General features: G+C 67.3%; 113 protein-coding genes, 1 tRNA gene, 1 other RNA gene and 2 pseudogenes (2 of these 117 cut by a window edge). 57 read left to right on the top strand and 60 right to left on the bottom strand.

Annotated elements, in window-relative coordinates; all coding sequences use genetic code 11:
- Nucleotides 1-88 carry the 5' portion of a hypothetical protein gene (locus OKW76_RS02250; protein ID WP_265550745.1) on the bottom strand. It extends 200 nt beyond the left edge of the window, so 88 of the gene's 288 nt are visible here — the first part of the coding sequence; it begins with the start codon at nt 86-88; the stop codon falls past the left edge of the window.
- Nucleotides 89-345: 257 nt separating this feature from the next.
- Between OKW76_RS02250 and OKW76_RS02245 the strand changes: the two genes are divergently transcribed.
- Nucleotides 346-1,269, top strand: coding sequence for a LysR family transcriptional regulator (locus tag OKW76_RS02245; protein ID WP_265550743.1), 924 nt, complete (start codon nt 346-348; stop codon nt 1,267-1,269).
- 40 nt (nt 1,270-1,309) lie between these two features.
- On the opposite strand, the gene OKW76_RS02240 is transcribed toward OKW76_RS02245, so the two are convergent.
- On the bottom strand, nt 1,310-1,768 hold the full coding sequence (locus tag OKW76_RS02240; RefSeq protein ID WP_265552722.1) for a DUF1465 family protein: 459 nt from the start codon (nt 1,766-1,768) through the stop codon (nt 1,310-1,312).
- Nucleotides 1,769-1,888: 120 nt separating this feature from the next.
- Nucleotides 1,889-2,086 carry a YdcH family protein gene (locus tag OKW76_RS02235; protein WP_265550741.1) on the bottom strand — a complete coding sequence of 66 codons (198 nt, stop codon included), beginning with the start codon at nt 2,084-2,086 and terminating at the stop codon, nt 1,889-1,891.
- Between the two features lie 154 nt (nt 2,087-2,240).
- On the opposite strand from OKW76_RS02235, the gene OKW76_RS02230 reads away from it, so the two are divergent.
- Nucleotides 2,241-2,396: a YdcH family protein gene (locus OKW76_RS02230; RefSeq protein ID WP_265550738.1), complete on the top strand. Its 156-nt coding sequence runs from the start codon at nt 2,241-2,243 to the stop codon at nt 2,394-2,396.
- Nucleotides 2,397-2,438: 42 nt separating this feature from the next.
- Here the strand turns inward: OKW76_RS02230 and OKW76_RS02225 are convergent, their stop codons facing one another.
- Both OKW76_RS02225 and dksA read right to left on the bottom strand, forming a co-directional pair.
- On the bottom strand, nt 2,439-2,810 hold the full coding sequence (locus OKW76_RS02225) for a PilZ domain-containing protein (RefSeq protein WP_265550737.1): 372 nt from the start codon (nt 2,808-2,810) through the stop codon (nt 2,439-2,441).
- A 103-nt stretch (nt 2,811-2,913) separates the two neighbouring features.
- On the bottom strand, nt 2,914-3,384 hold the full coding sequence (dksA, locus tag OKW76_RS02220; RefSeq protein WP_265550735.1) for an RNA polymerase-binding protein DksA: 471 nt from the start codon (nt 3,382-3,384) through the stop codon (nt 2,914-2,916).
- A 434-nt stretch (nt 3,385-3,818) separates the two neighbouring features.
- Here dksA and OKW76_RS02215 point away from each other — a divergent pair, with 434 nt between their 5' ends.
- Nucleotides 3,819-4,700, top strand: a complete 882-nt coding sequence (locus tag OKW76_RS02215) for a hypothetical protein (RefSeq protein ID WP_265550733.1) — start codon at nt 3,819-3,821, stop codon at nt 4,698-4,700.
- Between the two features lie 35 nt (nt 4,701-4,735).
- On the opposite strand, the gene OKW76_RS02210 is transcribed toward OKW76_RS02215, so the two are convergent.
- Complete coding sequence (locus OKW76_RS02210) at nt 4,736-5,182, bottom strand: host attachment family protein (protein ID WP_265550731.1); 447 nt, start codon at nt 5,180-5,182, stop codon at nt 4,736-4,738.
- Nucleotides 5,183-5,276: 94 nt separating this feature from the next.
- Here OKW76_RS02210 and serS point away from each other — a divergent pair, with 94 nt between their 5' ends.
- The 7 genes from serS (at nt 5,277) to OKW76_RS02175 (ending at nt 13,095) form a co-directional block, all read left to right on the top strand.
- On the top strand, nt 5,277-6,554 hold the full coding sequence (gene serS, locus OKW76_RS02205) for a serine--tRNA ligase (RefSeq protein ID WP_265550729.1): 1,278 nt from the start codon (nt 5,277-5,279) through the stop codon (nt 6,552-6,554).
- A gap of 143 nt (nt 6,555-6,697) precedes the next feature.
- On the top strand, nt 6,698-7,465 hold the full coding sequence (gene surE, locus OKW76_RS02200; RefSeq protein ID WP_265550727.1) for a 5'/3'-nucleotidase SurE: 768 nt from the start codon (nt 6,698-6,700) through the stop codon (nt 7,463-7,465).
- Between the two features lie 167 nt (nt 7,466-7,632).
- Nucleotides 7,633-8,682: a peptidoglycan DD-metalloendopeptidase family protein gene (locus OKW76_RS02195; RefSeq protein ID WP_265550725.1), complete on the top strand. Its 1,050-nt coding sequence runs from the start codon at nt 7,633-7,635 to the stop codon at nt 8,680-8,682.
- The gene (locus OKW76_RS02190) at nt 8,682-9,710 is read left to right on the top strand and encodes a potassium channel family protein (protein WP_265550723.1); all 1,029 of its coding nucleotides are present in this window, start codon (nt 8,682-8,684) and stop codon (nt 9,708-9,710) included. Before OKW76_RS02195 ends, OKW76_RS02190 begins: the two co-directional genes overlap by 1 nt.
- 13 nt (nt 9,711-9,723) lie before the next feature.
- Entirely contained in the window at nt 9,724-10,068 is a 345-nt protein-coding gene (locus OKW76_RS02185) for a DMT family protein (protein ID WP_265550721.1), read from the top strand.
- Nucleotides 10,069-10,224: 156 nt separating this feature from the next.
- Entirely contained in the window at nt 10,225-11,553 is a 1,329-nt protein-coding gene (gene rimO, locus OKW76_RS02180) for a 30S ribosomal protein S12 methylthiotransferase RimO (protein WP_265550719.1), read from the top strand.
- A gap of 153 nt (nt 11,554-11,706) precedes the next feature.
- The gene (locus tag OKW76_RS02175; RefSeq protein WP_265550717.1) at nt 11,707-13,095 is read left to right on the top strand and encodes a leucyl aminopeptidase family protein; all 1,389 of its coding nucleotides are present in this window, start codon (nt 11,707-11,709) and stop codon (nt 13,093-13,095) included.
- A gap of 174 nt (nt 13,096-13,269) precedes the next feature.
- Here OKW76_RS02175 and OKW76_RS02170 read toward each other — a convergent pair whose 3' ends face one another.
- Together OKW76_RS02170 and tpiA are read right to left on the bottom strand one after the other, a co-directional pair.
- Complete coding sequence (locus tag OKW76_RS02170; RefSeq protein WP_265550715.1) at nt 13,270-13,743, bottom strand: phosphoglycerate mutase family protein; 474 nt, start codon at nt 13,741-13,743, stop codon at nt 13,270-13,272.
- Nucleotides 13,740-14,486, bottom strand: coding sequence for a triose-phosphate isomerase (tpiA, locus tag OKW76_RS02165; protein WP_265550713.1), 747 nt, complete (start codon nt 14,484-14,486; stop codon nt 13,740-13,742). The genes OKW76_RS02170 and tpiA overlap by 4 nt, the downstream gene beginning before the upstream one ends.
- Before the next feature lie 126 nt (nt 14,487-14,612).
- On the opposite strand from tpiA, the gene OKW76_RS02160 reads away from it, so the two are divergent.
- Together OKW76_RS02160 and trpE are read left to right on the top strand one after the other, a co-directional pair.
- Entirely contained in the window at nt 14,613-16,544 is a 1,932-nt protein-coding gene (locus tag OKW76_RS02160; protein ID WP_265550711.1) for a peptidylprolyl isomerase, read from the top strand.
- Nucleotides 16,541-18,028, top strand: coding sequence for an anthranilate synthase component I (gene trpE / locus OKW76_RS02155; RefSeq protein ID WP_416221833.1), 1,488 nt, complete (start codon nt 16,541-16,543; stop codon nt 18,026-18,028). The genes OKW76_RS02160 and trpE overlap by 4 nt, the downstream gene beginning before the upstream one ends.
- A gap of 126 nt (nt 18,029-18,154) precedes the next feature.
- Here the strand turns inward: trpE and OKW76_RS02150 are convergent, their stop codons facing one another.
- The gene (locus OKW76_RS02150; RefSeq protein ID WP_265550709.1) at nt 18,155-18,559 is read right to left on the bottom strand and encodes a hypothetical protein; all 405 of its coding nucleotides are present in this window, start codon (nt 18,557-18,559) and stop codon (nt 18,155-18,157) included.
- A 106-nt stretch (nt 18,560-18,665) separates the two neighbouring features.
- On the opposite strand from OKW76_RS02150, the gene OKW76_RS02145 reads away from it, so the two are divergent.
- The 3 genes from OKW76_RS02145 (at nt 18,666) to trpC (ending at nt 21,125) form a co-directional block, all read left to right on the top strand.
- The gene (locus OKW76_RS02145; RefSeq protein ID WP_265550707.1) at nt 18,666-19,250 is read left to right on the top strand and encodes an anthranilate synthase component II; all 585 of its coding nucleotides are present in this window, start codon (nt 18,666-18,668) and stop codon (nt 19,248-19,250) included.
- A 100-nt stretch (nt 19,251-19,350) separates the two neighbouring features.
- Nucleotides 19,351-20,346 carry an anthranilate phosphoribosyltransferase gene (trpD, locus tag OKW76_RS02140; RefSeq protein ID WP_265552718.1) on the top strand — a complete coding sequence of 332 codons (996 nt, stop codon included), beginning with the start codon at nt 19,351-19,353 and terminating at the stop codon, nt 20,344-20,346.
- A complete protein-coding gene (trpC, locus tag OKW76_RS02135) occupies nt 20,343-21,125 on the top strand; it encodes an indole-3-glycerol phosphate synthase TrpC (RefSeq protein WP_265550706.1) in 783 nt (260 codons plus the stop codon). Before trpD ends, trpC begins: the two co-directional genes overlap by 4 nt.
- Nucleotides 21,126-21,182: 57 nt before the next feature.
- On the opposite strand, the gene OKW76_RS02130 is transcribed toward trpC, so the two are convergent.
- Entirely contained in the window at nt 21,183-22,070 is an 888-nt protein-coding gene (locus OKW76_RS02130; protein WP_265550704.1) for an MBL fold metallo-hydrolase, read from the bottom strand.
- Nucleotides 22,071-22,140: 70 nt separating this feature from the next.
- Here OKW76_RS02130 and OKW76_RS02125 point away from each other — a divergent pair, with 70 nt between their 5' ends.
- From OKW76_RS02125 to lexA, 6 genes are all read left to right on the top strand, one after another.
- Entirely contained in the window at nt 22,141-22,455 is a 315-nt protein-coding gene (locus OKW76_RS02125) for an ArsR/SmtB family transcription factor (protein WP_265550702.1), read from the top strand.
- 4 nt (nt 22,456-22,459) lie between these two features.
- The gene (locus OKW76_RS02120; protein ID WP_265550700.1) at nt 22,460-22,978 is read left to right on the top strand and encodes a rhodanese family protein; all 519 of its coding nucleotides are present in this window, start codon (nt 22,460-22,462) and stop codon (nt 22,976-22,978) included.
- 47 nt (nt 22,979-23,025) lie between these two features.
- Complete coding sequence (locus tag OKW76_RS02115; RefSeq protein WP_322740109.1) at nt 23,026-23,763, top strand: sulfite exporter TauE/SafE family protein; 738 nt, start codon at nt 23,026-23,028, stop codon at nt 23,761-23,763.
- Between the two features lie 85 nt (nt 23,764-23,848).
- A complete protein-coding gene (gene moaC, locus OKW76_RS02110; RefSeq protein WP_265550697.1) occupies nt 23,849-24,340 on the top strand; it encodes a cyclic pyranopterin monophosphate synthase MoaC in 492 nt (163 codons plus the stop codon).
- Nucleotides 24,337-25,509 carry a molybdopterin molybdotransferase MoeA gene (locus OKW76_RS02105; RefSeq protein ID WP_265550695.1) on the top strand — a complete coding sequence of 391 codons (1,173 nt, stop codon included), beginning with the start codon at nt 24,337-24,339 and terminating at the stop codon, nt 25,507-25,509. The genes moaC and OKW76_RS02105 overlap by 4 nt, the downstream gene beginning before the upstream one ends.
- Before the next feature lie 66 nt (nt 25,510-25,575).
- Entirely contained in the window at nt 25,576-26,286 is a 711-nt protein-coding gene (lexA, locus tag OKW76_RS02100; protein ID WP_265550693.1) for a transcriptional repressor LexA, read from the top strand.
- On the opposite strand, the pseudogene OKW76_RS02095 reads toward lexA, so the two are convergent.
- Nucleotides 26,276-28,411 (bottom strand): annotated as a pseudogene (locus OKW76_RS02095) (ComEC/Rec2 family competence protein); the annotation flags it as partial. The gene lexA and the pseudogene OKW76_RS02095 sit on opposite strands and share 11 nt — an antisense overlap.
- Between OKW76_RS02095 and gltX the strand changes: the two are divergent.
- Genes gltX through OKW76_RS02080 form a run of 3 tightly spaced genes read left to right on the top strand, consistent with a single transcriptional unit; the run spans nt 28,410 to nt 31,439 of the window.
- On the top strand, nt 28,410-29,930 hold the full coding sequence (gene gltX, locus OKW76_RS02090; RefSeq protein WP_265550691.1) for a glutamate--tRNA ligase: 1,521 nt from the start codon (nt 28,410-28,412) through the stop codon (nt 29,928-29,930). The pseudogene OKW76_RS02095 and the gene gltX sit on opposite strands and share 2 nt — an antisense overlap.
- A gap of 47 nt (nt 29,931-29,977) precedes the next feature.
- The gene (locus tag OKW76_RS02085; protein ID WP_416221854.1) at nt 29,978-31,237 is read left to right on the top strand and encodes a citrate synthase; all 1,260 of its coding nucleotides are present in this window, start codon (nt 29,978-29,980) and stop codon (nt 31,235-31,237) included.
- Between the two features lie 4 nt (nt 31,238-31,241).
- Complete coding sequence (locus OKW76_RS02080; RefSeq protein WP_265550689.1) at nt 31,242-31,439, top strand: hypothetical protein; 198 nt, start codon at nt 31,242-31,244, stop codon at nt 31,437-31,439.
- 12 nt (nt 31,440-31,451) lie between these two features.
- Here the strand turns inward: OKW76_RS02080 and OKW76_RS02075 are convergent, their stop codons facing one another.
- The 4 genes from OKW76_RS02075 to OKW76_RS02060 are packed head-to-tail and all read right to left on the bottom strand — an operon-like array spanning nt 31,452 to nt 36,183.
- Nucleotides 31,452-32,816: a sensor histidine kinase gene (locus OKW76_RS02075; protein ID WP_265550687.1), complete on the bottom strand. Its 1,365-nt coding sequence runs from the start codon at nt 32,814-32,816 to the stop codon at nt 31,452-31,454.
- Nucleotides 32,813-33,859, bottom strand: coding sequence for a hypothetical protein (locus tag OKW76_RS02070; RefSeq protein WP_265550685.1), 1,047 nt, complete (start codon nt 33,857-33,859; stop codon nt 32,813-32,815). The genes OKW76_RS02075 and OKW76_RS02070 overlap by 4 nt, the downstream gene beginning before the upstream one ends.
- 57 nt (nt 33,860-33,916) lie before the next feature.
- Nucleotides 33,917-35,092, bottom strand: coding sequence for a hypothetical protein (locus OKW76_RS02065; RefSeq protein WP_265550683.1), 1,176 nt, complete (start codon nt 35,090-35,092; stop codon nt 33,917-33,919).
- Nucleotides 35,089-36,183 (bottom strand): anhydro-N-acetylmuramic acid kinase, encoded by a 1,095-nt coding sequence (locus OKW76_RS02060; RefSeq protein WP_265552714.1) that lies wholly within the window; start codon nt 36,181-36,183, stop codon nt 35,089-35,091. Before OKW76_RS02060 ends, OKW76_RS02065 begins: the two co-directional genes overlap by 4 nt.
- A 145-nt stretch (nt 36,184-36,328) precedes the next feature.
- Between OKW76_RS02060 and tyrS the strand changes: the two genes are divergently transcribed.
- Both tyrS and OKW76_RS02050 read left to right on the top strand, forming a co-directional pair.
- The gene (tyrS, locus tag OKW76_RS02055) at nt 36,329-37,561 is read left to right on the top strand and encodes a tyrosine--tRNA ligase (protein WP_265550681.1); all 1,233 of its coding nucleotides are present in this window, start codon (nt 36,329-36,331) and stop codon (nt 37,559-37,561) included.
- 102 nt (nt 37,562-37,663) lie between these two features.
- Nucleotides 37,664-37,975 carry a PilZ domain-containing protein gene (locus tag OKW76_RS02050; protein WP_265550678.1) on the top strand — a complete coding sequence of 104 codons (312 nt, stop codon included), beginning with the start codon at nt 37,664-37,666 and terminating at the stop codon, nt 37,973-37,975.
- A gap of 3 nt (nt 37,976-37,978) precedes the next feature.
- Here the strand turns inward: OKW76_RS02050 and OKW76_RS02045 are convergent, their stop codons facing one another.
- Both OKW76_RS02045 and recG read right to left on the bottom strand, forming a co-directional pair.
- Nucleotides 37,979-38,419, bottom strand: a complete 441-nt coding sequence (locus tag OKW76_RS02045; protein ID WP_265550676.1) for a DMT family transporter — start codon at nt 38,417-38,419, stop codon at nt 37,979-37,981.
- A gap of 115 nt (nt 38,420-38,534) precedes the next feature.
- Nucleotides 38,535-40,595 carry an ATP-dependent DNA helicase RecG gene (gene recG / locus OKW76_RS02040; RefSeq protein WP_265550674.1) on the bottom strand — a complete coding sequence of 687 codons (2,061 nt, stop codon included), beginning with the start codon at nt 40,593-40,595 and terminating at the stop codon, nt 38,535-38,537.
- A 70-nt stretch (nt 40,596-40,665) separates the two neighbouring features.
- Here recG and OKW76_RS02035 point away from each other — a divergent pair, with 70 nt between their 5' ends.
- Both OKW76_RS02035 and mfd read left to right on the top strand, forming a co-directional pair.
- The gene (locus tag OKW76_RS02035) at nt 40,666-40,932 is read left to right on the top strand and encodes a succinate dehydrogenase assembly factor 2 (protein WP_265552712.1); all 267 of its coding nucleotides are present in this window, start codon (nt 40,666-40,668) and stop codon (nt 40,930-40,932) included.
- Nucleotides 40,933-41,072: 140 nt separating this feature from the next.
- Nucleotides 41,073-44,672, top strand: a complete 3,600-nt coding sequence (gene mfd / locus OKW76_RS02030) for a transcription-repair coupling factor (RefSeq protein WP_265550672.1) — start codon at nt 41,073-41,075, stop codon at nt 44,670-44,672.
- A gap of 162 nt (nt 44,673-44,834) precedes the next feature.
- On the opposite strand, the gene OKW76_RS02025 is transcribed toward mfd, so the two are convergent.
- Nucleotides 44,835-45,218 carry a YybH family protein gene (locus OKW76_RS02025; RefSeq protein ID WP_265550670.1) on the bottom strand — a complete coding sequence of 128 codons (384 nt, stop codon included), beginning with the start codon at nt 45,216-45,218 and terminating at the stop codon, nt 44,835-44,837.
- Entirely contained in the window at nt 45,215-47,170 is a 1,956-nt protein-coding gene (locus OKW76_RS02020) for a putative bifunctional diguanylate cyclase/phosphodiesterase (RefSeq protein ID WP_265550668.1), read from the bottom strand. Before OKW76_RS02020 ends, OKW76_RS02025 begins: the two co-directional genes overlap by 4 nt.
- A 145-nt stretch (nt 47,171-47,315) precedes the next feature.
- Here OKW76_RS02020 and moaA point away from each other — a divergent pair, with 145 nt between their 5' ends.
- The 4 genes from moaA (at nt 47,316) to OKW76_RS02000 (ending at nt 50,035) form a co-directional block, all read left to right on the top strand.
- Entirely contained in the window at nt 47,316-48,314 is a 999-nt protein-coding gene (gene moaA / locus OKW76_RS02015; protein WP_265550666.1) for a GTP 3',8-cyclase MoaA, read from the top strand.
- Nucleotides 48,311-49,087: an NAD kinase gene (locus tag OKW76_RS02010; protein WP_265550663.1), complete on the top strand. Its 777-nt coding sequence runs from the start codon at nt 48,311-48,313 to the stop codon at nt 49,085-49,087. Before moaA ends, OKW76_RS02010 begins: the two co-directional genes overlap by 4 nt.
- Before the next feature lie 122 nt (nt 49,088-49,209).
- Nucleotides 49,210-49,284 (top strand) — tRNA-Asn (locus OKW76_RS02005).
- A gap of 154 nt (nt 49,285-49,438) precedes the next feature.
- On the top strand, nt 49,439-50,035 hold the full coding sequence (locus tag OKW76_RS02000; protein ID WP_265550660.1) for a CC0125/CC1285 family lipoprotein: 597 nt from the start codon (nt 49,439-49,441) through the stop codon (nt 50,033-50,035).
- 208 nt (nt 50,036-50,243) lie between these two features.
- Here OKW76_RS02000 and secA read toward each other — a convergent pair whose 3' ends face one another.
- The 3 genes from secA to OKW76_RS01985 all read right to left on the bottom strand — a co-directional run bounded on the left by secA (nt 50,244) and on the right by OKW76_RS01985 (nt 54,132).
- Nucleotides 50,244-52,988, bottom strand: a complete 2,745-nt coding sequence (gene secA / locus OKW76_RS01995) for a preprotein translocase subunit SecA (protein WP_265550658.1) — start codon at nt 52,986-52,988, stop codon at nt 50,244-50,246.
- Nucleotides 52,989-53,097: 109 nt separating this feature from the next.
- The gene (locus OKW76_RS01990) at nt 53,098-53,373 is read right to left on the bottom strand and encodes a hypothetical protein (protein WP_265550657.1); all 276 of its coding nucleotides are present in this window, start codon (nt 53,371-53,373) and stop codon (nt 53,098-53,100) included.
- A gap of 51 nt (nt 53,374-53,424) precedes the next feature.
- Nucleotides 53,425-54,132 carry an energy transducer TonB gene (locus tag OKW76_RS01985; RefSeq protein ID WP_265550656.1) on the bottom strand — a complete coding sequence of 236 codons (708 nt, stop codon included), beginning with the start codon at nt 54,130-54,132 and terminating at the stop codon, nt 53,425-53,427.
- Nucleotides 54,133-54,255: 123 nt separating this feature from the next.
- Here OKW76_RS01985 and argJ point away from each other — a divergent pair, with 123 nt between their 5' ends.
- Nucleotides 54,256-55,476, top strand: coding sequence for a bifunctional glutamate N-acetyltransferase/amino-acid acetyltransferase ArgJ (argJ, locus tag OKW76_RS01980; protein ID WP_265550654.1), 1,221 nt, complete (start codon nt 54,256-54,258; stop codon nt 55,474-55,476).
- Nucleotides 55,477-55,586: 110 nt separating this feature from the next.
- On the opposite strand, the gene trxA is transcribed toward argJ, so the two are convergent.
- From trxA to OKW76_RS01935, 9 genes are all read right to left on the bottom strand, one after another.
- Nucleotides 55,587-55,910, bottom strand: a complete 324-nt coding sequence (trxA, locus tag OKW76_RS01975; RefSeq protein WP_256507448.1) for a thioredoxin TrxA — start codon at nt 55,908-55,910, stop codon at nt 55,587-55,589.
- Nucleotides 55,911-55,964: 54 nt separating this feature from the next.
- Nucleotides 55,965-59,354: a double-strand break repair helicase AddA gene (gene addA / locus OKW76_RS01970; protein ID WP_265550652.1), complete on the bottom strand. Its 3,390-nt coding sequence runs from the start codon at nt 59,352-59,354 to the stop codon at nt 55,965-55,967.
- A complete protein-coding gene (addB, locus tag OKW76_RS01965) occupies nt 59,347-62,406 on the bottom strand; it encodes a double-strand break repair protein AddB (protein WP_265550650.1) in 3,060 nt (1,019 codons plus the stop codon). Before addB ends, addA begins: the two co-directional genes overlap by 8 nt.
- Nucleotides 62,399-63,154, bottom strand: a complete 756-nt coding sequence (locus OKW76_RS01960; protein ID WP_265550648.1) for a nucleotidyltransferase family protein — start codon at nt 63,152-63,154, stop codon at nt 62,399-62,401. The genes addB and OKW76_RS01960 overlap by 8 nt, the downstream gene beginning before the upstream one ends.
- A gap of 5 nt (nt 63,155-63,159) precedes the next feature.
- Nucleotides 63,160-64,140 (bottom strand): aminoglycoside phosphotransferase family protein, encoded by a 981-nt coding sequence (locus OKW76_RS01955; protein ID WP_265550647.1) that lies wholly within the window; start codon nt 64,138-64,140, stop codon nt 63,160-63,162.
- Complete coding sequence (tsaE, locus tag OKW76_RS01950; protein WP_265550645.1) at nt 64,125-64,571, bottom strand: tRNA (adenosine(37)-N6)-threonylcarbamoyltransferase complex ATPase subunit type 1 TsaE; 447 nt, start codon at nt 64,569-64,571, stop codon at nt 64,125-64,127. The genes OKW76_RS01955 and tsaE overlap by 16 nt, the downstream gene beginning before the upstream one ends.
- Nucleotides 64,568-66,913 (bottom strand): sensor histidine kinase, encoded by a 2,346-nt coding sequence (locus tag OKW76_RS01945; protein ID WP_265550643.1) that lies wholly within the window; start codon nt 66,911-66,913, stop codon nt 64,568-64,570. The genes tsaE and OKW76_RS01945 overlap by 4 nt, the downstream gene beginning before the upstream one ends.
- 165 nt (nt 66,914-67,078) lie before the next feature.
- Complete coding sequence (gene ahcY / locus OKW76_RS01940) at nt 67,079-68,500, bottom strand: adenosylhomocysteinase (protein ID WP_265550641.1); 1,422 nt, start codon at nt 68,498-68,500, stop codon at nt 67,079-67,081.
- A 126-nt stretch (nt 68,501-68,626) separates the two neighbouring features.
- Complete coding sequence (locus OKW76_RS01935) at nt 68,627-69,187, bottom strand: YqgE/AlgH family protein (RefSeq protein ID WP_265552711.1); 561 nt, start codon at nt 69,185-69,187, stop codon at nt 68,627-68,629.
- A 117-nt stretch (nt 69,188-69,304) separates the two neighbouring features.
- Here OKW76_RS01935 and OKW76_RS01930 point away from each other — a divergent pair, with 117 nt between their 5' ends.
- The 4 genes from OKW76_RS01930 to OKW76_RS01915 all read left to right on the top strand — a co-directional run bounded on the left by OKW76_RS01930 (nt 69,305) and on the right by OKW76_RS01915 (nt 73,031).
- Nucleotides 69,305-69,787: a peroxiredoxin gene (locus OKW76_RS01930; RefSeq protein ID WP_265550639.1), complete on the top strand. Its 483-nt coding sequence runs from the start codon at nt 69,305-69,307 to the stop codon at nt 69,785-69,787.
- Between the two features lie 81 nt (nt 69,788-69,868).
- Nucleotides 69,869-70,261: a hypothetical protein gene (locus OKW76_RS01925; RefSeq protein ID WP_265550637.1), complete on the top strand. Its 393-nt coding sequence runs from the start codon at nt 69,869-69,871 to the stop codon at nt 70,259-70,261.
- Nucleotides 70,262-70,391: 130 nt separating this feature from the next.
- Complete coding sequence (locus OKW76_RS01920) at nt 70,392-71,828, top strand: AMP nucleosidase (protein WP_265550635.1); 1,437 nt, start codon at nt 70,392-70,394, stop codon at nt 71,826-71,828.
- Between the two features lie 63 nt (nt 71,829-71,891).
- Entirely contained in the window at nt 71,892-73,031 is a 1,140-nt protein-coding gene (locus OKW76_RS01915; protein ID WP_265550633.1) for an SDR family oxidoreductase, read from the top strand.
- A gap of 21 nt (nt 73,032-73,052) precedes the next feature.
- Here the strand turns inward: OKW76_RS01915 and OKW76_RS01910 are convergent, their stop codons facing one another.
- From OKW76_RS01910 to OKW76_RS01865, 10 genes are all read right to left on the bottom strand, one after another.
- Complete coding sequence (locus tag OKW76_RS01910; RefSeq protein WP_265550631.1) at nt 73,053-73,811, bottom strand: alpha/beta fold hydrolase; 759 nt, start codon at nt 73,809-73,811, stop codon at nt 73,053-73,055.
- On the bottom strand, nt 73,811-74,224 hold the full coding sequence (locus OKW76_RS01905) for a type II toxin-antitoxin system VapC family toxin (protein WP_265550629.1): 414 nt from the start codon (nt 74,222-74,224) through the stop codon (nt 73,811-73,813). The genes OKW76_RS01910 and OKW76_RS01905 overlap by 1 nt, the downstream gene beginning before the upstream one ends.
- Nucleotides 74,225-74,488, bottom strand: coding sequence for a hypothetical protein (locus OKW76_RS01900; RefSeq protein ID WP_265550628.1), 264 nt, complete (start codon nt 74,486-74,488; stop codon nt 74,225-74,227).
- 40 nt (nt 74,489-74,528) lie between these two features.
- Nucleotides 74,529-75,554: an aspartate-semialdehyde dehydrogenase gene (locus OKW76_RS01895; RefSeq protein WP_265550626.1), complete on the bottom strand. Its 1,026-nt coding sequence runs from the start codon at nt 75,552-75,554 to the stop codon at nt 74,529-74,531.
- 101 nt (nt 75,555-75,655) lie between these two features.
- On the bottom strand, nt 75,656-77,920 hold the full coding sequence (locus OKW76_RS01890; RefSeq protein ID WP_265550625.1) for a DPP IV N-terminal domain-containing protein: 2,265 nt from the start codon (nt 77,918-77,920) through the stop codon (nt 75,656-75,658).
- A gap of 81 nt (nt 77,921-78,001) precedes the next feature.
- Entirely contained in the window at nt 78,002-79,030 is a 1,029-nt protein-coding gene (locus tag OKW76_RS01885) for an AI-2E family transporter (protein WP_265550622.1), read from the bottom strand.
- A gap of 191 nt (nt 79,031-79,221) precedes the next feature.
- Nucleotides 79,222-79,611 carry a 50S ribosomal protein L19 gene (rplS, locus tag OKW76_RS01880; protein WP_265550621.1) on the bottom strand — a complete coding sequence of 130 codons (390 nt, stop codon included), beginning with the start codon at nt 79,609-79,611 and terminating at the stop codon, nt 79,222-79,224.
- 1 nt (nt 79,612) lies between these two features.
- A complete protein-coding gene (gene trmD, locus OKW76_RS01875; RefSeq protein ID WP_265550619.1) occupies nt 79,613-80,344 on the bottom strand; it encodes a tRNA (guanosine(37)-N1)-methyltransferase TrmD in 732 nt (243 codons plus the stop codon).
- Between the two features lie 157 nt (nt 80,345-80,501).
- Entirely contained in the window at nt 80,502-80,885 is a 384-nt protein-coding gene (locus OKW76_RS01870; RefSeq protein WP_265550617.1) for a type II toxin-antitoxin system VapC family toxin, read from the bottom strand.
- Nucleotides 80,878-81,150, bottom strand: a complete 273-nt coding sequence (locus tag OKW76_RS01865) for an AbrB/MazE/SpoVT family DNA-binding domain-containing protein (protein WP_265550615.1) — start codon at nt 81,148-81,150, stop codon at nt 80,878-80,880. The genes OKW76_RS01870 and OKW76_RS01865 overlap by 8 nt, the downstream gene beginning before the upstream one ends.
- Before the next feature lie 60 nt (nt 81,151-81,210).
- On the opposite strand from OKW76_RS01865, the gene OKW76_RS01860 reads away from it, so the two are divergent.
- Nucleotides 81,211-82,119, top strand: coding sequence for an NAD(P)/FAD-dependent oxidoreductase (locus tag OKW76_RS01860; protein ID WP_265550613.1), 909 nt, complete (start codon nt 81,211-81,213; stop codon nt 82,117-82,119).
- A 9-nt stretch (nt 82,120-82,128) separates the two neighbouring features.
- Here OKW76_RS01860 and rimM read toward each other — a convergent pair whose 3' ends face one another.
- From rimM to ffh, 3 genes are all read right to left on the bottom strand, one after another.
- Nucleotides 82,129-82,659 carry a ribosome maturation factor RimM gene (rimM, locus tag OKW76_RS01855; RefSeq protein WP_265550612.1) on the bottom strand — a complete coding sequence of 177 codons (531 nt, stop codon included), beginning with the start codon at nt 82,657-82,659 and terminating at the stop codon, nt 82,129-82,131.
- A 67-nt stretch (nt 82,660-82,726) separates the two neighbouring features.
- Nucleotides 82,727-83,200 carry a 30S ribosomal protein S16 gene (rpsP, locus tag OKW76_RS01850; protein ID WP_265550609.1) on the bottom strand — a complete coding sequence of 158 codons (474 nt, stop codon included), beginning with the start codon at nt 83,198-83,200 and terminating at the stop codon, nt 82,727-82,729.
- A gap of 123 nt (nt 83,201-83,323) precedes the next feature.
- Complete coding sequence (gene ffh / locus OKW76_RS01845) at nt 83,324-84,823, bottom strand: signal recognition particle protein (protein ID WP_265550608.1); 1,500 nt, start codon at nt 84,821-84,823, stop codon at nt 83,324-83,326.
- 264 nt (nt 84,824-85,087) lie between these two features.
- On the opposite strand from ffh, the gene OKW76_RS01840 reads away from it, so the two are divergent.
- Complete coding sequence (locus tag OKW76_RS01840; RefSeq protein WP_265550606.1) at nt 85,088-86,716, top strand: putative bifunctional diguanylate cyclase/phosphodiesterase; 1,629 nt, start codon at nt 85,088-85,090, stop codon at nt 86,714-86,716.
- A 75-nt stretch (nt 86,717-86,791) separates the two neighbouring features.
- Nucleotides 86,792-87,331 carry a hypothetical protein gene (locus tag OKW76_RS01835; protein ID WP_416221832.1) on the top strand — a complete coding sequence of 180 codons (540 nt, stop codon included), beginning with the start codon at nt 86,792-86,794 and terminating at the stop codon, nt 87,329-87,331.
- Between the two features lie 128 nt (nt 87,332-87,459).
- On the opposite strand, the gene OKW76_RS01830 is transcribed toward OKW76_RS01835, so the two are convergent.
- Nucleotides 87,460-88,038, bottom strand: coding sequence for a DUF924 family protein (locus OKW76_RS01830; protein ID WP_265550604.1), 579 nt, complete (start codon nt 88,036-88,038; stop codon nt 87,460-87,462).
- A gap of 24 nt (nt 88,039-88,062) precedes the next feature.
- On the opposite strand from OKW76_RS01830, the gene mtaB reads away from it, so the two are divergent.
- The 3 genes from mtaB (at nt 88,063) to OKW76_RS01815 (ending at nt 90,906) form a co-directional block, all read left to right on the top strand.
- Entirely contained in the window at nt 88,063-89,265 is a 1,203-nt protein-coding gene (mtaB, locus tag OKW76_RS01825) for a tRNA (N(6)-L-threonylcarbamoyladenosine(37)-C(2))-methylthiotransferase MtaB (protein WP_265550603.1), read from the top strand.
- On the top strand, nt 89,262-90,194 hold the full coding sequence (gene ftsY, locus OKW76_RS01820) for a signal recognition particle-docking protein FtsY (RefSeq protein WP_256507474.1): 933 nt from the start codon (nt 89,262-89,264) through the stop codon (nt 90,192-90,194). Before mtaB ends, ftsY begins: the two co-directional genes overlap by 4 nt.
- Before the next feature lie 133 nt (nt 90,195-90,327).
- The gene (locus OKW76_RS01815) at nt 90,328-90,906 is read left to right on the top strand and encodes an inner membrane-spanning protein YciB (protein ID WP_265552708.1); all 579 of its coding nucleotides are present in this window, start codon (nt 90,328-90,330) and stop codon (nt 90,904-90,906) included.
- A gap of 50 nt (nt 90,907-90,956) precedes the next feature.
- Here the strand turns inward: OKW76_RS01815 and OKW76_RS01810 are convergent, their stop codons facing one another.
- Nucleotides 90,957-91,568 carry a superoxide dismutase gene (locus OKW76_RS01810; RefSeq protein ID WP_265550599.1) on the bottom strand — a complete coding sequence of 204 codons (612 nt, stop codon included), beginning with the start codon at nt 91,566-91,568 and terminating at the stop codon, nt 90,957-90,959.
- A gap of 84 nt (nt 91,569-91,652) precedes the next feature.
- A complete protein-coding gene (gene pspF, locus OKW76_RS01805; RefSeq protein ID WP_265550597.1) occupies nt 91,653-92,648 on the bottom strand; it encodes a phage shock protein operon transcriptional activator in 996 nt (331 codons plus the stop codon).
- 228 nt (nt 92,649-92,876) lie between these two features.
- Here pspF and OKW76_RS01800 point away from each other — a divergent pair, with 228 nt between their 5' ends.
- The 9 genes from OKW76_RS01800 to OKW76_RS01760 all read left to right on the top strand — a co-directional run bounded on the left by OKW76_RS01800 (nt 92,877) and on the right by OKW76_RS01760 (nt 96,498).
- Complete coding sequence (locus OKW76_RS01800) at nt 92,877-93,311, top strand: energy transducer TonB family protein (RefSeq protein ID WP_265550595.1); 435 nt, start codon at nt 92,877-92,879, stop codon at nt 93,309-93,311.
- 66 nt (nt 93,312-93,377) lie between these two features.
- The gene (gene pspA, locus OKW76_RS01795) at nt 93,378-94,046 is read left to right on the top strand and encodes a phage shock protein PspA (RefSeq protein ID WP_256507479.1); all 669 of its coding nucleotides are present in this window, start codon (nt 93,378-93,380) and stop codon (nt 94,044-94,046) included.
- Between the two features lie 4 nt (nt 94,047-94,050).
- On the top strand, nt 94,051-94,320 hold the full coding sequence (pspB, locus tag OKW76_RS01790) for an envelope stress response membrane protein PspB (protein ID WP_256507480.1): 270 nt from the start codon (nt 94,051-94,053) through the stop codon (nt 94,318-94,320).
- A complete protein-coding gene (gene pspC, locus OKW76_RS01785; RefSeq protein ID WP_265550592.1) occupies nt 94,320-94,697 on the top strand; it encodes an envelope stress response membrane protein PspC in 378 nt (125 codons plus the stop codon). Before pspB ends, pspC begins: the two co-directional genes overlap by 1 nt.
- A 27-nt stretch (nt 94,698-94,724) precedes the next feature.
- Entirely contained in the window at nt 94,725-95,012 is a 288-nt protein-coding gene (locus tag OKW76_RS01780) for a hypothetical protein (protein ID WP_256507482.1), read from the top strand.
- Nucleotides 95,013-95,086: 74 nt separating this feature from the next.
- Nucleotides 95,087-95,344: a hypothetical protein gene (locus OKW76_RS01775; RefSeq protein WP_265550590.1), complete on the top strand. Its 258-nt coding sequence runs from the start codon at nt 95,087-95,089 to the stop codon at nt 95,342-95,344.
- Nucleotides 95,345-95,431: 87 nt separating this feature from the next.
- Nucleotides 95,432-95,629, top strand: a complete 198-nt coding sequence (locus OKW76_RS01770; RefSeq protein ID WP_406698425.1) for a hypothetical protein — start codon at nt 95,432-95,434, stop codon at nt 95,627-95,629.
- Between the two features lie 42 nt (nt 95,630-95,671).
- Nucleotides 95,672-95,914: a hypothetical protein gene (locus tag OKW76_RS01765; RefSeq protein WP_265550588.1), complete on the top strand. Its 243-nt coding sequence runs from the start codon at nt 95,672-95,674 to the stop codon at nt 95,912-95,914.
- A gap of 179 nt (nt 95,915-96,093) precedes the next feature.
- Nucleotides 96,094-96,498, top strand: a complete 405-nt coding sequence (locus OKW76_RS01760; protein ID WP_265550587.1) for a SufE family protein — start codon at nt 96,094-96,096, stop codon at nt 96,496-96,498.
- A 210-nt stretch (nt 96,499-96,708) separates the two neighbouring features.
- Here the strand turns inward: OKW76_RS01760 and OKW76_RS01755 are convergent, their stop codons facing one another.
- Nucleotides 96,709-97,023, bottom strand: coding sequence for a (2Fe-2S) ferredoxin domain-containing protein (locus tag OKW76_RS01755; protein WP_265550585.1), 315 nt, complete (start codon nt 97,021-97,023; stop codon nt 96,709-96,711).
- Between the two features lie 7 nt (nt 97,024-97,030).
- Complete coding sequence (locus tag OKW76_RS01750) at nt 97,031-97,567, bottom strand: J domain-containing protein (protein WP_265550583.1); 537 nt, start codon at nt 97,565-97,567, stop codon at nt 97,031-97,033.
- A 133-nt stretch (nt 97,568-97,700) separates the two neighbouring features.
- On the opposite strand from OKW76_RS01750, the gene OKW76_RS01745 reads away from it, so the two are divergent.
- The gene (locus tag OKW76_RS01745; RefSeq protein ID WP_265550581.1) at nt 97,701-99,272 is read left to right on the top strand and encodes a SulP family inorganic anion transporter; all 1,572 of its coding nucleotides are present in this window, start codon (nt 97,701-97,703) and stop codon (nt 99,270-99,272) included.
- A pseudogene (locus OKW76_RS01740) lies at nt 99,269-99,772 on the top strand (carbonic anhydrase); the annotation flags it as partial. The gene OKW76_RS01745 and the pseudogene OKW76_RS01740, both read left to right, overlap by 4 nt.
- Before the next feature lie 137 nt (nt 99,773-99,909).
- Here OKW76_RS01740 and rnpB read toward each other — a convergent pair.
- The 9 genes from rnpB to OKW76_RS01695 form a co-directional block, all read right to left on the bottom strand.
- Nucleotides 99,910-100,287: RNase P RNA component class A (rnpB, locus tag OKW76_RS01735), an RNA gene on the bottom strand.
- A 12-nt stretch (nt 100,288-100,299) separates the two neighbouring features.
- The gene (locus OKW76_RS01730; protein WP_265550579.1) at nt 100,300-100,989 is read right to left on the bottom strand and encodes an N-acetylmuramoyl-L-alanine amidase; all 690 of its coding nucleotides are present in this window, start codon (nt 100,987-100,989) and stop codon (nt 100,300-100,302) included.
- Between the two features lie 56 nt (nt 100,990-101,045).
- Nucleotides 101,046-101,918, bottom strand: a complete 873-nt coding sequence (locus OKW76_RS01725; protein ID WP_322740108.1) for a protein-glutamate O-methyltransferase CheR — start codon at nt 101,916-101,918, stop codon at nt 101,046-101,048.
- Nucleotides 101,915-102,973: a chemotaxis-specific protein-glutamate methyltransferase CheB gene (cheB, locus tag OKW76_RS01720; protein ID WP_265550577.1), complete on the bottom strand. Its 1,059-nt coding sequence runs from the start codon at nt 102,971-102,973 to the stop codon at nt 101,915-101,917. Before cheB ends, OKW76_RS01725 begins: the two co-directional genes overlap by 4 nt.
- A gap of 4 nt (nt 102,974-102,977) precedes the next feature.
- Nucleotides 102,978-103,343, bottom strand: a complete 366-nt coding sequence (locus tag OKW76_RS01715; RefSeq protein WP_265552705.1) for a response regulator — start codon at nt 103,341-103,343, stop codon at nt 102,978-102,980.
- 78 nt (nt 103,344-103,421) lie between these two features.
- Complete coding sequence (locus OKW76_RS01710; RefSeq protein ID WP_265550574.1) at nt 103,422-103,844, bottom strand: chemotaxis protein CheW; 423 nt, start codon at nt 103,842-103,844, stop codon at nt 103,422-103,424.
- Nucleotides 103,841-106,165: a chemotaxis protein CheA gene (locus OKW76_RS01705; protein WP_265550572.1), complete on the bottom strand. Its 2,325-nt coding sequence runs from the start codon at nt 106,163-106,165 to the stop codon at nt 103,841-103,843. Before OKW76_RS01705 ends, OKW76_RS01710 begins: the two co-directional genes overlap by 4 nt.
- 58 nt (nt 106,166-106,223) lie before the next feature.
- Nucleotides 106,224-106,868 (bottom strand): histidine phosphotransferase family protein, encoded by a 645-nt coding sequence (locus tag OKW76_RS01700; RefSeq protein WP_265550569.1) that lies wholly within the window; start codon nt 106,866-106,868, stop codon nt 106,224-106,226.
- A gap of 42 nt (nt 106,869-106,910) precedes the next feature.
- Nucleotides 106,911-107,339: a M67 family metallopeptidase gene (locus tag OKW76_RS01695; RefSeq protein WP_265550567.1), complete on the bottom strand. Its 429-nt coding sequence runs from the start codon at nt 107,337-107,339 to the stop codon at nt 106,911-106,913.
- Between the two features lie 17 nt (nt 107,340-107,356).
- Between OKW76_RS01695 and OKW76_RS01690 the strand changes: the two genes are divergently transcribed.
- The 3 genes from OKW76_RS01690 (at nt 107,357) to mtgA (ending at nt 110,058) form a co-directional block, all read left to right on the top strand.
- Nucleotides 107,357-108,307 carry an RluA family pseudouridine synthase gene (locus OKW76_RS01690; protein WP_265550565.1) on the top strand — a complete coding sequence of 317 codons (951 nt, stop codon included), beginning with the start codon at nt 107,357-107,359 and terminating at the stop codon, nt 108,305-108,307.
- A 65-nt stretch (nt 108,308-108,372) separates the two neighbouring features.
- Nucleotides 108,373-109,278 (top strand): RNA polymerase sigma factor RpoH, encoded by a 906-nt coding sequence (rpoH, locus tag OKW76_RS01685; RefSeq protein ID WP_256507497.1) that lies wholly within the window; start codon nt 108,373-108,375, stop codon nt 109,276-109,278.
- A gap of 114 nt (nt 109,279-109,392) precedes the next feature.
- Nucleotides 109,393-110,058 carry a monofunctional biosynthetic peptidoglycan transglycosylase gene (gene mtgA / locus OKW76_RS01680; RefSeq protein WP_265550559.1) on the top strand — a complete coding sequence of 222 codons (666 nt, stop codon included), beginning with the start codon at nt 109,393-109,395 and terminating at the stop codon, nt 110,056-110,058.
- Between the two features lie 45 nt (nt 110,059-110,103).
- On the opposite strand, the gene OKW76_RS01675 is transcribed toward mtgA, so the two are convergent.
- Together OKW76_RS01675 and OKW76_RS01670 are read right to left on the bottom strand one after the other, a co-directional pair.
- Nucleotides 110,104-110,355 carry a hypothetical protein gene (locus OKW76_RS01675; RefSeq protein WP_256507499.1) on the bottom strand — a complete coding sequence of 84 codons (252 nt, stop codon included), beginning with the start codon at nt 110,353-110,355 and terminating at the stop codon, nt 110,104-110,106.
- 85 nt (nt 110,356-110,440) lie between these two features.
- Nucleotides 110,441-110,543, bottom strand: partial view of a YbaB/EbfC family nucleoid-associated protein gene (locus tag OKW76_RS01670; RefSeq protein WP_265550557.1) — the 3' portion only. 221 nt of this gene lie beyond the right edge of the window; the window shows 103 of its 324 coding nt (coding positions 222-324); the start codon falls outside the window, past its right edge; it ends in the stop codon at nt 110,441-110,443.

Raw genomic sequence — 110,543 nt, 5'->3', positions numbered from 1 at the left:
GTCCTTCGAGCACCAAGTCGCGGACGACGCGCGGACCGGTTTCACGGCGAAGCACCAGCATCGATCGGTCAGCAGCGGTCAGCGCCATGCAGGCGGTGGGCGAAAAGCAACGACCGGCGGGCAGCAACAGGGTCAGATGCGACGTGCAGGAGTGAAGCCCCGCTGTCCGACTGCTCAGCCTTGCCGGCTTGGTACGGGAAGGCATGACGAACATTGCGGGGCTCCACCGATGCATCGGTCCGGAGAGGGAACACCGGGCTGATGTCGAAAGCTACCGAAACGATTGAGATAGCGCCAATAGAAAGCTAACCCGGCTATCGATAGCTTTCATCTATGGGCGGTAGCGTGACGATCAGGCAGCTCGAATATTTAGTGGCGATCGCCGACACCCAGTCCTTCGCCAAGGCGGCAGCGCTGCTCAACGTGTCGCAGCCGACACTCAGCCAGCAAATCCGCACGCTCGAAGATCATCTAGGCCTGATGTTGCTCGAACGATCCTCCAACGGTGTGCTGCCGACACCGGCCGGGCGCGAGATCATCGAGCGAGCGCGCGCCATCCTGCGCGACATGCGCGAACTCGGCCATGTCGCGAGGCGCGCCGGCAGCAAGGTTTCAGGCACGATCCGGCTCGGTACGACGCCGACGCTCGGTCCCTATCTCCTGTCGCCGGTAATCGCCGAGCTTCACCAGGCACTTCCCGATCTTCGCATCCACGTCCGCGAAGGCATTCCGGTCTATCAGACCGACGACTTGGCGAAGGGCCAGATCGACCTGTATCTCGGCCCGCTGCCGATCTCGGATCATCTGTTCCACGTCGAGCCGCTGTTTCGCGAACGGCTGCACCTGGTCGTGGCCAAGGACCATCGGCTCGCCGGCTGCCCGGCGGTCGCGAGCGAGCGATTGGCCGACCTGCCGGTCCTGTCGATCGACCAGCGGCACCAATATCATCGGCAGATCGCGCAGATCACCGAGCGATTCGGGATGCGGCTGGCGCCCGATTACGAAGGCACCAGTCTCGACAGCCTGCACCAGATGGCGGCCAGCGGATTGGGCGCGGCGATCCTGCCCGAACTCTATCTGGCGTCCGATGTCGGGGGGATGTCGGGCCTGGCGATCGTCGATGTTGCTGGCTGGAACGCCTATCGCTCGATCGCGCTTGCGTGGCGCAGATCGAGCATGCTTGGCGACCAGTTCACGATGATCGGGGAGCGGGTGGCGCGATCGGCGCGATCGATGATGCTCGCAGCGGTCCAGCCAGAACCGAAGTAGGATAACTGCGGCTGCAAGGTCGCCGCAACCGCCGTACCCCTTAGAATGCCCCAGCCAGCCGGTCGAACATCGACCTCGCGGGGCTCGACGCGAACAGTGGTTGGGCTTGCGCATCGTCGAGCAGTCCGACGCGCCGGTGCAGGTCGATGCTCGCACGTACCAGCACCCCCGCGCCGTCAGGCAGCGCGGTGATCGTCGCCTCGTCGGTCGCAGGCGCGCCGCCCAATCTTCGCGCGCGATCGAGCGCATCGCGCGGGGTCAGCTCGCCCGCCGCCACCGCGCGCTGTGTCAGCAGCCAGGCGATGACGTGCATCAGCCGCGTCGTGACCTTGAGCGACTCGCACGAGAAGGCGACGCGCGCCAGCGGCGCCAGCGCGTCGCGGTCGGCCTGCCCGCCGTCGTCGAAATAATCGCGCGCCTCGTCGGCCAGCAGCATCGCCTCTACATAAAGCGAGTCGATCAGCCGTCGTTCGATGCGTAGCGGGCCGTCTGCGTCCATCGGCCCCGCGTGCCACAAGCCGCCGACGCCCGAAACCGGCAAAACCGGGCGCACCGCCGCCTGTCCCAAAACGGCGCGAGCGCGCGCCGGCTCGATCGAGCCGGAATTTCCGCCGCTAGTTCAGGCGATGATGTCGGGGATCATCTCGTCCTCGACCAGCGCGATTTCGTCGCGCAGCCGCAGCTTGCGCTTCTTCAGCCGAGCGATCTGCAGCTGGTCGGTCGATCCGGTGTCCATCATTGCGGCGATCGCGGCGTCGAGATCGCGATGTTCGACGCGCAGCGCTTCCAGGCGGCGCAGCAGTTCGGCCTCGTCCATCGCTTGTCCCTCGCGCGCCCGTGCTGCCGGCACCCATTTGGATCGGGGCTCGATTTCCGCACGGCACGTCGATCGCATCGTTTTTGCAAGGCGACAAGCGCCGCGATCGGTGTTTTACTCCGCATCCCCCAACTACCAACCGGAGAACGCAGCCATGCACAGTCCGTATCTGTCCGCCCTGGAAGCCAAGCACGCCACGCTCGATCGCCGCATCGCGGCCGAGTCGCAGCGGCCGCTTCCCGATCCGACGGTGTTGCGCGACCTCAAGCGGGCCAAGCTTCGGGTGAAGGAAGAGATGACGACCCAGTAACCGGGCGGTCGCTGCGCCGCGTGGCCCCGGCCGCGCGGCGGTTCAGCGGCGCAGCGGCGGCTTCAGATAGATCGGGGTCTTGGCGCCCGTCCCCACCGGCTTGCGCGCCAATTTGGGATCGATCGGCGAATCGAACGCGATCCCCAGCCGCCCGTCGGTCGCCCAAGCGACCTTGCCCGACACCCAGCCGATCCCGCGCACGTCGATCTCGACCGGCGTGCCCTGCGGCAACGCGGTGCCATATTCGGCCATCAGCCCGCCCGCCGACAGATTGCGCACGCGCACGTTGCTCGCACCCGCCTCGGTGCGCAGCGTCGCGGTCAGCAACAGGCTGTCGCGCGAGGTATTGCGCTGAGCCTCGCCGTCTTCGTCCCCGTCGGGGGTCGGGTCGGCGTCGTGTGCGTAACGGTCCATGGTGATGCTCGATACTCGTGGCGGTGCGGATCGCCGCCACAGTTAAGCAGCAATCCTTGTCGAAAGCGTTAAGGTGCCGGTGACGAAGGCCGTCGACAACCGATCATTCCTCGCGCGAAACCTTTTCCTGGCGCTCGTGGCGTTCCTGCGCCTCGACCGTCATCGTCGCGATCGGCCGCGCTTCGAGCCGTGCGAGCGAGATCGGCTCGCCGGTCACTTCGCAATAGCCATATTCGCCATCGTCGATCCGTCGCAGCGCCGCATCGATCTTCGAGATCAGCTTGCGCTGGCGATCGCGGGTGCGCAGCTCGATCGACCAGTCGGTCTCGCTCGATGCGCGATCGGTCAGGTCGGCCTCGCGCAGCGAGTCGTTCTGCAGCTGGCTGAGCGTGTCCTTCGCCTCCTGGTGGATGGCGTCCTTCCATGCGTGCAGCTTGGCACGGAAATACGCCTGCTGCCGCTCGTTCATAAAGGGTTCGCCGGCGCTTGGCCGATAGCCCACGGCGTCGCCGTCGTTCGCTGCCGGCGAGCCCGGTTTCTCGGGGTCGTTCAATCGATCCAATACCGTTGCCATCCCACTCTCCACCCCGGCTTGCCGTGTCGGCCCCCAATGGCTGTGGCACGCCTGCATTTGCCCTGTGGCGGCCTATACGAGCGCGGCGGGCGCATCACAAGCGACGAAAGCCCGTCTTTTCCGGCAATTATCTTCCAATTTGGCGCGAACGCGCGATGGGTCGGTGCTTGGCAAGTGATTCGCCCCAGGCTGGGGTGGGCGCCAGGCTAACGCTGCTTCCTCGTTGAAATCCCGTCCCAATACCGGACGTTAACCATGAAGACGACGCAGCGCTCTGGTAATTTCGTGCAGTTCCCACGGCGAGCATGGTTAATGACGTTGATCTTAATATTTCGATCGGCACAGTCATCGTATCGGCAACATCTGGTTGCCTCCCCCGTCGGATCGCTCGCGACCCTGCGGAAACGAGAAGAGATGACGCTATGTCGGTACGGATGGCTGTTGCTAAACTTTGCGCGTTCACCTGCGGCGGGGCAATCGTCGGCGGCGGCGCGGTCCATGCGGTCGATACCGCGCGCACCGAGCGGGTGATCGAAAGCCGCGTTGCCGAGACGCGCGTCGCGCGCAAGCGAGCCCAATATGCGGCCGTCCCCGGCAAGAAGCTGGTGCGCCGGGTGATCACCAAGACTGCCGCCTGCGCGCCGCAGACCGTGACCGTGACCAGCCAAGGCGCGCCGATCCCGCTTCCCGATCCGTATCTGGGGTCGAGCGGCGCCGCGCCGATGGTAGGCAGCGGCGGCAATGGCGGCGGACCGGTGATGGTCGGCGGCTCGGGCGGCTTCATCGGCGGCGGTGGCGGGTTCTTCGGCGGCGGCGGCTTCGTGGGCGGCGGCGGGGGCGGCAGCATCGTGGTGTCGTCGACCTCGAGTTCGAGCTCGAGCTCCAGTTCGAGTGGTGGATCGAACGTCGTGATCGACAACCAGAACAACGCCAACAACAGCTCGAACAACAATAACAGTTCTAATAACAACAACAGTTCCAATAACAACAATAGCTCGAACAACAATAATTCGAGCAACAACAGCAATCAGAACAACAACAACAATCAGAATAACAACACGAACAATAACGAAAATACCAATAACAACGAGAATAAGAACGAGAACAACAACCACAACGAGAACGAGAACCACAACACCAACAAGCCCGACAAGCCCGGCTGGTCGAGCGGTGGGCACGACCCGCATCCCCCGGGCACCTCGTCGGGCAACCCTACCCCGGTGCCGGCGCCGCCGATGCTGCTGCTGTTCGGTGGTGCCGCCGCGGCGCTGGTTGCGCGCGGTCGCTTCGGCAAGAAGGCGGCGAAGGGGGCCTGACCCCCTTCGCCCCCGCCGGGACCGATCCGCCGCGATCAATCGGCGGCGAGCAGCGCCTTTTCGATGTCGGCAACGCTGTGGCCGGTCAGATCCTTATCGATCTCGCCGGAGAGCCGCGTCTGCACTTCCTTGTGATAATGTTTGCGCAGCTCGCCCAGCGTCTTGGGTGGCGCGACGATGATCAGCGTTTCGAAGTCATTGGTCAGCGCGCGCTTCTTGAGCAGGTCAGCGGTGTGCGCTGCGAACCGGTCTTCCTCGAGCTGGTGGAAGTCGGTTTCCTCGAACGAACTGCGCGCCGTGCCGCTGCCTGCTGACGCCGCCCGGCCCGGGGTATCGGTGCCATGCTCGCGATCGGGGGGATTGTCCTGCTCGCGGACGCGCTCGACCACCAGGTTGGGATGCACCGCATCGCCTTCGTTGCGAAGAAACAGCATCTTGCGGCCATCGGCGACGACGACGAATGCTTTGTGCGGAACCTGCATCGGGATCTCCTATTTGGATTGGCATGAACCATGATAACGCGCCGCCGCGCCGACGGGTTGCGCCGCCCCCCGCCGCCGGGCCATAGCGACGGCCATGCACGACATCCGCTCCATCCGCGAAAACCCCGCCGCCTTCGATGCGGCGCTTGCCCGCCGCAATCTGCCTGCCCAGGCCGACACGCTGGCAGCGCTCGACGAGCGCCGCCGCGCGGTACTCACCCAGTTGCAGGCGGGCCAGGCGCGCCGCAACGAAGCCTCGAAGGCGATCGGTGCTGCCAAGGGCAAGGGCGACCACGCCGCCGCCGACGCGCTGATGGCCGAAGTCGCGACGCTCAAGGAAGCGATGCCCGCGCTCGAAGCCGAGGAAAAGACGCTCGCGGCCGAGCTCGACACCGCGCTCGCCGCGATCCCCAACCTCCCCGCCGACGATGTGCCGCAGGGCGATGGCGAGGATGACAATGCCCTGGTTCACCTGCGTGGCGAACCAGCCAGCTTCGCCTTCCCGGCGCGCGAGCACGACTCGATCGGCCCCGCGATCGGCCTTGATTTCGAGACCGGCGCGGCGATGGCCGGGGCGCGCTTCACGTTGCTGCGCGGCCCCGTCGCGCGGCTGCACCGCGCGCTCGGCCAGTTCATGCTCGACACGCTGACACAGCAGCACGGCTTCGAAGAAGTCGTGCCGCCGCTGCTGGTGCGCGACGAGGCGGTGTACGGCACCGGCCAGCTTCCCAAATTCGCCGAAGACCTGTTCCGCACCACCGATGGCCGCTGGCTGATCCCCACCGCCGAAGTGTCGCTGACCAACATCGTCGCGGGCCAGATCCTCGCCGAAAAGGAGCTGCCGCTGCGCTTCGCCGCGCTCACCCCGTGCTTCCGCTCCGAAGCCGGCGCGGCGGGGCGCGACACCCGCGGCTATATCCGCCAGCACCAGTTCGAAAAGGTCGAGATGGTGGCGATCACCACCCCCGAGGCCTCCGACGCCGAGCATGAAGCGATGACCGGGCATGCCGAGGGCATCCTGACCGCCTTGGGCCTGCCCTTCCGCCGGATGAAGCTTTGCACCGGCGACATGGGCTTTTCGGCGGCGCGCACCTACGACCTCGAAGTGTGGCTGCCCGGCCAGGCGCGCTATCGCGAGATTTCGAGCGTTTCGACCTGCACCGATTTCCAGGCACGCCGGATGAACGCGCGCTACCGGCCCGAGGGCGAGAAGGCGACGCGCTTCGTCCACACGCTCAACGGCTCGGGACTTGCGGTCGGGCGGACGCTGGTCGCGGTGCTCGAAAATAACCAGCAGGAGAACGGCGCGGTCGCGGTGCCGCTGGCGCTGCAGCCGTATCTCGGCGGCTTGACGCTGCTGGAGCCCCGATGATCCTCCCCGGCACGGGGAGGGAGACCGTCGGCGCAGCCGGTGGTGGCGGGGGCTTTCGCCGAGCCGGTCGCCTGCGGCTTTGCCCCTCCACCATCGCTACGCGATGGTCCCCCTCCCCGAGCAAGCTCGGGGAGGATTGAGCGATGCGCATCCTCATCACCAACGACGACGGCTACCACGCCCCCGGGCTGAAGATCCTCGAGACCCTCGCCGCGACCTTCTCCGACGATGTCTGGGTCGTCGCCCCCGCCGAGGAGCAATCGGGCGCGGGCCATTCGCTCACACTCAGCCGCCCGCTGCGCATCCGCCGCTTTGCCGAGCAGCGCTTCGCGGTCGACGGCACGCCCACCGATGCCGTGATGATGGCGCTGGCCAAGATCATGGCCGACCACCAGCCCGACCTGATCCTGTCGGGGGTCAATCGCGGCGCGAACCTGGCCGAGGACGTCACCTATTCGGGCACCGTCTCGGCGGCGATGGAGGGGGCGCTCGCCGGCGTTCGCTCGATCGCGCTCAGCCAAGTCTATGCGCGCGAGGCGATGGGCGATTCGGTGCCGTTCGACGCCGCCGCCGCCTGGGGCCGCCGCGCGCTCGAACCGCTGATGACGCTCGATTGGGCGCCGCGCACGCTGGTGAATATCAACTTCCCCGCGCTCCCCGCCGACCGGGTCAAGGGCATCCGCGTCGCCGACCAGGGCCTGCGCGATTATGGCCGGCTGCAGATCATCACCAACCGCGATCCGCGCGGCTATGACTATCACTGGTTCGGGCTGGGGCCGACGATCGAGACACCGGCGCATTCGACCGACCTCGAAGCGATCCAGGACGGCTATGTCGCGGTCACCCCGCTGCATCTGGACCTTACGCATCGCCCGTCGCTCGCTATGCTCGCGCAGGCGTATCGCGAATGAAGGGGCGGCGGATGGCGAGAACAGACCAGCGGGTTCCTGGTGGGGCAGGCCAATCTTGTCAGCATACCAGCCCCTCCCGGTTCGCACTGAGCCTGTCGAAGTGCCGTTCTGCTTCAGCGGCCGGCCAGCAAGCGGAGAACGGTGCTTCGACAAGCTCAGCACGAACGATGGGTAGGTGTTTGGCGCTATCCGGGCCCCTGCTGCCCCTCGCCCTCGCCGCCTGCATTCCCGGTACCGGCCAGCGCGACCCTGTAGCGCAACCCCCGCCGCAAACCGTCCGCCAGCCGCTTGCCGAAGACGTCACCGCACTCCCCTCGCCGCCCCCCGCCTGGGAAGCCCGCCGCGTCGCCCCCGATGCGCGCGCCGTCTCGCCGACCAGCTACATCGTCGCCGCGGGCGACACGCTGCGCGGCATCGCCGCCAAGACCGGCGCGGGCTCCGAAGCGATCGCGCGCGCCAACGGCCTTGCGCCGCCCTTCACGATCTTCGCCGGCCAGCGCCTCGCCATCCCCGGCGGCCGCTATCATTTGGTGCGCGGCGGCCAGACCGGGATCGCGATCGCGCGCGCCTATGGCGTCGATTGGGGACGGATCGTCACCGCGAACATGCTTGAGGAGCCCTTCATCCTGCGCACCGGGCAGCGCGTGCTGATCCCCGGCGAGGCGATTCCGCGTAGCGCCGCCGAGCGCGCGCAGGCGTTCCGGCTCGACATCGACGACATCATCACCGGCGGCGAACCCGCGCTTGCCGCCAACACCGCGCCGACCCGGCCGAGCGCGTCGTCGAAGCGGATCCTCCCCTCAACCGCCGCGGTCGCCGAGCCCGCGCGGCTGCGCGGCGGCTTCCAATGGCCGGTCGAAGGCCGCGTCGTCCGCCGCTTCGGCCCGGGCGCGTCGGGCGAGCGCAACGACGGCATCAAGATCGCGGTCCCGCTCCAGACCCCAGTGCTCGCCGCCGCCGACGGCGTCGTCGCCTATGTCGGCAGCGATATCCCCGCGCTCGGCGGGCTGGTGATCCTTCGCCATGGCGACGGGCTGACCTCGGTCTATGGCCATGCCGGCGACCTGCTCGTCCAGCGCGGCCAATCGGTGAAGCGCGGTCAGCGTATCGCGCTATCGGGCGATTCGGGCGCCGCCGACCGTCCCGAGCTGCATTTCGAGCTTCGCCAGGGCCGCACCCCGGTCGATCCGCTCAGCCGCCTGCCGGCGCGCAGCTGATGGTCAAGCCGCTGCATCCGGGCACGCTCAAGCGCAAATCCTCGACCCCGGTGTGGCTTGCGATCACCTGGCGCGTGCTCGCGGTGCTGACGTTGGTCGGCATCGCGATCGCGGTGCATTGGTTCGATCGCGAAGGGCTGCGCGACAATTATGACGGGCAGATCAGCTTCGCCGACGTCGTCTATTTCACGATGATCTCGATCACCACCACCGGCTATGGCGATATCGCGCCGGTGACCGAAAAGGCGCGGTTGTTCGATGCGCTGATCGTCACCCCGATCCGGGTCTTCGTGGTCGTGCTGTTCATCGGCACCACCTATAATTTCGTCCTCAAGCGCGGCTGGGATAAATGGCGCATGGCACGTATTCAACGCAATCTTGACGGGCACATCGTCGTCGCGGGCTATGGCAAGACCGGTTCCGAGGCCGTCGAGGAGCTGATCGCGCGCGGCCGCGATCCCGCGAGCATCGTCGTGGTCGATGGCGATGCCGATCGCCTCGCGCGCGCCGAGGAACGCGGCTGCAACGTCCTGCTGGGCGACGCCACCCGCGACGCCACCTTGATCGACGTCCAGGTCGCGCGGGCCTGCGCGATGATCGTCGCCGGCGGGCGCGACGACACCTCGATCCTGATCCTGCTCACCGCGCGCCACCTCGCCCCCGACCTGCCGATCAGCATCATCGTCAAGGCTGAGGACAATGAACTCCCTGCGCGAGCTGCGGGGGCGACGACGGTCATCAACCCCGTCAGCTTCGCCGGGCTGCTGCTCGCAAGCTCCTGCTCGGGGCGCCACATCGCCGACTACATGATGGACCTCGCCTCCTATGAAGGCCGCGTCCAGCTCTCCGAACGTCCGGTCCGGCTCGACGAGGTCAACCAGCCGCTGTCGGCCATCACTTCCGGGCTCGGGCTGCGTATCTATCGCGGCGGCGAGGTTTATGGCTTCAGCGCACCCGAGGCGCAGGCACTGCACGAGGGCGACGTCATCGTCGAAATCCTGCCGCGCCAAGGCATGGGCAACCAGTGATGGAGGGCCAGTAATGGAAGCCGCGCGGATCTGGCCGATTGTGCTGCTGATCGGCTCGAACATCTTCATGACCTTCGCCTGGTACGGTCATCTCAAGCACAAGGGCGCCGCATTGTGGGCGGTTATCGCGGTGAGCTGGCTGATCGCGCTCCCAGAATATATGCTCGCGGTGCCCGCCAACCGAATGGGCAGCAACGTCTATTCGGCGGCACAGCTCAAGGGGATGCAGGAGGTCATCACGCTGACGATCTTCGCGATCTTCTCGGTGACGTATTTGGGGCAGCGGATCACGCTGAACCACGGCATCGGCTTCGCGCTGATCGCGGCGGGCGCGTTCTTCCTGTTCCGGACGAATTGAAGCCCGCGGCCAAACGACCGTCGCCCCAGCGAAGGCTGGGGCCTCCCGGTAACGACCCACGCGCACAGCCGCAAAAGACCCCAGCCTTCGCTGAGGTGACGAATTGGCCGCATGGCTCGCTTTTTCTTGCGACCCGCACTATGTGCGCCCCCAATCATGGCAACCCAATTTCCTGAACCGCCCCGCGTGGGCATGGTGTCGCTCGGCTGTCCCAAGGCGCTGGTCGACAGCGAACGCATCCTGACCAAGCTGCGCTCGGACGGCTATGGCCTGTCGCAGGACTATGCCGGCGCCGATGTCGTGCTGGTCAACACCTGCGGCTTCCTCGACAGCGCCAAGGAGGAAAGCCTCGAGGCGATCGGCGAGGCGATGGCGGCCAATGGCCGCGTCATCGTCACCGGGTGCCTGGGGCAGGAGGCCGAGATGATCCGCGCGCGCTTCCCCAACGTCCTGGCGATCAGCGGCGCACACCAGTACGAAGCCGTGGTGGGGGCGGTGCATGACCACGCGCCGATGCCGCCCAATGCCTTCCTGAACCTGGTGCCCGAAAGCGGCCTCAAGCTCACCCCGCGCCATTACAGCTATCTGAAGATTTCAGAGGGCTGCAACCATCGCTGCTCGTTCTGCATCATCCCGTCGATCCGCGGCGACCTCGCCAGCCGCCGCCCCGACGCGATCCTGCGCGAAGCCGAAAAGCTGATCGAAGCAGGGACGCGCGAACTGCTGGTCATCAGCCAGGATACCTCGGCCTACGGCGTCGACATCCGCAAGGAACCACGCGCCTGGAAGGGCCGCGAAGTCGTGCCGCACATGACCGATCTGGCCCGCGAACTGGGGCGCCTGGGAGCCTGGGTGCGGCTGCATTATGTCTACCCCTATCCGCATGTCGACCAGGTCATCCCGCTGATGGCCGAGGGGCTGGTACTCCCCTATCTCGACATTCCCTTCCAGCACGCCGCACCCGAGGTGCTGCGCCGGATGCGCCGCCCCGCCAACGAGGCCAAGGTGCTCGAGCGGCTCAAGACCTGGCGCGCGATCTGCCCCGACATCGCGATCCGCTCGTCGTTCGTCGTCGGCTTCCCGGGCGAGACCGACGCCGATTTCGACTATCTGCTCGACTGGCTCGACGAAGCCCAGCTCGACCGTGTCGGCGCCTTCCGCTTCGAACCTGTCGAGGGTGCGGCCGCCAACGCGCTGCCCGATGCGGTGCCCGAGGAAGTGAAGGAAGAACGCTACGCCCGCATCATGGAGCGCACCGCCGCGATCTCGGCGGCCAAGCTTCAGGCCAAGGTGGGGCGCGAGCTCGACGTGATCCTCGACGCGGTCGACGATGAAGGCGGCGCGACCGGACGCTCACAAGCCGACGCGCCCGAGATCGACGGCGAAGTTCACCTGCGCGATACCTTCGGGCGGATGCCCGGCGACATTATCCGCGTGCGGATTGAGGACGCCGACGAGCATGATTTGTTCGGAGTGCCGGTCTGAAGTCCTAAGGCGCTCGCTTCGAACCGTCACCCCAGCGAAAGCTGGGGTCTTTCACGATGAAGCGCTGCGTCCGCTGCTCGAGACCCCAGCTTTCGCTGGGGTGACGATAGTGAAGCTGGTAGTCCGGGTGGCGCCGGCCTACCTTCCCCCACAATGACCGACTTCACCCCCTGCCTCGCCCCCGATCGCGGCCAGCCCGCGCATGCGATCCACCTCGTCGATCCCGCAGGCTATGACGACTGGCTCGCGCGCCAGCCCGCGCGACATCGCGCCGCGATCGCCGCGCAGCGGCTCAAGCCCACCAGCTATGCCAGCGCGATTCTGCCCGGCGATGCCCCCGAAAGCTGGTCGGTCGTCACGATCGTCGCCAACACCGGATCGCTTTCGCCCTGGTGTCTCGCGCGGCTTGCCGAGACACTCCCCGAAGGGACGTACCGCGTCGAGGGCCATGAGCCCGGGGTCGCGATGCTCGGCTGGCTGCTCGGCCAATATCGCTTCGATCGCTATCGCAGCGAACCGCCGACCGGCGACCGCGTGCTGCTGACCGGCGACCCCGGCCGGATCGACGAGACGCTTCGCCTCGCGCGCGCCACCGCCAAGGTTCGCGACTTGGTCAATACCGGCGCGGGCGATCTCGGCCCCGCCGAGCTCGAATCCGAAGCCGCCGCGCTCGCCAAGATTTATGGCGCGACGCTCACCGTCACCAAGGGCCCCGAACTCGAACGCGGGTTCCCGATGGTCCATGTCGTCGGCCAGGCGGCGGGCCGCGGGCGCGAGCCGCGGATGATCGAGCTCGTCTGGGGCCGCCCTGACGCGCCGCGCATCGCAATCGTCGGCAAGGGCGTGTGCTTCGATTCGGGCGGGCTCGACATCAAGAATTCGGCGGGCATGCGGCTGATGAAGAAGGACATGGGCGGCGCCGCGCACGCGCTCGCGCTCGCCGAACTGGTGATGCAAGGCCGCCTGCCCGTTCGCCTCCATCTGCTGATCCCCGCGGTCGAGAACGCGATCGCGGGCAACGCCTTCCGCCCCGGCGACGTGCTGCGCAGCCGCCAGGGGCTGACGGTCGAGAACACCAACACCGATGCCGAAGGGCGGCTGATCCTCGCCGACGCGCTCACGCGGGCGGGCGAGGAGAAGCCCGGGCTGATCCTCGACTTCGCCACCCTCACCGGCGCCGCGCGGGTGGCGCTCGGCCCCGACCTGCCGCCGCTGTTCACCGGCGACGACGCGCTCGCCGAAGCGCTGCTGGCCGCCGGCAAGGCGCATGCCGACCAGATGTGGCGGATGCCGCTGTGGGATGCGTATGACGAGATGCTGAAGTCGGACATCGCCGACCTGGTCAACGCCCCCGAGGGCGGCCTAGCCGGCGCGATCACCGCGGCGTTGTTCCTGCGCAGGTTCGTCCCCGCGGATGCGGCGTGGGCACATCTCGACGTGTTCGCGTGGCGCCCGGTGGCCAAGCCCGGACGACCAAAGGGCGGCGACGCCTATGCACTGCGCGCTGCTTGGGCGATGCTGAAGGCGAGATACGCCCAGTGATCCCCCCTCCCTGAAAGGGAGGGGTCGGGGGTGGGTCGAGCGCTGGTGATACGGCCACCGCGGGCGAGCAGACGACCGTATCGCCAGGCCTCCACCCACCCCCAGCCCCGCCCTTCCAGGGAGGGGAGCCAAATACCCTCTCCCGCAGGCGGGAGAGGGCTTTAAAAGAAGCCCCTACTCCACCACGCCTTTCACCGTCTCCCCGGCGCCCACCGTCCAAATCCCCCCGAAATCCTCATGCACCATGTCCGGCGGCCTGACCCCGCCCAGCGCCTCGACCAGATCGGGGACGGTGTTGCTATGCCCCACCACCAGCACCGCGCCCCCGCCCGCGCGGATCCGCGCGACCGCCGCCGCCTGCTGCTCCCAATCATACACCACCGGCACGATCCCCTGCGCCGCGGCGAGCGGCGCGATCGTCTGGCGGCTGCGGCGGAAGGGGGTCACGAAGATCGCATCGAGCGGTTTGCCCGCGAACCAGCGCACTAGCGCTTCAGCGCGCGCCTGGCCCTGCGCCGTCAACTCGGCGTCCTGCACGCCCTTGGGCGTGTCGAAATGGCGGACGACATGCACCGTCTGCGCGCCGCCGCCGCCCGCGCACCCCGCGAGCAGCAGCCCCAGCGCCACCAGTACCGCCCGCCGCTTCATACCGCCGCCGCGGCTTCGATGATCGGCACGAACTTCGCCGCGGTCAGGCTCGCGCCGCCCACCAATGCGCCGTCGACCTCGGGGGTCGCCAGGATGCTCGCGGCATTGTCGCCGGTCACCGATCCGCCATAGAGAATGCGGATCCCCCCCGCCGCATCACCCACCAATTGCCGCATCTTAGCGCGCGCGATCGCGTGGATCGATGCGATTTCCTCGGGCGTCGGCGTCCGCCCGGTCCCGATCGCCCAGCGCGGTTCATAGGCGAGCGTGAACCAGTCGCCATTGGCATCCTCGGGCACCGATTTCTCGATCTGCGCCTGCACCACGCGCTCAGCACGCCCGGCGTCGCGCTCGGCCTCGGTTTCGCCGCAGCACAGGATCACGCGCAACCCCGCGGCGCGCGCCGCCTCGGCCTTCGCCCAGGCGTCCTGGCTGGTCTCGTTCTGGTCGGCGCGGCGCTCGCTATGCCCGACGATCACCACGCTCGCCCCCGCCTCGTGCAGCATCGCCGCCGAAAGGCAGCCGGTATGCGCGCCCTTGGGGTTGGCATGGCAGTCCTGCCCACCGATCGCCAGCGGGCCGGCATGCGCAGCCGCGGGGCCGATCAGCGTCGCGGGCAGCGCCAGCACGACGTCGATTTGGCGGTGCGCCGCGGCGGCGGCGGCGATCGCCTCGACCTCGGCCAGATCGGCGCGCATTCCATGCATCTTCCAATTGCCCGCCACCAGCTTACGTCGCGTCATTTCGTATCCCCGCTCGTTCCTTGTTGCCCCGAGCGATAGCAATTGGACGACGCCGCACAAGCTTGATGGCGCGCGCCGACCGCCCTAAAGCACCGCGTTCTATCTTCCTGCAGTGATCGGTCCTTCATGCTCAGCTTCTTCCGGCGCATCACCAAATCGCGGCTCGGCGTGATCGTCACGCTCGGCATCCTCGCGGTCATCGCGCTCGCATTCGGGTTGAGCGACATCTCGAACGTTGCCCCCACCGGCGCTGCCGGCACCACGGTGGTCGAGGTCGGCGACGGCGCGGTCACCGACACCGAACTGCAGCAGCGCACGCGGCTCGCGCTCGATGCGGTGCGCCAGCAGCAGCCGACGATCGATATCGACGCCTTCATCGCGCAGGGCGGGCTCGAAAGCGTGATTGACCGCACCGTCAACGGCATGGCGCTCGACCTGTTCGCGCAGGAATCGGGTATGGTCGCGTCGAAGGCGCTGATCGACGGCCAGATCGCCAGCATCCCGGCGTTCCAGGGCTTCGACGGCAAGTTCAGCCAGGCCAATTTCGAGCGCGCGCTGGCGACGCAGCGGATCAGCCAGGCCGATCTGCGCGACGACATCCGCCGCGAAATCTATGCGCAGTGGCTGCTCGCCCCGACGCAGGGCGCGAGCCAGGTTCCCGCGCAGCTCGCCACGCCTTATGCCTCGCTACTGCTAGAAAAGCGCGCTGGCCAGATCGCCCTGGTCCCCGCCAGCACTGCCGGCATCGCGGCACCCTCGGCCGAAATCCTCGCCAAATTCTACGCGTCGAACCGGGCTCGCTACAACGTGCCCCAGCGCCGCGTGCTGCGCTACGCCGTCGTCTCGCCCGAGCAGTTCGGCGGCACCGTCCAGGTCAGCGACGCCGAGATCGCCGAGGCGTATCGCGCCGCGGGCGATCGCTACGCCCCCAGCGCGACGCGCACGCTTGAGCAGGTGATAGTCGCCGACCAGGCCGCCGCCAACCGCCTCGCGCAGGCGGTGCGCGGCGGCACCTCGATCGAGGCCGCGGCGCGCGCCGCCGGGCTCGAAGCCACCACGCTCACCAACGTCTCGAAGACCGACGTCGCCGGCCGCAGCGCACCCGCGGTCGCCGATGCCGCTTTCGCCGCCAATGACGGGAGTGTTGCCGGTCCGGTACGCTCGCCCTTCGGTTGGCACGTCATCCGCGTCGCGGGGGTGTCGCAGTCGGCCGGTCGCCCGCTGGCGGCAGTCCGCGATGAACTGGTGTCCGAAATCCGCAAGCGGAAGGCGCTCGAAGCGCTCACCGCGGTGCAGGAAACGCTCGATACCGGCATCAACGACGGTGCGACCTTCGACGAGCTGATGAGCGACACCAAGCTCCAGGCGCAGCGCACCGCGCCGGTGATCGCCAACGGCATCAACCCCGTCGCCCCCGATCAGCGCCCCGATGAGCGTTTCGCGCGGCTGTTTGAGGCGGGCTTCGCCGCCGAACAGGGCGATGCGCCGCAGCTGGTGCAGCTGGGCGAGGACGGCACCTTCGCCGTCGTCGGGCTCGAGCGCGTGATCGCCGCCGCGCCGCGCCCGCTCGCGCAGATCCGCGACCAGGTCGTCGCGGATTGGCAGCGCGACCAAGCCAAGCAGGCCGCGCGCCGCCAGGCGCTGGCGGTGATCCAGAACGTCAACCGCGGCACCGCGCTGCCGCAGGCGATCCGCGCGGCGGGCGTCAACGGCCCCGAGGTCCAGTCGATCAACGTCTCGCGCGCCGATCTCGCCGCGCGGCGCGAACAGCTGCCCCCGCCCGTCGCGCTGATGTTCAGCATGAAGCAGGGCACCGCCAAATTGCTCGAAGCCCCGGGTGGCGAAGGCTGGTTCATCGTCTCGGTCACCGGGATCGAGCGCGGCGATGCCAAGAGCAACACCAACGCGATCAATGCCACGCGTCAGGGCCTGGGCAGCGTCATCGGCCGCGAATATGTCCAGCAGTTCACCGCCGCCGCGCGTGCGACCGTCGGCGTGAAGCGCGATGACGCAGCGGTCGCCCGCCTGCGCAACTCGCTGACCGGCGCGGGCGAGTGATCGAGGGGGTCGACGCCGCCCGCGCCGCGCTTGCCGCCGGCCGCGCGGCGCTGGTCTGGCGTCGCCAGCTCGCCGACACCGAAACCCCCGTCGCCGCCGCGCTCAAGCTGATCGAGCCCGGGCGCGGCGACTTCCTGCTCGAATCGGTCGAGGGTGGCGCGGTGCGCGGGCGCCACAGCCTGATCGGCCTCGCCCCCGATCTGGTGTTCCGCGCGGCCGGCGATGCCGCCGAGATCAATCGCGACTGGCTGACCGATCGCGAAGCCTTCGCGGCGTGCGACAGCCCCACGCTGGATGCCTTGCGCGCGCTGGTCGCTGCCTGCCGCGCCGACGTGCCCCCCGAACTGCCGCGCGCGCTCGCCTGCCTGGTCGGCTATTTCGGCTATGAGACGATCGGCCTGGTCGAGAACCTGCCGCGCCCCGATGCGCGCGCGGTCGACATCCCCGACATGATCTTCGTACGGCCGACGGTGATCCTGGTGTTCGATCGCCTGGCCGACGCGCTGTTCATCGTCGCGCCGGTCTGGCCCGAGGGCGATGTCGATGCCGCGTGCGAGCGGATCGAGGCGGTATCGGCGAAGCTCGCCAACGCACCGCTGCCCGCCGCTGCGCGCAGCGAGGCGCCGCCGGTCGAGCCCACCCCCGTTCTCGCGCCCGGCGCCTATGCCGGCATGGTTGCGCAGGCGAAGGAGTATATCGCCGCGGGCGACATCTTTCAGGTCGTACTGGCGCAGCGCTTCACCGCGCCCTTCGCGCTGCCACCGATCGAACTCTACCGCGCGCTGCGGCGGATCAACCCGTCGCCCTTCCTCTATCATCTCGACCTGCCCGGCTTCGCGCTTACCGGGTCGAGCCCCGAGATACTGGTGCGCGTCCGCGATGGCGAGGTCACGATCCGCCCGATCGCCGGCACCCGCCCGCGCGGCAAGACACCGGCTGAAGACGAAGCCAACCGCACCAGCCTGCTCGCCGATCCCAAGGAGCGCGCCGAACATCTGATGCTGCTCGACCTCGGTCGCAACGACACCGGGCGGGTCGCCAGCGCGGGCAGCGTTCGCGTCACCGACAGCTACACCGTCGAATTTTACAGCCATGTCATGCACATCGTCTCGAACGTCGTCGGCACGCTGCGCGACGACGCCGACGCGATCGACGCGCTGTTCGCGGGCTTTCCCGCGGGCACCGTCAGCGGGGCGCCCAAGGTCCGCGCCTGCCAGATCATCGCCGAATTGGAGCCCGAGGCGCGCGGCGCCTATGCCGGCGGCGTCGGCTATTTCTCGCCCGACGGATCGATGGACAGCTGTATCGTCCTGCGCACCGCGCTGGTGAAGGACGGGGTCATGCACGTCCAGGCGGGAGCGGGCATCGTCGCCGACAGCGACCCAGCGTCGGAACAACGCGAATGCGAAGCCAAGGCCGGCGCGCTGTTTGCCGCGGCACGCGAAGCGGTGGCGCGGGCGGGCGAGGCGCGGTTCGGGCAGTAGACTTCCCGGCGCCGACAACACCCCCCCGTTCGTTTCGAGCCGTTCGTTTCGAGCGTAGTCGAGAAACCGCCGACCCCACCCTCAGCCTCGTTTCTCGACTACGCTCGAAACGAACGGGGCTTAGGGTCAGGGGATCAAATTATCCCGCCGCCGCTGATCACGCTGCTGCGCGCGCCAATTGTCCATGAATTGTGCATTGCACCCGGTCTGCCCGCCGGTCCCCACCGGCGAACAGCTGTCGGGCAGCCCCGCGCGATTGTCCTGCATCATCTGCTCGGCGCGCACGCCCCATGCGGTGTTCGCCGGATTGGCGGGCCGCTCGCGGAATTCTTCGGGAATGCGATAGACCTCGCCCGGGTCGATCCGGCCGCACACGACGATCTCGTCGCCCACCGCCGGAGGGCATTTCTCGTCGCCCACCAGCTGGACATTGCGCACGCGCTGCGGCGGGCGGCCGGGCTCGCGCGCGTCCTGCGCCAGCGCGGGCAGCGGGGCCACGATCACGGCGGCAAGCAACATCCAGCGATTCATCGATATCTCCATATGGCCCCAACGACCTTCGCGCCGCCAAGGTTGCCGATAGCTGAACGAAAGCCCAGCGATTGCGCCGCCGGGCAATCGCGCTAAGTGGGCATCCATGATCCTCGTCATCGACAATTACGACAGCTTTACCTGGAACCTCGTCCATTATCTGATGGAGCTGGGGGTTGAGGTCCGCGTCGAGCGCAACGACGCGCTGACCGCGCGCGAAGCGATCGCCACCAACGCCCAGGCATTCCTGATCTCGCCCGGCCCTTGCACCCCCAACGAGGCCGGCATCAGCCTGGAATTGGTCGCCGCCTGCGCCGACCTCGGCAAGCCGTTGCTCGGCGTGTGCCTGGGTCACCAGGCGATCGGCCAGCATTTCGGCGGCAAGGTGGTGCGCGGCGGGCTGATGCACGGCAAGACCTGCCCGGTCGAGCATGACGGCACGGGGATGTTCGCCGGGCTCCCCTCGCCCTTCACCGCGACGCGCTATCATTCGCTGATCGTCGCCGACGCGCCGCCCGAGCTACTGGTCAACGCCACCGCCGCCGATTCGAGCGTGATGGGCTTCCGCCATGCGACGCTGCCGATCCACGGCGTCCAGTTCCACCCCGAAAGCATCGCGACGGAACACGGCCACGCGATGCTCGCGAACTTTCTGCGCGAAGCGGGGCTCGAACCGGTAGCGCGCCCATGACCGGATCGTACTTCCCCCTGCCGTTCGTTTCGAGCGAAGTCGAGAAACACGGGCCGGGCGATGACGGCGGTTTCTCGACTGCGCTCGAAGCGAACGGATGATGACAAACGCTGTGACCCTCCCCGATCCCCACTCCCCGCTGTCGCACGAGTCCGCTGCGCAGGCCTTCGCCGCCATCCTCGACGCCAGCGTCGGGGAGCCCGAGATCGAATCCTTCCTGATCGGCCTCAGCGAACGCGGCGAGACCAGCATCGAGATTGCCGAGGCGGCGCGCGCGCTGCGCGAACGAATGATCCCCGTTACCGCCCCCGACGGCGCGATCGACGTCTGCGGCACCGGCGGCGATGGCCACCACACGCTCAACGTCTCGACCGCGGTCGCGCTAGTCGTCGCGGCGTGCGGCGTTCCGGTCGCCAAGCACGGCAACCGTGCCGCGTCGTCGAAGGCGGGCGCCGCCGACACGCTGGAAGCGCTCGGCCTCGACCTAGATCGCGCGACCGCGAGCGCGCAGGCGACGCTCGACGAGCTCGGCATCGCCTTCCTCTTCGCCGCCAACCACCACCCCGCGCTCAAGCGCCTCGCCCCCGTCCGGCGCCGGATCGCACGCCGCACGATCTTCAACCTCATGGGGCCGCTGGCCAACCCGGCGCGCGTCGAGCGCCAGCTCATCGGCATCGCGCGTCCCGATTATGTGCCGGTCTATGCCGGCGCACTCGACCTGCTCGGGATCGAGGCCGCAGCGGTGGTTGCGGGCGAGGAATCGCTCGACGAACTCTCCTGCGCCGGCCCCAGCATTGTCGCCAATGTCGGCAGCGCGGCGTTGCCCGAGCGGATCGCCCCCGAAGACGCCGGCCTCACCCGCCACCCGCTCGCCAGCATCCGCGGCGGCGAGGCCCCCGAAAACGCCGAAGCCTTGCGCGCGCTGCTCGCCGGCACCCCCGGCGCCTATCGCGACGCGGTCCTGCTCAACGCCGCCGCCGCGCTGATGCTCGCGGGCACCGTCGACAGCCTGCCCGACGGCGCCGCGCGCGCCGCCGAAGCGATCGACAGCGCCCGCGCCGCCGCCCTCCTCACCCGCTGGATCGACCGCGTATGACCATGCTCGACGATATTCTTGCCGCCAAACGCATCGACGTCGCCGCGCGCCGCGCCCGCGCGAGCATCGCCGATCTCGACGCGCGCGCCGCCGCCCAGACCGCGCCGCGCGGCTTCCGCGCCGCGCTCGATGCCAAGGCAGCCAATGGCTATGCGCTGATCGCCGAGATCAAGAAGGCCAGCCCGTCGAAGGGCCTGATCCGCCCCGATTTCGACCCGCCCGCGCACGCGCGCGCCTATGCCGCGGGCGGCGCGGCGTGCCTGTCGGTGCTCACCGACGAACCCGGCTTCCAGGGACATGACGACTATCTCGTCGCCGCGCGTCAGGCGTGCGACCTGCCCGTCCTGCGCAAGGATTTCATGGTCGATCCCTGGCAGGTCGCCGAATCGCGCGCGCTCGGCGCCGATGCGATCCTCATCATCGTCGCCGCGCTCGACGACGGCGCGATGGCCGAGATCGAGGCCGCGGCGATCGAGCGCGGGATGGACGTGCTGGTCGAGGTCCACGATGCCGAAGAAATGGCGCGCGCGCTGCGGCTGAAGTCGCAGCTCATCGGCGTGAACAACCGCAACCTCAAGGACTTCAGCGTTGATTTTCAGCGCACCTACGAACTCGTCCATTCGGCCCCGGCGGGCTACACCTTCGTCGCCGAAAGCGGCCTCACCACCCGCGCCGACCTCGACGCCATGGCCGCCGAAGGGATATGCTGCTTCCTGATCGGCGAAGCGCTGATGCGCCAAGCCGACGTCGAAGCAGCGACGCGGGCGATGGTGGGGTAAGGCTCGCCGCGCCAGCCCCCGCCGCGCCAGCCCCCCACCGCGCCCGCCCCCACTGCGTCAGCCCTTGGGCTGGTCGTCGGCATCGCGCCATTTCACGGGTATCTTGAGATAGGTCACGCCGTTCGCGGTCGCCTCGGCAAAATGCCCCGCGCGGATATTGACCTGGATCGAGGGCAGCAGCAGCTTGGGCACCGCCAGCCCCGCGTCGCGATCCTCGCGCATCGCGACAAAGGCTTCCTCGCTTACCCCGTCATGCACGTGCACGCTCGACCGGCGCTGCTCGCCGACCGTCGTTTCCCAGCGATAGTCCTCGCGCCCCGGCGCCTTGTAGTCATGGCACAGGAACAGCCGCGTCTCGTCGGGCAAGGCCAGCAGCCGCCGGATCGAGCGATAGAGCGTCCGCGCGTCGCCGCCGGGAAAATCCGCCCGCGCGGTCCCATAGTCGGGCATGAACAGCGTGTCGCCGACGAACGCGGCATCGCCGATCACATAGGTCACGTCGGCGGGGGTGTGGCCGGGGACATGCAGCACCTCGACCGCCAGTTCGCCGATCGCGAAGCGGTCGCCATCCTCGTACAGACGATCAAAGTCCGAACCGTCGGTCTTCAAATCGGTCATCGCGAACACCGGACGGAAGATGCGCTGGACGTCGCGAATATGCGCGCCGATCCCGATCGGCGCCCCGGTATGCGCCTTGATAAAGGGCGCCGCCGACAGGTGATCGGCGTGCGCATGCGTCTCGAGCACCATTTCGATGCGCCAGCCATGCTCGGCTGCGAAGGCCAGGATCCGCTTCGCCGAACGCGTGTCGGCGATGCCGCTGGCGACGTCGAAGTCGAGCACCGGGTCGATGATCGCGGCGGCATGGGTGGCGGGATCGCCGACCAGATAGCTGATCGTGTTGGTCGGCGTGTCGAAAAACGCCTCGATAAAGGGCTTGGTCATGATCGTCTCCATTGCTGCTTGACGATATATGCAGCTGCACTACATTAGCAATACCTAATGGAGTGAACCGATGTTGAAGCCGCCGCTCGATCTGGCCGCGTTCGAAACCAAGGCCGCCGAGGTCGCAGACATGCTCAAGGCGATCGGCAATGCGCGGCGGCTGGTGTTGTTGTGCAAGCTCGTCGAACATGGCGAAGTCACCGTGAGCGACCTCGCGCGCGACGTCGGCCTGTCGCAATCGGCGTGTTCGCAACACCTCGCCAAGATGCGCGACGAAGGGCTGATCGCCTTCCGGCGCGAAAGCCAGACGCTCTGGTATCGGATCGCCGATCCGCGAGTCGAAACGCTGCTCGCCACCCTCTACCAGTTATATTGCAAGGACTGATCCGATGCCGATCAAGACGCTTTCCCCCGCCGACGCCCGCGCCGCCATCGATTCGGGTGCGCGGCTCGTCGATATCCGCAATGCCGATGAACATGCGCGGTTGCGCATTCCTGGCGCGATCCACCTGCCGCTGGCCCGCGTCGGCGACCTGCCCAGAGGGGCCGAGCCTATCGTCTTCCATTGCCGCTCGGGCGCGCGCACCGCGGGCAACGCGGCATTGCTCGCGCATGCTGCGGCCGACGCCCCCGCCTTCGTCCTCGATGGCGGGATCGATGGCTGGCGCGGCGCCGGGCATCCGGTCATCGCCGATCGCTCGCAGCCGATCGAGATCATGCGCCAGGTGCAGATCACCGCGGGCGCGCTGGTGCTCGCCGGCGTGCTGCTCGGGCTCTATGTCGTACCCGGCTTCTTCGCGCTGGCGGCGTTCGTCGGCGCGGGGCTGGCCTTTGCCGGCGCCACCGGCTGGTGCGGCATGGCCCGCCTCCTCGGCGTGATGCCGTGGAACCGGCGCGCGGCCGGGTAAGCCGTCATGGATATCGGCACCATCATCCTGCGCTGGGATCGGGCGTAGTGATCGGCCTGATCCTGGGGGTGGTCGGCGGCGGCGGGTCGATCCTGGCGGTGCCGTTGCTGGTCTATGGGGTCGGGGTCGGGTCGGCGCATGCCGCGATCGGCACCGCCGCTGTCGCCGTCGCGGTCAACGCCTTTGCCAGCACCGTCGGCCATGCCCGCGCCGGCCGGGTCAAATGGCGCTGCGCGGCGGTATTTGCCGCATCTGGGATGATCGGCGCGGCGATCGGTGCCGAAATCGGCAAGGCGATCGACGGCCAGCGATTGCTCGCGTTGTTCGGCGTGCTGATGATCGGCGTCGGGCTGTCGATGCTGCGCAAGCGACGCACGCTCGAGGCTCCCAACGTCCGGCTGACCCGCGACAGCGCCGCGACGCTGCTGCCCCGGCTGATCCCGATCGGCCTCACCGTCGGCCTCGCCGCGGGCTTTTTCGGCATTGGTGGCGGATTCCTGATCGTCCCCGGGCTGATCCTCGCCACCGCGATGCCGCTGCCCTATGCGATCGGTACGTCGCTCGTCGTCATCACCGCGCTGGGGCTGACGACCGCGACCTCCTATGTCGTATCGGGGCTGGTCGATTGGCCTGTCACCGCGTTGCTGGTTGCCGGCGGCGTGGTCGGCACCGCGATCGGGATGCTGCTGGCGAGCCCGCTTGCCACGCGCAAGCACCTGCTCGAGCGCGGCTTTGCCGGCATGGTCATCGCGGTGGGCGCCTATGTGGTGGCGACCTCGATCTAGGCCGGGCCTCGCCGACCGACCGCGCGACGGTCCGATCGCGTCCTCGCCCCTACCCGGCACCCCCGAACCCCGCTACCCCAGCGCCATGCCCCACCTCACCCATCTCGATTCGGCGGGCGCCGCGCGCATGGTCGATGTCGGCGACAAGGCGACGACGCAGCGCACCGCGATCGCCACCGGCCATATCACCATGTCGCCCGATGCCGCCGCCGCGATCCGCCAGGGCGCGGTCGCCAAGGGCGATGTGCTCGCGGTCGCGCGCGTCGCGGGGATCATGGCGGCCAAGCGCACCAGCGACCTCATCCCCTTGTGCCACCCGCTGCCGCTGTCGAAGGCCGAGATCGCGCTCGACGTCGCGCACGATCGCGTCACCGCGACCGCCACCGTTTCGACCGCGGGGCAGACCGGGGTCGAGATGGAGGCGCTGACCGCCGCCTCGGTCGCGCTGCTGACGATCTACGACATGGCCAAGGCGCTCGACAAAGCGATGACGATCGGCGGCGTCCGGCTGCTCGAAAAGCGCGGCGGCAAGTCGGGTGACTGGCACGCTCCCGCCCCTGGCGGCCCGGCCCGATGATCTCGCTCGACGAGGCGCTCGCCCGGCTTTGCGCGCTCGCTCCAGCGATCCCCGCCGAAACCGTCCCGCTGGCGCAGGCCGCGGGCCGCTGGCTCGCCGAACCGATCGCCGCCAGGCGGACTCAGCCGATGCGCGACCTGTCGGCGATGGACGGCTATGCGCTTCGCTTCGCCGATCTCCCCGGCCCGATCGCGGTGGTTGGCGAAAGCGCTGCCGGGCGTGGCTTTGCCGCTGCCATCGGCCCCGGCGAAGCGGTGCGGATCTTCACCGGCGCGCCGCTCCCGCCGGGCGCCGACACCATCCTCGTCCAGGAGGAAGCCGCTCGCGATGGCGACCAACTGACGCTCAACGGCGAAGGCCCCGGCAGCGTCGGCCGCCACATCCGCCGCGCGGGCCTCGACTTCAGCACCGGCGAAGCGCTGCTCGCGGCGGGCGACCGGCTCACCCCGCCGGCGCTCGCGCTCGCCGCGATCGCGGGGTATGCCGAGCTTCCCGTCCGCCGCACGATCCGCGTCGCGATCGCCGCCACCGGCGACGAACTCGTCCCCCCGGGCCAGCCCGTGCCGCCCGACGGCCTGCCCGAATCGAACTCGATCCTCGTCGCCGCGATGCTTGCGGGCTTGCCCGTCAGCATCGAGCAGCTCGGCATCCTCCCCGACGATCGCGCGGCGATCGAGGCCGCCTTCGCGAGCGTCGACGCCGATCTGCTGATCACCACCGGCGGTGCCTCGGTCGGCGACCACGACCTCGTCCGTCCAGCCCTAGAAGCGGCGGGCGGCGAAATCGATTTCTGGCGGATCGCGATGCGGCCGGGCAAGCCGATGCTCGCGGGGCGCCTCCGCGATACGCTCGTCATCGGCCTGCCGGGCAATCCGGTCGCGGCGTTCGTCACGACGCTGCGTTTCGTGAAGCCGCTGGTGGTGGCGATGGCGGGGGGCACGCTGCCGCTCGCCACCCGCCATCTGCCGCTGGCCGGCCCGCTCCCCGCCAATGACCACCGCGCCGATCACCTGCGCGCCACGATCCAGGGCGGCGTCGTCCATTCGGCCGGGCGGCAGGACAGTTCGATGCTCCGCACGCTCGCGCATAGCGACTGCATGATCCTGCGCGCGCCGCACGCCCCCGCCGCCGCCGCGGGCGACTCGGTGGAAGTCCTGATGATCGGTTAAGGCAAGCTTGACTTGATGGGAGCTGTTGCCTACACGTTCCGCGTCTGTTCCCGACGGAGAACGCTGATGCTGACGCGCAAGCAACACGACCTGATCTGCTTCATCGCCGATCGCCTGAACGAGACCGGGGTTTCGCCGTCGTTCGAGGAGATGAAGGACGCGCTCGACCTCAAATCGAAGTCGGGAGTCCACCGCCTGATCTCGGCCTTGGAGGAGCGCCAGTTCCTGCGCCGCCTGCCCAATCGTGCCCGCGCGCTCGAAGTCTTGCGCATGCCCGAGCGACCCGTTGCCGCGCGCGGAAAGGGAGATTCTACGGGGGACGTAGTGTCGCTTTTGTTGCCTTCCGCGCCACCGGCACCCTCGCGCGCAGCCAGCCCCGCGCCGCGCGCCGCCAATGACGTGATCGAAATTCCGCTCCACGGCCGCATCGCCGCGGGTCTGCCGATTGAGGCGATGGAGAGCGCACAGATGCTCCCCGTCCCCGCGGCCTTGCTCGGCGCGGGCGAACATTATGCGCTCGAAGTATCGGGCGATTCGATGGTCGAGGCGGGTATCCTCGACGGCGATTATGCGCTGATCCGCCGCCAGGAAGTCGCGCGCGACGGCGAGATCGTCGTGGCTTTGGTCGACGAACACGAAGCGACGCTCAAATATTTCCGCCGCGAAGGCGCGATGGTTCGGCTCGATCCGGCGAACCGCTCCTACGATCCGCAGCGCTATCGCCCCGATCAGGTCCGCGTCCAGGGGAAGCTCGCCGGGTTGCTCCGCCGCTATTGAAGCTACGTGGCGGCTGCACCGTTTGGGGCAGCCGCCACGGATGGTCGCTGGGTCGGCCGGCGACGGTGCGAACCTTCCCGCCCGAAAGCGTGATCGCCACCCCGCCGGTTTGCGCGAGCATCGGACGGTCGAGCTTGAGCCAGCGCGGGGTACAGGTACGCGGCAAGCGCCGCTCGCTGATGGCGATGTCGGCGGCACGGCACAGCGCGACGAACTCGGCGATCGGGACTAGATAACCGCTGCGGGTTGCGAGGATGGTCCAGGTGCGACCTTCGGCGGGTAGCCGAACCAGGCACAGGTCACTGCTGCAGCGCGCCCTTGGATCGTCGCTCAGCGCAGACAAGTCGGCATCGGTCCCCCCGGTCTCGCCGAGCACCCCCCGGACATAGTCCCCCGCCCGATCGCGCAGCAGCGCCATCCCGCCATCGCCGGTCCGAACCGCCACATGCCGTCCGTCGCCGGTGACGATCAGATCGGGTCCCGGCGTCGCCACCGCCCACCCCGCGCCGATCGCGAGCGGCACCGCGCCCAGCCACCGCCACCGCGTCCGCCACAACGCCACCCAGATACCGCCCGCGACCATCAACCCGAACGCCGCCCGCGGCATCGACGGCAACGCCTTCACCGCCCCCGGCGCATCGGCGGTGGTGTGGGCGATCCACAGCAAGGCGCGCAACGCCCATTCGGCCAGCCACCAGAATGGCGCCCCCAACCCCGCCGAGTCGAACACCAACGCCGCCGCCTCGAGCGGCATCACGACAAAGGTCGTCAGCGGAATCGCCACGATATTCGCGAGCGCGCCGTACACCCCCGCCTTGTGGAAATGGAACAACCCGATCGGCATCAACGCGAACTCGACCACCAATCCGGTCAGCAGCAGCGACGCCAGCCCGCGCAGCAGGCTCGCCCCCCGGCTCTCCTCGCGCTTCAGGAACCAGCCGCGCACCACCCGATGCTCGTGCAGCGCGACGATCGCGGTCACCGCGGCGAAGCTCAGCTGGAAGCTCGCCGACATCAGCGCCTCGGGCCACAGCAGCAGCACGATCGTCGCCCCCGCCGCAACCAGCCGCAGCGTCACCGCCTCGCGCCCCATCGCCAGCGCCCCCAGCACCAGCAGCGCGGCGATGCACGACCGCACCGTCGGCACCTCGGCACCGGTCAGCCAGGTATAGAACACCGCCACCCCCGCCGCCGCGCCGGCCGCGACGATCGGCAACCGCCACCGCAGCGCCAGCACCGGGCTGAGCGCCAGCAGCTTGAGCACCAGCAGCATCGTCGCGCCGACCACCGCGGTGACGTGGAGCCCGCTCACCGACAGCAGATGCGCCAGCCCCGATCGCCGCAGCGCCTCGTCATCGGCCTCGTCGATCGCGCCGCGGTCCCCCGTCGCCAGCGCCGCGGCGATGCCGCCCGCGCTCCCCTCGATCCGCGCCTGGATATGCCGGGTCAGCCGCTCGCGCAGCCCCGCCCCCGGCGCCTCGCCCGCCCCAACCACCGTGATCGGGGCGAACGCCCGACCCGTCGCGCCGAGCTCGCCGAACCACGCCACCCGCTGGAAGTCATACGCCCCCGGCACCACCGCCGCCCCCGGCGGCATCAACCGCGCCCGCAGCGACAACACCGCCCCGCGCCCAACCCCCTGCGGCAAATCGCGCTCGGCAACGTTCACCCGCACCACCGGCGGCAAGCCCTGTGCGGCAGCGTCCACCACCGCCAGCCGCAGCCGAACGATTTCCCGCGCGGGCATCGGCTCGACCTGCTCAACCCTACCGGCAAAGGCCACCACCACGGGTCTAGAAAGCACCGGCGCGGCGACTCGCTCGGCGCGCGACCACACGAGCCCGCACCCCGCCGCCATCGCGCATCCGGCGACCAGCATGGCACGGCTCGACCGACCGCCCCTCGCGACGCTCACCCCCGCCAACGCCAGCGCCCCGCACGCCGAGAGGAACGCGCTCCAGCGCGCGATGTCGGGCAGCAGGAACCACGCCGCGATGCCGATCCCCAGCATCACCGGCAGCCACAGCACCAATTGATCGCGCTCGGCCTCGAGCCACCGCTCGATCGCCGGGTTCGCCCTTGAAATGCGCGGCCCCGGCGCGATTTGAAGCGAGCCGACACGCATGCTAGGGGCGGTCGCGGCACGTGAAGCCATCGTTTTTCAAGTCTGGGAGCAACCGCGCGTGGGCGCAACACCCGATATCTGCCAAGCCCCCGAGCACGCTGCCGTGGTCACCCGTTTCGCCCCGTCACCGACTGGATTTCTCCACATCGGCGGCGCGCGCACCGCGTTGTTCAACTGGCTGTTCGCCCGCCATCATGGCGGCAAGTTCCTGCTGCGGATCGAAGATACCGACCGCGCACGTTCGACCCAGCCCGCGATCGAGGCGATCCTCGACGGCATGCGCTGGCTCGGGCTCGATTGGGACGATGACGAGGTCTATCAGTTCGCCCGCGCCGATCGCCATGCCGCGGTCGCGCACCAGTTGCTGGCCGCCGGCCACGCCTATCGCTGCTATGCGACGTCGGAGGAACTGACCGCATTGCGCGAGGAACAGCGCGCCGCGGGCAAGCCGATGCGCTACGATGGCCGCTGGCGCGACCGTGATGCAGCCGACGCGCCCCAGGGCGTGCCCTTCGTCGTACGGCTCAAGGCGCCGACCGAAGGCGCGGTGACGATCGAGGACCGCGTCCAGGGATCGGTGACGGTCAACAATGCCGAGCTCGACGATTTCGTGCTGCTTAGGTCGGACGGCACCCCCACTTATATGCTCGCGGTCGTCGTCGACGATCACGACATGGGCGTCACCCATGTGATCCGCGGCGACGATCACCTCAACAATGCCTTCCGCCAGCTCGCGCTGATCCGCGCGATGGATGCGGTCGAGGGCGGTTGGCCCGATCCGATCTATGCGCATATCCCGCTGATCCACGGTTCGGACGGCGCGAAGCTTTCGAAGCGCCACGGCGCGCTGGGGGTCGACACCTATCGCGACGAGATGGGGGTGCTTTCCGAAGCGCTGTCGAACTATCTGCTGCGGCTCGGCTGGGGTCATGGCGACGACGAGATCATCAGCCGCGAACAGGCGATCGAATGGTTCGATCTGGGCGGCGTCGGCAAGTCGCCCTCGCGCTTCGACCAGAAGAAGCTCGAGAACCTCAACGGCCTGTATATCCGCGCCGCGAGCGACGATCGGCTGGTCGAACTCACCGCCCCCCGGCTGCCGTTCGAGGCATCCGACGCCGATCGCGCGCTGCTGACCCGCGCGATGCATGCGCTGAAACCGCGCGCTGCCAGCCTCAACGAACTCGCCGACGCCGCAACCTTCCTGTTTGCCAAGCGTCCTTTATCACTCGACGAAGCAGCCGCCGCGCTGCTCGATGCCAAGGGCAGTCAGCTGCTCGCGGCACTGCATACCAGGCTTGACGCGCTTCCCACCTGGGATACGGAAGCGCTCGAAGCGGCGGTACGCGAGGTCGCCGAAGCCGAGGGCGTGAAACTGGGCGCAGTGGCACAGCCGCTGCGCGCCGCGCTTACCGGCCGCAAGACCTCACCCGGTATCTTCGACGTGCTCGTCCTGATCGGGCGCGACGAAAGTCTGGGGCGTATCGCCGATCAGCTGGCCGTATCGGCCGATCAATGACCATGAATGAAAAGGATACCGCGATGAGCGATGCCGCCAGCCAGACGATGACAATCGGGGAAAAACAATATCCCGTGCGCCAGGGTAGTGTCGGGCCGGACGTCATCGATATCCGCAAATATTACGCGCAGACCGGGATGTTCACCTATGACCCCGGCTTCACCTCGACCGCCAGCTGCGATTCGGCGCTGACCTATATCGATGGCGACGAAGGCGTGCTGCTGCACCGCGGCTATCCGATCGGCCAGCTCGCCGAACAATCGACCTTCATGGAAGTCGCGCACCTGCTGCTGAACGGCGAATTGCCCTCGGCCGACGAGCTCGAGAAGTTCAGCTACACGATTACCCGCCACACGATGCTCCACGAGCAGCTGGCGCAATTCTATCGCGGCTTCCGCCGCGATGCGCATCCGATGGCGATCATGTGCGGCATCGTCGGCGCGCTTTCGGCCTTCTACCACGATTCGACCGACATCGCCGATCCGCACCAGCGGATGGTCGCCAGCCACCGGCTGATCGCCAAGATGCCGACGATCGCCGCGATGGCGTATAAATATTCGGTCGGGCAGCCCTTCCTCTATCCCGACAATTCGCTGAGCTACACCGGCAACTTCCTGCGCATGACCTTCGGCGTGCCCGCCGAGCCCTATGAAGTGAACCCCGTCGTCGAGCGCGCGCTCGACCGCATCTTCATCCTTCACGCCGATCACGAACAGAATGCGTCGACCTCGACCGTCCGGCTCGCAGGGTCATCGGGCGCCAACCCGTTCGCGTGCATCGCGGCAGGCATCGCCTGCCTGTGGGGCCCGGCGCATGGCGGCGCCAACGAAGCCGCGCTCAACATGCTGCGCGAAATCGGTACGCCCGACAAGATTCCGGAATATATCGCGCGCGCCAAGGACAAGAACGATCCGTTCCGCCTGATGGGCTTCGGCCACCGCGTGTACAAGAACTACGATCCGCGCGCGACGGTGATGCAGAAGACGGTGCGCGAGGTGTTCGACTCGCTCGGCGTCAACGATCCGGTGTTCGAAACCGCGCTCCGGCTCGAGGAAATCGCGCTGAAGGACGATTATTTCGTCGAGAAGAAGCTGTTCCCCAACGTCGACTTTTATTCGGGCGTCATCCTGTCGGCGATCGGTTTCCCGACGACGATGTTCACCGCGCTGTTCGCGCTGGCGCGTACCGTCGGCTGGGTCGCGCAATGGAACGAGATGATCTCGGACCCAGAGCAGAAGATCGGTCGCCCGCGCCAGCTGTACACCGGCCCGACGCAGCGCGACTATATCCCCGTCGACAAGCGCTGAGCCGATGCGGCGCCGGCGCATCCTGATGATCGTCGGCGTCGCGATGGCGCTGATGGGGATGTTGTGGATCGGCCAGGGGCTCGGGATCGTCCGCTGGCCGGCGTCGAGCTTCATGGTCGATCAGCGCCCCTGGGTGCTCAACGGATCGATCCTGGCGGTGCTGGGACTGGTACTCGTGTTGATCGCTCGCCGGATGCGTTGAGCGCTCGCAGGCTCAGTCGCCCGCCGGCAGCGCCAGCGTGAACCGCGCGCCTTGGCCGGGCGTGCTTTCGACCGAAAGCTCGCCCCCCATCGCTCGCGCCAGCCGCCGCGCGATGTACAGCCCCAGCCCGGTGCCGCCGGGTTCGTTGGGATCGACCCGCCCGAATTTTTCGAAGATGCGGTGATGGTCGCCGTTGGCAATCCCCTTCCCCTGGTCGGCTACCGTCACGCGCGCCTGGCTGCCCACCTGCTCGAGCGCGATCGACACGGTGCCGCCGGGCGGCGAATAACGCACAGCATTGCCCACCAGATTGACGAGGACCTGCAGCGCGCGCCGGAACTCGCCGCGCGCCGCCAGCGTATCGGCGAAATCGGGGCGGTCGATCCGCACGTCGGCGTTCGCCGCGCGTACCGATAACAGGCCGCCGGCGCGGCGCGCGACATCGGCCAGGTCAATCGGCTCGACCTCGACGCGGAAATCGGCGCGCTCGATCGCTTGCAGGTCGACCAGATCGTCGACCAATCCCATCAAATGCCGTGCGGCGCTGGCGATATCCTGCGCATATTCGACATATTCGGGTTTCACCGGGCCATCGGCCTGCGCGCCGATGCTGTCGGCGTGCGCGACGATTCGCGTCAGCGGCATCCGCAGCGCGCGTTCGAGCCGCTCGCTGAAGGTGTCGGGAAAGGCGGGGGCGCCGTCGTCGATCGCGGGTTCGGCATCGGCGGTCGGCGTGACGAAGCGGCCCGCGCCGACGAACCCTGCGAACCGCCCCGCCGGATCGAGCCGCGCGCTCGCGGAAAGCCGCACCCGCCGCCCGGTGGCGCGGATCGTCGCCAGCTGGTCGACGAACCCGGTGCTGGCTGCCGCGGCAGCGAGGATCGACACCGTGCTGTCGCTTTCGTCGTCAAGCACCAGAAAGCGGGTGATCGGCTTGCCCAGCAGCGCGTCGGCATCGAAGGTCGCGTCATCGCCCGACAGCGCGGTAAGGCACATCGCGGCGTCGCTTTCCCAGCGGAAATCGGCATCGGCCTCGTCGAACGCCGCGGTTGCCGCAGCGCCGGTTGATGGCGGCTGCGGCTCGCGCATCTGCCAGCCGCTTACCTGCAGCAAGGTTGCTTCGTCGTCGGGGGTCGCCCGCACCCACAGGTCGAGATCGTCGTCGCCATCGGCGACGATCGCAGGCCGCGCCACCACGATGCCGAGCCGCCGCGCCAGCCGCGCGACCGTCGCCACCGCGGGCAGCGCCAGCGGCGCGCCGATCGCGCCCCCCGCCTGAGCGTTGAGCTGCTCCAATCGCGCATCGGCAGCGACCAGCCGGCCATGCTCATCCAGCCGCGCAAGCGCGACCGACGGGCTCGTATCGAAGACGCTCATGACCCCGGCGCCGCCAGCGCATCGCGATAGTCGCGCGGCAGCTTCAATGGCGCGAGCGCGGCCAGCGCGTCCTCGGGCGCCAACGCCGCGAGCGGATCGAGCAGATCGGCGAACGTCTCGATATCGCGGCGCGGATCGGCCTCGCTCAGCATATAGCCGATCCGCGCGATCGTCGCGCGGGGCAGCCCCAGCGCGCGTAGCGCCAGCCACAGCCGGACGTCGCCCGGCTGCACCACCACGGTGCGCACATCCTCGAACGCAATCCGCAATCCATGCGCGACTAGCGCGATGAACAGCGCGACGCGACGATTGCCGAGCGCTTGTTCGAGTAGGACGGGCAGATCGGGCGTAGGCGCATCGATCGCGCTCGCAAGCCGAACCGCCGCCGCTTCGAGCCGCGCACCCTCGTCATGCGCGGCAAGGCTGCGCAACCCGGCATCGGCAAGCGCACGGTGCAGCGCCGCGCCGCCCTCCCCCGTCGCGGCGATCGCCGCTGCCGTCGCCCATACCGTTCGCACGTGCAGCTCGGCCGACAGATCGGTCGCGTAGGGCGGCTGATCGACCGGGGTACGCCGCCGGCTTTCCGCCGCCAGCAACGCCGCCGCGCGCTGGGCGACGACCCGATCGGCGTGATCGATATGCCGCACCGGCTCGCCCGATTCACCGTCGGCCAGTCGCTCGGCGAGCAGGTCCATCGCTACCCGGTCGAGCAATTCGCGGGCGACTTCGGCGTGGCGGAGGAGCTGTGCCTGGACGCGGGCGAACATATCCTCGACCGCGATATCGGCGATCGCTCCGGCCGACCGCGTCTCGCCGCGATCGGTGAGCAACCGGATCGCATGGCCGTGCAGGTCGCCGCCGATCGTGCCGATCATCGTGCGAAGCAAGGTCGTCAGCGCGACCCGCGTCCGATCGTCTAGCCGTGCCGCGTCGGGGGCGAGGAAATCGCGGATTGCCGCGGTTCCGGTGGCGCGCGCATGGGTTTCGTGTGCCGCCGCCTGCGCGAGCAGCGCGTCGGCGCCGACCGGTTCCCCCTCGCGCATATCGAATTGGTAAGGCGCCATCGACCCTCGCTTAACGGCAATGTCGTTAAGGGGCTCCTAAGCTTTTTTCCGCAAAATTTCGACTGCGGCGGCAAGCGTCGCAAGCGCATACAGCGCCGCCACCGCCAGCCCGACCGCGGCGAACCCGGCGAGAACGAAGGGAAGCAGCACCAGCAGATAGGCCGAGGGGCTGCCCCACCATAGCGGCCCGCGGATCGCCGTCCGCTCGGCGATCGCCACCGCGGCGAACAGCCCGAGCGCCAGCACCAATGCGGTGGCGTTGCCGTCGTCCCAGCTGGTCGCGAGCCCGGTCAGCAGCGCGCCGGTGCCCGCTGCGGCTGCGATCGCGATCTCCTGCACCCGCGCGCGCTGATCGTCGCCGCGCAGCCAGCTCAGCAGCGAGCCCGTCGACAGCAGCGCGATCGCCACGACGATCGCGACCAGTCCCGCGGCGACATGGCGGTAGAGCATCGCGGCCACGCCGCCGGCGGCAAACAGCGCAGCGCCCGCGATCACCGCCCACACCGGCACCCCCCGCGCCACCATCTGCGGCAGCGCCAGCCGCGAGATCGGCGTGAAGACGAAGCGGTCGGGCCAATCGACCCGGCTGTTCGCCAGCGCCGCGAGCACCGCGTTGCTGCGGCTGGCCAGCTGGTCGGGGTGGCGAACGACGCCGTGGCCAGCGCGCTTCGCCGAACCCGGCAGCATCAATTGCGCCGCGCCGCCCTGCACGCTCACGCGCAGCAGCCCCGACTGGAAGTCATAATCGCGCGGCATCTCGGCGATTTCCGCAAGCCGTGCGCTGGTGAGCGAGGCGAGTCCTGCCCAGACATGATCGGCGTCGACGCGCTCGACCGCCGCCGGGGTCGCCGAATCGGTGGTCACCATCAGCGTATCGGGCTGCGCCGCGGCGATCGCGCGTACCGCCAATTCGGTGGTCACCAGCGAATCGGCGATCACGACGATGCTGGCGAGCGGGTGCGCGCGCGCCGCGGCTTCCTCGGCCGAGCGGACGATGTCGACCGCGATGCCGCGCCGGGTGATCCGGTTGACCGCGCCGAGCAGCGCGGGGGTCACGCGCGCCACTGCGACCATCATGTGCGACGCCCCCGCCGCGATCAGCAGCCGCGCCTGGTATTCGAGCAAGGTCATGCCGCCGAACGGCAGCGTCGCCGCCAGCGCCTCGGGGCGGTCTTCGGCGGGTTCCGTGGCGAAGATCAGGCCGGCGATCATGCAGCCGCCGCCCGGTGCAGCGTCCCGCCGGTCAGCGGCGCGGCCACGCCGGTGGTGCCCGGATAGCTGATCGGCAGGCCGCGGAGCGACCGCACCGCCATATAGGCGAATCCCTCGGCCTCGACCGCGTCGCCGTTCCAGCCCAGGCTGTCGGTCACCTCGGGGGTGAGCCCGGTCCGCTGCGCGATCATCGCCAGCATCACCGGGTTGCGCCGCCCGCCGCCGGCCACCAGCAGGCGGAGCGGGCGCGCCGGCAGATGGCGCAGCGCTTCGGCCACCGTCTGCGCGGTGAACGCGGTCAGCGTCGCCGCGCCGTCCTCGAGCGACAGCCCACGCGCAGGCTGGATCGTGAAATCGTTGCGATCGAGCGACTTGGGTGGCGGTGCGTCGAAATAGGGATGATCGAGCATGTTGGTCAGCACGATCTCGTCGACCCGGCCCGCCGCCGCCAGCGCGCCATCGGCATCGAAGCGAAGCCCGCGCTCGGCCTCGACCCACGAATCGATCAGCCCGTTGGCAGGCCCGGTGTCGAACGCGATCAGCGTGTCGGCTTCGCCGATAAAGGTGATGTTGCCCACCCCGCCCAGATTGAGCACCGCGATCGGCCGGGCGAGATCGCCCGCCAGCGCCCGATGATAGACCGGGAGCAGCGGCGCCCCCTGCCCCCCCGCCGCGACATCGGCACCGCGCAGGTCGCCTACCACGTCGATGCCGGTAACCGCGGCGAGCGCCGCGCCATCGCCCAACTGCCAGGTCCAGCCGCGATCGGGGCGGTGCGCGATCGTCTGGCCGTGAAAGCCGATGACGCCGATCGCGTCGCGAGCGATCCCGGTCTTCGAAAGCAACGCCTCGACCGCAGCGGCGTGACGCGTCGTCAGCAATCGCTCGGCTGCGGCGATCGCCGGATGCTCGCCGGGCGTGGCCATCGCGAGCGCGACCTCGGTCGCCGCCGCCAGCAGCGCGCGGTCGGAATCGTCATAATCGCTACCGACGAACCCCAGCGCGCGCACAAAGCCTTCGCCATCGGTCTCGATCAGCGCGGCATCGATCCCGTCGAGCGACGTGCCCGACATCAGTCCGATCGCCAGCATGCGCGTGTTGTCCGTCATCGCCCACCCCTATCGCGGCCAGTCGCGCGAAGTCGAGAGCGTTCCGCTTGTCGCTCCACTCCCTGGACAAGGTAGGGGAGGAACCCCGGCTTCGCACTTCGCCGAAACATGCTATCGGGCACCCGCTATGACCCAATTCGCCTCCGACCTGCTCCGCACCCTGGCCGACCGCGGCTATATCCATCAGCAGACCGATGCCGCCGCGCTCGATGCGCTGGCGTGCCGCCAGGTCGTTCCGGGCTATATCGGCTTCGATCCCACCGCGCCCTCGCTGCATGTCGGCAGCCTGGTGCAGATCATGATGCTGCGGCGGTTGCAGCAGGCCGGGCACAAGCCGATCGTCCTGATGGGCGGCGGCACCGGGAAGATCGGCGACCCCAGCTTCAAAGACGAAGCGCGGCGGCTGCTCACCCCCGAGACGCTCGGCAGCAACATCGCCTCTATCAAGACGGTGTTCGAACGCTTCCTGACCTTCGGCGATGGCCCGACCGACGCGCTGATGCTCGACAATGCCGAATGGCTCGACGCGCTCGAATATATCCCGTTCCTGCGCGACATCGGCCAGCATTTCTCGGTCAACCGGATGCTGAGCTTCGACTCGGTCAAGCTCCGGCTCGATCGCGAACAATCGCTGAGCTTCCTCGAATTCAACTACATGATCCTGCAGGCATACGACTTTCTCGAGCTGTCGCGCCGCGCCGGGTGCCGGCTGCAGATGGGCGGATCGGACCAATGGGGCAACATCGTCAACGGCGTCGAGCTGGCGCGGCGGGTCGATTCGACCGAGGTGTACGGGCTCACCACGCCGCTGATCACCACCGCCGACGGCGGCAAGATGGGCAAGACGATGGCGGGGGCGGTGTGGCTGAACCCCGAACAGCTGTCGGCCTATGATTATTGGCAGTTCTGGCGGAACACCGACGACCGCGACGTCGGGCGCTTCCTGCGGCTGTTCACCGACCTTCCGCTCGACGAGATCGGTCGGCTCGAGGCGCTGGGCGGTGCCGAGATCAACGAGGCCAAGAAGCTGCTCGCCAACGAAGCCACCGCCTTGTGCCGCGGCACCGACGCGGCGGTCGAAGCCGCCGAGACCGCGCGGCGGACCTTCGAAGAGGGCAGCGCGGGCGACGCGCTGCCTACCCATGTTCTCGCCGAGCCGACGATCGGCATCGTCGATGCGATGGTCGCACTCGGGCTCGCAGCGTCGAAGGGCGAGGCGCGCCGGCTGATCAAGGGCGGCGGCGCGCGCGTCGATGGCGTCAAGGTCGAGGACGAAGCGCTGGTAGTCTCGATCGGTGACGCGCCGGTCCGCGTGTCGGCGGGCAAGAAGCATCACGGGCTGCTGGTGCGCAAGGACTAGGCTAACCCCCGATTAAGGACCTCTATTGCCATGCGGTTCATGCGTGGCGAGCTAGGCGTATGTGTCCGGCAATACGGCGCCGGATGTATCGAGGGGGCGTTCGTGACCAGTGCCGTATCCTATGCCGACCAGCGCGAAGTCGACCGCGACCTGGTCGATTACCGCGCGCGCGGCTTCGGCCCCGATGCGCGCCCGCTGTCGCTGCAGATCGTCAATATCTCGCCGCACGGGATGATGGCGCGGCTCGAGGCCAATTATGTCGCGGGGCAGCGCATCCGCGTGACGCTGCCGGTGATGGGGGTGATGGTGGCCGAGATACGTTGGGCATTGGGCGGGCGGATCGGCTGCAGCTTCGACGTCGCGATCGATCTTGCATCCTATTACGAGCTGCTCGCGACGATGCTCAAGCGCTGAGGCTCAGCCGCGGCGCACCAGCACCACGCCGACCAGCACGAGCACGACCCCGGCGACGCGCGCGAGGCTTACCGGCGCGCGATCGAGCCCGAACAGCCCGAACTGGTCGAGCACCAACGCGGCGACCAGCTGGCTGGCGATCATGATCGTCAGCATCGATGCGAGCCCCAGCCGCGGCGCGGCGAAGGCCGCGGCGGCAACGAAATAGGCGCCGTACAGCCCGCCGAGCAGCATCCAAGGCTTCGCACTCCGGACGTTCGCCAGCGGGGTCCGGTCGGCCGCCAGCCAGATCGCGAGCAGGATCGCTGTGCCGATCGCGAACGACAGCAATGCGGCGACGAGCACCGAGCCGACGCTTCGCCCGAGCGCGGCATTGGTCGGCGGCTGAACCGCCAGGCCGATGCCGCCAAGCAATGCGGCCAGGATTGGAATGAGGTTGCCCATGGAGGGGGCCCTATCTTCGGGCGCATCCGGAAGGAACCGTTCGTTTCGAGCGAAGTCGAGAAAATGGTCCGGGAGCCCGGTTTCTCGACTTCGCTCGAAACGAACGGAAGGGTAATTATCCCGACCGCAACAACCCCACCGCGGCATCGCGCTCGAACAGATATAGCGCCACCCGCGCCGCCTGCCCGCGCTCGCCGCTGAGCCCCCCATCGCGATCGACCAGCAGCCGCGCGTCGCTGTTGGCCGGCGGTAGCAGATCGCCCAGCATTTCGGGTGCCGCCAGCCGGAAGGTCATCTCGCCCGATTGCCGCGTTCCGAGCAATTCACCGCTGCCGCGCAGCCGCAGATCCTCCTCGGCGATGCGAAATCCGTCATTGCTCTCGCGCATCAGCGCCAGCCGCGCGCGCGACGTTTCGCTGAGCGTCCCGCCGCGCAGCAACAGGCACACCGATTTGCCGCCGCCCCGCCCGACCCGCCCGCGCAACTGGTGCAACTGCGCCAGCCCGAAACGGTCGGCATGTTCGATCACGATCAGCGTCGCGTTAGGCACATCGACCCCAACCTCGATCACCGTCGTCGCCACCAGCACCCCCGCACGCGCCTCGGAGAACCGCGCCATCTCGGCGTCCTTTTCCAGCGGCTTCATCCGGCCATGCACCAGCGCCACCGCCGCATCGCCGAAGCGCCGCCGCAACGTCTCGGCGCGCATCTCCGCCGCCGCCATGTCCGACGTCTCGCTTTCCTCGACCAGCGGACACACCCAATAGGCCTGCCCCCCGCCCTCGAGATGCCGCCCCAGCGCCTCGACCACTTCCGCCAGCCGCTCCTCGGACAGCACCCGCGTTTCGATCGGCTGGCGACCGGGGGGCATCTCGTCGAGCCGGCTGACATCCATCTCGCCATATTGCGCCAGCGTCAGCGTGCGCGGGATCGGCGTCGCGGTCATCACCAGCAGATGCGGCGGCACCGCGGCCTTGGCCTGCAACAGCATCCGCTGCGCGACGCCGAAGCGATGCTGCTCGTCGACCACCACCAGCCCCAGCGCCTTGTAGGTCACCGTGTCCTGAAAAATCGCGTGCGTGCCGATCAGGATGTCGATCGATCCGTCGGCCAGCCCCATCAGCGTCGATTCGCGCACCCGCCCCTTGTCGCGCCCGGTCAGGATCGCGACCGATGCGATCCCCGCCAGCGTCCGCGACAGCGTCTCGTAATGCTGGCGCGCGAGGATTTCGGTGGGAGCCAGCAGCGCACCCTGCGCCCCGCCCTCGACCGCGATCAGCAACGCCATCGTCGCCACCAGCGTCTTGCCCGATCCGACATCGCCCTGCAGCAGCCGCAGCATCGGGCGGTTCTGCGCCATGTCGCCCTCGATCTCGCCGATGCTGCGCGATTGCGCGCCCGTCGGCGAATAGGGCAGATCGAGCCGATCGCGCAGCCGCCCGTCACCGACCAGCGGCCGTCCGCGCTTCGACCGCGCCTCACCGCGCACCAGCAGCAGCGCCAGCTGGTTGGCGAACACCTCGTCATAGGCGAGTCGCGCGCGCGCCTTCTCGTTCGACGGATCGGCGTGGATGGCCGCCAGTGCCTCGCGCCAGCCGGGCCAGCCATGCTTGGCCTTCAGGCTCGGTTCGATCCATTCGGGCAGCTCGGGCGCGCGCTCGATCGCCTGCGCGGCGAAGGCGGCGAGGCGTTTCGAATTGATCCCCTCGGCCTGCGGGTAGATCGCCTCGCGCCCGCCGACGGTGCTCGCCTCTTCGGGCGGCACGACGATGTCGGGATGGACGATTTGCAGTTCCTGGCCGTACAGCTCGAGCTTGCCCGACACGAAGCGCGGCTCGCCCAGCGGCAGCAATTTCTTCACCCAGCCCGAATTGCCGCCGAAATAGACCAGGCTGACATAATTGCCCTTGGCGTCGACTGCATGCGCGCGCGTCGGCCCACGCCCCGCGCTCGATTTATAGTCGACCGCGGTCAGCTGGATCGCGATCACCCGCCCGGCATCGGCCATGTCGAGTTCGTCGCGCGGGCAGCGATCGATCCAGCCGGTGGGCAGATGGAACGCCACATCGACGACGCGCGACAGCTTCAGCCGCTCGAGCGGCTTGGCGATCGCCGGCCCCACCCCCTTCAGGACGGTTACCTCGGCGAACAATGGATTGAGTAGATCGGGTCGCATGCCTATCTGCCCCCATACACCAGCCGGCGGCCGCTTCCAGCGCCGCCGGTCTATCCGCGTTGGAGAGATGATGGACCGCGATACGAAAATAAAGCGCCTGCGATTTCGCGCCTGGCATCGCGGCACCAAGGAAGCCGACCTGCTGATCGGCGGCTTCTTCGACCAGCATCATGCCGGCTGGACCGACGCCGAGATCGACCAGTTCGAGGTGCTGATCGAGGAACAGGATGTCGACATCATGGCCTGGGCGATGGGGACGCAACCCGTGCCCGATCACTATCGCGGCACGCTGATGCAGGCGATGGAAACGCTCAACTACGTGCCGATCGCGCGCTGAAATCTCCCCTCCCTGAAAGGGAGGGGCCGGGGGTGGGTCGAGGCCAGGCGATAGCGGCGCCGCGCACCCGACTCATCCGTACCACGAGCACGCCACCCACCCCCAACCCCTCCCTTCCAGGGAGGGGAGCAAAGAGCAAAATGCCCGACATTTCCACCGTTCTCGGCGCGCGCCAGCCGCTTACCCTGTCGGGCGTCGCCGCCGGCTTCGTCCCCGTCCTGCTCGCCGATCTGGCGCGTGCGGCCCCCGGCGGCGCGGTGCTGATCGCGTCCGACGATGCCGAGATGCGCGCGATCGCAGGCACCGTGCCGTTCTTCGCGCCCGAAATCGAAGTGCTGCAATTCCCGGCCTGGGATTGCCTGCCCTATGACCGCGCCAGCCCGTCGCTTCGCACCATGTCCGAACGATTGGGCGCGCTGCACGCGATCCAGACGCGGCCCACCCGCCCCCGGCTGTTCCTCACCACCGTCAACGCCGCGACTCAGCGCACGCTCACCCCGTTCCGAATCCGCCAGCTCGTCGCCCGGCTTGCCCCCGGCGAGCGCATATCGCTCGGCAAACTGGCCGAATTGCTGTCGTCCAATGGCTATCTGCGTACCGACACGGTGCATGATTCGGGCGAGTTCGCGGTGCGCGGCGGGCTGGTCGATCTGTGGCCATCGGGCAGCGATTCGGCGCTGCGGCTCGACTTCTTCGGCGACGAAATCGAAAGCGTGCGCACCTTCGACCCCACCGATCAGCGCACCACCGGCCGGATCGACGGCTTCACCCTGCTGCCCGCGTCCGAAGCATTGCTCGACGAAGCCAGCATCAAGCGCTTCCGCGGCCGCTACCGCGAACGCTTCGGTGCCACCGCGACCGGCGATCCGCTATATCAGGCGGTGAGCGAAGGCCGGCGGCTGGCGGGCATGGAACATTGGCTGCCGTTGTTCGAGGAACGGCTCGAAACGCTGTTCGACCATCTGCCCGACGATGCCGTCGTCGTTCGCGATGCCAACGCCCCCGCCGCCGCCGAGTCGCGATTCGAGGGGATCGCCGACTATCAGGCCAACCGAGTCCGCGCGCAGAGCACCGATGTCGGCAGCTACCGCCCGCTCGGCACCGATCAGCTCTATCTGCTCGCCGACGAATGGGCCGGGCTGCTCAAGGAAGCGCGCGCGCATCTGATCAGCCATTTTCACGAACCCGCCAGCGCCACCGTTCTCGATTTCGAAGTCGACGGCCCACGCGATTTCGCCCCCGAACGCACCGCGCAGGCGAATGTCTATGAAGCCGTGGTCGCGCACGTCGCCAAGCTTCGCAAGGAGGGCCGCAAGCCGATCCTCGCCAGCTATTCGATCGGCGCGCGCGAACGGCTGGGCGGCTTGCTCGCCGATCACGGCCTCAAAGGCGCGGTACATGCCGATAGCTGGCAGGAGGCGCTGGGCATTACTGCCCCCCTCCCTGAAAGGGAGGGGTCGGGGGTGGGTCGAGGCCTGGAGGCACGGCAGCCGAGCACGCAGCCCGACCGTAGCACGAGCATTCCACCCACCCCCAGCCCCTCCCTTGCAGGGAGGGGGGCCAAGAGCGCTGCAGTCGCGCTGATCGTCCTGCCGCTCGATCACGGCTTCACCGCCCCCGGGATCGCGGTCCTCACCGAACAGGACATGCTGGGCGACCGGCTGATTCGGCGGACCAAGCGCAAGAAATCGACCGACGCCTTCCTCGCCGAGTTGTCGTCGCTGTCGCCGGGCGACCTCGTCGTCCATGTCGATCACGGCATCGGCCGCTACAAGGGGCTGACCTCGATCCCGGTCGGGCAAAGCCCACACGATTGCGTCGCTCTCGAATATGCCGGCGGCGACAAATTATACGTGCCGGTCGAGAATCTCGACGTCCTGTCGCGCTACGGATCGGGCGAGGAAGCCGCCACGCTCGATCGACTGGGCGGCGAGGCGTGGCAGCGCCGCAAGTCGAAGATGAAGGAGCGGATCCGCGAAATCGCAGGCGAACTCATCATCGTCGCCGCCAAACGCGCCACCCGCCCCGGCCAGATCGCCGAACCCGATTCGAGCGGCTATCCCTCGTTCCTCGATCGCTTTCCCTATGAGGAGACCGAGGATCAGGACCGCGCGATCGAGGATGTACTGGGTGATCTTTCGGCGGGCAAGCCGATGGACCGGCTGGTCGTCGGCGATGTCGGCTTCGGCAAGACCGAAGTCGCGCTGCGCGCCGCCTTTGTCGCGGCGATGGCGGGGATGCAGGTCGCGGTCGTGTGCCCGACGACCCTGCTCGCGCGCCAGCATTACACCAATTTCAGCCAGCGTTTTGAAGGCTTCCCGATCCGCATCGGTCGCCTCTCGCGCCTCGTCCCAGCCAACGAGGCCAAGGGAGTGAAGGAAGGGCTTGCCGACGGCCAGGTCGATATCGTCATCGGCACCCATGCGCTGCTGTCGAAGGGGATTGATTTCAAGCGCCTCGGCCTGGTCGTCGTCGACGAGGAACAGCGCTTCGGCGTCACTCACAAGGAACGGCTGAAGGCGCTGAAGGCCGACGTCCACGTGCTCACGCTCACCGCCACCCCGATCCCGCGCACGCTGCAAATGGCGATGTCGGGGCTGCGCGACCTGTCGGTGATCCAGACCCCGCCGGTCGATCGCCTGGCGGTTCGCACCTATGTCATGCCCTGGGATCCGGTGGTGGTGCGCGAGGCGCTGCTGCGCGAGCATTATCGCGGCGGCCAGGCCTATTTCGTCACGCCCAAGATTTCGGACCTGCCCGAGATCGAGGAATATCTGCGCCGCGAAGTCCCCGAAATCCGCTACGTCGTCGCGCACGGCCAGATGGCCCCGACCGAGGTCGAAGAGCGGATGTCCGCCTTCTACGACAAGAAGTTTGAGGTGCTCGTGTCGACCACGATCGTCGAAAGCGGGCTCGACATCCCCAGCGCCAACACGATGATCATCAACCGCGCCGACCGGTTCGGCCTGGCGCAGCTATACCAGCTTCGCGGCCGCGTCGGGCGCGGCAAGACGCGGGCTTATGCCTATATGACCACCCCCGCCGAGCGGCTGATGACGGTGGCGGCGGACAAACGGCTGAAGGTGCTGTCCGACCTCGAATCATTGGGTGCAGGCTTCCAGCTCGCCAGCCACGATCTCGATATTCGCGGTGCCGGCAATCTGCTCGGCGACGAACAGACCGGGCATATCCGCGAGGTCGGCTACGAACTCTACCAGTCGATGCTCGAAGAGGCGATCATGGACGCCAAGGCGGGCCGCACCCGCGACGATGGCGAATTGCAGCCCGGCGAATTCAGCCCGCAGATCACCGTCGACGCGCCGATTCTGATCCCCGAAACCTTCGTCCCCGATCTCGACCTGCGGATGGGGCTCTATCGCCGCCTCAACGATGTCGACGATCGTCCGGGGATCGAAGCATTCGCCGCCGAGATGATCGACCGCTTCGGCAAGCTGCCCGAACCGACCGAGAATCTGCTGGTGCTGATGGAAGCCAAATTGAACGCCAAGCGCGCGTGCATCGCCAAGCTCGACGTCGGCCCGCGCGGCGCGCTGGTGGCGTTCCATGCCGACAAATTCCCCAATGTCGACGGGCTGCTGGCCTATGTCGCGCGGCTCGAAGGATCGGCAAAGCTACGCCCCGACATGAAGCTGGCAATCACCCGCCCATTCGCGAACCCCAAGGCAAGGCTGAACGCCGCGCTGCAAATCACACGGGGGCTGGCAAAGGCGGCTGGCTAAGCAGCGCCCTTCGCCCCCTCCCCGTTCGCATTGAGCCTGTCGAAATGCCGTTCTTCTTACGCGCGGCGACAGAAGAACAGTGCTTCGACAAGCTCAGCACGAACGGAAAGAGGGGTTGCCGCTTAGCTGCTATGGTCCGCCACGATCCGCCAGCCGCCATCCTCACGCTGGAACACCAGTCGTCATGCCCGTCTGGCCCTCGCCCAGCCGCCAGCGCGCGGTGAGCAGCGCATGGTCGTCGCCAAGCAACCGGAAATCCTGGAACACGAACGACAGTACGGGGATCGCCTCGCGCTTCGCCGCCGGTCCGAAAATCGCCGGATACCCCGCGATATAGCGGGCGCGGATCGCCGCCTTGCCGCGCACCAGGCCCTTCGCCCCGGTAAAGCTGGTTGCGGGATCATCCGAATAGACCGCCAGGAACCGATCGAGGTCGCCCGCATTCCATCCCGCCGCCGAATCGCGCATCGCGGCTTCGATCGCCACCCTCGGCTCGGCGATCGGTGCCGCCGCAACCAGTACCGGCACTGCCCATAATCCGATCATCGCTGCCTCTCTACCAACGCCACCAGCGCCGCGACGTCGATCGGCGGCGCGCACAGAAAGCCCTGGAAATACTGGCACCCTTCCTTGGCCAGCAGATCGAGCTGCACCTCGGTCTCGACCCCTTCGGCAATCACCGACAGCCCCAGCGAGCGCGCCATGTCGATTACCCCGCGCACCACGATCCGGTCGCGCGGAGTGCCTTCGATGTCCTGGCTCAACTGCTTGTCGATCTTGAGGTAATCGAGCGGCAGCGCCTTTAGATAGGCAAGGCTCGAATAGCCCGTGCCGAAATCGTCGATCGCCACCCGGCATCCCGCGCGGCGCAGTTCGGCGAGCAGCCGCGCCGCCTCGCCCAATTCCTCGATCAAGCCGCTCTCGGTGATCTCGATCGTCAGTCGCGAACGCGGGAAGCCGCTGGCGTCAATCCGCCCGAGCAGGATGTCGGCGAAGTCGGGCTTGGCCATGTCGCCCGCAGTGATGTTGATCGCCAGCCGCAATCGCCCGAGCGCCGCGGGCCAGCCCGCCGCACGCCGCAACGCCAGCGCCTGGACATGCTCGGACAGCGCCAGCGCGAGCCCCGCACGGTCGGCAGCGGCGAACAGCATCTCGGCGCCCAGTTCGCCCAGCACCGGGTGCCGCCAGCGCGCCAGCGCCTCGACCCCGACGATCGCCCCGCTCGCGATCGCCACCTGCGGCTGGAACAGGATATCGACCTGCTCGGCTTCCATCGCCTGGCGCAGCTCGGTCGCCAGTCGCTCGATCTGGTCGCGACCGCCCTCGCCCCTCGGCGCATCGAGCGCATCGCCGACGCGGCGCAGCAGCGCGGTCGCATCGTCGCCCTCGACGCTCGCCGCGGTCGCGATCCGCGCGCCCATCGGCACCATCTCACCGCCGACGACGAAAGGCCGCCCCAACGCCGCTCCCACCGCCTGCGTCGCGCGTGCAAGCGCGTCAGACCCCTCGCGCGTCGCGACCGCGAAATCGGCGCCGCCGAGCCTGGCAACCATCGCTCGCCGCCCCAGCACCGCCGATGCCGCCTCCTCGATCCGCTTGGCCGCCGCGCGCAGCAGTCGATCCCCCGCCGCACGGCCATACGCCATGTTGACCACATCGAACCGCGCGAGCGTCACCACCGCGACCTGCAGCGCGGTGCCCGCCCGAAGCGCGTGATCGATCCATTGCCGCGCGCCCTGTTCGTCGCGCACCGCCGGCATCGTCTCGCGCAGCACCGCGCCGACGTCGGGCGGATTGCCCAGCGGCTCGACCAGCGACTGCAGCCGCCCGGTGCGCACGTCGCGCTGCAGATGCTGGACCACCCGCCCCAGCGGCGACAGGTCATGCGCGAACGCGGTAACCGTGCCCCCCGCGAGCCGATGCAGCGCACGCGCCAGCATCCGGCGTTCCTCGCGCTTGATCGTGCGCAGCAGCGCGCGCACCGTCTGCGTCTCGCCCAGCTCGAGCATCGCCGCCAATGCGGGGGTCAGCTGCACCGTCCGCCGCGCGGGGTCGTAACGCCAGCCCAGCATGTCGGCGGGCTTGTCGTCGCCGCGTTCCTCGCCCGCGATCCCGCGCCTCGCAAAGCGAAGCGCGTGCAGGAACTCGACCTCGGCGATCGGGCTGACCAGGAAATGCGTTGCGCCTGCCGAATAGAAATCCCCGAGCGCGCCGACGTCGCCGCGCGAAACGCAGGCGACGATCGCGCCCGGCCGGGAGGCACCGGCCCCCGCCAGCGTCGCCACCGCCGCCAATCCCTGCGCCAGCGATCCCCTCGCATCGACCACCGCCAGTTCGGCGCCGCTCGCGCGAAACCTCCGCTCGACCGCCTCGTCCCGCCGCGCCGCGACCACGCGCCAGCCACCACGCGCGGCCAGCGCGGCGAGTTCGTCGCGCTGGCGAAACGACAGGATGAACAACGGCAGATGGGGCGCAGCGGAGGCGTCGGCTTGTGTCACGTGCGCATGGGTTCCCCCGGCACAAGGTCGCGCCGAACGATCAGTTTAGCCGCGTGCGCCCCGCGCGCCAATCCGTCCTGGATGCCGCAATCGCCCATTGCGCGCCTCCTTGTGCCATTGCCGGGCAGGCCTTAGCTGTAGCGCGATGCCCAATTCCCCCGCCCTGATCGATCGCCACGGGCGGACCATCCGCTATCTGCGCGTTTCGGTCACCGATCGGTGCGACCTTCGCTGCCGCTATTGCATGGCCGAAAAGATGAGCTTCCTGCCGCGATCGGCGCTGCTCAGCCTCGACGAAATGGCGCTGATCGCCGAACGCTTCATCCAGCGCGGGGTTAGCAAGATCCGGCTTACCGGCGGCGAGCCCTTGGTCCGCCGCGACGCGATCGATCTCGTGCGGCGGCTCGGCAACCATGTCGGCGCCGGGCTCGACGAATTGACGATGACCACCAACGGCACCCGACTGGTCGAGCACGCCGAAGCGCTTGCCGATGCCGGGGTGCGGCGGATCAATGTCAGCCTCGACAGCATCGACCCCGACCGCTTCCGCCACATCACCCGCCATGGCGACCTGGGCCAGGTGCTCGCGGGTATTCGTGCGGCGACCGCAGCGGGGATCGCGGTCAAGATCAACACCGTCGCGCTCAAGGGGCTGAACGAGGACGAACTCCCCGCGATCCTCGCCTGGACGGTCGCCGAGGGGCATGACCTCACGCTGATCGAGACGATGCCGCTGGGCGCGATCGACGAGGACCGCGCCGACCGCTTCGTGCCGCTGACGCGCGTATTCGATACGCTGGCCCAGCGCTTCGCGCTGGTCCGCAACGCGCATGATAGCGGCGGTCCAGCGCGCTATTGGCAGGTCGACGGATCGACGACGCGGCTCGGCCTCATCTCGCCGCTCACTGGCAATTTCTGCCAGGGCTGCAACCGCGTCCGGCTGACGACCGAGGGGATGCTCTACACCTGCCTCGGCCATGACGATTCGGTCGATCTCAAGGCGGCGATCCGCAGCGGCGGCCTCGCCGCGGTCGATGCCGCGCTCGATGAGGCGATCGCCGCCAAGCCCGCAGCGCACGACTTCAACGTCGAAGCTGGCGCCGCGCCCGCGGTATCGCGCCACATGAGCGTCACCGGCGGATGAGCGACGGCGTTCGCCGCGCGCTGGTCGGCTCGCCCACCCACCCCGCACGGGTGGCCGAGCGCGAGCTGCGCGACCGCTACGACTGGGTGGCGCCCGACGAGGCCGATCTGATCGTCGTGCTCGGCGGCGACGGCTTCATGCTCCAGACGCTCCACGCGATGCTCGAGCGCCGCCGGATCGTCCCGGCGTTCGGCATGAACCTCGGCACCGTCGGCTTCCTGATGAACGACTGGCGACTCGAGGGGCTCGACGAGCGGCTAGCGCGCGCCAAGCCGTTCCGCGTATCGCCGCTGTCGATGACCGCGACAACCATCGACGGTGAGACACACCAGATCCCAGCGATCAACGAAGTCTCGCTGCTGCGCGAAACCCGCCAGACCGCCAAGCTCGAGGTCACGGTCAACGACCGCGCGGTGCTGCCCGAGCTCGTCTGCGACGGTATCCTGGTCGCCACCCCTGCAGGTTCGACCGCATACAACCTCTCGGCCAACGGCCCGATCCTGCCCTTGGGTTCGGCGCTGCTGGCGCTAACCCCGATCAGCCCGTTTCGTCCGCGGCGCTGGCGCGGCGCGATCCTGCCCGAAAAAGCGCGGATCGCGATCACCGTGCTCGAACCCGACAAGCGCCCGGTCAGCGCGGTCGCCGACCAACGCGAAGTACGCGACGTCGCGCGCGTCGAGATTGCGATCGATCGGATGCGCGGGCTCACGCTGATGTTCGATCCCGAACACGCGCTCGACGACCGGATCACGATGGAACAGTTCATCGCCTGAACCGCCAAACGATCTTTCGGCGAAAGCCCGCTTGCCAAGTCCGAAAAACCACTGCTATAGGCCCCGCTCCCGCAGCGGCCCAGCCGCTTCGACGCGGGCGGCCTAGCCGCTCTCGACGGTGTTCCCCGGTAGCTCAGCGGTAGAGCGTTCGACTGTTAATCGAATGGTCGCCTGTTCGAATCAGGCCCGGGGAGCCACCGCCGCTTTTGCCGTTTCGCGGTATGGCGCGCCCATTCAGCAACCATCAATCCTGTTCATGCCACGCGTCGTCGCTATATAGCGTGGAGCGCAACGCACCGCCGCGCGTTGGTTTGGCTAAGCGTCTCGTCGGCGCGTCCGTGGAGAGTATGAATGACTTACCGCCGTTTCCGTCCCGCACTGCTCGCAATCGCCAGCACCCTGGCGCTGGCCGCCTGCGCCACCCCCACCCCCTATGCGCCCGCGACCGGCCAGGGCTATAGCCGCACCGGCTATTCGGACGAGCAGATCGAAAGCAATCGGTTCCGCGTATCCTTCTCGGGCAACAGCGTCACCGCGCGCGAGACCGTCGAGCGCTATCTGCTGTTCCGCGCGGCGCAGCTCACGCTCGAGCGCGGGTTCGACCATTTCACGCTGGTCGACCGTGACACCGAACGCCGAACGCGCACCCAGATTATCGATAACGGCTTCGGTCCCGGCTGGGGCGGCGGCTTTGGCGGGTTCGGCGGATGGGGTCCGAGCTGGCGCTATTTCCGTCCGGGCTTCGGCTGGGGCGGTTGGGGTGGCTGGGGCGGCGGCTTTGGCGGCGGCGTGACCGACGTTCGCCAGATCGACCGCTACGAGGCGATGGCAGAAATCCTCACCGGTCGCGGCCCCAAGCCCGCCGACAATGTCCGCGCCTTCGATGCGCGCCAGGTGATCGAGAATCTGGGGCCCAACGTCGCGCTGCCCGAGCCGGGTCGCCGCTGATCGGGTGACGTGGTGATCGAATGCAAAAAGGGGCCGCGCATCGGATGATGCGCGGCCCCTTTTTTTGCTCCCCTCCCTGAAAGGGAGGGGTCGGTGGTGGGTCAAGTGCTCGCGATACGGCAGGGGTTAAGCGCGCGAAAGCCGTACACCCGGACCCTACCCACCCCCAACCCCTCCCTTCTAGGGAGGGGAGCCACCAGCGCCGCCCTCAGGCCACCAATGCGCCGTGGCAGTGCTTGTACTTGCGCCCCGAACCGCATGGGCACGTTGCATTGCGGCTGACCTTGCCCTCCCAGTCCGCCGGATCCTCGCCGATCGCTTCGCCCGTCGGCTGCGGAATCTGGAACGGCGGCATCTGCTGCGGCAGCGTGCCGAAGGTCGCGGCGTCCCAATCGTCGCTGTCGTCCTCGCCGGTCAGCGGGTCGAAATGATGCGTCAGGAAATCGGGCAGCTCGGGCAAGCCCGGGGGCGGCGCCATCTGGAACTGCGCGCGCGCGAAGGTGCTCGTCACGTCCTCGCGGATCGCCGAGAGCATCCGCTCGAACATCGCGAAGGCTTCCTGCTTGTACTCGTTGATCGGCGTCTTCTGCGCATAGGCGCGCAGATGCACCACCTGGCGCAGCGCATCGAGCATCGCCAGATGCTCCTTCCAATGGTGATCGAGGTTCTGCAGCAGGATCGACTTCTCGACCTGGCTCCACGTCTCGGGCGCGAGCCCTGCCGACTTGTCGTCGATCAGCTTGTCGGCCGCTTCGCGGATCCGCGTCTCGATATCCTCGGGCTCGAGCCCGTCCTGCTCGGCGATCCACTGGTCGACGGGCACGTCGATGCCGAGCACCGCCTGCGCGCGCTCCTTGAGCCCCTCGACATTCCACTGCTCGTGATAGCTGTTGAGCGGGATCGCCTCGGCGACGATCGCGTTCACCGTCTCGGCGCGCATGTCGACCACGACGTCGCCGACGGTGTCGGCATCCATGATGTCGCTGCGCTGCTCGTAGATCACCTTGCGCTGGTCGTTCATGACGTTGTCATATTCGACGACCTGCTTGCGGATGTCGTAGTTGCGCGCCTCGACCTTCTTCTGCGCGGTCTCGATCGCCTTGCTCAGCCATTTGCTGCCGATCGCCTCGCCATCGCCGATGTTCGATCGCATCATCTTGGCGAACATCGTGTCGGGGCCGAAGATGCGCAGCAGATCGTCGTCGAGGCTGAGGTAGAATCGGCTCAGGCCCGGATCGCCCTGGCGCCCCGAACGCCCGCGCAACTGGTTGTCGATGCGGCGGCTCTCATGGCGCTCGGTGCCGAGCACGAATAGCCCGCCTGCGGCCAACACCGCCTGCTTCTCGACCTCGATCTCTTCGCGGATCTTGGCGATCGCCGCGTCGCGCTCGGGTCCTTCGGGCATCTCGGCGAGCTCTTCCTCGACGCGGAATTCGAGGTTGCCGCCTAGTTTGATGTCGGTACCGCGCCCCGCCATGTTGGTCGCGATCGTCACCGCGCCGGCGCGTCCGGCCTGCGCGACGATATACGCTTCCATCTCGTGGTAGCGCGCGTTCAGCACCTTGTGCGGCACGCCCTCCTGGGTGAGATATTCGCCCAGCAGCTCGGACTTTTCGATCGATACGGTACCCACCAGCACCGGCTGGCCTTTTTCGGCATGGACCCGGATCGCCTTGGCGATCGCGATGAACTTGTCCTGCATCGTCTTATAGAATTCATCCTCCTCGTCGATCCGGCGGACTTCGACGTTGGTGGGGATGCTGACGACGTTCATCTTGTAGATGTCGTGGAATTCGGCGGCTTCGGTCGCCGCGGTGCCCGTCATGCCGCTCAATTTGGGGTACATGCGGAAATAATTCTGGAAGGTGATCGATGCCAGCGTCTGGTTCTCGGGCTCGATCTGGACGCCCTCCTTGGCCTCGACCGCCTGGTGCAGCCCGTCGGACCAGCGGCGGCCGTCCATCATCCGCCCGGTGAACTCGTCGATGATCACGACCTTGTCGTCCTTGACGATATAGTCGGTATCGACCTTGAACATCATGTTCGCGCGCAGCGACTGGTTCACATGGTGGACGACCTGGGTGTTCTCGAAATCATATAGGTTCGCACCCTGCAGCAGGCCTGCGGTTTCGAGCAGGCGCTCGATCCGCTCGGTGCCGTCCTCGGTCAGGATGATCGACTTCTGTTTTTCGTCCTTCTCGTAATCGTCTTCGGTCAGCTGCTTCACGATGAGGTCGACGCTGCGATACAGATCGGACTTGTCGTCGGTCGGGCCGCTGATGATCAGCGGGGTGCGCGCCTCGTCGATCAGGATCGAATCGACCTCGTCGACGATCGCATAGGCGAAGGGCCGCTGCGTCATCGATGCGCGGTCATATTTCATGTTGTCGCGCAGATAGTCGAAGCCGAACTCGTTGTTCGTGCCGTAGGTGATGTCCGAATGATAGGCCGCGCGGCGTTCATGGTCGGGCAGGTTGGGGACGATCACCCCGGTGGTCATGCCGAGGAAGCGGTAGAGCTGCCCCATCCACTCGGCATCGCGCCGCGCCAGATAGTCGTTGACGGTGATGACGTGGACGCCCTTGCCCGCCAGCGCGTTGAGATAGGTCGCGAGCGTCGCCACCAGCGTCTTGCCCTCGCCCGTCCGCATCTCGGCGATCTCACCGCGATGCAGGACGATGCCGCCGATCATCTGGACGTCGAAATGGCGCATGCCGAGGATGCGGACCGATCCCTCGCGGACGGTGGCGAACGCTTCGGGCAGAATGTCGTCGAGTGTTTCGCCATTCGCCAGCCGCTCGCGGAAGCGCGCGGTCTGCTGCGCCAGCTCGTCGTCGCTCATCGCCTGGAGCGTGGGCTCGAGCGCGTTGATCTTCTGGACGATCGAGCCGAGCGACTTGACGTAGCGATCGTTGGAGGAACCGAAAAAAGTCTTGGCGAGGCCACCGAACATGATGATTTCCTGATATTTTGGTCGCAGCGCCCGGCCACGAATGCGCGTGCCGGGAGCGTTAGAATGACGAGAGCAAGGGGCACGCGCGGGTCCCGCGCCGGCCGGCAGCCTATTCGCGGCGGCGCGCGGGGCGTTCGTCGGCGGGCAGGAAGGCCAGCGCAAAGCGTAGTGCGTCGATACGCAACGCCGGCGCGACGCGCGACCGCAACGCCTCGAACGAAGCGCGCAGCGGTGAGGTCACAAGCCGCGCGGCGGCGACCGCCACCGCCTGCGCGCGTTGCCCGACCGCACTCGCAGCGATGCGCGGCTCGTCGATGACCGTGCCGCCAGCGGCGATACCGGTGATCGCCGCAAGCAGCGCGTAGAGGAACGGAAGCAGGTTCACGATCCGCTACTTATGGCGTCGAACGATGAACGTCCACCGAATGCAGCCCCATCAAGGTACCCAATTCACCCCCGGCAGCAGATATTGTGCCTCGCGCGCCTTGCCGTCGACGTCGAGCGCGGGTGTGAAGCGGCCGTTCTGCCGCGCGAGCATACACGAGCCCTCGTCAAGATTGGTCGATCCGCTTCCTTCAATAACATTGCACTCGCGCACCCTGCCGGCACGATCGATCAGCAACAACATGGTAACCGAGCCGCCCTCACCTCGCCGTTTAGCCGCTCGCGGATAGGCTTTCAGGGGGAACCAGGTCGCTGGCGGAGCCTTGGGTGAGGCGCCTGCCTCTTTGCCGATACGAGGAGGCGCTATCTCCGTAGTTACGCTGGGAGACGAGTCCGGAGTTTTCGGCAAGGTCCAAGCGACGCGCGCTCGCACGGTGCTGCGCATGGGCCTTCCATCGTTGCTGGCCGGCTCGAACTGGGCTCGCGCCGACAGAAGCGCGCAGGTTGCCTCGGCCAGCGCCGTAGCCGCCATCGGGTCACTTACGACACAATGATCGACTGACCCGTCCAAACCAGTCAGCAACAGCATCTCGATCACGCCCTCTACTCGGGCCTCGGCAGCCTGGAGCGGATAATCAGCGGGTAAGATCGGTTGTACATCGCGCAGTTGCGCCGTCTGATGCTGCCGCGTCAGCGTTGGCGTGGACCACAGCAAAGCAAGAAAGAATAGAGTCAGTCTCAAACGCATCTCGTTCGCCACCCCTGCCTGCCTCTACCGTTGTCCGAAAAAGTGTCGTTGCACCTTTTCGGTTGTCGGTATGATGCAGCAATCGAGGGGTAGCGCTAGTGGTAAACCGCCCCCAACCGCGCTAACCCCGCGCGCATGACCCGTTCGCCGCTCGCTTTGCCCTTCCCCGCCATCCCCGCCATCGCCGGCGTGACCCCGCATGTCGCGCGTGCCGGCTACAAGCCGTGGGACCGCGCCGACCTCACCTTTGTGACCTTGGATGAGGGCACCGTCGTCGCGGGCGTCACGACGCAGAGCAAATGCCCGTCGCCCGAAGTCGAATGGTGCCGCCGAGCGCTGGTGCTGGGCCGCGCCCGCGCGCTGGTGGTGAATGCGGGCAACGCCAACGCCTTTACCGGCGCGCGCGGCCGCGCGGCGGTCGAGGCGATCGCCGCGCGCACCGCCGGGTATCTGGGCTGCCAGCCTTCGGACATCTTCATCGCCTCGACCGGGGTGATCGGCGTGCCGCTGCCGATCGACAAGGCCGAAGCCGGGCTCGACGCCGCCTTCGTCGCGTCAACCGCCTCGTGGCAAGAGGCCGCCGACACGATCGGCACCACCGACACCTTCGCCAAGGGCGCGACCGCGACCGCGATCGTCGATGGCCGAACGGTCACGATCGGCGGCATCGTCAAGGGTTCGGGGATGATCGCCCCCGACATGGCGACGATGCTCGGCTTCGTCTTCACCGATGCCGCAGTCGAACCCGGCTTCCTGCAAGACGCGCTGGCCGACGCCAATCGCGATACGTTTTCGTGCATCACCGTCGACAGCGATACCTCGACCAGCGACACCGTGCTGGTGTTCGCGACCGGCCAGGCGGGGAACCGCGTCCTGAGCGATGCCACCGATCCGGGTGCCGACGCCTTCCGGGCCGCGCTCGCCGATGTCTGCCGCCAATTGGCGCATCTGGTGGTGCGCGACGGCGAAGGCGCGACGAAGTTCATCCGCGTCGATGTCGAAGGGGCCGACAGCGACCGCAGCGCCCGCGAGATCGCGATGAGCATCGCCAATTCACCGCTGGTGAAGACCGCAATCGCGGGCGAGGACGCCAATTGGGGTCGGATCGTGATGGCGGTCGGCAAGGCCGGCGAACCCGCCGAGCGCGACCTGCTATCGATCCGCTTCGGCGGGATCGAAGTCGCCCGCGAAGGGCTGGTGGTCGAGGGCTATGACGAAGCCCCCGTCGCGGCGCATCTCAAGGGGCAGGAGATCGAAATCGGCGTACACCTGGGCCTGCATGAAGGCCGCGCTACCGTGTGGACCTGCGACCTCACCCACGGCTACATCTCGATCAACGCCGATTATCGGAGCTGAAGCGCCGCGTCATCCCCGCGAAAGCGGGGATCCAGAGCCGAAGCGGTTGAGGCCCAAACCTCCACTGCCGCCTCTACATATCCCCGTATTCGCCCGAACGACGGTCGCGATCAGCCCAGTTCGCCCTCGAGCCATGCCTTCAGTCGGCCCTTGGGCTCGGCCCCAACCTTCGTTGCCGCAGGCTGGCCGTTCTTGAACAGGATCATCGTCGGAATACCGCGCACGCCGTATTTGCCCGGCGCGTCGGGATTCTCGTCGATGTTGAGCTTGGTGATCGTCACCTGCTCGCCCAGTTCCTCGGACAGTTCCTCGAGGCTCGGCCCGATCATCTTGCACGGGCCGCACCATTCGGCCCAGAAATCCACCAGTACCGGCTTGTCCGACCCTAGCACGTCGGTGTCGAAGCTTGCGTCGGTGATTGCCTTGGTACCCATCGAAATTCTCCTGAAACGTCTTGAACGACAATCTATGCACCGTCGCGCTTTGGCTCAAGCGCGCGAGGCCAAGCTTTGCTCCCCGCGCGCGAAGCCGGGCTTGTGCAGTGCCAGCAGTTCGGCGGGAAACGCGATCAGCCGCGGCGCGGCGGTGTAGAGCAGCGCCGCCTCGACCGCCCGCCCGGGAAAGATCACCGCCAGCGCCGCGGCATAGGCAGCCATCTGCCGCAGATGATAGACCGGCACTTCGTCGATCGTCGCCGGCGCGCTCCGGCCGGTCTTGAAATCGACCAGCACGATCCGGTCGTCGCGCACCAGCAGCCGATCGACCGTACCCGATACCACCGCGCCCCCGACCACCGCGGCGATCGGCGCTTCGACCAGCGCGTCGTCGCCGAACAAATCGGCGAAATCGGGATGCTCGATCACCGCCAGCGCGGCATCGACGAGCGGCGCGGCATCATCCGCTCCCGCCCGCGCCAGCCAGCGCTCACCAGCACTTCGCCGGGCATCCGCAGCAACCCCTGGCAACCGCTCGAACAGCCCATGCAGCAGCCGCCCGCGCTCGGCAGCGGCGCGCATCGCCGGGGTCGGCGGCGGATCGGCCACCGAATCGTCGCCGATCGCCGAAGGGGCTAGTGGCCTTGGCGGGCGCGCCTCCTGCGGCGCGGGTCGCCGGGCCCAATCGGGAAGCGCTGGAGCCGCAACCGTAGCAACAGCGGCGGGCGCCTTGGCGGCGACCGGCAGTTCGGCATCATCGAGCACCCGCACCTCTCCCGGCGCAACGCCCAGCGAATCGAACGCCCGCGCGCAGGCTGCATACCAGCTCAACGCCGGCGGCTCGCCCTTGGCGCGTGCGGGCAACGATCCGGCGATCACCAACTGCTCCTCGGCGCGGGTGGCAGCGACATAGAATAGCCGCCAATGCTCCTCGATCTCGCGCTGCTCAGTTGCCGCGAGCACCTCGCCCAGCGGCCCGCCGCGCTCGTCGGGGCGCGGGCGGAAGATCGGAAAGGCCGCGCCCTCATGCCCCTCTGGCAGCCAGTCGAGCAGGTCGCGCCGCGCCGCCTTGGGATCGGCGGTGGCGTCGGCCAGGATCACCAGCGGCGCTTGCAGCCCCTTGGCGCCATGCGCGGTCATCACCCGCACCGCCGCCTGCGGGCGCGAGGAATCGCGCACGATCTCGACATCACCGCGATCGAACCAGTCGAGGAAACGCTGCATCGACGGTGCGGTCAGTCCCTCGAAATTGAGTGCGGCGTTGAGCAACTCCTCGATCGGATCGCGCGCTTCCTCGCCCAGCCGCGCGATCAGCTTGCGCCGCCCGTCGAGCTCGCCCGACAGGATTTCCTCGAAAAAGCGATAGGGCGTCGCGACATCGGCGCGGCGCAGCAACAGATATAGCGGCGCGAGCCGTGTCTCGTCCTGCGTGCGGCGCAGATGCCGCCACAGGCTGGTCGCCGGGCGATCCATCGCCGCCGCCATCAATTCATCCTGCGTCCAGCCGATCAGCGGCGACACCAACAGGCTGGCAAGGCTCAGATCATCCTCGGGCTGCAACGCAAAGCGCACCGCCGCCAGCAGATCCTGCACCGCCAGAGGCGCGTTGAGCCGCAACCGATCGACCCCCGCCACCGGCACTCCCTCGGCATAGAGCCGCGCGACGATCAGCGCCGCGAGGTCGCCGCGTCGCTTGACCAGGATCATGATGTCCTCGGGGCGAAGCACGCGGCCCTTGGCCCCCAGCCTATGCCCGTCGTTCAGCCATTGCCGGATATGCCGCGCGATCCGCTTGGCGAGTTCGCGCGTGGCGTCGTCGACCCAGCCTTCCTCATCGTCGACATCGCCCCCCGCCACCACCGGCGGCAACAGCGTGACGATCCCCGGCCCTGCGACTTGCGAGGCATGCGGCTCGATCGCGCTCAGCGCCCCCAGCCCCGGTTCGGGCACCGCTTCGATCGCTGCATCGACGAAGCGCAGCACCGTCCGCGTCGATCGAAAGCTCTGCGTCAGCGACAGCGATTGCAGCGGGCGTGCAGGCTCGTTGGGGAAGGGTTCGGCGCTCGCCAGCGCGTCGAACCGCGCCTGCGCCGCGCCGAAATAGACGGGGTCGGTGCCCTGAAAGCCATAGATCGCCTGCTTGTAATCGCCGACGGTGAACAGCGTCCGCACCCCCGATCCCCGCGCGCCCTCGCCCGCGAAAAATTCATCGGCGAGCGACGCGATGATCGCCCATTGCTCGGGATTGGTGTCCTGCGCTTCGTCGATCAGCACATGCTCGGTCGCCTGGTCGAGCTTGTAGCGCACCCAATCACCCATGCCCAGCTTGGCGAGCAGCTTCACCGTCGCTTCGATCAGATCGTTGAAATCGACCGCGCCCGCGCGCCGCTTCGCCTCGCCATAAGCGATGGCATAAGCCCGCCCCGCTTCAAGCGCCTCGGCCAGGCAATCGGCATAGGCCGCCTGCGATCGCATCGCGAGCAGCGCGCCGCAGCGCTCGTGCAGCCGCACCGCCCAGCCGTCATAGCCCTCGTCCTTGGGGCCGTGCTTGGCGCGCATCTCACCCTTGGCCGTCGCCCAAACCGAATGCAGTTCGCCCAACCCCGCCGCCCGCGCGCGCGGCGATCCGGTGATCCAGCGCGCGATGATGTCGGCGCGCGTCAATCCGGTCTTGGTCGCCCAACCGGCGTTGGCGGCGGCGATCGCGCGCAGCGATTGCATATCGAACACATCATCGCCGCAGCATCGCTCGATCTCGGCCCCGATATCGCCGCTCGGCAGATCGAGCGCGCGGCGGATGAACGGGCCGATGCCGCTGGGCAGCGCCGCCATCGCCGCCGGCTTGCGCGCGCAAGCCATCAGGAAATCCTCGGCCTTGCCCTCGCCCAGCCGCAGCGACAGCGCGCCGATCGCCTCGACGATCCGCACCCGCCCCACCGCCGCTTCGTCCTCCAGCATCCGCGCCAGTGCCTCGCGCGCCAGCACCGCCTCTTCTCGCCCTTCGAGCGGGCGGAAACCCGGCACCAGATCGGCCTCGACCGGGAAGGCCGACAACAGGCTCTGGCAGAAACCGTGGATCGTCTGGATACGCAGCCCACCCGGCGCATCGAGCACCCGCGCGAACAAGGTGCGCGCGCGCTCAATCTGGTCGATGCTGCCGCGCTCGCCCAGCGCCTGCAATTCGGTGAACAACTGCGCCTCGGGGATTCGCACCCAGCGCGCCAGCGTGCCGTTGATCCGCTCGGCCATCTCCGCCGCGCCCGCCTTGGTAAAGGTCAGGCACAATATGCCCTCGGGCCGCGCGCCGTGCAGCAACAGCCGGAAGACGCGCGCCGACAACACCTGCGTCTTGCCCGTCCCCGCCGACGCCGACAGCCAGATATGCGCGGTCGGATCCGAAGCTTCGCGCTGCGCACCCTTCAGCGGATGGATCGCGCTACTCACGCCCGTACCATTCGTCGCGGCGCATCAATTGGTCATATTCGGCATAGGGGGCGAATTCGGGTTCGAGCTTGGCGATAAAGGGTTCATCGCCGGTCAGCCAACGTCCCACCGCATCGGCGAAATGCGCCTGCGCGGTGGCGATGAAGTCGTCGGGGTCGATCTTGCCGCCCTTGCCCTCGGGCGCGACCGGCGAGCGGATGAAGCCGAACTTACCCGCATTCCGCCCCAACGACCAATATTCGAAGGTCCGCGCAATCCCGTCGACCCGCTCGAACCCGCCGCGCTCGGCGATCAGCCCGATCAGCCCCAGCTGGAGGCTATACCCTGCGCTCACCGCCTTGTTCGACGGCGGGGTACCGGTCTTGTAATCGACGATCCCCAGCGTCCCGTCGGGCATCCGGTCGATCCGGTCATATTTGCCGCTTAGCGTCACGCCCGCGATCTGCAGCTTGCCTGCCTGCTCGACATCGATCACCGCGCGGCCTTCGTCGCGCTGGCGGGTGAGTTCGCCCGCGATCCAGTCGATCGCCTCGATCAAGCGCGGCTGCCACAATGCCCGCAGCACCGGATGCGTGCGGGCATCGCCCAACATCGCCAGCGCGCGCGGCTTGAGCGCGTCGGGCCGGCACTGGTCCTGCTCGGACCAGGCCTGCAACACCGCGTGGACCGCAGTGCCGCGCCACGCCGGGGTCGGATCCGCATCGACCGGGTCGAGCGGCATCAGCCCCAGCATCCGCCGCGCGTAAAAGGCGTAAGGATCGGCCTTCAACCGATCGACCTCGGTCACCGATATTTTCCGCGGGCGTGCCTCGACCGGCGGATTGGGCGCGGGCCGGGTGGCAGGCGCGTAGGCATCGGGCCGGTCGAGCGCGCGCGCCCAATCTGCCAGCCCCTCGGGGGCTTCGAGCCCCGCCGACAGTGCCTCCATCCGCAGCCAGAAGCGCGATGCGATCGTCGGCGAAGACGAATCGCGCCGCGCCCGCGTCAGCAGCACCTCGGGCGCGCCGAGCGCCATCGCGAAGTCGTGCGCGGCAAGCCCGATCCGGCGTTCGAGCGAGGGCAGCCCCAACTCGCTACGGATGCGCGGCGCAAGCCAGGGATCGGGTGCAGGCAACGCCGGCCAGACGCCTTCGTTGAGCCCGCCGAGCACCATCAGGTCCGCAGTCTGCAGCTGCGCTTCGATCAGACCGTAGATCGCCAGGCGCGGATGCCCTCCCTGCGGCGGACGCACCGAGATTTCCTCGAACAAGGTGCGCAGCAGCGGCAACAGATCCCCGGGGGCGACATGGCGCGGGCCATCGGCGCCCTCGATTTCAAGGTCGGCGAGCAATTGCGCCGCGGCTCGGCCATCGGCGCGCGACCAGACGGCATCGCCACAGAGCGTCGTGGCGGCTTCGCGGAGCATCGCGATGAGGCTCGACAACTCCTCTCCCTGGAAGGGAGGGGTCGGGGGTGGGTGGAGGCCTGGAGCTGCGGACGTCGGGGGCACAAGCGCTTCCGTATCGCGAGCACTCGACCCACCCCCAGCCCCTCCCTTCCAGGGAGGGGAGTCCAACGCAGCAATCCCTTCTAACCGCGCGCGCGCCTCGCCCCACCACGCCGTTGCCGTCTCGCGCACCCGCGCCGTCCGCTTGTCGCCCTCGCGCAGATGCGCGTCGATTCCATCGAGCCCCGGCCCCGGCCGCGGCCCCCGCAGCGCCAGATCGAGCGCGCGCGCGCCTTCGAGCCACGCCAGCCGCCCCTCGCCCGCCGCGACCAGCGGGTGCTTGAGCAATGTCAGCAACGCCATTGGCGCGAAGCGCTGGCCGATCGCATCGGCAATCGCCAGCAACAGCGTCCCCGGTGGCAGCGTCGACAATTTCTGCCCCGCCGAATCATCGACCGCCACGCCCCAGCGCGCGCAATGCGCCGCCACCCGCCGCGCAAGATTACGATCGGGGGTCACCAGTGCGGCGGTCCGCCCCGGCAGTTCGAGCACTTCGCGCAGCGCCAGCGCAATCGCCTGTGCTTCCTCGGCTGGCGTCGCGACCTCGAGCGCGCGCACCCCGTCGAAGCGGCGCTGGCCGCCGGGCAACGTCGTCCACAGATGGGTAAAGGCTGCCGGTGCCATCGCACTGGCGATCGCCTTGCCCCGCGCCGGGGTTGCATCCAGCTCGCTCGCCACCCGCCACGCCGCCACTTCGGCACGGTTGACGCCCATCCGGTCGAGCAACAGCTTCAAATGATATTGCGGGTGGGTCTCGATCGACCGAATCCGCGCGCCCGTCACCGGATCGGGCGCATGCGGCCCGAGCGACGCCCATTGCGCCTCCTCCATATCGGTCGCGAGCCCCGGCAGCACCACCAGCCCACGCTGGAGGCCGGCAACCACCCGCAACAGCCGCGCGATCGGCGGCGAGGAATTGGTGACGCCCGCGACGCAGACAAACCCCTCGGGCGGTCGATCGCGCCATGACACGGCGGTGCGATCGAGCAGCATCCTCCGCCGCACGACCATGTCGATCATCCCCAGCCGCGCGAGCTCGCCCGGCCAGCGATCGAGCACCACTTCAAAAGTCGACAGCGCGCTTTGCCAATGGTCCGAAAGCTCGGCCGTGAGTTCGAGATCGCGCAGCGCCGATGCCTCGACTTCCTCGACCTGCATCTGGTCGAGCGTGCGGCCAAGCTCGCCCGCCAGCCGCACCGCTTCGGCAGGCTCGATCGAATCGCCGCGCGCCTCGGTCAGCAGTCGCGCCAGGATCATCCGGCGCTTGAGCGGCGGGACTGCCGGCGGCACCGGCTCGGCATCGGCGGGATCGAACAGCGGCCCCACCGCCTCGTCGAGATCGGGGTCGCCGATCGCCACGATCCGCGGCAGCAGCAACCCGCCCTCGCTCGCGCGCACAAAAGCATCGGTGATCGCCCGCCCCGCGCGATGGTTGGGCACGAGCACCACCCCGCGCGCCAGCCCCATCCGGTCGCGCCCGAAGCGCCGGATCAGCCCGATCGCAAGCGTATCGGCGAACGCCCGATGCGGCGGTATCGTATAGAGGCCGAGCCTGCGCTCAGCCATCGGCGAGCAATGCCTCGGCCGCGCCGATCGCCCCCGGGCTGCCGACGTCGAACCAGAGCCCCTGGTGCACCATGCCCCAAGCGCGCCCCGCATCGATCGCGCGCTGCCAGAACAAATTGGTCGAAAACGGCCCCTGCGGATAATCGACGATCAGCTTGGGGCTCAATATCTGCACCCCGGTATAGACGAAGGGCGCAAGCCGACCGGGCTTGCGCCGCCCGACGATCCGCCCCTGTGCGTCGAGATGGAAATCGCCCTGCCCCAAATGGCTGTTGGCGCGCGCCAGTGGCACCATCAGCAGCAGCGCGTCCATCCGGTCGGGATCCCAGGTCGCGGCGAGCGCGCGGATCGCATCGACCGGCCCATCCACCCACAGATTGTCGCTGTTGACGCACAGAAACGGTGCATCGCCGAGCAACGGCAGCGCCTTCACCAGCCCGCCGCCGGTCTCGAGCAGTTCGGCGCGCTCGTCCGAAATCGCGATCTCGATGCCCTTCACGCGGTGCTGGAGATGCGCTTCCATCGCGTCGGCGAGATAATGGACGTTGACCACCGCGCGCGCGACACCCGCCGCGCGGAGGCGATCGAAGACATGGTCGATCAGCGGCTTACCCGCCACTTCGACCAGCGGCTTGGGACGGGTCGCGGTCAGCGGCCGCATCCGTTTGCCGAGGCCCGCCGCCATCACCATCGCAACCTGCGGAACGGCGACGGCAGGATTGGGCCGCAACGCCAGCGTTTGCGCCATGGGTGTCAGGCTTCCAGCAAGGTCGGGTCGCCGCGCTTGGCGGCGGGGATGTTGGCGTCGAACCAGTCGGCAACCGGGCGCAGCGCCGGATGCGCCAGATCGCGGTGCAGATAGTCCCACACGCGCGGGCACAAGGTGGGATAGCGCGGCTTGCCATCGCGTTTCCACAGGCGGGTGAAGATGCCGATGATCTTGGCGTTCCGCTGCGCGCCGAGCACATGATAGGCGGTTTCGAACGAGCGGTCGGCACCGGTGGTGCGACGATAGCGATCGAGCATCGCCGCCTCCAATGCTGCAGGCACGTCGCGCCGCGCATCCTGCAGCAACGACACGAGGTCATAAGCGGGATGCCCCGCCAGTGCGTCCTGGAAATCGAGCAGCCCCAGCGTCTCGCTGCCCTCGATCAGCATCAGATTTTCGGCATGATAGTCGCGCAGCACGGTCACGATCGGCGCATCGCCGAGCGGCTCGAGCACCTGCGCCCAGGCGGCGCGGTAGCTCTCCAGATCGACCGTCATCCCGATCGCAGGGCAATACCATTCGACCAGCAGCCCAGCTTCGCGCTGATATTCGGCCATGTCATAGGGCTTGAGCGCCATCGGCGCCTCACGATGCAGACGCACCAGCACGTCGATCGCGGCTTCATAGAGCCGCAACTCGCTTTCGGGCGCGGCATCGGCGGTCTCGCGCATCCGCGCATTGCCGAAATCCTCGATCAGCACGAGCCCTTCGCCGAGCTCCTCGCCCAGGATCGCGGGCGCCGCGAAGCCGCGTTCGCCGAGCCAGCGCGCGACCGCCAGGAACGGGCGCGGGTCCTCGTGCGGCGGCGGCGCGTCCATCAGGATCGCGCTGCGCCCGGGCGCGACGACGCGAAAATAGCGGCGGAACGAGGCATCGCCGGCAAGCGGCTGGATTTCGGCATCGTCCCACCCGACCGAAGCCAGGAACGGGACGGCGGCGGCAGGCGGGTTCAAGTCAGGGGCCATCGCGCCCTCCAAGCCGCCGGCACCTGCGCTGTCAAGACGCGCGCGTCGTCCTCGGCCACCACAAGCGTCAGCGCGAGTGCATCATGCCACCAATGCGCGCCCGCGCGCTCGGGCCATTCGACCAGCAACGCCGAATCATGCCGCGCATCGTCGAGCCCGAGTTCGAGCAGCTCGTCCTCGTCCTCGATCCGGTACAGGTCGACGTGCAGCACCGGCAGCGCGAGCTCGGGCGGGGCATAGGGCTGGACGATCGCATAGCTCGGGCTCGGTGCTTCGCCCGCCAGCCCCAGCTCGGCGAGCAACCCGCGCGCGATGCTGGTCTTGCCCGCCCCCAGCGGCCCGCTCAACGTGACGACGTCGCCCGGCGCCAATACGCGCGCAAGCTTGGCGCCGAACGCGCGGCTCTCGCTATCGCCGACAAGCCGGATCATGTGCGCGGCAACGCGATGGTCACCAACGTCCCCTGTCCCGGCTCGGACACCAAGCTGATCGTCCCGCCATGCGCCTCGACGAACTGCTTGGCGAGCGGCAGCCCGAGCCCCAGCGCGCGTTCGCCGCTGCCGTTGAAGCCATGCCGCGCGAACCGATCGAACGCGCGCGCCTGGGCCTTCGCGTCCATCCCCGGCCCGTCGTCGGAAACGACGATCCGTGCGCCCTCGTCGGTGCCGTCGACGTGGAGCAATATCCGGCCCCCCGGCGGGGTTTCGGCCAGCGCGTGGCGAAGCACATGCTCGATCGCCTGGCCGATCCGCCGGACATCGCCGGTCACCACGCCCGCGCTCTCCTGCGCCTCGACCGCAAAGTCGATCGCCTTGTCCGCCGCCGCCGCCGCCAGCCCCGCCGCCACCGCCTCGGCCGCGGGCTTGAGGTCGATCCGCTCGCGGACCGGGGGTGCGTCGCCCTGGGTCAGGTCGAGCACGTCGTCGACCAGGGTCCCCAGCCGCTCGACCGATTCGAGGATCGCCGCGGTGTAGCCGCTGCCGCTTTCGCTCAGCGGCCCGGCATAGCCCGCATGCAGCATCTCGGCGAACCCCTTGATCGAGGTCAGCGGCGTGCGAAGCTCATAGCTCATATTGGCGACGAACTGCGTCTTGACCTCATCGGCGGCAACCAGCGCTTCGTTGCGGTCGCGCAGCGCCTGTTCGATCCGCTTGCTGTCCGAGATGTCGAGCATCGTCAGCAGCGCGTTGCCGTCGGGCAGGGGCACCGCGGCGAATTCGAAATGGCGTCCGTCGGCAAAGGCGACGCGCCCGCCGCGCTGGAGCCGGTCGGCAGTCGCCGATCGTACCAGCTCGGCGATCAGCATCGCGCGCTCGGGTTTGGCGAGCCGGTGCGCCGCCTCGCGCGCCAGCGCGTCGACGCGCGGATGGGTGGCGAGCAGCAGCGTCGAAAAACCCCAGACGGTGCGGAACTTGTTGTTCCACAATTGCAGCCGACCGTCGGCGGCGAACACCCCCACCGCCTCGAACAGATTCTCGGTCGTCGCGGTGCGCACGCGCAGCAGCGTGTCGCGCGCGCTCGCCAATTGCACCTGCTCGGTGCGGTCCTCGAAGATGATCAGCAGCCCGCGATCGGGCAGTGGCTGCGCCACCACGCGCAAATGCGTGCCCCCCGCGAGGTGCCAATTCTCCTCGATCGACGCCTCGGCCGAGCGAAACCATTCGCGCCGCTCGGCCTTCCAGCCGGGAAAGTCGCGGACCTCGGGCAAGCGCCCGGCCTCGCGCATCCGTTCGATCACGCGATCGAATTCGGGGCGATCGGCGAGCCATTCGCTGCGCATCGCGAACATCCGCCGGAACGGCTGGTTGCAGAACACCATCGCGCGATCGGGGCCGAACTGGACCACGCCGGCCGAAATCCGGTCGAGCATCGCGCGCTGCGCCTGGCCGAAGCGCTTGATGCCGCTGCGCGCCTGTTCGAGCTCCTCGATATCGATCGCGAAGCCCGCGGTGCCGCCATCGGCGAGCGGCACGTCGTGGACTCGCAGCATCCGCCGCGCGCCGGCGATCGTCGTCGGCATCGCGCTGATCTGCGGCGCTCCGGTATCGCGGGCGATCGCCGCCTGCGCCATCGGCCCGCCGAGCGCCGATCGTTCGATCAGCTCGACCTGCCGTGCGACCACATCCTCGCCATCGCTGGCGTCGACCGCGTGGACATAGGCGGTGTTCACCATCGCCAGCCGCAGGTCGTGCCCGCGATACCACATCGGCATCGGCGCCGCCTCGATCAGCCCGGTCAGCGCGGTATAGGCGTCCTCGAGCCGCTGCGCGCGATCGGCGAGCCGCGCGACCTCGCCCTGCATCTCGGTCGCATCGAAGAACCAGACGAGCACTCCGCCGGTCGCTCCCAGCGCATCGGGCGCGCGCTCGCCCACCGCAAGCATCAGCCGCGCCGATCCTTGCGCGCGCACCGGCAAGCGAAATCCGCGCCCCGCCTTGGCAGCGACGTCGATCGCGTGCGCGAGCGCGTCGCGGTCTTCGCGCACCAGCCCCTCCTCGCCCGCCGACAGCCCCGCGACATCGCGCGCCGGCGCCTGCAGCCCCAGCCAATCGGCAAGATGGCTCGACAGCTCGACCTGGCCGTCGGCGCGCACCACCATCGCGCGCGCCGGCGCGGCGCGCACCAGCGCCCACAACCGCGCATTGTCGCGCTCGCCCGCACGCGCGCGCGCGCGGAGCGCCAGCCCGGTATAGAGCGCCCATCCGGCGCACCCCACCAGCGCAGCCAGCACCATCCCGGCAAGCACGACCTGCCAGATGCCCGTCTCGATCATGTCCGGCCGCCCCGAACCGACGCCCTGCCCCGCCCTCGCATCATGGCATAGCCCTAGAACGCAGCGGCGGTGCGCGGAAGGGGGCGCCGCCGCCGATCGCGCGACGCGCAAATAAAAAGGGGCGCCGGTGGATACCGACGCCCCTTCTCTACTCGGTTCGACCGATCAGTAGCGGTAGTGATCGGGCTTGAACGGCCCTTCGACCGGTACGCCGATATAGCCCGCCTGCTTCGGGGTCAGCTGCGACAGCTGGACGCCCAGCTTCTCGAGATGAAGCGCGGCGACCTTTTCATCGAGATGCTTCGGCAGGACATAGACCTGGTTCTGATATTCATCGCCCTTGGTCCACAATTCGATCTGCGCCAGCACCTGGTTGGTGAAGCTTGCCGACATCACGAACGAAGGATGGCCGGTCGCGCAACCCAGATTCACCAGCCGGCCCTTGGCGAGCACGATGATCTGCTTGCCGTCGGGGAACTCGACCAGGTCGGTGCCGGGCTTCACTTCGGTCCACTTGTAGTTCGACATCGCGGCGATCTGGATCTCGCTGTCGAAGTGGCCGATGTTGCACACGATCGACATCGGCTTCATCGCCTTCATGTGATCGGCGGTGATGACGTCGGCATTGCCCGTCGCGGTGCAGAAGATGTCGGCGCGCTTGACCGCCTCTTCCATCGTCACGACCTCGAAGCCCTCCATCGCCGCCTGCAATGCGCAGATCGGATCGATCTCGGTCACCATCACGCGCGCGCCGCCGTTGCGCAGCGACTGTGCCGAGCCCTTGCCGACATCGCCGAAGCCGGCGACGCAAGCGACCTTGCCCGCCAGCATCACGTCGGTGGCGCGACGGATCGCGTCGACCAGCGATTCCTTGCAGCCATACAGATTGTCGAACTTCGACTTGGTGACGCTGTCGTTGACGTTGATCGCCGGGAAAGGAAGCTCGCCCTTCTTGGCGATCTCGTACAGGCGGTGGACGCCGGTGGTGGTCTCTTCCGAGACGCCCTTCAGGTTCTTGACCGTTTCGGTCAGGTAGCCGGGATATTTTGCGACGAACGCCTTCAGCGCGCGCTGGAACTCGACTTCCTCGTCATTCTCGGGCTCGCCCAGCGTCGCGCCGGCTTCGAGCTTGGCGCCCCACAGCGCGAACATCGTCGCGTCGCCGCCATCGTCGAGGATGATGTTGGCGGTCGTACCGTCGGTGTCGGCACCCCAGTTGAAGATGTCGCCGACATAGTTCCAATAATCGGCCAGGCTCTCGCCCTTGATCGCGAACACCGGCACGCCGGTCGCGGCGATCGCGGCGGCGGCATGGTCCTGCGTCGAGAAGATGTTGCACGTTGCCCAGCGGACGTCGGCGCCCAATGCGGTCAGCGTTTCGATCAGCACCGCAGTCTGGATCGTCATGTGCAGCGAACCGGTGATGCGCGCGCCCTTCAGCGGCTGCGACGCGCCGAATTCCTCGCGCAATGCCATCAGGCCGGGCATTTCGGTTTCGGCGATGTCGATTTCCATCCGGCCGAAATCGGCGAGGCTGATATCGGCGACGACATAATCTTTGGTGTCGAGAACGGGGGCGGTGGCCACTGGAAAATCTCCCGGGTCGTGAAAAGAGGCCGGCAGGCGCAAGTCGCCCGTCGGTGCTGCCGCTTCCCTAGCCAATCGACCCGCCAAACGCAAACTCAATATAAAGATATCTTTATATGTGTTCGGTCAGGCGCTCCCCGCGCTGCTCGCGAGCAGCCGCGGGTCGATCCCCGCTTGCGAAAACCCCGCCTCCCAGCGCGCTTCGGCGGGGGTGTCGTAGAGCAGCGAGACGTCGCCCGGGGTATTGAACCAACCGTGGCGCGTCATCTCCCCATCGAGCTGCCCTTCGCTCCAACCGGCATAGCCGAGCGCCACCAGCCATTGCGACGGCCCGGTCCCGTCGGCGATCGCGCGCAGCACATCGACCGTGCCCGACAGCACCCAGCGGCCCGCGACGTCGATCGAATCCTGCCCGCCCCAATCGTTCGAATGGAGCACGAAGCCGCGCTGGGGTTCGACCGGGCCGCCGAAATGCACCGGCGCATCGCCGACGATTCCAGGCTCGATCTCGAACTGGCGCAGCACGTCGCCGAGCGTCAGCCCGTCGATCACCGCGCCGATGCCGACGCCGAGCGCGCCTTCGTCGTCATGGCTGCACATGGCGATCACCGCGCGGTCGAAGCGCGGGTCGCCGATGCCGGGCATCGCCAGCAGGAACTGGCCGGTCAGATAGGGGGTCTCGTCGATCATCGGTTAAGCATATGTCCCCTGGCTGCGATCCGCCACCGCTTGAAAACGCACAGTCGCGCCCCGAAGTGCCGCGCACCGCGCCGAGTGGGCGCATTTCACGGGAGCATCGACACCATGGCCATCGCAATCGGCGAGAAACTGCCCCAAGCCACCCTCGTCAAGGCGACCGAAGCCGGTCCCGACCAAGTCACCACCAGCGACTTCTTCGCCGGCCGCCGCGTCGCATTGTTCTCAGTTCCCGGCGCCTTCACCCCGACCTGCTCGGTCAAGCACCTGCCGGGCTTCATCGAGCGCGCCGATGAGATCCTGTCGAAGGGGATCGACGAGGTCGCCTGCACCGCGGTCAACGACGCGTTCGTGCTCGCGGCGTGGAGCAAGGCCAACGAAGCCGATGGCCGGGTGACGATGCTCGCCGACGGCAACGGCGAGTTCGCGCGCGCGATCGGCCTCGACACCGACAGCTCGGCCTATGGCATGGGCCAGCGCGGTCAGCGTTATGCGATGATCGTCAACGACGGCGTCGTCGAACAGCTCCATGTCGAAGCGCCCGGCGAGTTTAAGGTGAGCTCGGCCGACTATCTGGTCGACAAGCTCTAAGCCCGCCCGCGGGGGCGATGCTTGGCCGCAAGGGAACAACATCGCCCCCGTAACGGTTTGCAGGTGCGAAGGGAGAAATTCATGACTACCGAGAGTTTCCAGAACGACACCAATGCCGCCAACGACACCGCCGAGGGCAAGGTCGCCCAGCTCACCGACGCGGCTAGCAAGCAGCTGTCGAAGGCGAGCGACGCTACCGTCAAGGCTGCGGGCGCTGCGCGCGACAAGATCGAATCGGCGACCGAGACCACCGTCGATTCGGCGCGTCGCCATCCCGTCGCCGCCGCTGCGATCGTCGCGGGCGCTGCCGCTGCGGTTGCCGGCGCTGCGTTCGGGGTCAGCAAGCTGATGGAAAAGCAGAAGGCTTCGCCGGCGAAGCCGAGCACGCCCAAGGCGCCGGCTGCGCCCAAGAAGCCCACCGCACCGCGCAAGACCGCGGCGAAGAAGCCGGCGAGCACCACCCCCAAGGGCTGAGCCGCTGACGAACCCGTCGGGGTCGGCGCACCGGGGACCACCCCGCGCGCCGGCCCCGATTTGCGTCTGGGTATCGCCACGCCGTCCCCCACGTCTTGCCAGCGTAACGCGCGCGCGATAGCCGCTTGGGATGACACAGGCATCCGACATCGTCGCCGAACTCGATCGGCTCTACCGCGCCTCGGTGGCGCGCCTCCAGGCGGCGCTCGGCGCCTATCTCGCCGACGGCACGACCCCGCCCCCGCAAAGCCGGACCGACGGATCGTTCGCCTATCCCGAAATCCGCGTCCGCTACACCGGCGGCGCCGAACGCCCGACCCCGCTGCGCTCGTTCGGGCGGCTCGTCACCGCCGGGGACTATCGGATCAGCGTCACCAAGCCGGCGATGTTCGCGGACTATCTGGTCGAGCAGCTGACCCTGCTGATCGAGGATTATGCGGTCGAGGTATCGGCGGTCGCGGGGACGCAGGAAATCCCCTTCCCGTACGTGCTCGACCCCGGCCACGCGCTGCAGCTCGACGAAGTATCGGCGCTCGAACTCGCACGCTTCTTCCCCGCCACCGAACTGGCGCATATCGGCGACGAAATTGCCGATGGCCTATGGGTCAGCACCGACGAGACGCGTCCGTTGGCGCTGTTCGACGGACTGCGCACCGATTTCAGCCTCGCGCGGCTTCGGCATTACACGGGCACCCCGCCCGAGCATGTCCAGCGCTACATCCTGTTCACTAACTATCACCGTTATGTCGACGAATTCGTCCAATGGGGGTTGGGCCAACTCAATACCGACAGCCGCTTCACCGCGCTGTCGGGCGCCGGCGGGCTATATATCGAGGCAGGCGGCGATCCCGACCAGATCGTTACCGACAGCGCGTGGCGGCGGCACCAGATGCCCGCCTATCACCTGATCGCCCCCGACGGCACCGGCATCACGCTGGTAAACATCGGCGTCGGGCCGTCGAACGCCAAGACGATCACCGATCACCTCGCGGTGCTGCGGCCCGAGGCGTGGCTGATGATCGGCCATTGCGGCGGCTTGCGCCCCAGCCAGCGGATCGGCGACTATGTGCTGGCGCACGCCTATCTTCGCGACGACCATGTGCTCGACGAAGTGCTGCCCCCCGCGATTCCGGTGCCGGCGATCGCCGAGGTGCAGCTCGCGCTCGCGCGCGCCGCCGCGACCGTCTCGGGCCAGTCGGGCGACGACCTCAAGCGCCGGCTCCGCACCGGCACGATCGTCACGACCGACGATCGCAATTGGGAGCTTCGCTTCTCGGCCTCGGCGCTGCGCTTCTCGCTCAGCCGCGCGGTGGGGATCGACATGGAATCGGCGACGATCGCCGCGCAGGGCTATCGCTTCCGCGTACCCTACGGCACCTTGCTGTGTGTCTCGGACAAGCCGCTCCACGGCGAACTCAAGCTGCCGGGCCAGGCCAACCGCTTCTACGAACGCGCGATCAGCGAGCATATGCGGATCGGCATCGAGGCGTGTGAGGAATTGCGCCGAGAGGGCGACAAGCTGCACAGCCGAAAGCTGCGCGCGTTCAACGAGCCGCCCTTTCGTTGATCTTGTTGGGAGAGCCTGGCGACCTCGTGCGTTGACCAGGCAAATCTCAGCAGGAGTTTCAGCATGGCCACCGCACTCAAGCCGCTCGCCGAACAGACGATCGTCATCACCGGCGCCTCGTCGGGGATCGGTCTCGCGACCGCGCGCCGTGCCGCACGTGCCGGCGCGCGGGTCGTGCTGGTTGCGCGCAACGAGGATGCGGTGCGCGAGGCGGCCGAGGGAATCATCCTCCGCGGCGGCAAGGCGGCCTATCTCACGCTCGACGTCACCGATGAGGATGCACCGCAGCGGATCGGCGCGCTCGCCGACCAACGCTTCGGCGGCTTCGACACCTGGGTGAACAATGCCGCGGCGGCGATGTATGCCGAACTGCTCGACACCAGCATCGAGGGGCATCGCCGGGTCTTCGAAGTCGGCTATTTTGCGTTGGTGCGGGCGTCGCTGTTCGCGGTGCCCCGGCTCGACGAACGCGGCGGCGGCGCGCTGATCAACATCGGCTCGGTGCTGTCCGAACGCGCCATCTCGCTGCAGGGCGCGTACAGCGCCGCCAAGCATGCGGTGCTCGGCTTCACCGAAGCGCTGCGCACCGAGGTCGAAGCCGCGGGCAAGCCGGTGTCGATCACGCTCATCAAGCCCGCGGGGATCAACACCCCCTATCCCGAACATGCGCGCAACAAGATCGGCGCCCCCGCCCGCATCCCGCCGGTCGTCTACGATCCCGAACTGGTCGCCAAGGCGATCTGCTTCGCCGCGGCCAACCGCAAGCGCGAGCTCACCGTCGGCGGGGTCGGGTTGATGATCTCGGGGCTTGGCAATGCGATGCCGCGGATGACCGATCTGGTGATCGAAAGCTTCATGGGCCGCACCGCGCAAACGATCGACCAGCCTGCCGAGGCCGGTGCCGAAGATAATCTGTTCGAACCACGCAAGGATGGCCGCGAGCGATCGAACCAGGACATTTATGTCCGCCGCCAGAGCGTGACGCTCGAAGCGCAGATGCGCCCGCTGGCGGCTGCGACAATGATCGCTGGCCTCGGCGCCGCCGCCTATCTGCTCACCCGCAAGCCGCAGCCGCCGGTGTTCGCCGTCCAGGCGACCGGCGCGCACCAGCCCGATGGCACCGATTCGAGTGCGTCGTTCGCCGCCGGGATCGCCGATGAAAGCACGATCCCCGAAGTGCAGCCTTCCGTTCGTACCGAGTAGCCGCCAGCACGAACGGCTGCCTCAGTCGCGCAGGAACGCCGCTAGCGCATCGCCCATTTCGGGCTTGGTCACCGAACTCATATGGCCGCCGGGCACCTCGACCAATGTCGCGTTGGCGAGCAGGGCGGCGAGTTCGGCGTGTGACCCGTTATCGTCATCCTCTTCGCCCGCCAGCACCAGCACGGGCTGCTCGACCGCCAGCACCTGCTCACGCGAGCTATCGACGAAGGTGTCGATCACGTGGCGCAGCGCCACCGGATCGCCCTTGGTGGTCTTGAGGAACGCCTCGACCATCCATTTGGGCGATCCGCGTTCATAGCTGCCCAGATTGTCGAGGATGTCGCGGAAATGCCCCGCGCGGCGATGGGTGTCGAGCAACCCCTCGAGCCCCATGCCGGCGAACACCACGCGCTTCGGCGCGGGCACGATCCCGCGCGCTATCATCCGCATCGCGGTGCGCGCGCCGAGCGAATAGCCACCCAGGTCGTAATCGGTCAGCCGCAGATGCGCGATCAATGCCTCGCCATCCATCGCCAGCGCATCGGATGGATAGGCCGAAGCATCGTGTGGCCGATCGCTGTGCCCGTGCCCGCGAAGGTCGGGCATGATCACCCGCCGCCCCGCCGCGGCGATCTTTGCCGCATGCCCATAGCGCACCCAATTGGTATGCGCGTCCGACATATAGCCGTGGATCAGCACGACGGGCCGCCCCTCGCCGACCTCGGTCCAGGCGATCTTGGTGCCGTCGAAACTGGTGAAATGGTGTTGTATGTGGGACATCAAACCTCGTCGAGAAGTTGAAGGGGATGGCCGCGCGCAGCCTGCCGAACGGCATCGGCGAAGCGCTTGTCCGCAGTGACCAGGATAGCGCCGACGTCGATCGCCAGCGCAAGATACAAGCAGTCATAAAATGCATGCTGCAGCGTCAGGGCGAGTTGCATGGCGGACGCGATATGGCGTTCGGCGGGATAAAGATCGTGGAAGAAACGCGGTAACGTCTCAACGCCCTCGCTCGCGTCGCCTGCGGTCATTTCGCCGCGCGCTACCTTGTTCAACAGCGCATTCGCAACCTCGGCAACGATCCAATCGGGAGCAACCAACGCACGCGGATCGCCGAGAATTTTCTCGGCCGCTTCACTGCCGGGCTCTTCGACCAGCCACTTCACTGCAACGCTGGCATCGATGACGAGCATTTATTCGCCTGGGTCCAGCCTACCCGCATTGGTATCGCGCGCCTGCCGCAGGAAGGGCGTGCTGTCCGACGGCACGCCGTGCGTCCGCAGCCGTAAGCCGCGCGAAAGGGCGGTCAGTGCTTCGACATCTTTCGCTCGTTTCGGCGCATGCGTCTCGATCACTGTCCGCAACTCGGCTTCGAGCGACGTCTGCCGCTCGACCGCCAGCGCACGATACGCGGCCAGCGTTCCGGGCTTGAGCTTGCGGACGAGCGCTTGTTCCATGTCGCGATGATAGCACGACGCTATCATCGCGACAACGCCTTCAACCCTTCTTCAAATGCCGCCGCCCCAACAACTCGGCGATCTGCACCGCGTTCAGCGCCGCGCCCTTACGCAGATTGTCCGACACGCACCAGAAGGCCAGACCGTTCTCGACCGTCGGGTCTTCGCGCACGCGGCTGACATAAGTCGCATAATCGCCGACACATTCCACCGGCGTGACATAGCCGCCATCTTCGCGCTTATCGACGAGCATGATCCCCGGTGCCTCGCGCAACAGGTTCTGCGCGTCCTCCGCCGAAAGCTCTCGCTCCATCTCGACATACACCGCTTCGGAATGGCCGACGAAGACGGGCACGCGCACGCAGGTTGCGATCACCTTGATCTTGGGATCGAGGATCTTCTTGGTCTCGACCACCATCTTCCATTCTTCCTTGGTCGAACCGTCGTCGAGGAAGCTGTCGATGTGCGGGATCACGTTGAACGCGATCTGCTTGGTGAACTTGCGCGGCTCGGCGCTGTCGCCGACGAAGATGTTGCGGCTCTGCTCGAACAGCTCGTCCATCCCCGCCTTGCCCGCGCCCGACACCGACTGATAGGTCGCGACGACCACGCGAAGCACCTTGGCGGCGTCGTGCAGCGGCTTGAGCGCCACCACCATCTGCGCGGTCGAGCAATTGGGATTGGCGATGATGTTCTTGGCCTTGTAGCCGTCGATCGCCTCGGCATTCACCTCGGGCACCACCAGCGGCACATCGGGGTCCATCCGATACAGCGACGAATTGTCGATCACGACGCAGCCGGCTGCGGCAAAGCGCGGCGCGTGGATCGCGGTCGCTTCGCTGCCGATCGCGAACAGCGCCATGTCCCAGCCGGCGGGATCGAAATGCTCGATATTCTGAATCTTCAGCTTGCGCCCGGTCTCGCCATAATCGGCCAGCTCACCCGCCGAGCGCGACGATGCCAGCACCGCGATCTCGTCGGCCGGAAACTCGCGCTCCGCCATGATGTTGAGCATTTCGCGCCCGACATTGCCGGTCGCGCCTGCGACCACCACCCGATAACCCATGATCCATTATCCCGTATTAGGCGCGCGAACGGCGCGGCCCGCTGTTTACGCGGGCGCGCTCCGATTGAAAGACCCTTTCGCTAGGGCATGCCCAAACGCAACTATCGCGCTGGCTTGGTCACCACCTCGCGGTCGAGGAAGTCGAAGATCGTCCCCCACAGATGCTGGCTCACCCCCGCGCCGCCGACGCGGTGCGTCTGGCCGGGGTACAGCATCACCTCGAACGGCCGCGCATTCTGCTGCAGCTTGGCCATCATCACCGTCGAGTGTTCGAGCACGACATTGTCGTCGGCCATGCCGTGGATCAGCAGCAGCGGATCGGCGATCTTGCCCGCATCCTCGACGGTGTTCGAGGTTTTATAGGCATCGGGCACGACGCGCGGATCGCCCATATAGCGTTCGGTATAGTGCGTGTCGTACAGGTCCCATTTGCTCACCGGCGCGCCAGCGATCCCCGCAGCGAACACGCCCGGCGCCGCCTCGAGCATCTTGAGCGTCATGTAGCCGCCATAGGACCAGCCATAGGTCGCGATCTTGTCGGGCGCGACGAAGGGCTGCTGCTTCAGCCAGTTGGCGCCTGCCACCTGGTCGGCAACCTCGACGCTGCCCATCGCGTGGTACAGATGATCCTCGAACGCCTTGCCGCGATTGGCGGCGCCGCGATTGTCGATCTGGAACCAGATCCAGCCGCGATCGACGATCATCTGCTGCAACGCCCCGCCCCAGGCGCGGCTGACCGTCTGCGAATGCGGCCCGCCATAATGCTGGAAGAACACGGGATACTTCTTGCCGGGCTCGAGCGGCGGGGTCATCATTTCATAGTGCAGCGTGGTGCCGTCCGGCCCCTTGAACGTGCCGAAGCTGCGCTCGCGATGGCTCGCCAGGAACGGCGCATAGGGGTGATCGCCTTCGACGCGGTTCTCGCTGATCCACGACAAGCGCTTGCCCGCCGCGTCCGCCAGATAGCTCTGCGCCGGCTGGTTGATGTTCGACCGGGTGATGATCAGCCGGGTGCCGCTCGAATCCATGCTCGCGCCATGCCACCACCCCGCCTCGGTCAACCGCGTGACCGCACCCGGCTTGGCGATGTCGACGGTGTAGAGGTGCCGTTCGAGCACGCCGTCCTTATTGCCCAGGAAGGTGATCCGCCCCTTGGCCTGGTCGACGCCGACCACATCGGCGACTTCCCAATCACCCTTGGTAAGCTGCGTCCATTTGCCGTCGCGGAAGCGGTACAAATGCCCGTGCCCGTCACGCTCGGACCACCAGATCAGGCTGCCGTCGTTCAGCGCGCGAAGCCCGTTCGACAGATTCACCCAGCTACGCTCGCCCGATCGCTCGGTGAACAACACGCGCGACTTGCCCGTCGCCGGATCGACGCGAAGCATATCGAGCGTCTTCTGGTCGCGGCTCTGGCGCTGCACCAGCAATGCTGACCCATCGGGCAGCCAATTGACCCGCGCCAGATAAATGTCGCGCTCGGGCCCCAGATCGACTTTCACCTGCCCCGACCCGTCGGGCCGCATTACATATAGTTCGACCGCGACATTGTCGGTCCCCGCCTTGGGATAGCGCTGGTCGTACACCGTCGTGCCCTCAGCCCCGATCGCCGCGCGGCTGACGATGCCGACCGGCGCTTCGTCGAACCGTTCGACCGCGACCAGCCGGTCGCCGGGCGACCACCAATAGCCGGTCGAGCGATCCATCTCTTCCTGCGCGACGAACTCGGCCTCGCCCCAATGGACGGTGCCCGCGCCATCCTTGGTCACCTGCCGCGCCTCGCCGCCGCCCAGCGGCTGCACCCACAGATTCTGGTCGCGCACGAACGACACATAGCCCCCCGCCGGACTAACCACCGGGTTGAGTTCGCCGCCCTCGGTCTGCGTGAGGCGCCGCACCTGCCCGTCGAGCGTCGCGAGGTACAGATCGCCGTCGAGCGGCACCAGAATCGACTTGCCATCGGGTGCCCAATCATAGGCGACGATCCCCGCCGATCCGCCGATCCGCGCGCGCTCGCGCTGCATCTTCTCGGCCTCGGACAATTCAGCACCGCTGCCGACCTGCTTCGAATCGACCAGCATCCGCCACTCGCTGGTCGCGGTATCGAGCGCCCACAGATCGAAACGGTTCGGCTCGTCGGCACGCGCGCGCAGCAGCGTCAGCAGCTTTCCGTCGGGCGACAGCTTCACCGCGCGCGCGCTCTGGCCGTTGAGGTCGGGGCCAGAAAACACCCGGTCGATCGTCAGCGCCCCGCCATCCTGCTTCGCCACTTGCGTCGCCACCTGTGCCTGCGCCGCCACCGGATCAGCCGCCATCGCCAGACCGCTCACCGACGCGAGCGCAATCCCAACCAACCATTTACGCATTCCTCGAACTCTCCGGTGACGTTGCCCGACGAACGCGGGACTCGGCGCCGTTATCGCGAGCCGCGGCGGCCGCGTAAAGCCTTACGCCCCGTGATCGATCCCCGGCACCTTCACGTCGTGCCCCAGCGCGTCGCGCGTCCACAGCATCGTCACCAGCGTATAGAGCACCACCGCGAGCGGCGCCGACACGATCACCCCTAGCACGCCGAAGAGCGATCCCAGCCCCGCCAGCGCGAACAGCAGCAGCGCCGGCGGGATCGACACCGCGAAGCGCTGCACCAGCGGGGTCAGCAAATTTCCCTCCAATTGCTGCGCGACCATGTACACCGCAGTGGCAGCCAGCCCGGTTTCGGGGCTCTGCGCGAACGCGAGCAATATCCCGGGAACCGCGCCGATGAACGGCCCGACCAACGGCACGAAATTGGCGAGGCCGACGATCACCCCCAGCGCCGCGGCCGAGGGCACGCCGACAAAGGTCAGCCCGACCCCCACCAGCGTTCCCACCGCGACCATCGTAACGAACTGCGCGAGCAGATATTTGCGCAGCGCCAGCCCGCTCGCCCGCAACGCTTCGGCCACGCGCGGCCCCTCGTTTTTGGGGAACAGCTTGGCGAGGCCGCCGGCATAGAGCCCGGGTTGCAGCGCCAGATAGATCGCTGCGATCACTACAAGCACCAAATTAGTTGCTGCGCCGACCGCGCCAAAAGCGAAGGTCAGCACACGCCCAGCGACATTCTGGATGTCGGGGGTGTTCGACAGCATCGATCGGAAGAACGGGATGCCCGCCGCCCATTGCTGCGCGCGGGCGATCGCGCCGGGCAACTGGTTGCCGACGATCACAAACTGTTCACCAAGCTGCGCGCCGAACAGCGACCCGGCAAGCCACAGCAGCGCGACGATCGCTGCCAGCCCTAGCAGCGTCGCGGGCGTATCGGGCATCCCCATATGCAGGAACGGCAGCGCGGCCGATCGGATCAAGGTGGCCAGCAGGATCGCCGCAAAGATCAACAGGAACACGAACGACAATTGCGTCAGCAGCATCGCGACGCCGACCAGCAGCAGCACGATCAACGTATTGCGCACCACGCGTCCCTGGTCCGAACTGCCCATCTTTTCCCGCTTTCCAACGCCCTGCGCCAATCGCTACGCGGCCCTGTCAGCAGCGTAACGACCGCCTGCCGTGCTTGATCCACATGGCCCGACAAAAGCAACACGCCGGCAAAAGCAACGCTCCGGCAAAAGCAAAAGGGCGCGGCAGCCGAAGCCACCGCGCCCTTGGGCGACCGTCAAGCCCGCATCGATTACTCGGCAGCGGTGGTCTTTGCCGGACGCGGATCGCGGCGCTCGGCGATACGCGCCGACTTGCCGGTACGACCGCGCAGATAATACAGCTTGGCGCGCCGCACGACGCCGCGACGCACGACTTCGATCGACTCGATGTTGGGCGAGTAGAGCGGGAAGACGCGCTCGACGCCCTCGCCGAAGCTGATCTTGCGCACGGTGAAGTTCGAACCCATGCCCTTGTTCGAACGCGCGATGCACACGCCTTCGTAATTCTGGGTACGCGTACGCTCGCCCTCGACGACCTTCACGCCGACCTTGAGGGTGTCGCCCGCGCGAAACTCGGGGATGGTCTTGGCCGCCGCGAACTTCGCGATCTGTTCGGCCTCGATCTGCTGGATGAGGTTCATCTCATTCGTTCCTATTCTGTCGCCGCGCGCCAGAGGGAGACTGGACCCGAGCGTCCTCATGACGCTCCCACAGATCCGGCCTCCGTGACCGTGTATCGACCTCGGCCTGTTGCTTTCGCCAGGCCGCGATCCGCGCATGATCCCCCGATCGCAGCACTTCGGGGATCGTGCGGCCCTCCCATTCTACCGGTCGGGTATATTGCGGATATTCGAGCAGCCCCGTTTCGAAGCTCTCGTCGTCCCCGCTAGAAGCCGCGCCCATTACGCCGGGAAGCAGTCGAATGCAAGCATCGAGCAGCGTCAGCGCCGCCATCTCGCCCCCCGACAATATGTAATCGCCGATCGAGACCTGTTCGATGTCGCGCGCCGCGAACAACCGCTCGTCGATCCCCTCGAACCGGCCGCACAGGATCGTTACCCCCGGCCCCCCCGCCAGCGCGCGCACCCGCGCCTGCGTCAGCGGCGCACCACGCGGGGTCATCGCAAGGACGGGCCTTCCCCCCTCAACGCTGCCAAGCGCGGCGGCGATCACATCGGCGCGCATCACCATCCCCGCCCCGCCCCCCGCCGGGGTATCGTCGACCGAGCGATGCTTGTCGGTGGCGAAGTCGCGAATTTGCACCGCCTCGAGCCCCCACCGCCCCTCGCGCAGCGCCCGCCCTGCGATCGATGCGCCGAGCGGCCCGGGGAACATCTCGGGGTAGAGGGTGAGGATGGTGGCGGCGAAGGTCATGCCTTGACCCACTCGCGCAATTGCAGGGCGCGAGCAATATGGCGTGGCGCCTGTGCCTTCCCGAAGTCGGTGATGCCTTCCCCCTGCAATGCCCCTCTCGTATATTTTCACGGCTGAGGTACCGCGATAAGCACCGGCTCGTCATCGAACGTCGATCTCATCGCGCCCAATTCTCAACCTGCAATGCCGTCACGTCATTAAAGTCGCGCTCATTTGCCGTGACCAGCGTGAGTTTGCAGGAGAGTGCATGAGCCGCGATAAGCCGGTCGAAACTGCCGCGGCGGAAGGGCAACCGCGAATACTGTTCGGCGGCGTTTCGGTCGAATGGCAACGCTTCGATCACCGCGAAGAACTGCGCGGCCCGCTGGAGGGTCGCGGGATCGGCATGGACGAAGCCGCGCATAACCTCGGCATAAGCGATCGACGAGGTAACGACGCTTCCGCGTGCCATCTCTTGCAGGCGCAGCGCGGCGGGCGAGCTTGCATCGGCCAAAATATAAATGACGATGTTTGAATCAATGAGAAACTGCGGATTAGCCATGTTTGGGCTCTAATAGGTGCCACTCACGTGGATTATCTTCGAACTCGCGTTCCTCTTGGGTGAGCGGCTTCAACCAAGGCATCGACCCGGCAATTCCCGTCAAGTCGATCAGTTCAGGTTCCACCGGAGCGGGTTCGAAAACGAATTGGCCATGGTCCTCGCGCAGGATCATTTCGGTGCCCTCCAGCACGCCAAGCGACTTCGGCAGTCGCAACGCCACCGAATTACCCGACTTGAAAACTTTCGCGCGATATTCCCGGCTCATTGCAACCTCCGTAGATACCGAACGTATATACGCGGCGCATTCAGCACAAGGGCGGCCCCAATGGACGACTGCATCATCATCGGCGGCGGGCCCGCCGGCCTTACCGCGGCGATCTATCTCGCGCGCTATCACCTCTCGATCCGGTTGTTCGACAGCGGCGACAGCCGTGCGGCGATGATCCCACGAACGCACAACCACGCCGGCTATCCCGGCGGCGTCGAGGGCCCCGAGCTACTGCGGTTGATGCACGAACAGGCCAAGAGCTTCGGCGTGTCGCGCGAGAACCGCGTCGTCACCGCAATCGAAACCGCTGGCGAGAACTTCATCGTCCGCACCGCCAATCACGATTTCGCCGCGCGCACGGTGCTGCTCGCGACGGGCGTCGTGAATTTGCGCCCCAAGACGCTCGACGACGCGCTTCATGACGACGCGTTGCTTCGCGGCCTGCTGCGCTACTGCCCGGTCTGCGACGGCTATGAGGTCACCGACAAGCGCGTCGGCGTCATCGGCACCAGCGACCACGGCATGAAGGAAGCATTGTTCCTGCGCGCCTACACCGCCGACGTCACGCTGATCGCGCCCGACAGCGAGCATGATCTCGACGCCGCCTGCCTCGCCAAGCTCGACGACGCCGGCATCGTCCGCGTCGATGGCCCCTGCGGCGATTATCGCATCGAAGACGAGCGTTTCGTCGTCGAAACCGCCACCGGCCCGCTATCGTTCGACAGCGTATATCCCGCACTCGGCTCGACGATCCGCTCGGACCTCGCCATCGCCGCGGGGGCCGAGACCGCCGAAGACGGCAGCCTGAAGGTCGACAGCCATATGCGCACCAGCGTCCCCGGGCTGTTCGCGGCGGGCGATGTGGTGCTTGGGCTCGATCAGATCAGCAACGCGATGGGCCAGGCCGGCGTGGCGGCGACGACGATTCGTAACCTGCTCAACGAGCGCACGCCGATCCGGCGCTGAACCCGCCGCTCAATCCTCGACGTAGGCGCTATCCAGTAGCATCCGCGCGGCATCCCATTCGGGCACCGCTTCGGGCCGCATCGGCACCATGAAGCGCTTGGCGCGTCCTTGGTCGTCGACGGGCTTTTCGATCTCTATCACGTCGCCGGCGCCGAAATTATCGATCGCCACGACGCGGCCGACCGCATCGCCGTCGGTGCTCACTACCGGCAGCCCGATCAGGTCGACATGATAATATTCGCCCTCGGCCAGCGGCGGCAGCGCCGAGCGCGGAACGGTCAGTTCGGTGCCGCGCATCGCCTCGGCAGCGTTGCGATCGGCGACCTCGGCGAAGCGCACAATCGCGCCTGCCGGGACGATCCGCAGCGCCTTCACCGTCAGCGCGCCATCGTTGAAGCTCTTATGCGGCGCGAGATCCTCGGCGAAGACCTTCAGCCGCACCTCGCCGCCGATGCCGTGTGCACCGGTGACGACGGCGAGCGTCACGCGCTTGTCTCCCGCCCCGCTGGCGGGAGGAGTCGAGGGGGGGCTTGTTGACATAGACGTTCGCTAGAGGCCCACGGCCCCTCCCCTAACCCCTCCCGCCAGGCGGGAGGGGGACATCGGTTCAGCCCTCGGCCGGTGCGGCCGCGCTCTCGCCTTCGTTGGTCGCGTCTTCGGTCGCTGCTTCCTCGGCGGGAGCGGCTTCCTCGGCAGGCTTCGCCTTGGCGGCTTCCTCGGCTTCGCGGCGAGCGTCTTCAGCTGCCTGGACCTTGGCTGCACGCTCTTCGGCGCGCTCGGTCGCCTTCTCGCCGGGCTTGCCCTTGTTCGGGTTGCTGCGCGCCGCACGCTCGCGCAGGCCGGCTGCGTCGAGGAAGCGGGCAACGCGGTCGGTCGGCTGCGCGCCGACGCTCAGCCAATGGGCTGCACGCTCGTTGTCGAGCTTGATCCGCTCGGCATCGTCCTTGGCCAGCAACGGGTTGTACGTGCCGATCTTCTCGATGAATTTGCCGTCGCGCGGTGCGCGCGCATCGGCGATCACGATGCGGTAATAAGGGCGCTTCTTCGAACCACCGCGCGACAGGCGCATGCTGATTGCCATGTAATCGTCTTCCTTCTTTGAAATCGTCGCCCCAGCGAAAAGCCGGGGTCTTCTGGTTGATGGTCCGAACCGCACCGCGAGACCCCCGCCTTGGCTGGGGCGACGGGAAAGGTCCGGGCTAGCTCACTTCTTCTTCATGAGATTCTCGAACCCTGGTGGCAGCTTCATCGTGCCGTCACCACTCCCGCCCAAGCCGGGCAGCCCGCCGCCCGCCTTCGACATGAAATCGCCCATTGCGGGGCCACCCAGCGCGTTGCCGATGCCGCCCATGCCGCCGCCGGGACCGCCCTTGCCGAGCAACGCCGCCATGCCCTTGATGCCGCCCATCTTCTTGATGCGCTTCATCGCACCGGCCATTTCCTGGTGCATCTTGAGCAGCTTGTTGACGTCCTGCACGGTCATGCCGCTGCCCTTGGCAACGCGGATCTTGCGCTTGGCGTTGAGCAGTTCGGGCTTGGCGCGTTCCTTGATCGTCATCGATCCGATCATCGCGTCCATCCGCAGCAGCAGCCGCTCGTCGACCGCACCATTGGCCATTGCCGCCTGCGCCTTCTTCATGCCCGGGATCATGCCGGCAAGCGCGCCGAGGCCGCCCATCCGCCGCATCTGGCCCAGCTGCGCGCGCAGGTCGTTCATGTCGAACTGGCCCTTGGACAGCCGCTGCGCCATTCTTTCGGCATCATCGACCTGGATCGCTTCGGCAGCGCGCTCGACCAGCGAGACGACGTCGCCCATGCCAAGGATGCGCCCAGCGACGCGCTTGGGATGGAACGCCTCGATCGCGTCGAGCTTCTCGCCGGTGCCCGCGAACTTGATCGGCTTGCCCGTCACCGCGCGCATCGACAGCGCCGCGCCGCCACGCGCGTCGCCGTCCATCCGCGTCAGCACGACGCCGGTCAGCGGCACCTGGTTGCTGAAGTTCTGCGCGACGTTCACCGCGTCCTGCCCGGTCAGCGAATCGACGACGAGCAGGATTTCGTTGGGCCGCGCGATGTCGGCAACCGCCTTCATCTCGTCCATCAGCGCCTGATCGACGTGCAGACGCCCGGCGGTATCGAGCATCACCACGTCGAAGCCCTGCAGCTTCGCCGCCTGCAACGCGCGTCGCGCGATCTCGACGGGCTGCTGGCCCTGGACGATCGGCAGCGTCGAAACCTCGGCCTGGGTTCCCAGCACCGCAAGCTGCTCCTGCGCATTGGGGCGATTGACGTCGAGCGACGCCATCAGCACCTTCTTGCGCTCCTTGCCCGCCAGCATCTTGGCGAGCTTGGCAGTCGTCGTCGTCTTGCCCGAGCCCTGCAGGCCGACCATCATGATCACCGCGGGCGGCGAGACGTCGATGTTGAGCCCCGCGGTATCGGGCCCCAGCATCTCGACCAGCGCGTCGTTGACGATCTTGACGACCTGCTGGCCGGGCGTGACCGACCGCAGCACCTGCTGACCGATCGCCTTTTCGGTGATCCCTTCGACGAAATCGCGCGCGACGGGCAGCGCGACGTCGGCCTCGAGCAGCGCGATCCGCACCTCGCGCATCGCACCGCGCACATCGGCTTCGCTCAGCGCACCACGGCCGCGCAGTCGGTCGAAGACGCCGCCTAGCCGGTCACTGAGGGATTCGAACATGCTCTACTCCAGTCGCTTCGTGCCGCCCCGACCGTAACGCAAAACACGCCGGCGGACGAGAACTCGTCGGCCGGCGTACCCCTTGGGGCGCGGATGCATCACGTTCGCGAAGGAACGATCGAGAGCGCCAATAGCGAGAGTCGGTGTCAGAGGCAAGCATCGCTTGTCAGCGAGCGGCCTTGCCCCAGCAACCCGCGCGCACCCGCGCCCTTAACTCCTTCTATACCCACATCATGCCAAGTACGCGGCATGGAGAACCCGAGCATGCCGAGCGATCACGACCTGCTGGAACGCCGGCGCACGAGCCTCGTCCGCACCGATATCATCACCGGCGCGGTTTCCGCCGCCGCGATCCTGTTGTTCGTCGGTACCGGCGGCGCAGTGCTGTCGCAGACCGTCGCGCACTATACTGAAGGTGGGGCGCCCGCCGATCGCGGGCTGGTGATCGCCTTGCTGCTCAACGTCGCGCTGGTGCTGATCGGCTGGCGCCGCCACGACGCGCTGTCGAAGGAAGTCCGCGTCCGCACCGCTGCCGAAGCGCGCGCGACGATGCTGGCGTCGCGCGATCCGCTCACGGGCTTCTACAATCGCCGCAGCCTGGCCGACGAAGGCGCCGCGCTGCTCGCGCTGGCCAAGCGTCGCGGCAAGGCTGTCGCATTGCTGATGCTCGATCTCGACCATTTCAAGTCGGTCAACGACATGCACGGCCACGCGATCGGCGACACCTTGCTGCGGATGGTCGCCGACGAGATCATCGCGATCCTGCCGCCGACCGCGCTCAACACCCGATTGGGCGGCGACGAATTCGCCTGCGCCTTCCTGTTCGATCCCACCGTCCCCGACATGGTCGATCGGATCGCCGACCGCCTGGTCAGCCGCCTGGCGCAGCCGTTCGAGGCCGAGGGGCTTCGCCTGCACATCAGCTGTTCGGTGGGAATCGCGCGATCGGACTTCGAATGCCCGACGATCGAGGCGCTGATGCGCGCGGGCGACATCGCGATGTACGCCGCCAAGAAATCGGGCCGCAACCGCTGCGTGTGGTTCGACGCATCGATGGAGCGCGAGCTGCAGCAGCGCAACGACCTCGAACAGGGGCTTCGCGTCGGCATCCCGCGCGGCGAGATCGTCCCCTATTTCGAACAGCAGGTCGACATCGCCACCGGCAAGCTCAACGGCTTCGAGGTGCTTGCGCGCTGGGAGCATCCGACGCGCGGCATCATCAGCCCCGAACGCTTCATCCCGATCGCCGAGGAAACCGGCATGATCGCCGACCTGTCGATGTCGATCATGCAACAGGCGTTCACCGCGGCGCGCGACTGGGATCCCTCGCTCACCATCTCGATCAACATCTCGCCCTGGCAGCTGCGCGACGCGTGGCTGGCGCAGAAAATCATCAAGACGCTCACCGAAACCGGCTTTCCCGCCGGCAGGCTCGAGATCGAGATCACCGAAAGCGCGCTGTTCGAGAACATGGCGCTGGCGCAATCGATCGCGGGCAGCCTGAAGAACCAGGGGGTGAAGCTGGCGCTCGACGATTTCGGCACCGGCTATTCGAGCCTCGCGCATCTGCGCGCGCTGCCGTTCGACCGGATCAAGATCGACAAATCCTTCGTCACCTCGATCAACGAAAGCGCCGATTCGGCGGCGATCGTCACCGCGATCGTGCGGTTGGGCGAAAGCCTCAACCTCCCCGTCACTGCCGAGGGGATCGAGGACGCCGCGATCGAGGCCCGGCTGAAGGCGATGAACTGCGCCAAGGGCCAGGGCTGGTTCTACGGCAAGCCGCTGTCGCTGATCGGCGTGCGGCGGTTCCTCGCCGAGCGGCACATGCTGCTGGGAACACCCGCGAGTGGCTTCGTCGAGGCGGTCGACGGGCGGCGCATGGCTGGGTGATCGGGGACGTTGGAAAGCCACTATCGCGCGGCCTGAACTCGGGTTAGGCTTGGCCAGCGATTAAGGAGTTCGTCCTTGCTTTCCATGCTCTTGGCTTTCCTTCCGGCACCGCAGCAGACCGTACCTGCGACCCCACCCTCCGCGTCGTGCGAATATGACGACAGCCTGCTGACACTGAGCTTTGATGCGTTCGATCAGGACCCCAAGGGCGGCTGGCGAGCCTTGGCCGAGCGGCCTGGATGTGAGGAAGCTGCCGCCGATCTAATCTACCATTATCGCTTCCGAATGGCCCAATTGATCCCGTTGATGACCTGGCATGAGGCACAATTGCGCGCGCAGGCAGGGGCCGACGCCGGAGCGATCGAGTTGATGCGGCAATCGCGCAAGCCCGACGATGCCGACCCGACCGGCTGGAACCCATATGTCGATGCCACGATCGCGTTTCTTCGCAAAGATAAACCGGCTTTCCTGGCCGCCCGTGAACGACTGCGCGTCCTTCCGAAACCAGTAGATCAGCCGAAGGAGCGGGCATGGCCGCCCAACGGTCATGTGATCGAGCGGCTGTGGAAGTGTTTCGATCAATCCTACGAGGTCGCCTATAGCTCCGCCTGCTGAGGCAGTTTCGCCTTCTCCCCTCCCTGAAAGGGAGGGGTTGGGGGTGGGTCGGCTGCTTGGGCCATGTACCGCCCCGACAACGGACCAACCCACCCCCGGCCCCTCCCTTTCAGGAAGGGGAGGCCCCCTCACCAGCCGCTGTCGCGCGTCGCCAGATATTCGCGCTCGGCTTCGGTGCTTTCGCGGCCCAGCGCCGCATTGCGGCTCGGAAACCGCCCGAAGCGCGTCACCACCTCGGCGTGATCGCGCGCGAAGGCGATGTTCTCGGCCACCCCCAGCGCCTCGAACAACCGCACGCTCTCGGCCTGCGTTGCGGCGTCCTCGGCGTGCATGAAGGGCATGTAGAGGAACACCCGCCAGGCATCGGGCATCGCCCGGTCCCAGCCGCGCGCGATCGCCGCGCGTGCCAGCTCGAGCCCCAGCGCATCGGCTTCGAACGCGCGCGCGGTGCCGCGGTGGATGTTGCGCGTGAACTGGTCGAGCAGGATCACCGCCGCAAGCAACGGCTCGGGCGCATCGCGCCACGCCGCCGCACCGGTCTCCAGCACCTGGTCGCGCAAGCCTCCAAAGCGATCGGCGATCATCGCGTCGAACCCGGCATCCTGCGCGAATTGCCGCTCGGGCGGCGTCTCGTCGAACCAGAACGCCAGCACGCGCGCGGCGGCTGCATGGACTTCGCCGCCATCGGTCCCTAGATCGCTCGCCATGGTCGCTCCCCCTCGATTGGTCCTTTGCCGGTGACGAACATCGTCACCTTGGGCTGTCGCCTGAACATCGCCGAAAGCGAAACGATCCGCGCGCTGGTCGGCGACCGTGCGGTGGCGGTGGTCAACAGCTGCGCGGTGACCAACGAGGCGGTGGCCAACACCAACCGCGCGATCCGCCGCCTGCGCCGGCTCCATCCCGATGCCGAACTTGTCGTGACCGGATGTGCGTCGAACATCGATCCCGAACAGTATCGGTCGATGCCCGAAGTCGATCGCGTCGTGTCCAACCTGACCAAGCTCGATCCGATGCATTGGGCGCCCGACGCCGTGACCGCACCGCGTCCCATTTTCGCCAGCCATTCGCGCGCGTTCGTCGAGGTACAGAATGGCTGCGACCATCGCTGCACCTTCTGCGCGATCCCCTATGGCCGCGGCCCCAGCCGGTCGCTGCCCGCGGGCGGGGTGATCGAGCAGGTCCGCCAGTTCGTCGATTCCGGCCACCGCGAGATCGTCCTGACCGGCGTCGACCTGACCAGCTATGGCCACGACCTTCCCGGCCAGCCGACGCTCGGCCAATTGGTCGAACGTATCCTGATCCACGTCCCCTCCCTCCCGCGCCTGCGCCTGTCGTCGCTCGACGGGATCGAGATCGACGACCGGCTGTTCACGCTGCTGACGCAGGAAGCGCGGGTGATGCCGCATGTCCATTTGTCGCTGCAGGCGGGCGACGACCTGATCCTCAAGCGGATGAAGCGGCGCCATAGCCGCGCGCAATCGGTGGCGTTGGTCGAGCGCCTCAAGGCCGCGCGCCCGGCGATCGCGATCGGCGCCGACCTGATCGCGGGCTTCCCGACCGAAGACGATGCCGCGTTCGCCAACACCCTGGCATTGCTCGACGATTGCGACGTGGTTCACCCGCACATCTTCTCCTTCTCGCCGCGCAGCGGGACGCCCGCCGCACGGATGCCGCAAGTCGCGCCAACGGTGGTGAAGCAACGTGCGGCGCGCCTGCGCGAGGCGGCGCAACGTCGCCGCTCGGCATGGCTGCGGTCGCTGGTCGGCACTCGCCAATCGATCCTGATCGAACGCCCCGGCGACCGCGGCCATGCCGAAAACTTCGCCGAGGTGAAACTGGCCTCGGAACCGTTCGCGGCGTCCCCAGGACGTGTCGCCCCGACCCTCATCACCGCCGCCACCGAAACCGCGCTTACAGGAAATTTCGCATGACCAACTCCAGCTGGCACGATCGCCTGCTCGGCGGCTTCCGCAAGACATCGGACCGGTTGATCGGCAACCTTGCGGGCCTGTCGGCGGCACGGCTCGACGATTCGACGCTCGACGAGATCGAGGAGGCGCTGATCGCCTCCGACCTCGGCCCGCAGACCGCCGCGCGGATCCGCACCCGCCTCGCCGACGGCGCCTATGAGCGCAACATGGAAGAGCTCGGCATCCGCCTGGTCGTCTCCGAAGAGATCGAGAAGGTCCTCGAAAAAGTCGCGCAGCCACTAGAGATCGACGCCTTCCCTCGCCCGCAGGTGATCCTGGTGATCGGAGTCAACGGATCGGGCAAGACCACGACGATCGCCAAGCTCGCCAAGACGCTGGTCGACCAGGATTATGGCGTGATGCTGTGTGCGGGCGATACCTTCCGCGCCGCCGCGATCGGCCAGCTGCAGACCTGGGCCGATCGCGTCGGCGTGCCGCTCGTGCGCGGCTCAGAAGGCGGTGACGCGGCGGGTATCGTGTTCGAGGCGGTGAAGCAGGCGACTGCCACCGGCATCGACGTGCTGATCGTCGACACTGCAGGACGGCTGCAGAACAAGCGCGAGCTGATGGACGAGCTCGCCAAAATCCGCCGCGTGCTGGGACGCCTGAACCCCGAATCGCCGCACGACGTGGTCCTCGTCCTCGACGCCACTACCGGCCAGAATGCGCTTAGCCAGATCGAGGTGTTCAAGGAAGTCGCCGGCGTCACCGGGCTGGTGATGACCAAGCTCGACGGCACCGCGCGCGGCGGCGTGCTGGTGGCGGCGGCGGAGAAATACCGGCTGCCGATCCACGCGATCGGCGTCGGCGAGCAAGCGGATGACCTGCGCCCGTTCGACGCCAACGAAGTCGCGCGGATCATATCGGGCGTTGAAGCGATGGTGCGATGACCCACCCCCGTTCGTTTCGAGCGAAGTCGAGAAACGTTCTGGCACCACCCACCGCAAGGTTTCTCGACTTCGCTCGAAACGAACGGAAGCACATCAAGTGACCACCAAGCCCCCCCTCTCCCCCACCGCACGGATGGCGATCGATTACGGCCCGCTGGTCGTGTTCTTCGCCGCGAACAGCCTGCTGCCCGGCAGCCAGCTCGAGCGCGTGCTCGCGGCGACCGCGGTGTTCATGGTCGCGATCATCGCAGCGATGGTCTATTCGCAGATCAAGGCGGGGACGATCTCGCCGATGCTGTGGCTATCGGGGGCGCTGGTGCTCGTGTTCGGCAGCCTGACGCTGTATTTCCACGACCAGGCCTTCATCCAGATGAAGCCCACGATCGTCTACGGGATGTTCGCCGCGATCCTGGCGTTCGGCCTGATCACCGGACGGCCGCTGCTGCAGAGCCTGCTCGAAACCGCCTATCCGGGGCTCACGCCAAAGGGATGGCGGCTGCTGACGATCAACTGGATGATCTTCTTCGTCGCGCAGGCGGGGCTCAACGAGGTGATGCGCGCCTGGCTCGATTGGGATGGCTGGGTCGCCTACAAGACCTGGGCGGTGATCCCGATGACGCTGATCTTCGCGATCGCCAACATCCCGATGCTGATGCGCCACGGGCTGAAGGTCAGCGACCCCAAGGAAGCCCCGATCCCGCCCGAGGGTTGAGGGTGACCGCCATGCCGAACCGACGGGTCCGGCATGGCGATCGAACCAGCTCAGCCCTTCGCGGCTGCGTAGCGCTGCGACACGACGTCCCAGTTCACCACGTCCCACCATGCCTTCAGATACGCGCCGCGATCGTTGCGGTACGTCAGGTAATAAGCGTGCTCCCACACGTCGTTGCCGAGCAGCGGGGTGCCCTTGGCCTCGACGACGTCCATCAGCGGATTGTCCTGATTGGGGGTCGAGGTGATCTGCAGCGCGCCCGATGCGTCGGCGATCAGCCACGCCCAGCCCGAGCCGAACTGGCCGGCGCCCTTGGTGTTGAACTCTTCCTTCAGCTTGTCGAGCCCGCCGAATGCTTCGACCGCCGCCTTCAGCTCGGGCGACATTTCGCCGCGCTCGCCTGCCGGGGCCATCGTCTTCCAGAAGAAGTCATGGTTCCAAAAGCCGCCGCCATTGTTGCGTACCTGCGTCGATGCCGACGAGATGTTGGCGAGGATTTCCTCGATCGACTTACCCTCGAGTCCGTCCTTGGCGACGCCCTCGTTCAGTTTGTCGGTATAGGCCTTGTGGTGCTTGTCGTGGTGCAGCGTCATCGTTTCCTGGTCGATGGTCGGCTCCAGCGCGTCATAGGCATAGGGCAACGGGGGAAGTTCGAAAGCCATGGAATCATGCTCCTAAATTAAGGGTTCGGCAGGGGAACGCCGGAGCCCTTCAATGGGTCCGCGCCGATCGTTACGCAACCGCGTCTACAGCAACGAATGCTTGCGCAGCGCATGGCGCAGCTGGTCGTAGGTCAGTCCGAGCGCCGCCGCGGTGCTGCGCTGGTTGTGGCGATGCTCGGCGAGCGCGCGCGTCAGCAGGCGGCGCTCATAGCTCTGGACGCGGGTGCGGAAGTCGCCCTCTGTCGGTTCGGCGGCGACCTCGGCCGGCGTCGCCTCGGCACTCATCGGCGCCGCCGACGCACCCGGCCGATAGGGTGAATCGAACGGGTCGATCTGGATCGCATCGACCGCGCCACCGCCTTGCCAGCGATACACCGCGCGCTCGACCGCGTTGCGCAGTTCGCGAACATTGCCCGGCCAGCCATAGCGTTCGAGCATTTCGGTCGCGTTGGGGCCGAACCCTGGCCATTGCTCCCAGCCGATCTCGGCCGCCATTCGCCGCCCGAAATGATCGGCGAGGACCAAGATGTCGCCCACGCGGGCACGCAGCGGCGGCAGCGTCACCACCTCGAAGCTCAGCCGGTCGAGCAGATCGGCGCGGAACGTCCCCTGCTCGACGCGCGCGGGTAGATGCTCGTTGGTCGCCGCGACGATCCGCACATCGACACGCATCGCGCGCGACGAGCCGATCCGCGTGATCTCGCCATATTCGACCGCGCGCAGCAGCCGATCCTGCGCCGCCATCGACAGCGTGCCGAGCTCGTCGAGGAACAAGGTACCGCCATCGGCCTCCTCGAAGCGTCCCGCGCGCGACTTCGAGGCGCCGGTGAAGGCGCCGGCTTCGTGGCCGAACAACTCGGCCTCGATCAGCGTTTCGGGCAGCGCGGCGCAGTTCATGATGACGAGCGGCTGATCCCAGCGGTTGCTCAGGCGATGGAGGCGCTCGGCGACCAGCTCCTTGCCGGTCCCGCGCTCGCCGATCACCAACACCGGCCGGTCGAGCGTCGCCGCGCGACTGGCGTGCTCGAGCGCGTCGAGGAAGACCGACGATTGGCCGATGACAGGGGCTACGCGATCCATGCGCCAAGCTTGTGGCGTAAATTGCCAACTGTTGGCAAGTCCCTTCGCAGGCGAACATCAATCAGCGTAACAACCCTCAGAAAACCGTCGATTCGAAAACTGGCACGGGTCCTGCAAAGCTTCCTGCAACCGCCTCAGAGCGGGCAATAACCACCAGGTTCAGGGAGAACCACCATGATGAAGCCGACCAAAAGCCTGACCAACGCAACCGTCTCGATCGTTTCGGGCATGACCGCGGTCTTGCTGACCTGTGTGACCGTTGCCGTTCCCGCCAAGGCGAACGAAGCCGAGCTCTCGGTGAATGCCTGGAGCGAGCAGGTTGGTCGGTCGCTGGGCAACACGCTTCGACCGATGGACGGTGTGCATTCGGTGATGCGCAACAAGCCCGCAACGCTGATCGCGAAGTTCGACAGCGAAGGTCGATACACCGGCGTGACGCTGGCAAGCAGCACGGGCAGCAAGCTGCTGGATCGCGAAGCCAAGCGCGCTGTCGGCCATGTTCGCTATCCGGCGCTGCCAACGACGCTGCGGCAGAACGGCAAAGTGACGATCGAGGTCGTGTTCGCCGACGATATCGTCGCCAAACCGGGACGCCGCGATGTACCCCGCTACCGCCTGATCGCGCGCAGCTACGACGTTCCCGCTGGCCAGCCGCAACGCTGACCGGCTCCTGCCGGGGCGGGTTCGCCCGCTCCGGTCTTTTCCCGATTTGTACCTAGGAGTATCTACATGGGCATTTTTTCCCGCACCCGCGACATCATCGCCGCGAACATGACCGACCTGCTCGACAAGGCCGAAGACCCCGCGAAGATGATCCGCATGATCATCCTCGAAATGGAGGAAACCTTGGTCGAGGTCCGCGCATCGGCGGCACGCACGATCGCCGACCAGAAGGAAATGCGCCGCCACATCGCCAAGCTCGACAAGCTGCAGGACAGCTGGACCGAGAAGGCCGAGCTGGCGCTTTCGAAGGACCGCGAAGACCTTGCCAAGGCCGCATTGGTCGAGCGCCAGAAGGCAGCCGACATGGCCGCCCAGCTGCACGCCGAGATCGCGGTGCTCGATGAATCACTGACCGCGTCGGAAACCGACATCGCCAAGCTGCAGAACAAGCTGCGCGAGGCACGCACCCGGCAGAATTCGATCGTCACCCGGCTCGAAAGCGCGAACAACCGCGTGCGGATGCGTGAAATGTATGCCGGCGAAAAGGTCGCCGACGCCTTCTCGCGCTTCGACATCCTCGAGCGCCGCGTCGATGTCGCCGAGGGCCGCGCCGATGCGGCGGGCATGGGCGGCGTCACCAAGAGCCTGGAGGAAGAAATCGCCGAGCTCAAATCAGCCGAGAAGGTCGATGCCGATCTCGCCGCGCTGAAGGCCCGCATGGGCAAGGAGGGCTGACCCGATGGAAGACGTCTTTCTTCCCATCATGATCTGCGGCGTGCTGTTCATCGGCATGCCCTGGATCATCCTCCACTACATCACGAAGTGGAAACAGGCGCCGACGCTGACCAACGAGGACGAGAAGCTGCTCGACGAGCTGCACCTCATGGCGCGCCGCCTCGACGAACGGCTCGAGACGATCGAACGGATCGTGTCGGCCGACAACCCCGATTTCCGGCCGCAGGCGCGCAGCGCCGAGCCCGAATCGCCCTATGACTATCGGAGGAACTGATGTCCGCGATCCGCACCAAACTGTATCTCGACAAGCCGAACGGGAAATGGATGGGCGTATGCGCAGGCATCGCCGACTATACCGGGGTCGATGTCATCTGGGTCCGCGTCGGCGCGGTCATGCTGACCCTGCTCGGCTTCCCCTGGACGCTGATCGCCTATGGCATGATCGGCTGGATGGCCCCGCAAAAGCCCAGCGGCCTGTACGACAATGCCGAGGACGCCAAGTTCTGGCAGGGCGTGCGATCGAACCCCAAAAGATCGACCGCCGAGGTCCGCTCGAAGTTCCGCGACATTGATCGCCGGCTCGCCGAGATCGAGACCTATTATGTCAGCCGCAACACCCGGCTGGCCGACGAGATCGACCGGTTGCGCTGAGCGCGCCGGCCCAAGAGGGAGAGTAACATGCAGTGGAGTTGGATGGTCCCCGTGCTGATCGTCGCTACGATCGGCATCTGCACCGCCTTCACGACGTGGATCAAAGCCAAGCATGGCTATCCGCTCGAAGACGATAACGGCAACACGGTGCATCGCACCGGCCCCGACGCAGAGCGCAAGATCGCGCTGCTGTCGAACGAGAATGAGCGGCTGACCGGCCAGGTCTCGCGGCTCGAGGAGCGGATCGCGGTGCTCGAACGCATCGCCACCGATCCCGCCGAGCGGCTGGGTCGCGACATCGACGCGCTGCGCTGAAAGGGAATAAGATGGATAAGGCAACGTTGTTTCAAGCTTTCGGCCAACCACTGGCCATTATCGGCGTCGTCGGAATGATCGCGTGGGTCATCACCACCTGGATGCGCGTCAAGAACGGCTACCCGCTCGACGGCAGCTGGGGACAGGCGCTGTACCCCAAGACCAGCGACGAGACGACCGAGCGCGTCCGGTTGCTCAGCCAGGAAAATGCCCAGCTTCGCGCCGAACTCGGCTCGATCAAGGACCGGCTCGCCAATGTCGAACGCATCGTTACCGACAGCAGCCACGCGCTCGATCGCGAGATCGAACAACTACGCGGCCGCGCGAACTAAAAGGATCGCCCCATGAACGCCGCTTTCATCCTCGGTTTCTTTTTCATCGTCGTCGGAATCCCGGTGATCCTCGGGGTGGGCGGCGACATGTTCAAGCGCTGGCTCAAGCACAAGGAAGCGATGACCAGCGCGCTGAACCACCAGACCGCCGAAAAGGCCGCGCAATATGCAGCGCAGGTCGAACGGCTCGAACAGCGCGTCCGCGTACTCGAACGGATCGTCACCGATCGCGGGATGGGCGTTGCCGACGAAATCGAACGGCTGCGCGACGCACCGCTCAACTGAACCCCTTCCCTTCCCCCCCGCGCTGACACGAAAGGCTCGGCAATGACTGACCCCAATCTCTACCTGATCATCGCCACCGAGGGCCTGCTCGGCCTCGGCCTGGTCACCGCCGGCATGCTCGCCGGGTGGCGCGGCTGGCTCCAGCTCAAGCGGCAGGAATTGGCGATGGCGGGGGCACATGACCCCGCGCCGCAAGCGCCCTCGGCGAGCCAGCGGATCGAGATCGCCGACCTCAAGGAGCGGATGCGCAAGCTCGAGGCGATCGCTGCCGGGGTGGACCTATAACCGTCCCCCCGCCACCCCAGCGGATATACGTCACCCCAGCGAAAGCTGGGGTCTCGTTTGGCCAGGCGCGCGCTTGCCAATGAGGAGACCCCAGCTTTCGCTGGGGTGACGGTCAGGGCGGCAGAAGGTGCCCCAAGGGGCCGCTGGCCCACACTTACCCCCGCCGCTATAGCGTGCCGATGCAGACCCTCACCGACATCGCCGACGAATATGGCTTTCTCGATCCCGACGATCGCTATCGTTTGCTGATCGACCTGGGCAAGGCGCTCGAGCCGATGCCCGATCCGCTCAAGACCGATGCGACCTTGGTGCGCGGATGCTCGGCATCGGTGTGGGTCTATCCCACCGTCGCCGGCGATGGCTCGCTGCACTTCCTGGCCGACAGCAATGCTGCGATCACCAAGGGAATCATCGCGCTGGTGCTGACCAGCGTACAGGACAAGGCGCCCGAGGCGATCCTGGCGACCGACATCCCCGGCGAGCTCGCGCCCTTCGATCTGAAGAACCAGCTGAGTTCGAACCGGACGCAGGGGATACCCAACATGATCGCGCTGATCCGGGAAACCGCGGAACGCTACGCTTAGCTCCCCTCCCTGAAAGGGAGGGGTTGGGGGTGGGTCGAGGCTCTGCGTAGCCCCTCATTTTCCGTTCGTTTCGAGCGAAGTAGAGAAACCGAAGCGCGGCGCCGCGTGGCCGTTTCTCGACTTCGCTCGAAACGAACGGTTCGGGGTATGACCTCAGGTATCGTGAGCATCAAGTATCGCGAGCGCTCGCCCTGCCCCCGGCCCGATCCTTCAGGGAGCGGAAGAACGCCCCAACCCAAGTCCCGTTGCAACCTCGTCTAAATCCGCGCCAACCTGCACCAAATTCCACACCCGGCTGTCGGCACCGTTGACCACCACCACCGCGTTGCGAGGGCAAACGCCCAGGCAGCGCACCTCGACGATCCCGGCATCGCCCTTGCGGCCCTTCTTGAGCCCCAGGTGACGCCGCAATGCCTTGGCGAGCGGCGCCTTGCCGCCGTCGCCGAAGCCGCCACCGACCTTTTTCGAGCATTTGGCGCAGACGAGCACCGCCTGCGACCAGTTCGACCGCACGATGGTTTTCATATGCGGGTCAGCCGGGCTGCCATTGGCGGCGTTCTTCGGCGGTACGCAGCACGTCATACGCCGCCTGGATCGCTTGGAACCGCGCCGCGGCTTCGGCATCGCCCGGCCGGACATCGGGGTGATTCGCCTTGGCCTGCCGCCGCCATGCCGCACGAACCGCTTCGAAATCGGCATCGACCTCGAGCTCAAGCAGCTCGAGCGCGCGCATTTCGTCGCGCGAACGGCTCCCGTCACCCGGTCCTGTCCAGGCGTGATGGCTCGATTCGCGGTAACCCGATGTATCGCCGCGCTCCTCGGCTTCGCGCTTGGCGGCGTCCTCGGCGCTGAGCCCTTCGAAATAGTTCCAGCCGCGGTTGTACTCGCCGGCGTGGACCTCGCAAAAATACCAGCGCTCTGGGGAGTTAGGCGATTTGGGGGCGGGCCGATCGCCCGGTTCCTCGCAGCCATGCCGGTCGCAAAGCCGCACCTGCGTCGCCTCGCGGCCCGAGCCGTAGCCCCGCCAGCGTGGAAATCCCCAATCGTTCGAGCGAGTATAACGAGCCATCGGCAACGACATAGGCTGCCGGGGCATCATAGCAAGCTGCCCTTACGGATAACCGGTGTCGGGTTGCCTGCTTAGCCCCAAAACGGCATACTCGGTTCAGCCTGTTATATTGTTTCAACAGAGGATTCAGCTCTTGAACGCGCTTTTCGCAACCTGGCGGCAGGATCTGCCGGCCTCGATTGTCGTGGCGCTCGTCGCCCTCCCTCTTTGCCTCGGCGTCGCACTAGCCTCGGGCGCACCGCTTTTTTCGGGCGTCATCGCGGGCATGGTGGGCGGCATCGTTGTCGGCTCGCTATCGAAATCGCCGCTGTCGGTCAGCGGCCCCGCCGCGGGCCTCACCGTCATCGTGTTCAGCGCGATCCAGAGCGTCCCGAGCTATGAGGCGTTCCTGCTGGCGGTCATGCTCGCGGGCATGATGCAGATGGCGTTTTCACTCACCAAGTCGGGCGTGCTCGCGGAGTTCGTGCCGACCTCGGTGATCACCGGGATGCTGTCGGCGATCGGCCTGACGCTGATCCTCAAGCAGATCCCGCACGCGCTGGGCTATGACGGCGATCCCGAAGGCGACTGGAATTTCTTCCAGACCGATGGCCTGAACACCTTCAGCGCGATCTGGTACACGCTCACCGACAGCTTCCTGTGGGGCGCGGCGTTGATCGCGCTCGCGTCGCTCGCGTTCCTGTTCTGGTGGGAAAAGGCGCGCCCGACCGAGGGGCCGCTGAAGTTCCTGCCGGCGCCGCTGGTGGTGGTGGTTTTTTCAGTCCTCGCCAACCTGCTGTTCGCGGTCGCGGCGCCGGCCCTCGAAGTCCAGCGCTCGCATCTCGTCGAGGTGCCGATTGCCGGCTCGCTCGGCGAGTTCGTCGGTCTCTTCACCTTCCCCGATTTCAGTTCGATCACGCTGCCCACGGTCTGGACGATCGCGTTGACGCTCGCGATCGTCGCCAGCCTCGAATCGCTGCTCAGCGTCAAGGCGATCGACGAACTCGATCCCAAGCGCCGGGTGACCGACAAGAACCGCGAATTGATGGCGCAGGGCGGCGGCAATATCGTGTCGGGGCTGATCGGCGGGTTGCCGGTGACCTCGGTCATCGTTCGCAGCTCGGCCAATGTCGGCGCCAACGCCGCGTCGAAGATGTCGACGATCTTTCACGGTTTCTGGCTGCTGCTCAGCGTCGCGTTGATCCCGACCATCCTCAACCTGATCCCGCTGTCGGCGCTCGCCGCGATCCTGATCCAGACCGGGTACAAGCTCGCCAAGCCCGCACTGTTCGTCGCGCGCTGGAAGATGGGCTATGCGCAGTTCGTGCCGTTCGTGGTGACGATCGTCGCGATCCTGTTCACCGATCTGCTCATCGGCATCGTCATCGGCCTTGGTGTCGGCTTCGTGTTCGTGATCGCGCGCAACTTCCGCCCGTCGGTCAGCTATGTCGAGGACGGCGCCGCGGTGATGGTCCGCGCACGCCGCAACCTGTACTTCATCCACAAGGTCGAATTGCAGTCGGCGCTCAACCGGGTGCCCGACAATGCCACGGTGGTGATCGACGTCACCGCGACCGAATTCGTCGACCCCGACAATATCGACATCATCAACGCGTTCATCAAGAACGCCGAATATCGCAACATCAAGGTCAGCGTCCGCGGTGACATTGCCGGGCGGACCGCAGCGCAGATCAAGGCGCCGACCAAGGAGATCGTTTTCGCATGAAGAGCTATCAACAGCTGATCCTGTCGAACAAGGCGTGGGTGCAGGAAATCACCGAGCAGGATCCCCAGTTCTTCAAGCGCCAGGTCGGCGGCCAGCGGCCCGAAGTGTTGTGGATCGGTTGTTCGGACAGCCGCGTGTCGCCCGACCAGATCACTCAGACGCTGCCGGGCGAGATGTTCATCCACCGCAACATCGCCAATCTGGTGCACGCGCACGACCTGAACTTCATGTCGGTGCTGCAATATGCGGTCGAGGTGCTCGAGGTGCCGCATATCGTGCTGTGCGGCCATTATGGCTGTGGCGGCATCCGCGCGGTGCTCGACGGCGGGGTCGAGGGGCCGATCGCCGAATGGCTCGAAAACGCCAAGGGCGTCCGTGCGCGCCATGCCGAGGAGATCGAGGCGCAACCCACCGCCGAGGCCAAGGTGAACCGCTTCGTCGAATGCAACGTCCGCGACCAGCTGCTCGACGTCGCGCGCACCGATATCGTCCAGGCGGCGTTCGCCAAGGGCAAGCCGCTCCAGCTGCACGGGTGGGTGTATGACCTGAGCGACGGGCTGCTCAAGCCGCTGCTCGAGATCGACGCGAACACCGACATCGCCGAGATGGAAGTGCCCGGGCGGGTATTCGAGCCGGTGATGCCAGAGGGTCTGTAAGCCGGGTTCTGTCCACCGCCCGTTCGCTTGCGCGGCGGGCGGATGGGCGACCATTCCTCTAGGCGCGCCGTTGCCGACGCGCTCGAGCGACCAACCCGGACGACGCGCCGAAACGAGGCGCATGTGCCGTCCCTATTCGGTCTTGCTCCCGGTGGGGTTTGCCGTGCCGCCCCTGTTACCAGGCGCGCGGTGCGCTCTTACCGCACCCTTTCACGCTGACTGGGCCGAAGCCTTAGCCGTCTGCTCTCTGTGGCACTTTCCCTAGGGTCGCCCCCGCCGGGCGTTACCCGGCACCGTCGTTTCGTGGAGCCCGGACTTTCCTCGCGCGGTTGCCCGCCCGCGGTCGCCCGACCCTCTGGCACATCGCCGTCCTAATCATCGCCCTGCGGTTTGGGAAGCAGTAACGCGAGCAGGATCATGCGGCATTCGGCGTCGATGATCCCGTCGATCATCTCGGGGCGGAAGCGCCGCTGAAAGGCGATGACGCTCTTCACCGGATCGCGGACGTCGTAGCCGAAGCGCTCGAGCGCCAGCAGGAAGCCGGCATCGCCCCATTCGGGGTCCATCAGCTTCTTGGTCGGGCGCGGCAGCGCGAGCCGCAGCCGGGCCAACCGCCCCCAGGGGAACAATTCGCCCGGATCGTCCTTGCGATCGGGGGCGATATCCGAATGGCCGACGACGTTGCCGCGGGTGATCGCATGGCGCTGCTTGATATCGGCGACCAGCCGGATGACCGCATCGATCTGCGGCTCGGGAAACGGCCGATAGCCGAGCTGGTGCCCCGGATTGACGATCTCGATCCCGATCGAGGCGCTGTTGACGTCGCGCACCCCGCGCCAATGCGCGCGCCCCGCATGCCAGGCGCGGCGCGCCTCGTCGACCAGGCGAAGGATCGTCCCATCCTCGGCGACGAGGTAATGCGCCGAAACCCCGGCATCGGGGTCGCGCAACCGCGCCAGCGCGGCGTCGGCATCCTCCATCCCGGTATAATGCAGCACGATCAGCGACACCGGGACCGCGCGATCATCGAAATTGGGCGACGGTGCTTCGATGAATTCCATATGCCCCCCGTCTGCGGTCGCTATCGATGCGGCGGAATACGCATCGACGCAAGGCGTCAGCGCATCGCGGCCATTGCAGCCGGCGCGGGGGCGGCCGCCAGCTTGTCGGCGCGATGATAAAAGCCGCGATAGGCGTGGCAGGGGACCAGCGCCTCGGTCCGGCCGATCACGGTCTCGCTGGCGCCCAGCACCAGCCGGCCGTCGGGACGCAACGCCGCCGCCAGCTTGGCCAGCACCGCGCTGCGTATCGCGGGCGACAGGTACAGCAGGACGTTGCGGCACAGGATCAGGTCGAACAGCCCGGGGGGCGCGGCATCCTGCGCCAGATTGTGCCGGCGGAACTGCACCCGCGCGAGCAGATCGGGCGATGCGACCCAATCCTTGCCCACAGGTTCGAACCAGCGGACCATGCTGCGCACCGGTAACCCGCGCTGGATCTCGAACTGGGTGAAGCGCCCCGCTTTGGCGCGCGCGATGACGGCCGCGGAGACATCGGTCGCCACGATATCGGGAAATTCGCGCAGCGGGTTCTGCTCGGCGAGCAGCATCGCCAGGCTCAGCGGCTCCTGCCCGGTCGAACAGCCCGCCGACCAGATGCGCAGCCGGCGTCCCTGCTGGGCGGATTGCTGGTCGCGCATCAGCGTGCCGACCTGCTGGATGACCGAAGGGTCGCGGAAGAACGAACTTTCGTGGTTGAGCAGCGCCTCGACGGTCTCGTCGGCCAGGCCGCGATCCTCGCCGCCGACCAGCGCCGCGACCAACTGGTCGAGCGATTCGAACCCGCGCGCGCGAAGCAGCGGCTTCAGCGCGCTTTCGACCCGCCAGGCGCGGTTCGCGGCAATCCGCTGGCCGGTGCGCGTTTCCATCAGGCCGATCAATATGCTCACCGCGCCGTTCGACACCCCGATCGGCCGCGGCGCCGCGGTCAACGCCCCCGCCCCTGGCGTCCGACCAGCGCGCCGATCGCCTCGGGCGGGAGTATCGCATCGGCGATTCCCGCCTCGGCGACCGCGCCGGGCATCCCCCACACGACCGACGTCGCGCGATCCTGCGCCAGTACCATGCCGCCCGCCGCGGCGACCGCCTGCGCGCCCTCGGCGCCGTCGCGGCCCATCCCGCTCAGCACCACCGCAATCGCGCGCGCGCCCCAAAGCTGCGCCACGCTGGCGAACATCGGATCGGCCGAGGGCATGCAGCCATTGGCGACGGGCTTGTCGAGCAGGCGGATCGCGAACCCGTCCGAGGTCGCGACGCAGCGGATATGCGCGTCGCCCGGCGCGATCACGACTTCACCGCTGCGAAGCCGCAAATGATCGGTCGCCACCCCGCAGGGCCGGTTGGCGAGCACCGCCACCTGCGCCGCGAAATACGGCATGAATGATACCGGAAGATGCTGGGTGATGAGGATGGGGGCCTGGAAAGTGGCCGGCAGCGCGCGCAGCAGCTTGCTCAGCGCATGGATTCCGCCCGTCGAGGCACCGATCGCCAGCACCGCGACGTCGGGGCGGCTCGCCACCCCAGCCCGCTTCTTCGGCGGAACCGCTACCGCCTGCGGCTCGGCCAGCGCCAGGCGTTCGAGCCGTTCGCGCAAGCCGCGCACGAACAGCCCTGCGAAATTGCCCAATGCCGGTTTGCCCAGCGTATCCGACGCGCCGAGCGCCAGCGCATCGATGGTGGCGGCAGCGCCTTCGCCGCAGGCCGAAGAAACGACGATGACGTGCGCCCCCTGCCCCGCGGCCAGGATGTCGGGCAGCGCCGCCAGCCCGTCGATCCCCGGCATGTCGATATCGAGCAGCACGACCTCGACCACATTCGATTTGAGATAGTCCAATGCCGCCGACGCATTGGCCACGCCGCGCGCGACGCGGTGCCCCGGGGTCGCCTCGACCACCCGCCGCAACACCGCGCGCGCGACCGCCGAATCGTCGACGATCAATACGCGGCGATCGACGTCGAACTCGGTCCGGGCATTGGCGGTCGCCACGGCGTTATGCCAGGCCGACGATCTGGAACTTGCTTTCGAGCGTCTCGCGATCGAACGGCTTCATGACATATTCGTCGGCACCCGCCTCGATCGCGGCGCGGATATACGCCATGCCGTTTTCGGTGGTGCAGAACACCACCTTCGGGCGCGGCGAAATGCCGCTGTCGCCGAGCGCGCGCAGGAAATCCATCCCGCTCATCACCGGCATGTTCCAGTCGAGCAGCACCACGTCGGGCGCCTCGGCCAGGCAGGCGTCGAGCGCCTCGCGTCCGTCGGCGGCTTCGCGCACGTCGAAATCGAGCGTCTCCAATATGTGCCGCGCGACCTTGCGGATCACCTTCGAATCATCGACGACTAGGCAGGTCTTCATGAGCGGGCGCATCCTGTTGCGATCATGGGGAAGCCTTGCCACAGCCATCGTAAGCGTAGCGTTAATCGCACATCGCGCTCATTCGGCGGCGACGGGCAGCAGGCAGGCAAGGTCGATGACCAGCACCGGTTCGCCATCGCGCTCGATCAACCCGCGGCCGGCATGCGCCCATGCGCCTTCGAGCGCGACCGCACCGGCAAGCGGCTGCAGCGCGAACGGCGCGACATCGTCGAGCGTATCAACCAAGAAGGCGTAATGATGCCCCTCGACCTGGGTGACGATCGCGCGGCGCGCCATGTCGCCATCGGGCTCGATCCCCAAAGCCGCCTGCGTGTCGATCACCGTCACGACGCGGCTGCGCAGGGTCGCGAGCCCGCGCACCGTGTCGGCGGCGCGCGGCACGGGGGTCACCGGCCCGATATCGACCACCGATTCGACCGACGCCGATTCGATCGCCACCGTGCGGCCGGCGACATGCGCGATCAGGTACAGGTCGTTCATCGCGGCGCTCCGCCCGCGCGGCGCGAGCAATCGCGCAGCGCTTCGAGCAACCCTTCGCGGTCGTAGCGATAGATTCCCGAATCGCCGCTGCGTTCGTGGCGCAGCAGGACCACCGGCAAATCGCTGGCAGCCGCCGCTTCGGGCGCGGGCTCGCCTTCGAGCCGGAGCACCGCAGCGGGCCGATCGTCATTCCCCGCCTCGGTCGCGACGCGATAGCCGGCATTGTTGAGGATCGGCGCCAGGAAGCTCGGCATCCATCCCGCCGCATCGGGTTCGATCAGGAACAGCGGGCGCTCGGCGGTCGGCAGCAGGTCGCCGTGCTGCGCGAACAGCCAGAACGGGTCGAGCAGTTCGACCGGCTCGCCGTCGATCAGGCTGGCCCCCGCGACCGCGCCGCTGGTCGCGGCGGGTGCGAATGCCTGCGGGATCTCGACGATGTCGGCGGCCTCGAGGATCGCATAGCCGACTTCGGTGCGGTCGTCCTTCAGGCGGAGCACCGGGAACGACGTCGCTTCGGGCAGCGGGCCTTGCGCCACCAGCGACAGCAGCCCGCTGTCGAGCGTCAGGCGCAACCGCCCCGCCGCCATGCTGACCGCGGCGCTCGCCACCTGTTCGATCCGATCGACCACCGACAGCGCCACCGCGCGCTGCATGCCGTCGAGATCGATGAACAGCAGCACCTTCATCATCGGTATCTGCTCGACCGGATCCACGGGCGCTTCGATCAGCTGTTCGCGCTGGAAGCGAAGCCCGGCGACATCGGCGATCCCGGCGCAATCGAGCAGCAGCATCGGCTGGCCGCTGTCGGGCATCGTCTGCCCGGCATAGACCCCCGCCGCCATCACCGCGGGCGCCGCGGGCTTGATGACCAGTTCCTCGGCATCGATCACGCTGTCGACCGCGAGCGCGAAGCTCGACGTGCCGATGCCGACGATCAGCAGCATGCCGGTGGCAGCACGCTCGGTGGGAGCGTCGATTCCGAGCAGATCGCGCAGCTCGACCACCGGCAGTAAGCGGTCGCGCACCTGCGCCACCTGGCTGCCGCCGATCCGATCGATCCGCACCGCATTGCCGCGCTCGGCGACGATCTCTTCGATCACCGATCGCGGGACCGCGAAGCGATGCTCGCCGAGGCCGACGATGATGGTGGCGATGATCGACAGCGTCAGCGGCACATGGATCGCGATGCGAAGCCCGGTACCCGGCGCATTGTCGAGCTCGATCCGCCCGCCGATCTGCTCGACGCAGGCGCGCACCACGTCCATCCCGACGCCGCGGCCCGACACCGCCGATACCTCGTCCCTGGTCGTCATCCCCGCTTCGAAGATCAGCCCCAGCTTGGCGCGATCGGGCAGCGCGCGCAGTTCGCGCTCGCTGCGCCCCGCCGCGACCAGCTTGGCGATGACGCGATCGACATCGATACCGCGGCCGTCGTCGGCGATCTCGAGGATGATCTGGTTGCCAGCCTGGCGCGCGCTGACCGTCAGCCGGCCGTGATCGCGCTTGCCCGCGGCCAGCCGCTCGGCCGGGGACTCGATCCCGTGGTCGATCGCATTGCGGATGATATGCGCCAGCGGATCGCGCATCACCTCGATCATCTCGCGATCGAGTTCGACATCGGCGCCCTCGACGCACAACGTCACCAGCTTGCCGACGCCGGCGGCGGTATCGCGCACCATCCGCGGCAGCGCCGAAAACAGCCCGTCGATCTTCTGCATCCGCGTGCGCGTGACGGTGTCGCGCAATTCGGTGACCGTCGCCGACATGCGCTCGAGCGCGGCTTCGACCGAAGGATCGAGATCGCCTTCGCGCATCCGCCGCGCCAGCTCGTTGCGCGCGAGCACCATGTCGGACATGCCGCCCATCATCCGATCGAGCAGGTCGACGCTCAGGCGAACGCTACGCGCCGGCGCGCGCGGGGCGATCGCGGTCTCCGCGACCGCGACTTCGCCCGCGCCCTCGTCGAGCGCGGCGATCAGATGGTCTTCGCCGCTATCGTCGAGCGCGACGCCGGCATCGATCGCCTCGACGATCTCGCCGATCCGATCGATGATCGCCAGCACCGCGTTCACCAGCGCGCGATCGGGCCGGCGGTCGCCGTCGCGCACCTGCGACAACACGTCCTCGGCGGCGTGGCTCAGCCGTTGCAGGCGCGGCAGATCGAGGAAGCCGCAGCTTCCCTTCACCGTGTGGACGAAGCGGAAAATCGAATCGAGCCGCGCGCGATCGTCGGGCGCGGCCTCCCACGCGACGACCTCTCCCGACAGCGCCTCGAGCGTCTCCCGGGTCTCGGCAATGAATTCTTGCAGCAGATCGTCCATGGGCCCCCGCAGTCGCGTGGAGCCGGTAATGACGCCTGTCGGTTAAGGGCAGGTTAGCCTAGCGCGTCCGAAACGATGCACCGAACAACAGGATTTCGGCGTCGGCAGGCGAAACCTGCAACTCGCCATCGCCCTGATCGACGAGCGATCGCACCAGATGCGCGGCCGCCGATCGCGGCGTGACGCCGTCCTCGGCGGTGCCGCCTTCGAGCGCGTTGCGCAATTCGGGGTCGAGCACGATCCGCGTCCCATCGGCGCGCACCACGATTTCGACGCGGTCGTCGGTGGCTTCGGCGCCGATATCGAGCCGCCCACCGCGGATCAGCGCGTCGCCGCCGATCAGCGCGAGGTTCATCAGCACCTTCACCGCATGCTTGGGCAAAACCGGCGCATCGACCATCCAGCCGATCGTCAACCGCTGATTGTCGGCGAACAATCCCTCGATCGCGGCATGCGCCTCGCGCGTGTCGATTGTCTCGCCGAAGCCGCCCGCGGCGCCGAAGGCCAGGCGGAAGAATTTCAGCTTGTTCGCCGACGCCCGCGCGCTTTCGGCGAGCAGTTCGAGGCAGCGCGCGCGCATCTCGGGGTCGTTTTCATCGGCAAGCAGTTCAAGCCCGTTGTTGAGCGCGCCGACGGGGCTCAACAGATCATGGCACAACCGCGAACACAAAAGGCTCGCGAATTCGGTCGGGGAAATATCCAAGGCTACGCTCCACGGGGTTGGCGCCTTGTGGCGCACGCGCGGTCAAGTCGCAAGCAAGCGTTGGTCGTCGATCACGACGAGTTCGACGGCATCGAAACGACCATGGACCGTACCGCGCGCGACCGCCTGCCACGCCGATATTTCGGTTTTGGCGGCGATGATCCAGATGCGACCGTCGGGCGTCGCCATAGCGGCATCGGTCGCCGAAGGGTTGGCATCGCCGCTCGGGTGCGAATGCCAATAGCCGATCACCCGCTCGCCCCCTGCCCGCTGGGCGCGCAGAGCGGCGAACAACGCCGCGGGATCGATCTCGAAGGTGCGCGCCGGGTCGGCCGCGACGTTGCGCGCCTCGGTCGCGCGCAGGATCGCCCCGATGCCGAGCACCAGGCCGCACGCCTCGACGCTCGGGTCGCGGGTCGCCGCGGCGCCGATGAAGCTAAGAGCCGAACTTGCAATGTCGATGCGCTGCACCAATCTATAATAGGACGATGAACCGGGGGGTTTCCACCATAGAAGCGCTGATTGCCGATACAGCCCATGGCTGGCGGCTCGACCGTGCGCTCGCGCTTGCCGTGCCGACGATGTCGCGCGAGCGGTTGAAGGCGCTGGTATCCGGGGGGCAGGTCGTCGATGACGCCGGGCTTCCCGCCAACGACCCCTCGCGCAAGGCGGTTGCCGGCACGCGCTTCACGATCGTCATTCCCGAACCCGTCGCCGCCGAAGCCCAGCCGCAGGACCTGTCGCTGGTGGTGGTGTATGAGGACGAGCATCTGATCGTCATCGACAAGCCCGCGGGGCTGGTGGTGCATCCCGCCGCGGGCAATCCCGACGGTACCCTGGTCAACGCGCTGCTGCATCATTGCGCCGGCCAGCTTTCGGGGATCGGCGGCGTCGCGCGGCCGGGGATCGTCCACCGCATCGACAAGGACACATCGGGGCTGATGGTCGCCGCCAAGTCCGATCGTGCGCATGAAGGGCTGGCACGCCAGTTCAAGGCGCACAGCATCGATCGGCGCTATCGCGCGATCGTCGCTGGCCGCCCGACCATGCTGATGGGCACCGTCGACGCACCGCTGGGGCGCTCGTCGGCCAATCGCAAAATGATGGCGATCACCCCAAATGGTAAGCGCGCCGTCACCCATTATCGCCTGATCAAGGAACTGCGCGGCGCATCGCTCGTCGAATGCCGGTTAGAGACCGGGCGGACGCATCAGGTACGCGTCCACATGACCTCGATCGGCCACGGACTGCTTGGCGACCCAGTCTATGGCAGGAGCAAGGCGGTGCACCGTCAGATGCTGGAAACCATGGGTTTCCGGCGACAGGCGTTGCATGCCGCGCGGCTGGGGTTCATTCACCCCGTGACAAGCATCGCTTTGGCGTTCGATAGCGAAATGCCGGGCGACATGCAGGAACTGTTCACTACGCTTCTCGTATAGACTTATGGTGATATTGCCCGCGCATCTCCGCGCAGCGATATTGCCCAATCAAGGGAGATTTGGTCATGGCAATCGGCAGCAACGTGCCCGCAACGGTCCCCGCCCTGGGCGGCGAGGCCAGCCTCAACCGCTATCTCTCCGAGATCAAGAAATTCCCGATCCTGGCGCCCGAGCGTGAATATATGCTCGCGAAACGCTTCCAGGAACATCAGGATCCCGAGGCCGCGGCGCAGCTCGTCACCTCGCATCTGCGGCTCGTGGCCAAGATCGCGATGGGCTATCGCGGCTATGGCCTGCCCGTCTCCGAGCTGATCTCGGAGGGCAATATCGGCCTGATGCAGGGCGTGAAGAAGTTCGAGCCCGATCGCGGCTTCCGCCTTGCCACCTATGCGATGTGGTGGATTCGTGCGTCGATCCAGGAATATATCCTGCGGTCGTGGAGCCTGGTGAAGATGGGCACCACCGCGGCGCAGAAGAAGCTGTTCTTCAACCTTCGGCGAATGAAGGCCAAGCTCGACGCGTTCGAGGATGGCGACCTGCGCCCCGATGATCTGGCAAAGATCGCCAAGGATCTGGGCGTCACGCAGGACGAAGTGACGAGCATGAACCGCCGCATGGCGATGGGCGGCGACACCTCGCTCAACGTGCCGATGCGCGAGGATTCGGAAAGCCAGTGGCAGGATTGGCTCGCCGACGACCAGCCCTTGCAGGACGAGCGGGTCGCCGATGCGCAGGAGGCCGATGTCCGTCACACGATGCTGGTCGAGGCGATGGACGATCTCAACGATCGCGAGAAGCATATTCTCACCGAGCGCCGGCTGACCGACGACCCCAAGACGCTCGAGGAACTGAGCCAGGTCTATGGCGTCTCGCGCGAGCGGGTCCGCCAGATCGAGGTTCGTGCGTTCGAGAAGCTGCAAAAGGGCATGATGCGCCTAGCGGGCGAGAAGCGGTTGCTAGCGTTCGGCTGATCGGGCAGTTCCTGCCCCATGGTTACGGGCAGCAACAGCAAACAGCGTAGCGCCGGTCGAAGGGTCCACCCTTCGGCCGGCGTTTCGCGTTCACGGCGATCGGTAGGCGGGCGGATGGTGGGGTGGTTGGTCAAGCTGGTGGTGGCGTTCGTGCTGCTGTCGCTGTTGCTGGTGCTGGTGTTCCGTTTCGTCCCCCCGCCCTTCACGCTGACGATGCTCGGCGACGTCTTCGCCGGCCGCAGCGTCACCAAGACCTGGAAGCCGCTATCGGCGATCGATCCCGACATGGTGCGCGCGGCGATCGGCGGCGAGGATTCGCGCTTCTGCACGCATAGCGGATTCGATTATCAGGCGATCGGTGCGGCGGTGGTGCGCAATGCGAAGGGCGGGCGTATCCGCGGCGGATCGACGATCAGCCAGCAGACCGCCAAGAACGTCTTCCTGTGGCAGGGCGGCGGCTATTTTCGCAAGGGCCTGGAGGCGTGGTTCACGCTGCTGATCGAAACTGCCTGGGACAAGCGCCGGATCATGGAAGTCTATCTGAACGTCGCCGAGACCGGGATCGGCACCTATGGCGTCGAACAGGGCGCGCGGCGCTATTTCAAACATGGTGCGGGAACGCTCTCGGAGCGCGAAGCGGCGCAGATCGCCGCGGTATTGCCGCTGCCAAAGAAGCGTGCGGGGGTATCGCCGACGGGTTTTACAAGGCGCTATGCGCGCTCGATCCAGTCGAGGATCGGGGTGGTGCGGCGCGAAGGGCTCGATAGCTGCCTTCGCTAAACGGCCCGCGCCCGGTTCACCCGGGCGCGGGCCAGTAAGGCGTCGTTACTCGACGGTCTTCTTGGCAGCGTCGCCGACCGCGGTCGCGCCGTCCGATACGGCATCGGCAGCGCCGGTGATCGCATCGGTCTTGATCGCGTCGTTACGGCTCTGGTTCATCAGGAAATAGGCGCCGACGACCACGGCGATCAGCAATGCCAGGCCGATCAGGATCGTGCTGCCACCGCCACCACTGCGCCGTTCGATCACGGTGGTGGTATGCGGCGCGTTGGTTTCGGTGGTCCGTTCCTCGATCATGATACGCTTTCCTCTGTTGTTACTGGCGGGCTAAACGTCGCGATCGGCGATATTGTTCCCGTTGTGTAACGTTCAGCTTCGGCGCTCAGAACGGCAGCTTGAACCCCGGCGGCAGCGGCATCCCCGCCGTGAGCTTCGACATTTCGGCCGACGAAGCGGCATCGGCGCGCGCGCGCGCGTCGTTGAGC

The organism is Sphingomonas sp. S1-29, assembly GCF_026167545.1.
In the GTDB taxonomy this organism is placed as follows: Bacteria; Pseudomonadota; Alphaproteobacteria; order Sphingomonadales; family Sphingomonadaceae; genus Sphingomonas.
This window is presented reverse-complemented; position numbering and strand designations above follow the sequence as displayed.

Coding starts and splice junctions, on each gene's coding strand:
- OKW76_RS01690 (WP_265550565.1), top strand. CDS start 107,357: ATGAACCGGGGGGTTTCCACCATAGAAGCGCTGATTGCCGATACAGCC.
- OKW76_RS02125 (WP_265550702.1), top strand. CDS start 22,141: ATGTTGAAGCCGCCGCTCGATCTGGCCGCGTTCGAAACCAAGGCCGCC.
- rimM (WP_265550612.1), bottom strand. CDS start 82,659: ATGTCAACAAGCCCCCCCTCGACTCCTCCCGCCAGCGGGGCGGGAGAC.
- OKW76_RS01705 (WP_265550572.1), bottom strand. CDS start 106,165: ATGGACGATCTGCTGCAAGAATTCATTGCCGAGACCCGGGAGACGCTC.
- pspA (WP_256507479.1), top strand. CDS start 93,378: ATGGGCATTTTTTCCCGCACCCGCGACATCATCGCCGCGAACATGACC.
- OKW76_RS02215 (WP_265550733.1), top strand. CDS start 3,819: ATGGCTGTTGCTAAACTTTGCGCGTTCACCTGCGGCGGGGCAATCGTC.
- OKW76_RS01930 (WP_265550639.1), top strand. CDS start 69,305: ATGGCCATCGCAATCGGCGAGAAACTGCCCCAAGCCACCCTCGTCAAG.
- OKW76_RS01895 (WP_265550626.1), bottom strand. CDS start 75,554: ATGGGTTATCGGGTGGTGGTCGCAGGCGCGACCGGCAATGTCGGGCGC.
- OKW76_RS02170 (WP_265550715.1), bottom strand. CDS start 13,743: ATGAAGCGGCGGGCGGTACTGGTGGCGCTGGGGCTGCTGCTCGCGGGG.
- OKW76_RS01815 (WP_265552708.1), top strand. CDS start 90,328: ATGGCGATCGATTACGGCCCGCTGGTCGTGTTCTTCGCCGCGAACAGC.
- addB (WP_265550650.1), bottom strand. CDS start 62,406: ATGGCTGAGCGCAGGCTCGGCCTCTATACGATACCGCCGCATCGGGCG.
- OKW76_RS02070 (WP_265550685.1), bottom strand. CDS start 33,859: ATGCGCGAGGGGGAACCGGTCGGCGCCGACGCGCTGCTCGCGCAGGCG.
- moaC (WP_265550697.1), top strand. CDS start 23,849: ATGCCCCACCTCACCCATCTCGATTCGGCGGGCGCCGCGCGCATGGTC.
- OKW76_RS02075 (WP_265550687.1), bottom strand. CDS start 32,816: ATGAGCGTCTTCGATACGAGCCCGTCGGTCGCGCTTGCGCGGCTGGAT.
- OKW76_RS01675 (WP_256507499.1), bottom strand. CDS start 110,355: ATGATCGAGGAACGGACCACCGAAACCAACGCGCCGCATACCACCACC.
- OKW76_RS01870 (WP_265550617.1), bottom strand. CDS start 80,885: ATGGCTAATCCGCAGTTTCTCATTGATTCAAACATCGTCATTTATATT.
- OKW76_RS01860 (WP_265550613.1), top strand. CDS start 81,211: ATGGACGACTGCATCATCATCGGCGGCGGGCCCGCCGGCCTTACCGCG.
- rplS (WP_265550621.1), bottom strand. CDS start 79,611: ATGAACCTCATCCAGCAGATCGAGGCCGAACAGATCGCGAAGTTCGCG.
- OKW76_RS01800 (WP_265550595.1), top strand. CDS start 92,877: ATGACCGCGGTCTTGCTGACCTGTGTGACCGTTGCCGTTCCCGCCAAG.
- trxA (WP_256507448.1), bottom strand. CDS start 55,910: ATGGGTACCAAGGCAATCACCGACGCAAGCTTCGACACCGACGTGCTA.
- OKW76_RS02035 (WP_265552712.1), top strand. CDS start 40,666: ATGGACCGCGATACGAAAATAAAGCGCCTGCGATTTCGCGCCTGGCAT.
- OKW76_RS02210 (WP_265550731.1), bottom strand. CDS start 5,182: ATGCAGGTTCCGCACAAAGCATTCGTCGTCGTCGCCGATGGCCGCAAG.
- lexA (WP_265550693.1), top strand. CDS start 25,576: ATGCTGACGCGCAAGCAACACGACCTGATCTGCTTCATCGCCGATCGC.
- OKW76_RS02025 (WP_265550670.1), bottom strand. CDS start 45,218: ATGATCGGATTATGGGCAGTGCCGGTACTGGTTGCGGCGGCACCGATC.
- OKW76_RS02235 (WP_265550741.1), bottom strand. CDS start 2,086: ATGGACGAGGCCGAACTGCTGCGCCGCCTGGAAGCGCTGCGCGTCGAA.
- OKW76_RS01955 (WP_265550647.1), bottom strand. CDS start 64,140: ATGGCCCCTGACTTGAACCCGCCTGCCGCCGCCGTCCCGTTCCTGGCT.
- OKW76_RS02085 (WP_416221854.1), top strand. CDS start 29,978: ATGACAATCGGGGAAAAACAATATCCCGTGCGCCAGGGTAGTGTCGGG.
- OKW76_RS01920 (WP_265550635.1), top strand. CDS start 70,392: ATGACACAGGCATCCGACATCGTCGCCGAACTCGATCGGCTCTACCGC.
- OKW76_RS02120 (WP_265550700.1), top strand. CDS start 22,460: ATGCCGATCAAGACGCTTTCCCCCGCCGACGCCCGCGCCGCCATCGAT.
- OKW76_RS01915 (WP_265550633.1), top strand. CDS start 71,892: ATGGCCACCGCACTCAAGCCGCTCGCCGAACAGACGATCGTCATCACC.
- OKW76_RS01770 (WP_406698425.1), top strand. CDS start 95,432: ATGTTCAAGCGCTGGCTCAAGCACAAGGAAGCGATGACCAGCGCGCTG.
- tsaE (WP_265550645.1), bottom strand. CDS start 64,571: ATGATCCGGCTTGTCGGCGATAGCGAGAGCCGCGCGTTCGGCGCCAAG.
- gltX (WP_265550691.1), top strand. CDS start 28,410: ATGCTAGGGGCGGTCGCGGCACGTGAAGCCATCGTTTTTCAAGTCTGG.
- OKW76_RS02065 (WP_265550683.1), bottom strand. CDS start 35,092: ATGATCGCCGGCCTGATCTTCGCCACGGAACCCGCCGAAGACCGCCCC.
- OKW76_RS02150 (WP_265550709.1), bottom strand. CDS start 18,559: ATGAATCGCTGGATGTTGCTTGCCGCCGTGATCGTGGCCCCGCTGCCC.
- dksA (WP_265550735.1), bottom strand. CDS start 3,384: ATGGCAACGGTATTGGATCGATTGAACGACCCCGAGAAACCGGGCTCG.
- OKW76_RS02190 (WP_265550723.1), top strand. CDS start 8,682: ATGGTCAAGCCGCTGCATCCGGGCACGCTCAAGCGCAAATCCTCGACC.
- OKW76_RS02010 (WP_265550663.1), top strand. CDS start 48,311: ATGAGCGACGGCGTTCGCCGCGCGCTGGTCGGCTCGCCCACCCACCCC.
- ffh (WP_265550608.1), bottom strand. CDS start 84,823: ATGTTCGAATCCCTCAGTGACCGGCTAGGCGGCGTCTTCGACCGACTG.
- OKW76_RS01715 (WP_265552705.1), bottom strand. CDS start 103,343: ATGAAGACCTGCCTAGTCGTCGATGATTCGAAGGTGATCCGCAAGGTC.
- OKW76_RS01810 (WP_265550599.1), bottom strand. CDS start 91,568: ATGGCTTTCGAACTTCCCCCGTTGCCCTATGCCTATGACGCGCTGGAG.
- surE (WP_265550727.1), top strand. CDS start 6,698: ATGCGCATCCTCATCACCAACGACGACGGCTACCACGCCCCCGGGCTG.
- pspF (WP_265550597.1), bottom strand. CDS start 92,648: ATGGATCGCGTAGCCCCTGTCATCGGCCAATCGTCGGTCTTCCTCGAC.
- ftsY (WP_256507474.1), top strand. CDS start 89,262: ATGACCAACTCCAGCTGGCACGATCGCCTGCTCGGCGGCTTCCGCAAG.
- OKW76_RS01765 (WP_265550588.1), top strand. CDS start 95,672: ATGACTGACCCCAATCTCTACCTGATCATCGCCACCGAGGGCCTGCTC.
- OKW76_RS01840 (WP_265550606.1), top strand. CDS start 85,088: ATGCCGAGCGATCACGACCTGCTGGAACGCCGGCGCACGAGCCTCGTC.
- OKW76_RS01925 (WP_265550637.1), top strand. CDS start 69,869: ATGACTACCGAGAGTTTCCAGAACGACACCAATGCCGCCAACGACACC.
- tyrS (WP_265550681.1), top strand. CDS start 36,329: ATGACCCAATTCGCCTCCGACCTGCTCCGCACCCTGGCCGACCGCGGC.
- tpiA (WP_265550713.1), bottom strand. CDS start 14,486: ATGACGCGACGTAAGCTGGTGGCGGGCAATTGGAAGATGCATGGAATG.
- OKW76_RS02130 (WP_265550704.1), bottom strand. CDS start 22,070: ATGACCAAGCCCTTTATCGAGGCGTTTTTCGACACGCCGACCAACACG.
- OKW76_RS01830 (WP_265550604.1), bottom strand. CDS start 88,038: ATGGCGAGCGATCTAGGGACCGATGGCGGCGAAGTCCATGCAGCCGCC.
- recG (WP_265550674.1), bottom strand. CDS start 40,595: ATGCGACCCGATCTACTCAATCCATTGTTCGCCGAGGTAACCGTCCTG.
- OKW76_RS02000 (WP_265550660.1), top strand. CDS start 49,439: ATGACTTACCGCCGTTTCCGTCCCGCACTGCTCGCAATCGCCAGCACC.
- OKW76_RS01900 (WP_265550628.1), bottom strand. CDS start 74,488: ATGGAACAAGCGCTCGTCCGCAAGCTCAAGCCCGGAACGCTGGCCGCG.
- OKW76_RS02105 (WP_265550695.1), top strand. CDS start 24,337: ATGATCTCGCTCGACGAGGCGCTCGCCCGGCTTTGCGCGCTCGCTCCA.
- OKW76_RS01760 (WP_265550587.1), top strand. CDS start 96,094: ATGCAGACCCTCACCGACATCGCCGACGAATATGGCTTTCTCGATCCC.
- argJ (WP_265550654.1), top strand. CDS start 54,256: ATGACCCGTTCGCCGCTCGCTTTGCCCTTCCCCGCCATCCCCGCCATC.
- OKW76_RS02060 (WP_265552714.1), bottom strand. CDS start 36,183: ATGCTGGCGATCGGACTGATGTCGGGCACGTCGCTCGACGGGATCGAT.
- trmD (WP_265550619.1), bottom strand. CDS start 80,344: ATGACCTTCGCCGCCACCATCCTCACCCTCTACCCCGAGATGTTCCCC.
- rpsP (WP_265550609.1), bottom strand. CDS start 83,200: ATGGCAATCAGCATGCGCCTGTCGCGCGGTGGTTCGAAGAAGCGCCCT.
- OKW76_RS02195 (WP_265550725.1), top strand. CDS start 7,633: ATGGGTAGGTGTTTGGCGCTATCCGGGCCCCTGCTGCCCCTCGCCCTC.
- OKW76_RS02145 (WP_265550707.1), top strand. CDS start 18,666: ATGATCCTCGTCATCGACAATTACGACAGCTTTACCTGGAACCTCGTC.
- OKW76_RS01885 (WP_265550622.1), bottom strand. CDS start 79,030: ATGGGCAGTTCGGACCAGGGACGCGTGGTGCGCAATACGTTGATCGTG.
- rimO (WP_265550719.1), top strand. CDS start 10,225: ATGGCAACCCAATTTCCTGAACCGCCCCGCGTGGGCATGGTGTCGCTC.
- mtgA (WP_265550559.1), top strand. CDS start 109,393: ATGGTGGGGTGGTTGGTCAAGCTGGTGGTGGCGTTCGTGCTGCTGTCG.
- pspB (WP_256507480.1), top strand. CDS start 94,051: ATGGAAGACGTCTTTCTTCCCATCATGATCTGCGGCGTGCTGTTCATC.
- OKW76_RS01905 (WP_265550629.1), bottom strand. CDS start 74,224: ATGCTCGTCATCGATGCCAGCGTTGCAGTGAAGTGGCTGGTCGAAGAG.
- trpC (WP_265550706.1), top strand. CDS start 20,343: ATGACCATGCTCGACGATATTCTTGCCGCCAAACGCATCGACGTCGCC.
- rpoH (WP_256507497.1), top strand. CDS start 108,373: ATGGCAATCGGCAGCAACGTGCCCGCAACGGTCCCCGCCCTGGGCGGC.
- OKW76_RS01730 (WP_265550579.1), bottom strand. CDS start 100,989: ATGGAATTCATCGAAGCACCGTCGCCCAATTTCGATGATCGCGCGGTC.
- mfd (WP_265550672.1), top strand. CDS start 41,073: ATGCCCGACATTTCCACCGTTCTCGGCGCGCGCCAGCCGCTTACCCTG.
- OKW76_RS02045 (WP_265550676.1), bottom strand. CDS start 38,419: ATGGGCAACCTCATTCCAATCCTGGCCGCATTGCTTGGCGGCATCGGC.
- secA (WP_265550658.1), bottom strand. CDS start 52,988: ATGTTCGGTGGCCTCGCCAAGACTTTTTTCGGTTCCTCCAACGATCGC.
- OKW76_RS02225 (WP_265550737.1), bottom strand. CDS start 2,810: ATGGACCGTTACGCACACGACGCCGACCCGACCCCCGACGGGGACGAA.
- OKW76_RS01890 (WP_265550625.1), bottom strand. CDS start 77,920: ATGCGTAAATGGTTGGTTGGGATTGCGCTCGCGTCGGTGAGCGGTCTG.
- OKW76_RS02080 (WP_265550689.1), top strand. CDS start 31,242: ATGCGGCGCCGGCGCATCCTGATGATCGTCGGCGTCGCGATGGCGCTG.
- OKW76_RS02160 (WP_265550711.1), top strand. CDS start 14,613: ATGCTCAGCTTCTTCCGGCGCATCACCAAATCGCGGCTCGGCGTGATC.
- OKW76_RS01960 (WP_265550648.1), bottom strand. CDS start 63,154: ATGGCGCAAACGCTGGCGTTGCGGCCCAATCCTGCCGTCGCCGTTCCG.
- OKW76_RS01710 (WP_265550574.1), bottom strand. CDS start 103,844: ATGAACGACCTGTACCTGATCGCGCATGTCGCCGGCCGCACGGTGGCG.
- OKW76_RS01755 (WP_265550585.1), bottom strand. CDS start 97,023: ATGAAAACCATCGTGCGGTCGAACTGGTCGCAGGCGGTGCTCGTCTGC.
- OKW76_RS02185 (WP_265550721.1), top strand. CDS start 9,724: ATGGAAGCCGCGCGGATCTGGCCGATTGTGCTGCTGATCGGCTCGAAC.
- OKW76_RS02175 (WP_265550717.1), top strand. CDS start 11,707: ATGACCGACTTCACCCCCTGCCTCGCCCCCGATCGCGGCCAGCCCGCG.
- OKW76_RS01775 (WP_265550590.1), top strand. CDS start 95,087: ATGATCGCGTGGGTCATCACCACCTGGATGCGCGTCAAGAACGGCTAC.
- serS (WP_265550729.1), top strand. CDS start 5,277: ATGCACGACATCCGCTCCATCCGCGAAAACCCCGCCGCCTTCGATGCG.
- OKW76_RS01945 (WP_265550643.1), bottom strand. CDS start 66,913: ATGATCGAGACGGGCATCTGGCAGGTCGTGCTTGCCGGGATGGTGCTG.
- OKW76_RS01780 (WP_256507482.1), top strand. CDS start 94,725: ATGCAGTGGAGTTGGATGGTCCCCGTGCTGATCGTCGCTACGATCGGC.
- trpD (WP_265552718.1), top strand. CDS start 19,351: ATGACAAACGCTGTGACCCTCCCCGATCCCCACTCCCCGCTGTCGCAC.
- OKW76_RS01910 (WP_265550631.1), bottom strand. CDS start 73,811: ATGTCCCACATACAACACCATTTCACCAGTTTCGACGGCACCAAGATC.
- OKW76_RS02230 (WP_265550738.1), top strand. CDS start 2,241: ATGCACAGTCCGTATCTGTCCGCCCTGGAAGCCAAGCACGCCACGCTC.
- OKW76_RS02240 (WP_265552722.1), bottom strand. CDS start 1,768: ATGGACGCAGACGGCCCGCTACGCATCGAACGACGGCTGATCGACTCG.
- OKW76_RS01865 (WP_265550615.1), bottom strand. CDS start 81,150: ATGAGCCGGGAATATCGCGCGAAAGTTTTCAAGTCGGGTAATTCGGTG.
- OKW76_RS01750 (WP_265550583.1), bottom strand. CDS start 97,567: ATGGCTCGTTATACTCGCTCGAACGATTGGGGATTTCCACGCTGGCGG.
- pspC (WP_265550592.1), top strand. CDS start 94,320: ATGTCCGCGATCCGCACCAAACTGTATCTCGACAAGCCGAACGGGAAA.
- moaA (WP_265550666.1), top strand. CDS start 47,316: ATGCCCAATTCCCCCGCCCTGATCGATCGCCACGGGCGGACCATCCGC.